The 88,302-nt window shown below is 72.0% G+C and carries 99 protein-coding genes, 1 pseudogene and 1 riboswitch; of the genes and pseudogenes, 70 read left to right on the top strand and 30 right to left on the bottom strand.

The genetic code is table 11. The annotated features are described in order from the left end of the window. Positions 1-191 precede the first annotated feature (191 nt). From ABZ842_RS32620 to ABZ842_RS32605, 4 genes are all read right to left on the bottom strand, one after another. Positions 192-1,451: a bifunctional RNase H/acid phosphatase gene (locus ABZ842_RS32620; RefSeq protein WP_361545112.1), complete on the bottom strand. Its 1,260-nt coding sequence runs from the start codon at positions 1,449-1,451 to the stop codon at positions 192-194. Continuing rightward, complete coding sequence (locus ABZ842_RS32615; protein WP_361545109.1) at positions 1,448-2,191, bottom strand: C4-type zinc ribbon domain-containing protein; 744 nt, start codon at positions 2,189-2,191, stop codon at positions 1,448-1,450. The genes ABZ842_RS32620 and ABZ842_RS32615 overlap by 4 nt, the downstream gene beginning before the upstream one ends. Continuing rightward, the gene (locus ABZ842_RS32610) at positions 2,188-3,027 is read right to left on the bottom strand and encodes a Nif3-like dinuclear metal center hexameric protein (RefSeq protein ID WP_361545094.1); all 840 of its coding nucleotides are present in this window, start codon (positions 3,025-3,027) and stop codon (positions 2,188-2,190) included. Before ABZ842_RS32610 ends, ABZ842_RS32615 begins: the two co-directional genes overlap by 4 nt. A 117-nt stretch (positions 3,028-3,144) precedes the next feature. Continuing rightward, a complete protein-coding gene (locus ABZ842_RS32605) occupies positions 3,145-4,197 on the bottom strand; it encodes an iron-siderophore ABC transporter substrate-binding protein (protein ID WP_361545091.1) in 1,053 nt (350 codons plus the stop codon). A gap of 232 nt (positions 4,198-4,429) precedes the next feature. Between ABZ842_RS32605 and ABZ842_RS32600 the strand changes: the two genes are divergently transcribed. The 3 genes from ABZ842_RS32600 (at position 4,430) to ABZ842_RS32590 (ending at position 6,575) form a co-directional block, all read left to right on the top strand. Next, positions 4,430-5,632: a hypothetical protein gene (locus ABZ842_RS32600; RefSeq protein WP_361545088.1), complete on the top strand. Its 1,203-nt coding sequence runs from the start codon at positions 4,430-4,432 to the stop codon at positions 5,630-5,632. 93 nt (positions 5,633-5,725) lie between these two features. Next, positions 5,726-5,890, top strand: a complete 165-nt coding sequence (locus ABZ842_RS32595) for a hypothetical protein (RefSeq protein ID WP_361545085.1) — start codon at positions 5,726-5,728, stop codon at positions 5,888-5,890. 199 nt (positions 5,891-6,089) lie between these two features. Continuing rightward, positions 6,090-6,575 carry a hypothetical protein gene (locus ABZ842_RS32590; protein WP_361545082.1) on the top strand — a complete coding sequence of 162 codons (486 nt, stop codon included), beginning with the start codon at positions 6,090-6,092 and terminating at the stop codon, positions 6,573-6,575. Positions 6,576-6,599: 24 nt separating this feature from the next. On the opposite strand, the gene ABZ842_RS32585 is transcribed toward ABZ842_RS32590, so the two are convergent. The 3 genes from ABZ842_RS32585 to ABZ842_RS32575 all read right to left on the bottom strand — a co-directional run bounded on the left by ABZ842_RS32585 (position 6,600) and on the right by ABZ842_RS32575 (position 9,635). Continuing rightward, positions 6,600-7,541, bottom strand: a complete 942-nt coding sequence (locus ABZ842_RS32585; protein WP_361545079.1) for a 3-oxoacyl-ACP reductase — start codon at positions 7,539-7,541, stop codon at positions 6,600-6,602. Positions 7,542-7,646: 105 nt separating this feature from the next. Beyond that, a complete protein-coding gene (locus ABZ842_RS32580) occupies positions 7,647-8,726 on the bottom strand; it encodes a Zn-dependent alcohol dehydrogenase (protein ID WP_361545076.1) in 1,080 nt (359 codons plus the stop codon). 48 nt (positions 8,727-8,774) lie between these two features. After that, positions 8,775-9,635: a MaoC/PaaZ C-terminal domain-containing protein gene (locus ABZ842_RS32575; protein ID WP_361545073.1), complete on the bottom strand. Its 861-nt coding sequence runs from the start codon at positions 9,633-9,635 to the stop codon at positions 8,775-8,777. A gap of 642 nt (positions 9,636-10,277) precedes the next feature. Here ABZ842_RS32575 and ABZ842_RS32570 point away from each other — a divergent pair. Then, positions 10,278-11,306, top strand: a complete 1,029-nt coding sequence (locus ABZ842_RS32570; RefSeq protein WP_361545070.1) for an alpha/beta hydrolase-fold protein — start codon at positions 10,278-10,280, stop codon at positions 11,304-11,306. Here the strand turns inward: ABZ842_RS32570 and ABZ842_RS32565 are convergent. The 3 genes from ABZ842_RS32565 to ABZ842_RS32555 form a co-directional block, all read right to left on the bottom strand. Beyond that, a complete protein-coding gene (locus ABZ842_RS32565) occupies positions 11,295-12,776 on the bottom strand; it encodes an MFS transporter (protein ID WP_361545106.1) in 1,482 nt (493 codons plus the stop codon). The genes ABZ842_RS32570 and ABZ842_RS32565 overlap by 12 nt on opposite strands. 127 nt (positions 12,777-12,903) lie before the next feature. Continuing rightward, on the bottom strand, positions 12,904-14,106 hold the full coding sequence (locus ABZ842_RS32560; RefSeq protein WP_361545067.1) for a lipid-transfer protein: 1,203 nt from the start codon (positions 14,104-14,106) through the stop codon (positions 12,904-12,906). A gap of 105 nt (positions 14,107-14,211) precedes the next feature. Beyond that, on the bottom strand, positions 14,212-16,482 hold the full coding sequence (locus ABZ842_RS32555) for an acyl-CoA dehydrogenase (RefSeq protein WP_361545064.1): 2,271 nt from the start codon (positions 16,480-16,482) through the stop codon (positions 14,212-14,214). A gap of 165 nt (positions 16,483-16,647) precedes the next feature. On the opposite strand from ABZ842_RS32555, the gene ABZ842_RS32550 reads away from it, so the two are divergent. The 4 genes from ABZ842_RS32550 (at position 16,648) to ABZ842_RS32535 (ending at position 20,753) form a co-directional block, all read left to right on the top strand. After that, positions 16,648-17,313, top strand: a complete 666-nt coding sequence (locus ABZ842_RS32550; RefSeq protein WP_361545061.1) for a class I SAM-dependent methyltransferase — start codon at positions 16,648-16,650, stop codon at positions 17,311-17,313. A 185-nt stretch (positions 17,314-17,498) separates the two neighbouring features. Then, on the top strand, positions 17,499-18,332 hold the full coding sequence (locus ABZ842_RS32545) for an N-acetylmuramoyl-L-alanine amidase (protein WP_361545103.1): 834 nt from the start codon (positions 17,499-17,501) through the stop codon (positions 18,330-18,332). A 422-nt stretch (positions 18,333-18,754) separates the two neighbouring features. Further along, positions 18,755-19,591: a hypothetical protein gene (locus ABZ842_RS32540; RefSeq protein ID WP_361545058.1), complete on the top strand. Its 837-nt coding sequence runs from the start codon at positions 18,755-18,757 to the stop codon at positions 19,589-19,591. Between the two features lie 142 nt (positions 19,592-19,733). Further along, positions 19,734-20,753: an LLM class F420-dependent oxidoreductase gene (locus ABZ842_RS32535; RefSeq protein ID WP_361545055.1), complete on the top strand. Its 1,020-nt coding sequence runs from the start codon at positions 19,734-19,736 to the stop codon at positions 20,751-20,753. A gap of 384 nt (positions 20,754-21,137) precedes the next feature. On the opposite strand, the gene ABZ842_RS32530 is transcribed toward ABZ842_RS32535, so the two are convergent. The 3 genes from ABZ842_RS32530 to ABZ842_RS32520 form a co-directional block, all read right to left on the bottom strand. Then, the gene (locus ABZ842_RS32530) at positions 21,138-22,211 is read right to left on the bottom strand and encodes a prenyltransferase (RefSeq protein WP_361545052.1); all 1,074 of its coding nucleotides are present in this window, start codon (positions 22,209-22,211) and stop codon (positions 21,138-21,140) included. Further along, positions 22,208-22,939 carry a class I SAM-dependent methyltransferase gene (locus ABZ842_RS32525; protein WP_361545049.1) on the bottom strand — a complete coding sequence of 244 codons (732 nt, stop codon included), beginning with the start codon at positions 22,937-22,939 and terminating at the stop codon, positions 22,208-22,210. Before ABZ842_RS32525 ends, ABZ842_RS32530 begins: the two co-directional genes overlap by 4 nt. A gap of 212 nt (positions 22,940-23,151) precedes the next feature. Continuing rightward, positions 23,152-24,507, bottom strand: coding sequence for a glycosyltransferase family 4 protein (locus tag ABZ842_RS32520; protein WP_361545046.1), 1,356 nt, complete (start codon positions 24,505-24,507; stop codon positions 23,152-23,154). A gap of 438 nt (positions 24,508-24,945) precedes the next feature. Between ABZ842_RS32520 and ABZ842_RS32515 the strand changes: the two genes are divergently transcribed. Further along, positions 24,946-25,557, top strand: coding sequence for a TetR family transcriptional regulator (locus ABZ842_RS32515; protein ID WP_361545100.1), 612 nt, complete (start codon positions 24,946-24,948; stop codon positions 25,555-25,557). Between the two features lie 425 nt (positions 25,558-25,982). On the opposite strand, the gene ABZ842_RS32510 is transcribed toward ABZ842_RS32515, so the two are convergent. Both ABZ842_RS32510 and ABZ842_RS32505 read right to left on the bottom strand, forming a co-directional pair. Next, positions 25,983-26,216 (bottom strand): ferredoxin, encoded by a 234-nt coding sequence (locus ABZ842_RS32510; RefSeq protein ID WP_361545043.1) that lies wholly within the window; start codon positions 26,214-26,216, stop codon positions 25,983-25,985. Continuing rightward, entirely contained in the window at positions 26,216-27,679 is a 1,464-nt protein-coding gene (locus tag ABZ842_RS32505) for an aldehyde dehydrogenase (protein WP_361545040.1), read from the bottom strand. The genes ABZ842_RS32510 and ABZ842_RS32505 overlap by 1 nt, the downstream gene beginning before the upstream one ends. Positions 27,680-27,926: 247 nt before the next feature. Between ABZ842_RS32505 and ABZ842_RS32500 the strand changes: the two genes are divergently transcribed. The 3 genes from ABZ842_RS32500 (at position 27,927) to ABZ842_RS32490 (ending at position 30,152) form a co-directional block, all read left to right on the top strand. Next, entirely contained in the window at positions 27,927-28,235 is a 309-nt protein-coding gene (locus ABZ842_RS32500) for a hypothetical protein (protein ID WP_361545037.1), read from the top strand. Between the two features lie 85 nt (positions 28,236-28,320). Continuing rightward, positions 28,321-28,974 (top strand): histone deacetylase, encoded by a 654-nt coding sequence (locus ABZ842_RS32495; RefSeq protein WP_361545097.1) that lies wholly within the window; start codon positions 28,321-28,323, stop codon positions 28,972-28,974. A 131-nt stretch (positions 28,975-29,105) separates the two neighbouring features. Then, positions 29,106-30,152 carry an MBL fold metallo-hydrolase gene (locus tag ABZ842_RS32490; RefSeq protein WP_361545034.1) on the top strand — a complete coding sequence of 349 codons (1,047 nt, stop codon included), beginning with the start codon at positions 29,106-29,108 and terminating at the stop codon, positions 30,150-30,152. Between the two features lie 291 nt (positions 30,153-30,443). Here ABZ842_RS32490 and ABZ842_RS32485 read toward each other — a convergent pair whose 3' ends face one another. Continuing rightward, positions 30,444-30,839, bottom strand: a complete 396-nt coding sequence (locus tag ABZ842_RS32485) for a RidA family protein (protein WP_361545031.1) — start codon at positions 30,837-30,839, stop codon at positions 30,444-30,446. A 98-nt stretch (positions 30,840-30,937) separates the two neighbouring features. On the opposite strand from ABZ842_RS32485, the gene ABZ842_RS32480 reads away from it, so the two are divergent. The 6 genes from ABZ842_RS32480 (at position 30,938) to ABZ842_RS32455 (ending at position 37,955) form a co-directional block, all read left to right on the top strand. Continuing rightward, positions 30,938-31,981: a WYL domain-containing protein gene (locus tag ABZ842_RS32480; RefSeq protein WP_361545028.1), complete on the top strand. Its 1,044-nt coding sequence runs from the start codon at positions 30,938-30,940 to the stop codon at positions 31,979-31,981. A gap of 111 nt (positions 31,982-32,092) precedes the next feature. Beyond that, positions 32,093-32,166: riboswitch (cobalamin riboswitch) on the top strand. A 159-nt stretch (positions 32,167-32,325) separates the two neighbouring features. Further along, on the top strand, positions 32,326-33,579 hold the full coding sequence (locus ABZ842_RS32475; protein WP_361545025.1) for a prenyltransferase/squalene oxidase repeat-containing protein: 1,254 nt from the start codon (positions 32,326-32,328) through the stop codon (positions 33,577-33,579). After that, a complete protein-coding gene (locus ABZ842_RS32470; protein ID WP_361545022.1) occupies positions 33,576-34,286 on the top strand; it encodes an SCO2322 family protein in 711 nt (236 codons plus the stop codon). Before ABZ842_RS32475 ends, ABZ842_RS32470 begins: the two co-directional genes overlap by 4 nt. After that, positions 34,286-35,497 (top strand): CbiQ family ECF transporter T component, encoded by a 1,212-nt coding sequence (locus tag ABZ842_RS32465; RefSeq protein WP_361545019.1) that lies wholly within the window; start codon positions 34,286-34,288, stop codon positions 35,495-35,497. The genes ABZ842_RS32470 and ABZ842_RS32465 overlap by 1 nt, the downstream gene beginning before the upstream one ends. Then, a complete protein-coding gene (locus tag ABZ842_RS32460; RefSeq protein WP_361545017.1) occupies positions 35,494-37,089 on the top strand; it encodes an ATP-binding cassette domain-containing protein in 1,596 nt (531 codons plus the stop codon). The genes ABZ842_RS32465 and ABZ842_RS32460 overlap by 4 nt, the downstream gene beginning before the upstream one ends. Then, positions 37,053-37,955 carry an ECF transporter S component gene (locus ABZ842_RS32455; RefSeq protein ID WP_361545014.1) on the top strand — a complete coding sequence of 301 codons (903 nt, stop codon included), beginning with the start codon at positions 37,053-37,055 and terminating at the stop codon, positions 37,953-37,955. Before ABZ842_RS32460 ends, ABZ842_RS32455 begins: the two co-directional genes overlap by 37 nt. A 22-nt stretch (positions 37,956-37,977) precedes the next feature. On the opposite strand, the gene ABZ842_RS32450 is transcribed toward ABZ842_RS32455, so the two are convergent. Continuing rightward, entirely contained in the window at positions 37,978-38,946 is a 969-nt protein-coding gene (locus tag ABZ842_RS32450) for a hypothetical protein (RefSeq protein ID WP_361545011.1), read from the bottom strand. Between the two features lie 150 nt (positions 38,947-39,096). Then, entirely contained in the window at positions 39,097-40,266 is a 1,170-nt protein-coding gene (locus tag ABZ842_RS32445) for a steroid 3-ketoacyl-CoA thiolase (protein WP_361545008.1), read from the bottom strand. A 242-nt stretch (positions 40,267-40,508) separates the two neighbouring features. Between ABZ842_RS32445 and ABZ842_RS32440 the strand changes: the two genes are divergently transcribed. Next, on the top strand, positions 40,509-41,756 hold the full coding sequence (locus ABZ842_RS32440) for a cytochrome P450 (RefSeq protein WP_361545005.1): 1,248 nt from the start codon (positions 40,509-40,511) through the stop codon (positions 41,754-41,756). Positions 41,757-42,070: 314 nt separating this feature from the next. Here ABZ842_RS32440 and ABZ842_RS32435 read toward each other — a convergent pair whose 3' ends face one another. Then, on the bottom strand, positions 42,071-44,221 hold the full coding sequence (locus tag ABZ842_RS32435; RefSeq protein WP_361545002.1) for a bifunctional glycosyltransferase 87/phosphatase PAP2 family protein: 2,151 nt from the start codon (positions 44,219-44,221) through the stop codon (positions 42,071-42,073). Between the two features lie 319 nt (positions 44,222-44,540). Here ABZ842_RS32435 and ABZ842_RS32430 point away from each other — a divergent pair, with 319 nt between their 5' ends. Next, a complete protein-coding gene (locus ABZ842_RS32430) occupies positions 44,541-45,230 on the top strand; it encodes an O-methyltransferase (RefSeq protein ID WP_361544999.1) in 690 nt (229 codons plus the stop codon). Between the two features lie 15 nt (positions 45,231-45,245). Here the strand turns inward: ABZ842_RS32430 and ABZ842_RS32425 are convergent, their stop codons facing one another. Continuing rightward, positions 45,246-45,653 (bottom strand): DUF3291 domain-containing protein, encoded by a 408-nt coding sequence (locus ABZ842_RS32425; RefSeq protein ID WP_361544996.1) that lies wholly within the window; start codon positions 45,651-45,653, stop codon positions 45,246-45,248. 151 nt (positions 45,654-45,804) lie between these two features. On the opposite strand from ABZ842_RS32425, the gene ABZ842_RS32420 reads away from it, so the two are divergent. After that, on the top strand, positions 45,805-46,152 hold the full coding sequence (locus ABZ842_RS32420; RefSeq protein ID WP_361544993.1) for an antibiotic biosynthesis monooxygenase: 348 nt from the start codon (positions 45,805-45,807) through the stop codon (positions 46,150-46,152). 271 nt (positions 46,153-46,423) lie between these two features. On the opposite strand, the gene ABZ842_RS32415 is transcribed toward ABZ842_RS32420, so the two are convergent. Together ABZ842_RS32415 and ABZ842_RS32410 are read right to left on the bottom strand one after the other, a co-directional pair. Next, positions 46,424-46,981, bottom strand: coding sequence for a dihydrofolate reductase family protein (locus ABZ842_RS32415; protein WP_361544990.1), 558 nt, complete (start codon positions 46,979-46,981; stop codon positions 46,424-46,426). Between the two features lie 123 nt (positions 46,982-47,104). Next, positions 47,105-49,255: an MFS transporter gene (locus tag ABZ842_RS32410; protein WP_361544987.1), complete on the bottom strand. Its 2,151-nt coding sequence runs from the start codon at positions 49,253-49,255 to the stop codon at positions 47,105-47,107. A gap of 220 nt (positions 49,256-49,475) precedes the next feature. Between ABZ842_RS32410 and ABZ842_RS32405 the strand changes: the two genes are divergently transcribed. After that, entirely contained in the window at positions 49,476-50,135 is a 660-nt protein-coding gene (locus ABZ842_RS32405) for an HAD-IA family hydrolase (protein ID WP_361544984.1), read from the top strand. 163 nt (positions 50,136-50,298) lie between these two features. Here ABZ842_RS32405 and ABZ842_RS32400 read toward each other — a convergent pair whose 3' ends face one another. Then, positions 50,299-50,883 (bottom strand): TMEM165/GDT1 family protein, encoded by a 585-nt coding sequence (locus ABZ842_RS32400; RefSeq protein ID WP_361544981.1) that lies wholly within the window; start codon positions 50,881-50,883, stop codon positions 50,299-50,301. A gap of 354 nt (positions 50,884-51,237) precedes the next feature. After that, positions 51,238-51,972 (bottom strand): ABC transporter permease, encoded by a 735-nt coding sequence (locus tag ABZ842_RS32395; protein ID WP_361544978.1) that lies wholly within the window; start codon positions 51,970-51,972, stop codon positions 51,238-51,240. A gap of 281 nt (positions 51,973-52,253) precedes the next feature. On the opposite strand from ABZ842_RS32395, the gene ABZ842_RS32390 reads away from it, so the two are divergent. Together ABZ842_RS32390 and ABZ842_RS32385 are read left to right on the top strand one after the other, a co-directional pair. Beyond that, on the top strand, positions 52,254-53,015 hold the full coding sequence (locus ABZ842_RS32390; protein ID WP_361544975.1) for an HNH endonuclease family protein: 762 nt from the start codon (positions 52,254-52,256) through the stop codon (positions 53,013-53,015). Between the two features lie 118 nt (positions 53,016-53,133). Beyond that, complete coding sequence (locus ABZ842_RS32385) at positions 53,134-54,873, top strand: alkaline phosphatase D family protein (RefSeq protein ID WP_361544973.1); 1,740 nt, start codon at positions 53,134-53,136, stop codon at positions 54,871-54,873. A 104-nt stretch (positions 54,874-54,977) separates the two neighbouring features. On the opposite strand, the gene ABZ842_RS32380 is transcribed toward ABZ842_RS32385, so the two are convergent. Beyond that, positions 54,978-55,121: a hypothetical protein gene (locus tag ABZ842_RS32380; RefSeq protein WP_361544970.1), complete on the bottom strand. Its 144-nt coding sequence runs from the start codon at positions 55,119-55,121 to the stop codon at positions 54,978-54,980. Between the two features lie 33 nt (positions 55,122-55,154). Between ABZ842_RS32380 and ABZ842_RS32375 the strand changes: the two genes are divergently transcribed. Then, the gene (locus ABZ842_RS32375; RefSeq protein ID WP_361544967.1) at positions 55,155-55,637 is read left to right on the top strand and encodes a DoxX family protein; all 483 of its coding nucleotides are present in this window, start codon (positions 55,155-55,157) and stop codon (positions 55,635-55,637) included. Positions 55,638-56,041: 404 nt separating this feature from the next. Continuing rightward, positions 56,042-56,686, top strand: a complete 645-nt coding sequence (locus ABZ842_RS32370; protein WP_361544964.1) for a VTT domain-containing protein — start codon at positions 56,042-56,044, stop codon at positions 56,684-56,686. Positions 56,687-56,758: 72 nt separating this feature from the next. On the opposite strand, the gene ABZ842_RS32365 is transcribed toward ABZ842_RS32370, so the two are convergent. Both ABZ842_RS32365 and ABZ842_RS32360 read right to left on the bottom strand, forming a co-directional pair. Beyond that, on the bottom strand, positions 56,759-57,010 hold the full coding sequence (locus ABZ842_RS32365; RefSeq protein WP_361544961.1) for a DUF2277 domain-containing protein: 252 nt from the start codon (positions 57,008-57,010) through the stop codon (positions 56,759-56,761). An 88-nt stretch (positions 57,011-57,098) separates the two neighbouring features. Beyond that, the gene (locus ABZ842_RS32360; protein ID WP_361544959.1) at positions 57,099-57,545 is read right to left on the bottom strand and encodes a protein-tyrosine phosphatase family protein; all 447 of its coding nucleotides are present in this window, start codon (positions 57,543-57,545) and stop codon (positions 57,099-57,101) included. Between the two features lie 634 nt (positions 57,546-58,179). On the opposite strand from ABZ842_RS32360, the gene ABZ842_RS32355 reads away from it, so the two are divergent. The 4 genes from ABZ842_RS32355 to ABZ842_RS32340 are packed head-to-tail and all read left to right on the top strand — an operon-like array spanning position 58,180 to position 61,545. After that, the gene (locus tag ABZ842_RS32355; RefSeq protein ID WP_361544956.1) at positions 58,180-58,509 is read left to right on the top strand and encodes a hypothetical protein; all 330 of its coding nucleotides are present in this window, start codon (positions 58,180-58,182) and stop codon (positions 58,507-58,509) included. An 11-nt stretch (positions 58,510-58,520) separates the two neighbouring features. Continuing rightward, entirely contained in the window at positions 58,521-59,735 is a 1,215-nt protein-coding gene (locus tag ABZ842_RS32350) for a putative T7SS-secreted protein (RefSeq protein ID WP_361544953.1), read from the top strand. Beyond that, complete coding sequence (locus tag ABZ842_RS32345) at positions 59,732-60,418, top strand: hypothetical protein (protein WP_361544950.1); 687 nt, start codon at positions 59,732-59,734, stop codon at positions 60,416-60,418. Before ABZ842_RS32350 ends, ABZ842_RS32345 begins: the two co-directional genes overlap by 4 nt. Next, the gene (locus tag ABZ842_RS32340; protein ID WP_361544947.1) at positions 60,415-61,545 is read left to right on the top strand and encodes a hypothetical protein; all 1,131 of its coding nucleotides are present in this window, start codon (positions 60,415-60,417) and stop codon (positions 61,543-61,545) included. Before ABZ842_RS32345 ends, ABZ842_RS32340 begins: the two co-directional genes overlap by 4 nt. A gap of 281 nt (positions 61,546-61,826) precedes the next feature. Here ABZ842_RS32340 and ABZ842_RS32335 read toward each other — a convergent pair whose 3' ends face one another. The 3 genes from ABZ842_RS32335 to ABZ842_RS32325 form a co-directional block, all read right to left on the bottom strand. After that, entirely contained in the window at positions 61,827-63,104 is a 1,278-nt protein-coding gene (locus ABZ842_RS32335) for a site-specific integrase (protein WP_361544944.1), read from the bottom strand. Further along, complete coding sequence (locus tag ABZ842_RS32330) at positions 63,094-63,327, bottom strand: hypothetical protein (protein WP_361544941.1); 234 nt, start codon at positions 63,325-63,327, stop codon at positions 63,094-63,096. Before ABZ842_RS32330 ends, ABZ842_RS32335 begins: the two co-directional genes overlap by 11 nt. Positions 63,328-63,752: 425 nt before the next feature. After that, positions 63,753-64,115, bottom strand: a complete 363-nt coding sequence (locus ABZ842_RS32325) for a helix-turn-helix transcriptional regulator (protein ID WP_361544938.1) — start codon at positions 64,113-64,115, stop codon at positions 63,753-63,755. A 270-nt stretch (positions 64,116-64,385) separates the two neighbouring features. On the opposite strand from ABZ842_RS32325, the gene ABZ842_RS32320 reads away from it, so the two are divergent. The 40 genes and pseudogenes from ABZ842_RS32320 (at position 64,386) to ABZ842_RS32125 (ending at position 88,195) form a co-directional block, all read left to right on the top strand. Continuing rightward, positions 64,386-64,688 carry an XRE family transcriptional regulator gene (locus ABZ842_RS32320; protein WP_361544934.1) on the top strand — a complete coding sequence of 101 codons (303 nt, stop codon included), beginning with the start codon at positions 64,386-64,388 and terminating at the stop codon, positions 64,686-64,688. Continuing rightward, a complete protein-coding gene (locus ABZ842_RS32315) occupies positions 64,672-64,929 on the top strand; it encodes a hypothetical protein (RefSeq protein ID WP_361544931.1) in 258 nt (85 codons plus the stop codon). Before ABZ842_RS32320 ends, ABZ842_RS32315 begins: the two co-directional genes overlap by 17 nt. Positions 64,930-65,031: 102 nt before the next feature. Continuing rightward, a complete protein-coding gene (locus ABZ842_RS32310; RefSeq protein WP_361544928.1) occupies positions 65,032-65,889 on the top strand; it encodes a hypothetical protein in 858 nt (285 codons plus the stop codon). Next, positions 65,886-66,275, top strand: coding sequence for a hypothetical protein (locus ABZ842_RS32305; protein ID WP_361544925.1), 390 nt, complete (start codon positions 65,886-65,888; stop codon positions 66,273-66,275). The genes ABZ842_RS32310 and ABZ842_RS32305 overlap by 4 nt, the downstream gene beginning before the upstream one ends. Continuing rightward, positions 66,272-67,021: a hypothetical protein gene (locus ABZ842_RS32300; protein ID WP_361544922.1), complete on the top strand. Its 750-nt coding sequence runs from the start codon at positions 66,272-66,274 to the stop codon at positions 67,019-67,021. The genes ABZ842_RS32305 and ABZ842_RS32300 overlap by 4 nt, the downstream gene beginning before the upstream one ends. Continuing rightward, on the top strand, positions 67,018-67,197 hold the full coding sequence (locus ABZ842_RS32295) for a hypothetical protein (protein ID WP_361544919.1): 180 nt from the start codon (positions 67,018-67,020) through the stop codon (positions 67,195-67,197). The genes ABZ842_RS32300 and ABZ842_RS32295 overlap by 4 nt, the downstream gene beginning before the upstream one ends. 138 nt (positions 67,198-67,335) lie before the next feature. Next, a complete protein-coding gene (locus tag ABZ842_RS32290; protein ID WP_361544916.1) occupies positions 67,336-67,854 on the top strand; it encodes a hypothetical protein in 519 nt (172 codons plus the stop codon). Then, positions 67,851-68,384 (top strand): VUT family protein, encoded by a 534-nt coding sequence (locus ABZ842_RS32285; RefSeq protein WP_361544913.1) that lies wholly within the window; start codon positions 67,851-67,853, stop codon positions 68,382-68,384. Before ABZ842_RS32290 ends, ABZ842_RS32285 begins: the two co-directional genes overlap by 4 nt. A 37-nt stretch (positions 68,385-68,421) precedes the next feature. Further along, positions 68,422-68,985, top strand: a complete 564-nt coding sequence (locus tag ABZ842_RS32280; protein WP_361544910.1) for a hypothetical protein — start codon at positions 68,422-68,424, stop codon at positions 68,983-68,985. Continuing rightward, positions 68,982-69,257: a hypothetical protein gene (locus tag ABZ842_RS32275; RefSeq protein WP_361544907.1), complete on the top strand. Its 276-nt coding sequence runs from the start codon at positions 68,982-68,984 to the stop codon at positions 69,255-69,257. The genes ABZ842_RS32280 and ABZ842_RS32275 overlap by 4 nt, the downstream gene beginning before the upstream one ends. Beyond that, a complete protein-coding gene (gene bet, locus ABZ842_RS32270) occupies positions 69,254-70,381 on the top strand; it encodes a phage recombination protein Bet (protein WP_361544904.1) in 1,128 nt (375 codons plus the stop codon). Before ABZ842_RS32275 ends, bet begins: the two co-directional genes overlap by 4 nt. Positions 70,382-70,441: 60 nt before the next feature. Continuing rightward, on the top strand, positions 70,442-70,957 hold the full coding sequence (locus ABZ842_RS32265) for a hypothetical protein (RefSeq protein WP_361544901.1): 516 nt from the start codon (positions 70,442-70,444) through the stop codon (positions 70,955-70,957). Further along, positions 70,954-71,436 (top strand): hypothetical protein, encoded by a 483-nt coding sequence (locus ABZ842_RS32260; RefSeq protein ID WP_361544898.1) that lies wholly within the window; start codon positions 70,954-70,956, stop codon positions 71,434-71,436. The genes ABZ842_RS32265 and ABZ842_RS32260 overlap by 4 nt, the downstream gene beginning before the upstream one ends. Further along, entirely contained in the window at positions 71,433-71,654 is a 222-nt protein-coding gene (locus ABZ842_RS32255; protein WP_361544895.1) for a hypothetical protein, read from the top strand. Before ABZ842_RS32260 ends, ABZ842_RS32255 begins: the two co-directional genes overlap by 4 nt. Next, positions 71,651-72,469, top strand: a complete 819-nt coding sequence (locus tag ABZ842_RS32250; protein ID WP_361544892.1) for a phiSA1p31-related protein — start codon at positions 71,651-71,653, stop codon at positions 72,467-72,469. Before ABZ842_RS32255 ends, ABZ842_RS32250 begins: the two co-directional genes overlap by 4 nt. 125 nt (positions 72,470-72,594) lie before the next feature. After that, positions 72,595-72,768: pseudogene (locus ABZ842_RS32245) on the top strand (helix-turn-helix domain-containing protein); the annotation flags it as partial. A 363-nt stretch (positions 72,769-73,131) separates the two neighbouring features. Further along, entirely contained in the window at positions 73,132-73,473 is a 342-nt protein-coding gene (locus ABZ842_RS32240) for a hypothetical protein (RefSeq protein WP_361545115.1), read from the top strand. A gap of 2 nt (positions 73,474-73,475) precedes the next feature. After that, positions 73,476-74,204, top strand: a complete 729-nt coding sequence (locus ABZ842_RS32235) for an ATP-binding protein (protein WP_361544889.1) — start codon at positions 73,476-73,478, stop codon at positions 74,202-74,204. After that, positions 74,201-74,782, top strand: a complete 582-nt coding sequence (locus ABZ842_RS32230) for a hypothetical protein (RefSeq protein WP_361544886.1) — start codon at positions 74,201-74,203, stop codon at positions 74,780-74,782. Before ABZ842_RS32235 ends, ABZ842_RS32230 begins: the two co-directional genes overlap by 4 nt. Beyond that, positions 74,779-75,072 carry a DUF6011 domain-containing protein gene (locus ABZ842_RS32225; protein WP_361544883.1) on the top strand — a complete coding sequence of 98 codons (294 nt, stop codon included), beginning with the start codon at positions 74,779-74,781 and terminating at the stop codon, positions 75,070-75,072. The genes ABZ842_RS32230 and ABZ842_RS32225 overlap by 4 nt, the downstream gene beginning before the upstream one ends. A 49-nt stretch (positions 75,073-75,121) precedes the next feature. Next, on the top strand, positions 75,122-75,622 hold the full coding sequence (locus ABZ842_RS32220; protein ID WP_361544880.1) for an NUDIX hydrolase: 501 nt from the start codon (positions 75,122-75,124) through the stop codon (positions 75,620-75,622). A gap of 110 nt (positions 75,623-75,732) precedes the next feature. Next, the gene (locus tag ABZ842_RS32215) at positions 75,733-76,122 is read left to right on the top strand and encodes a hypothetical protein (protein ID WP_361544877.1); all 390 of its coding nucleotides are present in this window, start codon (positions 75,733-75,735) and stop codon (positions 76,120-76,122) included. After that, complete coding sequence (locus tag ABZ842_RS32210) at positions 76,119-76,514, top strand: hypothetical protein (RefSeq protein WP_361544874.1); 396 nt, start codon at positions 76,119-76,121, stop codon at positions 76,512-76,514. Before ABZ842_RS32215 ends, ABZ842_RS32210 begins: the two co-directional genes overlap by 4 nt. A 96-nt stretch (positions 76,515-76,610) precedes the next feature. Beyond that, positions 76,611-77,258: a hypothetical protein gene (locus ABZ842_RS32205; RefSeq protein WP_361544871.1), complete on the top strand. Its 648-nt coding sequence runs from the start codon at positions 76,611-76,613 to the stop codon at positions 77,256-77,258. Between the two features lie 69 nt (positions 77,259-77,327). After that, positions 77,328-77,747 carry an HTH domain-containing protein gene (locus tag ABZ842_RS32200; protein ID WP_361544868.1) on the top strand — a complete coding sequence of 140 codons (420 nt, stop codon included), beginning with the start codon at positions 77,328-77,330 and terminating at the stop codon, positions 77,745-77,747. Positions 77,748-78,020: 273 nt separating this feature from the next. Further along, positions 78,021-78,413, top strand: a complete 393-nt coding sequence (locus ABZ842_RS32195; protein WP_361544865.1) for a hypothetical protein — start codon at positions 78,021-78,023, stop codon at positions 78,411-78,413. Between the two features lie 56 nt (positions 78,414-78,469). After that, positions 78,470-78,970: a helix-turn-helix domain-containing protein gene (locus ABZ842_RS32190; RefSeq protein WP_361544862.1), complete on the top strand. Its 501-nt coding sequence runs from the start codon at positions 78,470-78,472 to the stop codon at positions 78,968-78,970. Then, entirely contained in the window at positions 78,957-80,231 is a 1,275-nt protein-coding gene (locus ABZ842_RS32185) for a PBSX family phage terminase large subunit (RefSeq protein ID WP_361544859.1), read from the top strand. Before ABZ842_RS32190 ends, ABZ842_RS32185 begins: the two co-directional genes overlap by 14 nt. Continuing rightward, the gene (locus tag ABZ842_RS32180; RefSeq protein WP_361544857.1) at positions 80,228-80,413 is read left to right on the top strand and encodes a hypothetical protein; all 186 of its coding nucleotides are present in this window, start codon (positions 80,228-80,230) and stop codon (positions 80,411-80,413) included. The genes ABZ842_RS32185 and ABZ842_RS32180 overlap by 4 nt, the downstream gene beginning before the upstream one ends. Continuing rightward, positions 80,394-81,977 carry a capsid protein gene (locus ABZ842_RS32175; protein ID WP_361544854.1) on the top strand — a complete coding sequence of 528 codons (1,584 nt, stop codon included), beginning with the start codon at positions 80,394-80,396 and terminating at the stop codon, positions 81,975-81,977. Before ABZ842_RS32180 ends, ABZ842_RS32175 begins: the two co-directional genes overlap by 20 nt. Continuing rightward, positions 81,937-83,862 carry a phage minor capsid protein gene (locus ABZ842_RS32170; RefSeq protein ID WP_361544852.1) on the top strand — a complete coding sequence of 642 codons (1,926 nt, stop codon included), beginning with the start codon at positions 81,937-81,939 and terminating at the stop codon, positions 83,860-83,862. Before ABZ842_RS32175 ends, ABZ842_RS32170 begins: the two co-directional genes overlap by 41 nt. Next, positions 83,859-84,053: a hypothetical protein gene (locus ABZ842_RS32165; RefSeq protein WP_361544850.1), complete on the top strand. Its 195-nt coding sequence runs from the start codon at positions 83,859-83,861 to the stop codon at positions 84,051-84,053. The genes ABZ842_RS32170 and ABZ842_RS32165 overlap by 4 nt, the downstream gene beginning before the upstream one ends. Positions 84,054-84,143: 90 nt before the next feature. Beyond that, a complete protein-coding gene (locus ABZ842_RS32160) occupies positions 84,144-84,752 on the top strand; it encodes a hypothetical protein (RefSeq protein ID WP_361544847.1) in 609 nt (202 codons plus the stop codon). 9 nt (positions 84,753-84,761) lie between these two features. After that, entirely contained in the window at positions 84,762-85,964 is a 1,203-nt protein-coding gene (locus tag ABZ842_RS32155) for a DUF5309 family protein (protein WP_361544844.1), read from the top strand. A 5-nt stretch (positions 85,965-85,969) separates the two neighbouring features. Next, positions 85,970-86,170, top strand: coding sequence for a hypothetical protein (locus ABZ842_RS32150; protein ID WP_361544841.1), 201 nt, complete (start codon positions 85,970-85,972; stop codon positions 86,168-86,170). After that, a complete protein-coding gene (locus ABZ842_RS32145; protein ID WP_361544838.1) occupies positions 86,154-86,663 on the top strand; it encodes a hypothetical protein in 510 nt (169 codons plus the stop codon). The genes ABZ842_RS32150 and ABZ842_RS32145 overlap by 17 nt, the downstream gene beginning before the upstream one ends. A gap of 14 nt (positions 86,664-86,677) precedes the next feature. Continuing rightward, positions 86,678-87,094, top strand: coding sequence for a hypothetical protein (locus ABZ842_RS32140; RefSeq protein ID WP_361544835.1), 417 nt, complete (start codon positions 86,678-86,680; stop codon positions 87,092-87,094). Further along, on the top strand, positions 87,091-87,408 hold the full coding sequence (locus ABZ842_RS32135) for a hypothetical protein (RefSeq protein WP_361544832.1): 318 nt from the start codon (positions 87,091-87,093) through the stop codon (positions 87,406-87,408). The genes ABZ842_RS32140 and ABZ842_RS32135 overlap by 4 nt, the downstream gene beginning before the upstream one ends. A 12-nt stretch (positions 87,409-87,420) precedes the next feature. Further along, entirely contained in the window at positions 87,421-87,777 is a 357-nt protein-coding gene (locus tag ABZ842_RS32130) for a hypothetical protein (protein ID WP_361544829.1), read from the top strand. Next, positions 87,770-88,195, top strand: coding sequence for a minor capsid protein (locus ABZ842_RS32125; protein WP_361544826.1), 426 nt, complete (start codon positions 87,770-87,772; stop codon positions 88,193-88,195). Before ABZ842_RS32130 ends, ABZ842_RS32125 begins: the two co-directional genes overlap by 8 nt. The last annotated feature ends 107 nt before the right edge of the window (positions 88,196-88,302 follow it).

Genomic DNA, 88,302 nt, shown 5'->3' with positions numbered 1-88,302 from the left:
TTGTTCGTTTGCGGGTGCTCTGTGACTGTTCGCGCAGTTCCGCCCCCCATGCCCGCAGGGCATGGGGGGCGGAACTGCGCGAACAGCCCACCATCGGGCCGCCTCGTACTGGACGTACGAGGAAGATCCCGACAACGCAGCGAGTGTGCGTGCCGGGTGCCGTGGTCCGGACGGGATTTGTCAGACACGGCCTAGGGCCGCAGGTGCGCCGTGTCGTTCAGCAGGCGCACCGATGACTTTCCGTCGGCGTAGTACGCCATCGCCGACAGGGACGCCGCGGAGAGTTCCATCCGGAACAGCGACTCAGGAGGGGCGCCGAGTGCCAGCCTCACCAGGGTCTTGATCGGGGTCACGTGGGAGACGACCAGCACCGTGCGGCCCGAGGAGCCGGCGAGGAGCCGGTCCCGCGCCGCGGTCACCCGGCGGGCGACCGTCGCGAAGCTCTCCCCGCCGCCCGTCGGCGCCGTCTTCGTCGACGACAGCCAGGACGTGAGGTCGTCCGGGTAGCGCTCCTGGACCTCCGCGAAGGTCAGGCCCTCCCAGGCGCCGAAGTCCGTTTCCCGGAGGTCCTCTTCGACCCGGACGTCGAGACCGAGCCGGTCGGCCACGGCGCCGGCCGTCTGACGGCAGCGCCGCAGCGGGGAGGTGACGACCTCTTGGATCGTGCCGCGCGCGGCCAGCGCCGCGGCGACCGCTTCGGCCTGGCGGAGCCCGGCCGGGGAGAGTTCCGGGTCGCTCCCGCCGCTGCCGGAGAAGCGCTTCTCGGGGGTGAGTGCGGTCTCGCCGTGCCGCAGCAGGACGAAGGTGGTGGGCGCACCGAGGTCGGCGGAGGCGCCCCAGCCGACGGGCGGCGCCGCGGTTCCGGCTGCGGTGCCGGCGTCCGCGGCGGCGGCCGGCGCCGGCGCGGTCCTGCCGCCGACGAGCGCCGCCCGGGCCTTGGCCGCACCCGCAGCCGCGTCACCGACGACTCGGGCCTCGTCGTCCTGCGCCGGCCGGCCGGAGCCGCCGGCCGCTGAAGTCGACGGCTCCCACTGCTCGCCCCGGCGCCCGGCGTCCATCGCTTCGTTGGCGAGCCGGTCCGCGTGCTTGTTCTTCTCGCGGGGGATCCACTGGTACGTCACGGCGGACGGCGGGAAGACGCCCCGGGCCTCGGCGGCCAGCGGCTTCATGTCCGGGTGCTTGATCTTCCAGCGGCCCGACATCTGCTCGACGACCAGTTTGGAGTCCATGCGGACACGGATCGTGGCGTCCGGAGCGATCGCGTGCGCGGCGCGCAGCCCGGCGATCAGGCCCTTGTACTCGGCGACGTTGTTCGTCGCGACGCCGATGTACTCGGCGGTCTCCGCCAGGGTCTGCCCGGTGGCGGCGTCGATCACCGCGGCGCCGTAGCCGGCCGGTCCCGGATTGCCCCGGGACCCGCCGTCCGCCTCGACGACGAACGTGGGCATCAGAGGCCGGACTCGGCGGTGCGGACCAGGATGCGGCGGCAGTTCTCACAGCGCAGCACCTTGTCGGCGGCGGCGGAGCGCACCTCGTTCAGCTCGGTGATGTTGAGCTCCAGACGGCAGCCCTCGCAGCGGCGCTGGTAGAGCCGGGCGGCACCCACCCCGCCCTGCTGGACGCGGAGCTTCTCGTAGAGGGACAGGAGGTCGGCGGGGACGGCGGCGGAGACGGCGGCGCGCTCCTTGGTGACCGTCGCGGCCTCGGCGTCCAGCTCCTGCGTGGCGGCGTCCCGGCGGGCGGTCGCGTCGTCGACCTTCGCCTGCACGGAGGCGACGCGGTCGGTGAGCTCGGCGACCCGCTCCTGGATGGCCTCCCGGCGCTCCATCACGTCGAGGACGACGTCCTCCAGGTCGCCCTGGCGCTTGGCGAGGGAGACGATCTCCCGCTGGAGGTTCTCCAGGTCCTTGGGAGAGGTGATCGCGCCGGAGTCCAGGCGCTGCTGGTCCCGCACCGCGCGCTGGCGGACCTGGTCGACGTCCTGCTCCGCCTTGGTCTGCTCGCGGGCGGTGTCGCTCTCTTCGGTCTGCGCGGCCACCAGCAGGTCGCGCAGCTGGGTGAGGTCCTTGGTCAACGAGTCGATCTCGGCGTGCTCGGGCAGTGACTTGCGCTTGTGGGCGAGCTGGGAGAGCCGAACGTCAAGTGCCTGGACGTCGAGGAGTCGGATCTGGTCGGCGGGCGCGGCGTTCAGTTGGGGGCTCCAGGAGAAGAGGTATGGGATGACCAGGGATCGGTGACCGTGGCGGAGACGTGGACGCGCAGGCCCCAGCCGTGCCGGTCGGAAATCTCGTCGAGCTGGGCAGCCGCCTGCTCGCACCAGGGCCACTCGGTGGCCCAGTGCGCGGCGTCCACCAGGCCGAGCGGGGAGTGCTGGGTGGCTTCGGACGCGGGGTGGTGGCGCAGGTCGGCGGTGAGGAAGGCGTCCACTTCGGCGGCCCGGACGGCGTCGAAGAGGCTGTCGCCCGAGCCGCCGCTGACGGCGACCCGGCGCACCGGGGCCTCGGGGTCACCGGCGAGCCGGATGCCCTGGGCCGTGGCCGGCAGGCGCTTGGCGGCCCGCTCGGCGAACGCGGCCAGCGTCTCGGGGTGGTCGAGCTCGCAGATGCGGCCGAGCCCACGGCGCCCCGCGGGGTCCGTGGCGTCCGGGACGAGGGGGCCGACGACCCTGAGGTCGAGCGCGCCCGCGAGCGCGTCGGAGACGCCGGGGTCGGCGCTGTCGGCGTTGGTGTGCGCGACGTGCAGGGCGATGTCGTGCTTGATCAGGGTGTGTACGACGCGGCCTTTGAAGTGGCCGGCGGCGACCGTCGTGGTGCCCCGCAGATAGAGCGGGTGGTGGGTGACGACCAGCTGGGCGCCGAGCGCGATCGCCTCGTCGGCGATCTCCTGGACGGGGTCGACGGCGAAGAGGACGCGCTGCACCTCGGCGTCGGGGTCGCCGCAGACGGTGCCCACGGCGTCCCACTGCTCGGCCCGGGCGGGGGGCCAGAGGGCGTCGAGCGCGGCGATGACTTCGGATAGGCGGGGCACGGGACACAGGTTACCCGCGCCCCGCGCTCAACCGTCCTGCCCTGTCCACAAGCGTGAGCCGATCATCACACCAATCCGTGAGCAGGGCCTTCGCCGCCCGACGCGGAAGCCCGCGCGTTACTTGACCAGGAAGCCGCGCAGGTCGTCCAGGACCTCGTCGGCCGCGGTCACGCCCAGGCCCAGGTACCAGGTCTCGTCCGCCACGTCCTTGGCCTGGCCCGCCTTCACGGCCTTCAGGTTCTTCCACAGCGGGTTGCCCAGCGCGGTGTCGCGCTTGGTCGCCTTGGGGTCCCCGTACACGCCGGTGAAGATCCAGTCGGCGTCGGCCGAGTCGATCTTCTCCGGGCTGACCTCCACGGCGAGGTCGTTGACCTGCTGGTTGGCGGGGCGGGGCAGCCCGGCGTCCTTGAGGATCGTGCCGATGAACGACGCCTGGGCGTACAGCCGGATCTTGCCGGGCATGTAGCGGACCATGGAGATCGTCGGCTTGTCGGCGCCGACGTCGGTGCCGAGCTGCTTGGCCTTCGCCTCGTACGCGGCCAGCTTCTCCTTCGCCTGCGCCGTCTTGTCGAGCGCGGCGGCGTTGAGGAGGTAGTTCTCCTTCCAGGTGAAGCCGGGCCGGATGGAGAAGACGGTCGGAGCGATGCTGGACAGCTCCTTGTACTTGTCGGCGGCGCGCAGCTGGCTGCCGAGGATCAGATCGGGCTTGAGGGCCGCGATCGCCTCCAGGTTGAGGTTGTTGATCGTGCCGACGTTCTTGGGGCTGCCGGCCGCCTCCTTCAGGTAGCCGGGGATGCCCTCGTCCCCTTCGGTGGGGGCGTACCCGACGGGCTGCACGCCGAGCGACGCGACGTTGTCCAGCTCGCCGACGTCGAGGACCACCACGCGCTTGGGCGCCGCGTCGAGCTTCGTCTTGCCCATGGCGTGGGTGACGGTGCGCGGGAACTGGCCGGCCGCCGCGTCCGTGCCCATCGCCGCGGTCTTCGCCGAAGCGTCCCCGAAGTCCTTGCCGCCCTGCGCCACGGACTTCTTGCCGTCCCCGCCGGCCTTGGCGGAGTCGGCCGCGCCGGACGAGCCCTTGTCGCCGTCGTCACCGCTGCCGCAAGCGGTGAGGGTGAGCGCGGCGGCGAGGAGTGCGGCGACGGCGGTGCCGCGACGACGAAGGGACATGACGGACTCCAGATCCAGGAGGTGACGTGACGAAGTAGCGAAGTTAGGAATGCCTTACCTCAGCACCTTAAGCACCACACACCACATCCACACCACCACCCCCCTCCCAGCACAGCGACCCTGCCTCCTCGGGGAAATCCCCCACCAGCCACCCATATGTGTGAAGTGGGGTGTCCCGTGTTGTTCGGCAGGAAGTGCGAAACCTAGCGTCGTGACCGGAGGTGACGTCGTGATGACAGTCCGTACCATCGAGAGGGCGGCGACGGGGATCTCGATCTCCGCGGACGGTGCGTACGCGGCCAGGCTCGCGGGCGCGGGCGAGGCCCTGTTCCCCGAGCGCTGGACGCTCGACGGCCCCGAGCCGTACGCCGTGCCCCTACCGCTGCACCAGCCCGAGGAGCCCGACACGGAGCTGCTCCCGCTGGCCGACGGTCGGGTGCTGGTGCACCGGCGGGCAGGCTGGCGGCAGCTCTTCTCGCTGCTGTATCCGACCGGTCCCGGCACGGGCGAACTCCCCCTCGGCGGCATCGAGTCGACCACGGCCGGGCCCGTACGGCTGCTGCCGCCGGCGCCGGACGGCCGCCGAGCCTACGCCCTCGCCCCCGGCGAGTCCTCGACCGCGATCTGGCTCGTGGCCGGCGGCGCCGCGGGGCCCGAGCGCGTCGCCGAAGTGCCGGGGCGCTGCTCGGGCGGCGTCTGGCTGGACCGTACGGGGCAACTGCTCGGACTCGACCGACAGTCGGACGGCGGCCCCGCCAAGGCGGTCGCGGTGGACCTCGCGCGCGCGGGCGAGGTCTCGCCGCTGCTCCAGATCGCCGACGACAGCGACGACCGGCTGTTGTTGGCCGCGCCCGACAGCGGACTCCTCGTCGTCCGGTCCAACGCACCGGGCGAGGACCGCATCGGCTGGGGCGTACTCGGCGGGTCGCGGCCCGTCCGCTTCCCCGACTGCCTGCGGCTGCCCGGCCGCACGGTCACGCCCTTCGCCGTCCAACCGGGGCAGGTCCTGCTGCCGGAGAGCTGTGCGGTGGCGTTCCGCGTCGACGGGGACGAGGGCAGTTGGCTGGGCGTGTGGCGGCCGTCCGGGCGGCGGCTGCACCAAAGGGCCGCGCCCGAGGGCTGGTTCGCGGGCGCGGGCCGCTGGAGCGACGCGGGCGCGCTGCACGTGCCGTACACGAACGGCGCCGTACCCTGCGGTGTCGCGGTGTTCGACGCACCCGCGGAGGCACCCGCCGACCCACCCGCCGCCCCTCCAGCCGGCCCGGCCATCGAACCGACCATCGACCCGTCAGCCGGCCTTGCTGTCGGCGGCCCTTCGTCCCCGCTCCCGGGGGTGTCCGGCGGCCCCGCGGGGCCTGCGCCGGACCGGCCCGCGGCGTACCGCCCCGTCCCTTTGCAGCAGGCGCCCCTCGGGGGCCGCAAGTTGGCTGGCTAAACTCTCCGACCTGCGCGTGACCCACGTGATCGCCGGTGTTCGGCGATGGGTCGCGAGACCACAGCCAGCCGAAACGACGGGGAAGTTACCACCATGTCTGAAACCCGAACCGACACACCCCAAACCCTTCAGGAGGACGGTGTCGCCGCGTCCGGGGCGCCGGCTGGCGACGGCGCCGGCAAGCACCGCGGCCGGGCGGCGGCCGAAGACGCGGCTGGTGAGCCGCACGGCAAGCACCGTCGGCCCGGGGCGGAGTGACGCAAGCGTCCTGACGGTCGCACCGCCGCCAAGGGCCGGCTGACGACCGTAAGGCGAGACGTGCAGCAGGACGTACGGCGAGACCTACGTCAGGACGTACGTCCAGCAGCGGTCGTGAACGACCAGTGCGGCGCCGCCCGTACGCACCGGACACGTTCCGGACGGCGTACGGGCGGTGCCGCGCCGTATGGTGGGCCCAATGCACTCCCAGCCGCCCGCCGATCCCCCTGCCCCGCAGCCCGACCCTCCGGCCGCCGCCCCGACCCCTCCGCCGGCTCCGAACTCGCCGCCGCCGGGCCGCCGCACCGGTGCCCTGGTCGGAGCCCTGTTGGTCGGCCTCTTCCTGGGTGGCGCGGGCGTCGGCACCGCGTGGGCCCTGAGCGGGGACGACGGCGGCTCGTCGGGCGAGCCGAGCGGTGCGGACGACGCCCGCGCCGGCTGCCAGGCCCTCGCCGGTTTCAAAGAATCCCTCTGGCTGGACCAGGGGCGCACGGGTGACGTCCACCGCAACCGCTTCGCCGCGGCCGGTGCGCTCACGGCGTCGGCAGCTGCCGTCGATCCGTCGTACGACGCGCTCGCCGAGGCCCTGCGCCGTGCGCAACAGCGCCACATGCAGGTCTTCGAGTTCGACGACGAGACAAAGAAGGACCTGGCGAAGGCGCGCGAGCTCTGCAAGGAGCTGTGACACCGGCCGCCGCCCCTGGGCGACTCACCGCTTCTTCAGGCCCAGCACCTCCGTCGCCGCGAAGGACTCGCCGGCCGGGCGCCCCGCGTAGTACGGCGTCAGCAGCGCGTCGAGTTCGTCGTGGCTGAAGCACTCCTTCTCCGTGTCGAACTGCGCGACCACCGCCGGGCGCGCCACGACGGCGACCATGCCGCCGTGGACGACGAACAGTTGACCGTTGACGCCCGCGGCGGCGGGCGCGGCCAGATAGCCGACCAGCGGTGCCACGTGCTCGGGCGACAGCGGGTCGAGCGCGCCGGCCGCCGGCTCCTGGAAGCCGGCGAAGACGTCCTCGGTCATCCGGGTGCGGGCTCGCGGGCAGATCGCGTTGGCGGTGACGCCGTACCGGGCGAGCGCACTCGCCGTGGACGTGGTCAGGCCCACGATGCCGCCCTTGGCCGCGGCGTAGTTCGGTTGGCCGGCCGAGCCGGCGAGGAACGCCTCCGACGAGGTGTTCACGATCCGGCCGTGGACCGGCCCGCCCGTCGCCTTGGACCGCTCGCGCCAATGCGCCGCAGCGAAACGGGTGGTGTTGAAGTGCCCTTTGAGATGGACGTGGATCACCGCGTCCCACTCGTCCTCGGCCATCGAGAAGACCATCCGGTCGCGCAGGATGCCGGCGTTGTTGACGAGGACGTCGAGCTTTCCGTACGTGGCGACGGCGAGCGCGACCAGGTCGCGGGCGGCGGCGAAGTCGGCGACGTCGCCGTGGTGGGCGACGGCCGAGCCGCCGGCCGCCCGGATCTCTTCGGCTACCTCCTCGGCCGGGGTGGCCGACGCCCCGCCCGAACCGTCCCGGCCGGGCTGTCCGTAGTCGTTGACGACGACGCAGGCGCCGAGGCGGGCCAGTTCGAGTGCTTCGGCGCGCCCGAGGCCGCGGCCCGCGCCGGTGACGATCGCGGACAGTCCGTCCAGTGGCAGGGACATCAGGTCTGCTTCCTCTCGCTCGTTCCGGCTACCCGGCTGCCCGGCGACCCGGCTGCCTGGCTTCCGGGCACGTCCTGACGCGTTTCCACGAACCGGCGCCCGGGGTCAGGCGATCTCGATGCAGGTGCGCAGCGCCACTCCGGTCCGCATCTGCTCCAGGGCGTCGTTGATCTCCGCCAGCGGGACCCGGTGCGTGATCATCGCGGCCAGGTCGATGCGGCCGGCGCGCCAGAGCGCGATGGCCCGTTCGTACGAGGCCAGGACGTCCCCGCCGCCGTACATGGAGGGCAGGATCCGCTTCTCGTCGAAGAACAGCTCGAACATGTTCAGTTGGAGGAAGTCGTCCATCGCGCCGGCGCCGACGACGCAGAGCGTGCCGCCGCGCCGGGTGGTCTCGTACGCCGTGCGCGCGGTGGCGGACTTCCCGACGACCTCGAAGACGTAGTCGAAGCCCTCGCCGCCGGTGATGCGCTGTTTGGCGTCGCCCAGTTCCTCGGGGGTCACGGCTTCGGTGGCGCCGAACCGCAGCGCGCCCTCGCGGCGGGCGGCGACGGGGTCGACGGCGACGATCTGGGCCGCACCCTTGAGCCGTGCGCCCTGGATCGCCGAGATCCCGACGCCGCCGCAGCCGATGACGGCGACGGACGCCCCGGCCCGCACGTCGGCGGTGTTGATCGCCGCGCCGAGTCCGGTGGTGACGCCGCAGCCGATGAGTGCGGCGATGTCGTACGGCACGTCGTCGGGGATCGGCACGGCGCAGCCGGCGTCCAGGACGACCTCCTCGGCGAAGGTGCCGGTGCCCGAGAAGCCGAAGAGGTCGCCGTTCGGGCGCTTGAAGTTGGGCGTGCCGGCGTTCATGAGGGCGACGAGGCAGAGGTGGGGCTGTCCGCGCTTGCAGGAGGGGCACGTTCCGCAGGGCGGCATCCAACAGATCAGCACCCGGTCGCCCGGCGTGACGTGGGTGACGCCTTCGCCGACGTCGAGGACGTCGCCCGCGCCTTCGTGGCCGGGGATGAACGGCGCGGGCTGCGGCAGGACGCCGCTCATCGCCGAGAGGTCGGAGTGGCACAGGCCGGTGGCCCTGACACGGACCCTGACCTTTCCGGGGCCGAAGCCCACGGCTTCCACGTCGTCGAGGACTTCGAGCTTTTCCTGCCCGGTCTCGTGCAGTACGGCTGCGCGCACGGTGCGGCTCCTCTCGCAGGGGTGGTGCGTGAAGGGGGTGCGGACGGGTCAGGAGTGTTCGACGACGGTGTCCGCGAGGACGGGGGCGCCGTCCCGCTCGACGGCGGTGACCGCGACCTGCACCCGGCCGCCGCTCCCGGCGGACCACATGCGGATGCGCAGCGTCTCGCCGGGGAACACGACGCCGGCGAAGCGGGTGGCGTACGAGCGGACGCGCGCGACGTCGCCGCCGAGGAGGGTGTCGACGACCGCTTTGAGGGTCATTCCGTACGAGCACAGGCCGTGCAGGATGGGCCGGTCGAAGCCGGCGCGCGCGGCGAACTGGGGGTCGGCGTGCAGCGGGTTGAGGTCGCCGGAGAGCCGGTAGAGCAGCGCCTGGTCCTCACGTACGTGCTGGTCGACGGTCTTGTCCGGGTCGCGGGCGGGCGGTTCGGCGCGGTTGGACGGCCCGCGCTCGCCGCCGAAGCCGCCTTCGCCGCGGACGAAGATCTGGGACTCGTTCGTCCACAGCGGACCGTCGGTGTCGACGGCTTCGGTGCGCAGGACGAGAACGGCCGCTTTGCCCTTGTCGTACACGGCGGCGACCCTCGTGGTCGAGGTGGCGGTGCCGACGGGCGGTAGGGGGCGGTGGACGCGGACCGTCTGGCCGCCGTGGAGGACCGACGTGAGGTCGATGTCGAGTCCGGGGCCGGCGAGTCCGCCCGCGATGCCCTTGCCGGCGCCGGCGACGGTGGCGAAGCTGGGCAGGACGTGGAGTCGGGATTCGAGGGTGTAGCGCAGTTCGTCGGGGTCGGTGGCGGGAGTGCCGGCGCCGATTCCGAGGTGGTAGAGCTGGACGTCCTTGTGGTCCCAACTGATGTCGACGCTCCGGGGTCCGGCGGCGACGGCCCTGGCGGGATCGATGGGCATGAGGCTGCTGCTCCCTTGCTGTCCCTGGTTGTCCGCGCTGGTGGTACGGGCTGCTGGCCCGGGCTGGCCCGGGCTGGAAGACCTCGGCGCGACCGTCCGCACCGTCGGCCGCACCGAGGTCGCTGGGGGCCGACCCCGCGGCCGTTTTAGAACGCGTTCTAGGGGCGGCTGGGGTATGTATAACGCAGCCCACACCACTTGGGAAGACTTCTGACGCCTCGTCAGTCACGATACTTGACGACTCGTCAGCCGCGCTCCTCTGTGCCTCTGGACGTAGCCGCCGTCTCCCTGCGGGAGCGTTGGTCTCCACTGGCCGGTGGGACTTGTTCGCGCAGTTCCCCGCGCCCCTGTTTCGCTGCCCCCGTCATTTGTCTGCGGGCTGGGGGTGGAAGTTTCTAGGGGCGCGAGGAACTGCGCGAACAGCCCACCACCAGGCCGCAGACGCCAGCGCCGCACGCTTCCCGCGGCGCCACCGCGCCGGCCCCGGATGCGGCAGGCGGGACTTCGCGGCGATGCCCTAGGGGGCGTCTCAGGGGTGAGCCGGGGATGTGATCGATTGCGGGGGCCCGGAGGCGGCGGTGACACTCGATGGGAAGGCTGTTTCCTGCGACACGATGCGAGTTGTCGAGATGAGGTGCCCGTATGCTTCCCGTCCCACCCGCCGGCCCGCCCCGCCGCGTCCTTCTGCTGACGGGCGCCCTCGCCCTGACCGCCGCCACCGGCGGAGCCGCGCACGCGGCGCCCGGTGCGCCCCGGGCTGAGGTGCTGCGCGAGGAGCACACCGGCCGTCGGATCGTCGATCTGACGGTGTCCTCGACCGCTCTCGGCCGGCCGGCGAAGGTCCGGCTGCTCACCCCCCAGGGGTGGCACGCACGCCGCCCCGCCCACCGCTGGCCAACGCTGTACTTGCTGCCGGGCGGGGACGGCGACCACCTGCCCTGGACGGAGGACTACGGCATCGAGCGCCTGCCGGGGCTGCGGCACGTGCTCGTGGTGATGCCGGAGATGCCGTTGTTCGGCTTCTACACGGACTGGTGGCAGCACGGCGCCGGCGGGCCCCCGGCGGTCGAGAGCTTCCACCTCACGGAGGTGCTGCCCCTGGTGGAGAAGCACTACGGCGCGGGGCCGCGCCGGGCGGTCGCCGGACAGTCGCAGGGAGGCTTCGGCGCCCTCTCCTACACCGCCCGAAACCGCGGCCTGTTCCGGGCCGCGGCGAGCTACAGCGGCTACGTCCATCCGCACCGACATCCGCACGCGGTGCGGGCCGCGATGCAGTACCTGGGCCTGGACTGGCTCGCCCTGTGGGGCCATCCCGAGCGGCAGCGCCACATCTGGGAGGCGCACGACCCCGCGTATCTGACCCGTCGGCTGGCCGGCGTCCCGGTCCACCTGTCCTGCGGTGACGGTCGACTCGGCCCGCTCGATCCCCCGGACAGCCTGCCCGACGAGCACATACCGGGCCTGGAGGATCCCGAGGACCCCTTCCCCGCCGATGTGCTCTCCCCCACCGAGGCCGTCATGCGGGCGGAGAACGAGATCCTGGCCCCGCGCCTACGGGCGGCCGGCGCCCGGGTGGCGACCCACTTCCACTCCGGCACGCACGACCCGCCCTACTGGTCCCGGGAGTTCCGCCGCTCGTTGCCGATGCTCCTCGCGGCCCTACACACCTGACGAGCCGCCGGCGTTGGTCGCGGTGGTGCGGCGCGGCAGCCACAGCAGCATCAGGACCGCACCGACCAGCAGCACCCCCGCGCCCACCCGGAAGGCCAGCGCGTAGCCGGCCGTCAGTTCCTCCGGGGAGGTGCCGCCCGCGGTCCTCGCCGCCGCCACCGTCGCCAGGACGGCGAGGCCGAGCGCACCGCCCATGGTGCGGGAGGTGTTGATGAGGCCGGAGACCAGGCCCGCGTCCGAGGGGTTGGCGCCGGAGGTGGCGAGGATGGAGAGCGGGGTCGCGACCAGGCCGATCCCCGTCATCATCACGATGCCCGGGCCGAGCACGTCGGTGAGATAGCTCCCGTCCGCCGTCATCATCGACTGCCAGCCGAAGCCGGTGGCCGCCATCAGGGCGCCGACGACGGCGACCGTCAGCGCGCCCGCCCGCGCCATCAGGGGTGGCGCCACCTTGGAGCCGAGGACGACCGCGACGGAGCTGGGGATCAGCGCGAGACCCGCCTCCATCGGCTCGTAGCCCAGGACGTTCTGGACGTACACCGTCATGAAGAACCAGCTTGAGAAGGAGGCCGAACCAGTGACCAGCATCGTGACGTTGGCCGCGGAGACGGCCCGGGTGCGAAAGAGCTGCAGCGGCATCAGCGGGGCCGCGGAGCGCGCCTCCACCACGACGAACAGCCCGAGCAGCGCCAGCCCGCCGAGCAGCGGCAGCAAGGTCGACGGCGCGGCCCAGCCGGCTTCCTCGGTCTCGACGATGCCGTACGCGACGGCCGCGAGCCCGACGGTGACCAGCACCGCGCCGGGCAGGTCGAGCCGGCGCCCCTCGCCCCCGCGGCTCTCGGTGAGCCAGATCGCCGCCCCCAGCAGCACGAGCACGCCGACGGGGACGTTGATCAGCAGCACCCAGCGCCACGACAGCAGATCGGTGAGGATCCCGCCGACCAGTCCACCGGCGGCGCCGCCGGCGCCGCCCACCGCGGCCCAGGTGCCGATCGCCCGGGTGCGCGCCGGCCCGGGCGGCACGGCGGAGGTGACGATGGTCAGCGTGGCCGGAGCGAGCACGGCGGCGCCGAGCCCCTGCCCCGCGCGCGCCGCCAGCAGTTGCCAGCCCTCCTGCGCCAGGCCGCCGGCGAGCGACATGACCGTGAAGAGCCCCAGCCCGGCGAGGAAGGTCCGCTTGCGGCCGAAGAGGTCCGCGGCCCGCCCGCCGAGCAGCATGAAGCCGGCGAAGGCGATGGAGTACGTGTTGAGCACCCACTGCAGGCCGGCCGGGGACAGGCCGAGGTCCGAACGCAGCGACGGCAGGGCCACGTTCACCACAGAGACGTCGAGGACGACGAGGAACTGCCCCGCGCACGCGGCGAACAGCACCAGCCAGGTGCGTCCTGGCGGCGCGGAGCCGGTGGATATGACGGGGTCGGACGGACCGTCGGCGGGGGCTTTCACGGGCTGCTGGACCATGTCCGTCATGGTCGCAGCCGCCATCGGGCCCGTACATCCGGATATCGACGTACGGGGCAGCGCGGTCCGCCGCCGCCACGGCGGTGCGCGCTACGGCACGAGCAGCAGGCGGGCCGTCGCCCCCGTCTCCGGCGGGCTACGGCGCGCGCAGCAGGGTGACGACCGCGGCCCCGCCCAGCCCGATGTTGTGTGCGAGCCCGACGCGGGCGCCCGCCACCTGGCGTTCCGCCGCCTCCCCGCGGAGCTGCCACACCAGTTCCGCGGCCTGGGCGAGCCCGGTCGCGCCCAGCGGGTGGCCCTTGGAGATCAGACCGCCCGACGGGTTGACCACCCAGCGTCCGCCGTAGGTGGTGGCGCCGTCCTCGACCAGCTTCCCCGACTCGCCGGCCGCGCACATGCCCAGCGCCTCGTACGTCAGCAGTTCGTTGACGGAGAAGCAGTCGTGCAGCTCGATCACGTCGACGTCCTCGATGCCGAGGCCGGACCGTTCGTACGCCCCGCGGGCCGCGGCGCGGGAGACGGGCGCGCCGACGACGTCGATGCACGACCCGGAGGCGAAGGTCTCTTCGGTGTCCGTCGCCATCGTCTGGGCGGCGATCTCCACGGCCCGGCCCTTCAGCCCGTGCCGTGCCACGAACCGCTCGGACACGACGACGGCCGCCGCAGCGCCGTCCGAGGTCGGCGAGCACTGGAGCTTGGTCAGCGGACGGTGGACGGTCCGCGTGGTGAGGATCTCCTCGACCGTGTACACGTCCTGGAACTGCGCCCGCGGGTTGTGGGCCGAGTGGCGGTGGTTCTTGGCGGCGACGGCCGCGAGCTGTGTCGGCGTCGTGCCGTACCGGTCCATGTGCTCCCGGGCCGCGTTGCCGAAGATCTGGGCGGTCGGCGGGGACTTCTCGAAGCCGTGCCGGGCGGCCATGACGCCGTAGTGGCGGGCGACGGGCGAGGTCGCGAAGTCCTCGGCGGCGCCCGCGCCGCTGCTGCCGGCGCCCAGCGGGCCCTTGCGCATCTTCTCGAAGCCGAGGGCGAGCACGCAGTCGCTGAGACCGCCCTCGACGAACTGCCGCGCCATCATCAGCGCGGTGGCGCCGGTGGCGCAGTTGTTGTTGACGTTGTAGACGGGGACACCGGTGAGGCCCAGCGAGTAGGCGGCGCGCTGGCCGGCCGTGGAGGGCTGGAAGCAGTAGCCGACGGGCACTTGCTCCACGTCGGCGTACGTCACCCCGGCGTCGACGAGTGCCTGGGTGCCGGCCTCGCGCGCCATGTCCCAGTACTGCCAGTCCCGGGTTTCGGGCTTCTCGAACGGCGTCATGCCGACGCCCACGATGTAGCTCTTCATGGTGTGCCTGCTCCTTCGTCTCGTTCGTCGGCTTCAGCTGGGTCGTCGGCTTCGTGTCGGTCGTCGGGCCGGCGGCGTTCGGGGCACTCGGGGCGTCCTGGCCGGTCAGTCGCGCGGCAGGCCGAGGATGCGCTCGGCGACGACGTTGAGTTGGACCTGGGTGGTGCCGCCGGCGATGGTCAGGCAGCGCGACATCAGCAGTTCGTGCACGGCCCGCTCCCCCGCGCCCTCCCGGACCGCGCCGTCGGGGCCGAGGAGTTCCAGGGCGAGTTCAGCGGTCCGCTGCTGGTGGCGGGTCTGCACGAGCTTGCGTACGGACGCGCCGGCACCGGGCTCCAGCCCGGACACTTGAAGCAGCGTGGTGCGCTGGTCGATGCAGCCGAGGGCGTGCGCCTCGGCCGCGAGGGCGCCGATCCGGGCGCGGTGCGCGCCGTCCAGGTCGGGTGCGGCGGCCAGCAGCGCGGTGAGCCCGGTGCCGAAGGTGATCTGGTCGGCCATGTGGACGCGTTCGTTGCCGAGGGTGTTGCGGGCGACCCGCCAGCCGTCGTCCACCGCGCCGACGACCGCGTCCGCCGGCAGCAGCGCGCCGTCGAACCAGACCTCGTTGAAGAGGGTCTCCCCGGTGATCTCCTTCAGCGGACGGACGTCGATGCCGGCGGTGTTCTTCATGTCGACGACGAAGTAGGTCAGCCCGCGGTGCTTGGGTGCTTCGGGGTCGGTGCGGGCGAGCAGGATGCCGTAGTCAGCGCGCTGCGCGGCGCTCGTCCACACCTTCTGGCCGGTGATGCGCCAGCCGCCGTCCGGGGTACGTTCGGCGCGGGTGCGCAGGGCTGCGAGGTCGGATCCCGCGCCGGGTTCGCTGAAGAGCTGGCACCACACCAGGTCCCCGCGCAGGGTCGGCGGCACGAAGCGGTCCCGCTGGGCCTCGGTGCCGTGGCGGAGCAGCGAGGGCACGACCCAGGTCGCGATGCCGATGCCGGCGGTGCGTACGTCCGCGTCCGCGAGTTCACGTTGGACGGCGAGCTGTTCGAGGGGGCCGGCGCCCAGGCCGTACGGGGCTGGCAGGTGGGGCGCGGTGAGCCCGTGGGGCGCGAGGGCGCGGCGGGCGGCGGCGGGGTCGAGCCCGCGTGCGGCGGCCACGACGTCCCGTACCGCTTCCCTGTGCGCGGTCGCCTCCGCGGGCAGTTCGGTGCGCAGCAGCCGTCGTGCGCCGCCGGCGCCGAGTTCGGCGGCGCGCGTGCGGTGTTCGTCGCCGGGCCCGAGGAGTTGGCGGGCGACGACGGCGCGGCGCAGGAGAAGGTGGGCGTCGTGCTCCCAGGTGAAGCCGATGCCGCCGAGGATCTGGATGCAGTCCTTGGCGCAGGTGTACGCGGCGTCGAGGGCGGTGGCGGCGGCGAGCGCGGCGGTGAGGCCGCGTTCCGGGGCGGGTGCTGCGGCGTCGGGTGCTGCGGCGTCGGGCGGCCGGGTGCTGGCGGCGGTCGCGGCGTCCCAGGTGAGCGCCCTGGCCTGTTCGAGGCGGACGAGCATCTCGGCGCACAGGTGCTTGACCGCCTGGAACTTTCCGATGGGGCGGCCGAACTGCTCGCGGACCTTGGCGTGTTCGACAGCGGTGTCCAGGGCCCGGGCGGCGACCCCGCAGGACTCGGCCGCCAGGAGCACGGCGGCGAGGTCGCGTACGAGCCAGGGGTCCGCCGACGTCCCGGCTAGGACCCGGTGTGCGGGCACGCGGACGCGTTCGGCGCGGACCTCGGCGGTGGGGCGGGTGGGGTCGGCGCTCTCGTGGACGCGGACGGCGAGGGCATCGGCGTCCACGGCCACCCAAACGGTGCCGGCGTGCCCCGCGTTACCGGTGCGCCCCGCGTTGCCGGGCTCCTCAGCAGCCGTCTGCGGCGTCGTCGCGGCCAGGATCAGGAGGTCGGCCTGGGCGCCGGCGAGGACGGGCGGGGCGGTGCCGTCGAGGACGAGGCCGCCGTCGGCGTCCCGGACGGCGGTGACGCCGCCGGGCCCGAGGGCGACGGCCGCGGTCCTGCTGCCCGTGGCGAGTGCGCTGACCAGGTCGTCGTGCTGGCCGTCGCGCAGCAGGAGTTCGGCGGCGAGGGCGTTCATCGGATACGGGCCGGGCAGCAGCGCGCGTCCGGTCTCCTCCAGCACCACGACGAGGTCCAGGAGGGTGCCGCCACCGCCGCGGTGCGCTTCGGGCAGGTGCAGCCCGAGGAGCCCTTGGGCCGCGGCGCCGTCCCAGTACGGGGGCCGGCCCAGCCCCGCGGAGGGCACGTCGAGCAGCTTGCGAACGGCGTCGGGCGCGACGGCGCGGGCGAGCCAGCGGCGGACGGAGGCGGCCAGCTGCTGGTGTTCGGGCGTGATTCCGATGGCCATGGGGCGCAGAGTAGAACGTGTTCCAATCTGACGGAAGGTCAGCCGCGGGTGAGATTCGGCGAGCGGGGTCGGGCCGCGCCCGTTCTTGGATCGTGGGGCACCATGGGGACGCGGGCCGCCGGACGGGCGGCCGGCCGCACAGGGCACCACCAGGAAGGACCCGACATGAACCAGGCACCGGCCGTCGCGACGGCGCGCCCCGGAGGCGACGTGCTCGCCGCGTTCGAGGCGGCCAAGGGGTTCATGCCGAAGGACGAAGGGCTGGCGCTGTACGCCGCGGCGGTGCAAGCCGCGGCGCTGGGGCTGCCGTTGCTGGAGGTGGGGACGTACTGCGGGCGCTCCACGGTGCTGCTCGCCGACGCCGCGCGGCGCAGCGGGACGACGGCCGTCACCGTGGACCACCACCGGGGCAGCGAGGAGCAGCAGCCGGGGTGGGAGTACCACGACGCGTCCGTCGTCGACCCGGAGGTCGGCCGGATGGACACGCTGCCGACGTTCCGCCGCACCTTGCACCGCGCCGGGCTGGAGGAGCACGTCATCGCCGTCGTCGGGCGTTCGCCGCAGGTCGCGCGGGTGTGGGGCAGCCCGCTGGGGCTGGTCTTCATAGACGGCGGCCACACGGACGAGCACGCGACGGGCGACTACGAGGGGTGGGCGCCGCACCTGGCGCAGGACGGCCTGCTGGTGATCCACGACGTCTTCCCCGACCCGGCCGACGGCGGCCAGGCGCCGTACCGCATCTACCGGCGCGCGTTGGATTCGGGCGCCTTCGTCGAGGTGTCGGCCACCGACTCGCTGCGCGTCCTGCGCCGCGTCGCGCCGGGAACGTGACGACTCCGGATTAGGCTCCGCACGTGTCGTACGACGAGCAGCAGCCCCCGCACCCCGAGCCCGGCGACCGCAGCGGGGACGGGGGCGAACGGCGTCCGCGGCGGGCGCGCCGGACCGCCGTGCTCGTCGCGTGCGTCGCGACGCTCGCGCCCGCCGCGTTCGTCGGCTGGCTGCTGTGGCAGGACATGAATGAGGGCCGGGCCGACCGGCCGACGACCCCGCAGGCGCACGCCTCCGACGCCCACGGCCGCGGCGACGTCACCGACGACAAGCCCGCCGGCGGGACGCCTTCCCACGGCATGCCTTCCAACGGCACGCCCTCCGGCGGCAAGCCCGCCGCCCTCGCGGGCGCGGTCATCGTGATCGACCCCGGCCACAATCCCGGTAACTTCCAGCACACCGCAGAGATCAATAAGCTCGTCGACATCGGAACCAACCGCAAGGAATGCGACACAACGGGTACGGCCACCGCGGACGGTTACAAGGAAGCCGCATTCACCCGCGACGTTTCACAACGTCTTCGCACTCTGCTGGAAAAGGAAGGGGCCGAGGTCACCTTCACCCACGACGCCGATCGCGCGTTCGGCCCGTGTATCGACGAACGGGCGCGGATCGGGAACAACGCGAAGGCGGACGCGGTCATTTCCGTGCACGCCGACGGTTCGGCGAAGGGCAACCGCGGATTCCACGTGATCCTGCCGGGCCCGGTCAAGGCGGGCTCCGCCGACACCGCCCCGATCGTCGCCCCCTCGCGCGATCTGGGCGGGCGCATCGCCGACGGCTTCGCGGCGGCGACCGGCAGCGCCCGCGCCAACTACATCGGCGCCGGCACCGGACTGGACGTGCGCACCGACCTGGGGGGCCTCAATCTCTCCACCGTGCCGAAGGTCTTCGTCGAGTGCGGCAATATGCAGGACCCGCAGGACGCCGCGCTGCTCAAGAACGCCGACTGGCGGCAGAAAGCGGCGCGCGGATTGGCCGACGGGCTGCGCGCGTACCTGACGGCCCGCAATAGCTGACGGTCCGCGTTTCCCGGGCCCGCGCACGATTCCCGGTGCCCCGCACGTTTCCCGACCTCCCGCCCGTTTCCCGACGCCGCGCACGATTCTCGGCGCCCGCCCGCCCGTTTCCCGGTGCCGCGCGCTCCCGTCCCCGTCGATTCACGAACAGGCGTCCGAAGGCCGCCCGGCACGGTGATTCCCGACGAATCCCCCGGAACAAGATCCCGATCTGATTCCGATCAGGTTTCCATCGGGTCCATTTCCCCCGTGCGCCGGGGGTGACTGAGCGCACCCGGCAGACGACACGAACGGTCAGACGATAGATTCACTCCTACGACGGGGAGTCACCCCCGAACTCCCCGCCGCACACACTGCCGCACCCCGGCGGCGGCTACCACCCCCGATGAGACGACCCGAGACAACCGACGAAGGATTCATACGTGAACATCCGCTCCCTCACTAGAGGCGATAGCGTGGTGATCGGAGCAGCGGTGGTGCTGTTCATCGCCTCGTTCCTCGACACGTTCGACTGCACCGGCAGCGGCTGTGACGACGTGCCGACCGCCTGGGACAACGGGTCCCTGCTCCTCGGGGTCTATCTCGCGGGCATCATCGGCGCCCTGCTGATCGTGCTGTCGCACGTGCTCCCCCGCGCGCCCCGGGTCCTCGGGATCGAGTTGGGCCACATCGGCGTCATCGCGACGGTCTTCGCCGCGTGGACCGGGCTCGGCATGATCTTCGACCCGGCGGGCTCGCTGGAAATGGGCGAGTTCAGCCCGGACGCCGGTACGGGCCTGATCCTCGGCTTCATCGCCACGCTGGTGCTCGCCGCCGGCGCGATCTGCGGCCAGGTCGTGCCCGCGTTCAAGGCTCCGCTGCTCGGTGCGCCGCGACCGGCCGCGCCGGCGACCCCGTACGGCGGCCAGCCGCAGGGCGGCTACGGCTACCCGGGCGCCCAGCAGCCCCCGTTCGGTGCACAGCAGGCCGGGCCGCCGTCGTTCGGCGGTCCGCAGCCGGCGCAGCCCGGCCCGGCCGTGGCGCCGCAGGCCGGCGGAGCCCCGGCGGCCGGTGGCGCGCCGGAGTTCGCGCCGTTCTGGTTCGCGGTGCCGGTGGCGCGTCCGCTGTACGGGGAGGACGGCTCGCCGACCCCGATCGCCGAACTCGCCCCGGGCACCTGGTACCTGGCGGTCGAGCAGCGCGGCCAGAGCCTGGTCGCGCAGACGCAGGACGGCCGCAGGGGCGTCCTCCAGGACACCTCGGGCATCCAGCGCGGCTGATCCGTCGACCGCCGGTCCGCTTCCGCTGCGGCCCTCCACCCCTTCCGGGTGGGGGGCCGCTGCCCTATCCTGACGCCTCGTCAGATTTACTGCGGGCCCTCGGCGGACCGTGCGTACGTCGGAAGGGACGGGTGGTGCGACCGTGCGACTGGGACTCGCCCTCGGCTATTGGGGCCGCGGCCCCGACCCGTCCCACCTGGCGCTGGCCCAGGAGGCGGAGCGGCTGGGCTACGACTCGGTGTGGACGTCGGAAGCCTGGGGCTCCGACGCCTTCACCCCGCTGACCTGGATCGCCGCGCACACCTCGCGGATCCGGTTGGGCACCGCGATCGCCCAGATGTCCGCGCGCACCCCGACCGCGACGGCGATGCACGCGCTCACCCTCGACCACCTCTCCGGCGGCCGGATGATGCTGGGCCTCGGACTGTCCGGCCCCCAGGTGGTGGAGGGTTGGTACGGCCGCCCCTTCCCCGCGAGTCCGCTGGCGGCGACGCGGGAGTACGTCGACGTCGTCCGCCAGGTGCTGCGGCGCCGGGCACCGGTCGCGCTCGACGGACGCTTCCACGCCCTGCCGTACGACGGCGCCGACGGCACGGGCCTCGGCCGCCCCCTCAAGCCCATCACGCACCCGCTCCGTTCGGACCTGCCGGTGCTCCTCGGCGCTGAGGGGCCGAAGAACGTGGCGCAGACGATGCGGATCGCGGACGGCTGGCTGCCGTTGTACTGGTCGCCGCTGCGGGACGACGCGTACGCGGCGGCACTCGCCGAACTCCCCGTAGGCCCGGCGGGCTTCGTGGTCGCACCGCTGGTGCGCGCCCACGTCTGCGACGACGTCGCGGAGGGGTTGCGTCCGGTGAAGGCGATGCTCGGCTTCTACGTCGGCGGCATGGGGCACGCCACCCGCAACTTCCACGCGGACTTGATGGCCCGCATGGGGTACGAGGCGGAGGCTCGGCGCGTGCAGGCGCTCTTCGCGGAGGGCCGCCGCGAGGAGGCGGTGCGGGCGGTCCCGGACGCCTTCGCCGACGAGATCTCCCTCGTCGGTCCGAGGTCCCGCATAGCCGACCGCCTCCACGCCTGGCGCCGGGGCCCCGTGACGGACCTCCTCATCACGTCCCCGGACGAGCAGACGCTGAGGGTGCTGGCGGAGTTGGTCTTGTAGGGGTCGGGGAGTCGGGGGAGGTGCCCGCCGCGCCCCGGTGGGCCTTGCTCACGTAGTTCCGCCCCCTGTGCCGTGGGCCACGGGGGCACCCCAGCGCCCCTGGGCTCCCTCGCCGTAGCCCTTCGGGCCGTCTGGTCCCTGCGGGCACATCGTGGTTGCTCGCGCAGTTCCCCGCGCCCCTGATTCGCTGCCCCGGCACTTGCCTGCGGGCTGGAGGCGGAGGTTTTTAGGGGCGCTGGGGGTCCCCCAGGCCCTCTGGGGCCGAGGGGGCGGAACTGCGCGAACAACCACAGCGGACCTGTGGAGACCAGACGGCCCGCAGGGCTACGGCGCGGATGTCAGCCCGCACAACGCAACGCGCACAGCGCAGCGTCCCGGCCCCGGCTACCGGACGCCGCAGCAGTCCGGCGGCAGGCCCGTCGGGAGGCGGTCGGGCGCGAAGACCGTGCACGTCGGCTCGTCGCCGCCGAGCGCCGCGACCGCCAGCAGCAGGGAGCCCGCCGTCCACGTCGTGCGTTCGCGCGGCCAGATCGCGTCGTCGTCGAAGACGTAGCCCGTCCAGTACATGCCGCCGTCGGCGCGCAGATGGGTGATGGACTTGAGGACGTCGAGCGCGCGGTCGGACTCCCCCGCGGCCCACAGCGCGAGGGCCAACTCGCAGCTCTCGCCGCCCGTCACCCACGGGTTCGGCGAGACGCAGCGCACCCCGAGGCCGGGGACCACGAAGTCGTCCCAGCGTTCGGCGATGCGCGCCTTCGCCGCCGCGCCCGTGACCGCGCCGGCGAGGACGGGGTAGTACCAGTCCATGGAGTAGCGGGACTTGTCGAGGAAGCGTTCGGGGTGGTGGCGTATCGCGTGGGCGAGGGCGCCGGTGGCGAGTTCCCAGTCGGGCTGGGGCTCATCGCGCTCCGCCGCGATCGCCAGGGCGCAGCGCAGGGCCTGGTGGATCGAGGAGGAGCCGGTGAGCAGGGCGTCGGTGACGGGGGTGCCGTCGGGCTCCCGCTTCCAGCCGATCTGGCCGCCCGGCTGTTGCAGTTCCAGCACGAAGGCGATCGCGGCGCGCACCACGGGCCACATCCGGTCGAGGAAGGACTCGTCGCCGGTGGCCAGGTAGTGGTGCCAGACGCCGACGGCGACGTACGCGGTGAAGTTCGTCTCGGCGCCGCGGTCCGTGGGGCGGTCGGCGTCGCCGTCGTCGTACGCGGCGTACCAGGAGCCGTCGACCCGCTGGTGGGTGCGCAGCCAGTCGTACGCCCGGGCCGCGGCCCCGTGTTCACCGGCCGCGTCCAGCGCCATCGCGGCCTCGGTGTGGTCCCAGGGGTCGAGGTGGTGGCCGCGGAACCACGGGATGGCGCCGTCCGCGCGCTGCTCGGCGCGTATCCCGGCGACGGTCTGCGCCGCCTCGGCCTCGGTGAGCACGCCCGGCAGGACCAGGCGTTCGGTGCGCGGGGTGGTCACGGCTGCGTCCGGGACAGCTGGGGCTTGGTCGCGTACGCCACGAAGCTCTTGCCGATGACCGGGTTCAGCGCCTGCTCGGCGAGGCGCGTGGCCAGCGGCTTCTTCATGATGTCCCAGACGAGCAGTTTGTGGTACGCGCGGACCGGCAGGGCCCGGTCGTTGTCGACGCCGAAGGCGCACTTGAGCCACCAGTAGGGGCTGTGCAGGCCGTGGGCGTGGTGGGTGCCGTACGGGACGAGGCCGGCCTCCGCCAGCTTCGCCAGCAGCTCGTCGGCCTTGTAGATGCGGATGTGTCCGCCCTCGACCTCGTGGTACGCGTCGCTGAGCGTCCAGCAGACCTTCTCGGGGCCGTACCGGGGGACGGTGACCGCGATGCGACCGCCCGGCTTGAGCACCCGCACCATCTCGGCGAGCACGCCCTTGTCGTCAGGGATGTGCTCCATCACCTCGGAGATGATGACGACGTCGAAGGACTCGTCGGGGAAGGGGAGGTTGAGCGCGTCGCCCTCCAGCGCGGTGGCGGTGGCGCCCTCGGGGGCCTCGCCGGCCTCCTTCATCGCGGCGAACCACTTGGCGACCTCGCGGATCTCCTCGCCGTTGCGGTCGAGCGCGACGACCCGGGCGCCGCGCCGGTAGCACTCGAAGGCGTGCCGGCCGGCGCCGCAGCCCAGGTCCAGGACGCGGTCGCCCGCGGCGAGCGGGAAGCGGGAGAAGTCGACGGTCAGCACGCGTTCCTGCTTTCACGGTGGGGGTGGTTCGGGGTGGACGGGAAGGTCGTCACCGGGTCGCCTCCGTCGCCTGCGTTGTCTGCGTTGTCTGCGTTGTCTGTGTCGTCGGCGTCGTCTGTGTCGTCTGTGTCGTCGGCGTCGTCGGCGTCGTCACAGGGGCGATCGGGCGGACACCGGTTCCGTTCGGGCGGTCGCCCTGGGCGCCTCGGTCGTCACCGCTTCGCCGCCCGGGCGACCGCCGCGTAGTACAGCTCCGCCGTCCCCTGCGCGGCCCGGGCCCAGGTGAATCGTTCCAGCACGCGTTGCCGGCCCGCCTCGCCCAACCGGGCCCGCAGGTCAGGATCGTCGAGAAGCCGTCCGAGCGCCGCGGCGAGCGCGCCCGCGTCCCCGGGCGGGACCGCGAGGCACGTCTCGCCGTCGGGTCCTGCGACTTCGGGGATGGCCCCGCCGGTGGTGGCGACCAGCGGCGTCCCGGTGGCCATCGCCTCCGCCGCGGGCAGCGAGAACCCCTCGTAAAGCGACGGCACGCAGGCGATCTGCGCGCCGCGCACCAGGTCGACCAGTTCCGCGTCGGAGATGCCCTTGACGAACTCGACCGCGCCGCCCAGCCCGTACCGTTCGATCGCCCGGGCGACGGGGCCGTCCTCGGCGCGCTTGCCGACGACGACGAGATGGGCGCCGGGGTGCTCGGTGCGGAGCTTGGCGAGCGCCTCCACCAGGTGGATGAGGCCCTTGAGCGGGACGTCGGCGCTGGAGGTGGTGACGATACGGCCGGGGACCTCGGGGACTGCGGGGTCGGGCGCGAAGAGTCCGGTGTCGGCGCCGATGTGGACGACGTGGATGCGGTCGGGGCGCACGCCGAGGTCGTCCACGATCTCCTGGCGGGAGGAGCCGGAGACGGTGAGCACGGACGGGAGGCGGCGGGCCACCCGCCGCTGCATCCGGGTGAAGCCGTACCAGCGGCGTACGGAGTGGCGCCGCTGCCAGCCGTCCGCCGCCGCCAGGTCCAGGCGCCGGTCGACGGTGATGGGGTGGTGGACGGTGGTGACCAGGGGCGCGCCGACGTCACCCAAGAGCCCGTACCCGAGGGTCTGGTTGTCGTGCACGACGTCGAACTCGCCGCGGCGGGCGCGCAGATGGCGCCGGGCGCGCAGGGAGAAGGTCAGCGGCTCGGGGAAGCCGCCGGTCCACATGGTGGCGACTTCGAGGGCGTCGACCCAGTCGCGGTACTCCTCGCGGCGCGGGGTCCGGAAGGGGTCCGGGCTGCGGTAGAGGTCGAGGCTGGGCAGCTCGGTGAGGGGGACGCCGTCGTCGAGCACGGGGTAGGGCTGGGCGCCGATCACCTCGACCTGGTGGCCCAGGCGGGCGAGTTCGCGCGAGAGGTGGCGTACGTACACGCCCTGGCCGCCGCAGAAGGGGTTGCCCTTGTACGTGAGGAGCGCGATGCGCAACGGCCGGTCCGGGGCGCCGGCTTCGACGGGCGCGGCTGCCGCGGGGGTGACCGGTCCGGTGCCCTGCGGCCGGGGCTCGGGGTCACGGGGACCGGCTTCGATGGCCTCAGCGGTCACTCACGGCCCCCTTCTCCCCATACGTTTCGCCGGAGCGTAACCGCTCGCGCTAATCTAGAACAAGTTTCAGACTTGGTGGCTCAAGGAGCTTCGAATCTACCCGCAGGTAGCTCCGGTGTGACGGCCGGATCAGGTGATTCGCGCCACCACGGGGGACGGACAGGAACGGGGACGACGGGGACTATGACAGCCGAAGCCCAGCCGGCACGGCAGGCGTCCGGAGCGCAGTCCGGAGCGCAGTCCGGAGCGCGATCCGATGCGCGATCCGGTGCGCGTTCCGAAGCACAGCCCGGCGCACGGTCTGGAACACAGCCCGGTGCACGGTCCGGCGCGCGGTCCGGACCCGGTGCGCGAGCGGGTGCGGGGGCACGGGCGGGCGCGGGGGCCGGGCGTCCCGATCCGGCGCGGCGCCCCGGTCAGGTCCCGGGCGCACCGCCCCTGACGGAGCGCCAGGAGGCCCGCCGCCGCCGCATCCTGCACGCCAGTGCGCAACTCGCCGGCCGCGGCGGCTTCGACGCGGTGCAGATGCGGGAGGTCGCCGAGGCCGCCGAGGTCGCCCTCGGCACCCTGTACCGCTACTTCCCCTCCAAGATCCATCTGCTCGTCGCCACCATGCAGGACCAGCTCCAGCACCTGCACGCGACCCTGCGCAAGCGCCCCCCGGGCGGGGCGGACGCCGCCGAGCGGGTGGCCGAGACGCTGATGCGGGCCTTCCGCGCGCTCCAGCGGGAGCCGCACCTCGCGGACGCGATGGTGCGGGCGCTGACCTTCGCGGACCGCAGCGTCAGCCCCGAGGTGGACACGGTGTCCCGGCAGACGACGGCGATCATCCTGGACGCGATGGGGCTCGAAGACCCCACGCCCGAGCAGCTGTCGGCGGTGCGGGTGATCGAGCACACCTGGCACTCGGCGCTGATCACCTGGCTGTCGGGGCGGGCGTCGATCGCCCAGGTGAAGATCGACATCGAGACGGTGTGCCGACTGATCGACGTGGTGGACGACCCGGGAGGCGTGGGCGCGGAGCCCGCGCGCAGGACGCGACGCCTGTGACACCCGCCGTACAGGAGCCCCGCCCACCGGCTTCGACGTCTCCGCGGCGCACTCGCCGAGCCGGCTGGGCGCACTAGGGGGTGTCTTCAAGGTCCCGCGCACGTTCCTGCGTCTCTGGACGTAGCCGGCGTTTCCCTGCGGGAGCGTTGGTCTCCCCCGGCTGGTGGTGGGCTTGTCGCGCAGTTCCTCGCGCCCCTAAACACCTCCACCTCCAGCCCGCAGGCGAATGACGGGGGAAGCGAGTAGGGGCGCTGGGGTCCCCCCACGCCCTCTGGGCGTAGGGGGCGGAACTGCGCGAACGGCCGCAGACGCCACACCGCAGCACGCCGCACGGCGAAACCGCGCCAGCCAAGGCGCGGCACTGCCGCACGGGACCTCGCGGGACTTTGCGGACACGACCTGGGCTCGCTCTCCTCACTGCGCTCTCACTCCTCCGGCGGGAAGACCGGCTCGCCGCTGCCCAGCAGGGTGATCGCGATCGCCTCCACCGGACAGCCCTCCGCCGCCGCCAACACCGGCTCGCTCGCGTCCGTCTCCGAGTCCTTGGGGTGCGACTGCCGGGCCGAGTCGAGCACGAAGCCGTCGGGCGCCAGGCCCGCGCACATCCCGGAGCCGATGCACACGCCCCGGTCGACCTCGACGTGCCAGCGGTCGCCCATCAGCCCTCGCCCCCGTGCCCCGCCGGCAGGTGGATCATCTTGTGCTCCAGGTACGCGGCGTACCCCTCAGGACCGAACTCGCGCCCGATGCCGGAGTTCTTGTAGCCGCCGAAGGGTCCGTACATGTCCAGGCTGAAGGTGTTGACGTTGTACGTGCCCGTCCGCACCCGCCGCGCGAAGTCGATGCCGCGCTCCACGTCCGCCGTCCACACGCTGCCGCTGAGCCCGTAGTCGGAGTCGTTGGCGATCTTCTCCGCCTCGTCCTCGTCCCCGTAGGGCAGCAGACAGACCACCGGTCCGAAGATCTCCTCGCGGGCCACCCGCATGGAGTTGTCGACGTCGCCGAGCAGGGTGGGCTCCACGTACCAGCCCCGCTCCAGGCCCGCGGGGCGACCGCCGCCGAAGAGGACCTTGGCGCCCTCCTCCCGGCCGCTGCGCACGTAGTCGAACGAGCGCCGCTGCTGGCGCTCGGCCACCAGCGGGCCGACCTGGGTGGCGGCGTCGAGCGGGTCCCCCACCACCAGCGCGGCGGCGGCTGCGGCCAGCGCGTCGGCGACCTCGTCGTAGCGGCTGCGCGGCGCGAGCACCCGCGTCTGGGCCACGCACGCCTGCCCGTTGTTCATCCACGCGGCCGGGACGATGCCGGCGATGGTGGACTCCAGGTCGGCGTCCGGCAGGATCACCGCGGCCGACTTCCCGCCGAGTTCGAGGGTGACGCGGGTCAGGTTGCGGGCGGCGACCTCCATGACGCGCTTGCCGGCCGCGACCGAGCCCGTGAAGGACACCTTGTCCACGTCGGGGTGGCCCACCAGGTACTCGCTGACCTCCCGGTCCGCCGGCAGGATCGACAGCACGCCTTCCGGCAGCCCGGCCTGCTGCGCCATCTCGGCCAGGACGTACGCGTCCAGCGGCGTCTCGGGCGACGGCTTGAGCACCACGGTGCAGCCGGCGAGCAGGGCGGGGCCGAGCTTGGCCGCGGTGGTGAACTGGGGGACGTTCCACGGCACCACGGCGGCGACGACCCCGACCGGCTCGCGCCGTACGAGGATGGGCCCCAACGCGCCCGCGCGCGGCTCCTCGTGCTCGAAGTCCCGGGCGACCGCGATCGCCGAGTCCCACGTCATCATCGCGCCGAGCGCCTGCGCGAACACGCTCCACGAGTACGGGGAACCGTTCTGGGAGCTGATCAGCCGGGCCAACTCGTCGTGGCGCGCGGCAACCGCGTCCTTGATCCGGGCGACGACCTCGATCCGCTCCGCCAGGGTCATCCGGGGCCAGGGCCCCTCGTCGAAGGCCCGGCGGGCGGCGGCCACGGCGCGGTCCACGTCCGCGCGCGAGGCGTGCGGGACGCGCCCGATGACCTGCTCGGTGTGGGGGGAGACGACCTCGATCGCTTCGGTGCCCGCGGGGTCGGTCCACTCACCGCCGATGAAGAGCTTCCGGTGTTCCACGAGCTCGGTCATGGCCGCTGCCTCCTGTGGCGCTGGGCGGTATCTGACGCTACCTCAGAACTGATACCAGTTCTAGTTGGAGTACGCCAGAGCCGGTACCGAATCCGCTCTCACCAGCGGGTTTCCACTGCGGATGCGGTCGGCTCCGGTGCCGCCGCGGTCCGTGCCGACGCGGAGCGCACCGGCGCGGGTTCCGATTGCGCGGACCTTGCGGGCGACGGAAGATGGCGGTGCACCCTCATGATTGCGAGGAGGGGCCGTGAGCGACGAAAACCTCGACGGGGGCCTGCCCGGCGGAGCGCCGGCACAGGTCCCGTGCAACCTCGGACCGTGTCCCACCTGCAGCTCGGAGCGACAGCAGTCGAGCCCCTGCACGCTCTTGCTGGGGCACGACGGTGACCACGTGTGCGCCTTCCAGGACGCCTGGTCGCAGGCCAGCGCCTCCGACGTACCCATACCGAAGCCGCCTCCGGTGCCGAAGTGCCGGATGGTGTGCCCGCAGGACAACACCACGTGCATGCTGGTGCTGGGGCACGACGGAGCCCACCAGTGCGGGCACAGCTTCTGACGGACGCCCCTGATGGACGCGGAGGCTGCGCCGGCCGGCGGAAGAAGGTGAGTTGGCCACCCCTGAGCGTCCTGTCCCCATCCCCATGGTCGCGGACCGCTCCACCACCACACGCCCCCGCCTGGTCTGGTACGCGTCGTACGGATCGAACACCGACCCGCAGCGGCTGCACCACTACATCGCCGGAGGCCGTCCGCCGGGCGCGGCGCGCGGGCACCCGGGGTGTCGGGACCGCACGCCGCCCCGGGCGTCCGTCCCCCTCGAACTGCCCGGCGCCCTGTACTTCGCGACCTGGTCGGAGCTCTGGTCCGGCGGCCGGGCCTTCCATGATCCCGACGCCCCGGGCACCACCTGGGCGCACGCACACCTGGTCACGGCCGAGCAGTTCGACGACATCGCCGCGCAGGAGATGTACCGGACGCCGGGCAGCGGCCCCGAGTTGGACCTGGGCGCGGCGATCGCCCTCGGGCGGGTGGCGACCGGACCCGGGCGTTACGAGACGCTGGTGCACCCGGGGTACGTCGCGGGACTGCCCGTACTGACGTTCACGGCGCCGTGGCACCTGGGGGATGTGCCCACGGTGAGTCCGTCCGCGGCCTATCTCAGACACCTGGCGCTCGGTCTGCGCACCGCGGACGCCTGGGACGCGACGGCCGTCGCCCGCTACTTGGCGGGCGCGCCGGGGGCGGCGCCCTGGACCGCGGAGGAGGTCGCCGAGCTGTTGGCGGAGCCCGGCTGAGCAAGGACGCCGAGCCAGGACGGATCGCCGACAGCATCTGACGTTCCGTCAGTTCTCGCTCTATAGTGACGGCTGATCCATCCCGCGCGGCGCCGTTCGCGTGCGGCGGCGGCGAGCCGAGGGGGCGTGGCATGTCACAGGTGATCGACCACGGCGGGGGCGTCTGGTCCGTCGAAGTCCCCATCCCCGACAACCCCCTCGGCCACACCCTCGTCCACCTCGTCGACACCGACCGCGGCCCCGTACTCGTCGACACCGGTTGGGACGACCCCGCGTCCTGGGCCGCGCTCGTGACCGGCCTGGGCGCCGTGGGCGTCGCCGTCGCCGACGTCCACGGCGTCGTGATCACCCACCACCACCCGGACCACCACGGGCTGTCCGGCCGGGTGCGGGAGGCGTCCGGCGCGTGGATCGCGATGCACCCCGCGGACACGGCGGTCGTCCGCCGCTCGCGCAGCTCCGAGCCGGCGGACTGGCTCGGCTACCTCGCCGACAAGCTCGAACGCGCCGGTGCGCCCGCGGAGCACACCGCACCCCTGCGGGCGGCGCGGGCCGCGGGCCGGACGCGCACGCTGCCGGGCCTGGGGGCGGCGCTGCCGGACCGGGAGATCGTGCCGGACGAGCTGCTGCCGCTGGCCGGCCGCCGGCTGCGCGCGATCTGGACGCCGGGGCACACGCCCGGGCACGTCTGCCTCCACCTGGAGGAGGCCCACCCGGCGAACCTGCCGGGCCGCGGGCGGCTGTTCTCCGGGGATCACCTGCTGCCGGGCATCACGCCGCACATCGGGCTGTACGAGGACCCCGACGCGGGCGACGGCGACGGCTCCGCGCTCGACCCGCTCGGCGACTACCTCGCCTCGCTGGAGCGCGTCGGGAAGCTGGCCCCGGCCGAGGTGCTGCCCGCGCACCAACACGCCTTCACCACGGCGGGCGCGCGGGTGCGGGAGCTGCTGGCCCACCACGAGCAGCGGCTGCGCCATCTGTTGGCGCTGCTGACGGTGGCGCGGACGCCGTGGGAGGCGGCGGAGCGGATGGAGTGGAACCGTCCGTGGGCGGAGATCCCGCATGCGTCGCGCACGATCGCGGTCTCGGAGGCGGAGTCCCACCTGCGACGCCTGGTGACCCGGGGCGAAGCAGCCCCCCTGGGCCCCGCACCAACGCGCTACGTCGCACTGTGAGCCCCCGCGCCACCCGCGCCCCTCGACGCCACCGCCGCGCCTCTGCGGGCCCATTGGCCACCGCGGCCCGGTGGTGGGCTGATCGCGCAGTTCCGCCCCCTACGCCCGAAGGGCGTGGTGGTACCCCCAGCCCCCAAACACCCTGCCCTCAGCCCGCAGACGGATGACGGGGGAAGCGAATCAGGGGCGCGGGGAACTGCGCGACAAGGCACAGACGGGCCGCAGACGCCATCGCCGCACACACGCCACGGCGGCACCGCGGCACGCCGCACCGCAGGGAGCGTGGAGGGGCTACGCGACCGCGGTTGCCTCCAGTTCGACCAGCTGGCCGGGGACGGCCAGCCGGGTCACGCCGAGCATCGTGGTCGCCGGCGCCACACCCGCCGCGGCGAGGCGGGACACCAGGACCCCGTAGTGCGGGAAGAGGAGGTCGACGTCCGTCGTGTAGACGTTGAGGCGGACGACGTTCGCCAGGGACATGTCCGCCCCGGCGAGCACGGCCTCGACGTTGTCGACGCTCAGGGACAGCTGCGCCGCCATGTCGCCGTCGTGTTGGGGCTCGCCGGCCGCGTCCGTCGCGGTCTGGCCCGACACGTACAGGGTCCGGGTGTGGCCGGAGACGACCTCGCCCTGGTTGAAGCCCAACGCCGTCGACCACGCCACCGGGTTGACCGCGGTTCGTTCCATTGCCACAACAGCTCGATTCGTTCGATGCCTTCGGGTACGCACACGAGCCTCCCGGCAAAACACGACACCCTTCGTCATGTATTCGGTACGGTGCCCGCATGCGCGCCGATCGGCTGGTCTCGCTGGTGCTCCTGCTGCGTCAGCGCGGTCGGCTGACCGCGGACGTGCTCGCGCGCGAGCTGGAGGTGTCCACCCGGACCGTGCTGCGGGACATCGAGGCGCTGTCCGCGGCCGGGGTCCCGGTGTACGCGGAACGGGGACGGCACGGCGGCTTCGCGCTCCTGCCCGGGTTCCGGACCGAGCTCACCGGGCTGAACCACGACGAGGCCCTGGCGCTGCTGGCCGCCGCGTCGGGCCGCGGTGAGCAGGTGTTCGGGCTCGGCTCGGCGCTCGCGTCGGCCATGCGGAAGGTGGTCGACGCGCTGCCCGAGGGGCACCGGGTCACCGCGAGCGACGCGGCGCAGCGCCTTCTCGTCGAGCCGGAGAGCGATCTGCTCTCCCGCCGGCTGGTTGCCGACGAGGTGCCCGGCGCCGCGATGGTCGAGGTGCGGCGCGCGGTGCTCGCCGGGCGCAAGCTGCGCATCCACTACGCGGCGGCGGGCGGGTCGCCGCGGTGGCGCACGGTGGACCCGATCGGTCTGGTCACCGTGCGCGGGCAGGGCTATCTGCTGGCCACGAGGTCCGGCGCGGACCGCACCTACCGGCTGTCGCGGGTGCTGGCCGCCGAAGGGCTGTCCGAGGCGGCGGTACGACCGGGCCGGGTCGACCTGGACCGGATCTGGCGGGAGCGCTCCGCGCAGTTCCTCTCCGGCAGCGACCACGTCACCGCGCTGGTGCGGGTGGCCCCGGCGCGGCGGGAGGAGCTGGTGGACAGCGCGCTGGCCGTACGCGCGGAAGAGCCGGAGGATTCCGAGGCACCGGAGGAGTCCGAAGCACCAGAGGAGGAGCCGGGCGCGGGCGGCTGGCTGCGGCTGGAGGTGACCTTCCAGGACGCGCGTCACGCGGAATGGGCGCTCTGGCAGCTCGGCACGGACGCGGAGGTCCTGGCCCCGCAGTCGTTGCGCGCCCGGCTGCGCGACCGTGCCGCCGAGATCGTCGCCCGTTACGCAAACACAAACCCAGACGCAGACCCGTCGCGCTGACCAGCGCAGGCCATCGCACCGCCACCCGACCCGGCCCCGGCGCCGCAGGGGCGCGGCAAGGGCGTCCGCGGGGCGTCGGTAAGGTAGGTGGGTCGTATCACGCCCGTACGGGGGGAAGCCGGTGGAAATCCGGCGCTGACCCGCAACCGTGAGCCCCGGCCGTCCGGGGCGCAGCCGGAACGCCCCGTACGCGGCCGTGACCGCTCAAGCCGTCGGCACCCCGCCGGCGGTCGGCGCCGTCGAGGAAAGCGGGCCGGAGCCCGGTGCGTCGCCGTATCCGCGCCCCTGCCCCGCACCCCACGAGCGCCCCGCAGGGAACCCGCAGGGAAGAGGCAGCACCCGTCATGACCACCGTTCGCCGCGGCACCACCGCGCTCGCCCTCTCCGCGGCGCTCGGCGCCGCCGCCCTGCTCGGCGCCCCCGCGGCGCACGCCGCCCCGGCGACCGCGCCGGCCGCGTCCCCCTCCCCCGCCCCGCTGCCCTCGGGGCTCTTCGGCACCGCCGACCCGGCGTACGACGGCGTCTGGCGGCAGTCGCTGGCGCTGCTGGCGCAGGACGCCGCGGGGCTGAAGCCGGCCGCGAAGGCGGTGGACTGGCTGACGGGCCAGCAGTGCGCGGACGGCGCGTTCTCCGCGTACCGCGCGGACGTCTCCGCCGACTGCGCCGCCAAGCTGCCCCGGGACTCGAACGCGACCGCCGCCGCCGTCCAGGCCCTGACCGCCACCGGCGGCCAGGACAAGACGGTGACCAAGGCGGTGGGCTGGCTGAAGTCCGTGCAGAACGAGGACGGCGGCTGGAGCTACAACCCGGGCGGCGCCAGCGACGCGAACTCCACCTCGGTGGTGATCGGTGCCCTGGCCGCGGCCGGTGAGCAGCCGCAGTCCGTGCGGTCGAAGGGCGGCAAGTCGCCGTACGACGCCCTGCTGACGTTCGCGCAGCCCTGCGGCGGCAAGGACGGCGGCGCGTTCGTCTACCAGCCGGGGCAGCCCGGCGTCGTCGCCGACTCGACCGCCGCCGCCGTGCTCGCCGCCCAGGGCAAGGGCCTGGTGACCAAGCCGGGCGCCGCCCACGCCGGGGCCACGACCTGCGCGAAGGCCACGGACCTGAAGGGCGCGGCCCACAACGGCGCCGCGTACCTCGCGGGCGCGCTCGCCAAGACCGGGCACCTGCTCGCCCCGCCGATGCCGGGCGCCGAGGACACCGCCCCGAAGCCGGACTTCGGCAACACCGCGGACGCGGTCGTCGCGCTCTCCGCCCAGGGCCTGGCCGAGCCGGCGAAGAACTCCCTGACCTGGCTGCAGAAGAACGCACCGGCCTGGGCCAAGGAGTCCGGACCTGCCGCGTACGCACAGCTGATCCTCGCCGCGCACGCCACCGGCGCGGACTCGAAGGACTTCGGCGGCACCGACCTGGTGGCCGGGCTGAACGCGACCGGCCCGGCCCCGCAGAGCGCCGACTCCGACGCGTCGAAGAAGCAGGACGAGAAGAAGGACGAGAAGGACGGCGGGGCCGGCACGTGGTGGATCGTCGGTGCCTTCTTCGCGGCGAGCGTCGGCGCGGGCATCCTGTTCAGCGGCCGACGCAAGTCCCAGTCGTGACCCGCACCCGAACCCGGCCCCTCGCCGCCGCCTTCACCGCCGTCCTCGCGCTGTTCGGCGCCGCGCTGCTGGTCGTGCTCGCCGGCGCCGCCCCCGCGCAGGCGGCCGGCTACCGCTACTGGTCCTTCTGGCAGGCCGACGGTGCGACGTGGACGTACGCCACCGAGGGCCCGGCCACCGCCCGCCCCGCCGACGGCGCGGTCCACGGCTTCCGCTTCGCGGTCAGCCAGGACTCGGCCGACGCGACGCAGCCGCGCCCCGCACCCGACTTCGCCGCGGTCTGCGGCAGCACGCCCGCGGAGGCCGGGAAGAAACGCGTCGCCCTGGTCATCGACCCCGGGACGACGACGGACGCCCCCTCCGGCGAGACTCCGCCGGCCCAGCGCACCGCCTGCGCCCGGGTCGCCGGTGACGCGACGACCGCGGAGGCCCTGGCCCAGGTGGCGAAGCCGCTGCGGTACGACGGGAACGCGCTGCTCTGCGCGATCTCCGGCTACCCCGCGAAGGGCTGCGGCGAGCAGGTCTCGAACACCAAGAAGGACACCGAGAACGAGACCGGGCAGGACGCCAAGGAGGAGCCGGCGAGCGCCGGGAAGACGCAGGAGGGCTCCGACGGCGGGCCGTCGCTCGGCACCGTCGCCGGCCTCGCGGTCTTCCTCGTCCTGGGCGCCGCCACGTTCTGGCAGATCCGCCGCCGACGCCCCTGATGGCCGCCCGCCCCCTCCCCGCCACCGACGCCGCTCCCCCGGCCCCGGCCCCGTCCGCCTGGGTTCGGTGGCGGGCGCCCGAGGCGAACCGTTCCAACGCGGTGCACCCGGGCGCCTGGTGGCTGTGGGCCGTCGGGCTGGCCGCCGCCGCGTCCCGCACCACCAACCCGTGGCTCCTCGGGCTGATCGTCGCCGTCGCCGGCTACGTCGTCGCGGCCCGCCGCACCGACGCCCCCTGGGCCCGCGCGTACGTCGCCTTCCTCAAGCTGGGCCTGCTGGTGCTGGCGATCAGGGTGCTGTTCTCCGTCCTCCTCGGCGCCCCGATCCCCGGGACGCACCTGCTGGTGACGCTGCCGGAAGTGCCGCTGCCGGAGTGGGCGAAGGGCATCCGGATCGGCGGTCGGGTGTACGCGGAACAGTTGGTGTTCGCGCTCTACCAGGGCGCGAAGCTGGCGACGCTGCTGATCTGCGTGGGCGCGGCGAACGCGCTCGCGAACCCGGCCCGGCTGCTGAAGTCGCTGCCAGGAGCCCTGTACGAGGCGGGCGTGGCCGTCGTCGTCGCCATGACCTTCGCGCCGAACCTGGTCGCCGACGTGGCCCGGCTGCGCACGGCCCGTCGGCTGCGCGGCCGGCGCACGGGCGGGCTGCGGGCGATGACGCAGATCGGGCTGCCGGTGCTGGAGGGCGCTCTGGAGCGTTCGATCGCGGTGGCGGCGTCGATGGACGCTCGCGGCTACGGCCGCACCGCTGAGGTGCCGCGCGCCGTGCGGCACACGACCACCGCGCTGACCCTCGGCGGGCTGCTCGGGGTGTGCGCCGGCACGTACGCCCTGCTCGCCGCCGAAGGCGGGACGTACGGGCTGCCGCTGCTGGCCGCCGGGGTCGCCGCCGCCGTCGGCGGGCTGCGGCTCGGCGGCCGGCGCACCGTGCGCACCCGCTACCGGCCCGACCGGTTCGGGGCGCGGTCCTGGCTGATCGCCGGATCGGGCGCGGCCGTGGGCGGGCTGCTGGCGTGTGCCGCGAACGCCTCCCCCGGGGCGCTGGAGCCCGGGGTCCTGCCCCTGGTCGCGCCGACCCTGCCGGTGTGGCCGGCGCTGGCGGTGCTGATCGGGTTGCTGCCGGCGTTCGTCGCCCCCGTACCCCGCCGTCCGGTCGCCCCCGCGCCCCGCAGCCAGGCTCCCGCGCCCCGCATCCCGAAGGAACAGTCGTGATCCGGTTCGAGAACGTGTCCGTCACCTACGACGGGGCCGCGGCGCCCACGATCGAAGGGGTGGACCTGACCGTCCCGGAGGGCGAGTTGGTGCTGCTCGTCGGCCCGTCCGGGGTCGGCAAGTCGACATTGCTCGGTACGGTCTCCGGTCTGGTGCCGCACTTCACCGGCGGGGCGCTGGGCGGTCGCGTCACGGTCGACGGCCGGGACACCCGCACGCACCGGCCGCGGGAGCTCGCCGACGTCGTCGGCACCGTGGGCCAGGACCCGCTGGCGCACTTCGTCACCGACACCCTCGAGGACGAGTTGGCTTACGGCATGGAGTCGTTGGGCGTCGCGCCGGACGTGATGCGCCGCCGCGTCGAGGAGACCCTTGACCTGCTGGGCCTCGCGGACCTGCGGGAGCGGCCGATCGCGACGCTGTCGGGCGGCCAGCAGCAGCGGGTGGCGATCGGTTCGGTGCTGGCCGCGCACCCCAAGGTGCTGGTGCTCGACGAGCCGACGTCGGCGCTGGATCCGGCGGCGGCAGAGGAGGTGCTCGCGGTGTTGCAGCGGCTCGTCCACGACCTGGGGACGACCGTGCTGATGGCCGAGCACCGGCTGGAGCGGGTGGTGCAGTACGCGGACCAGGTCGTCCTGCTGCCGGCGCCGGGCCGCCCGCCCGTGCTGGGCGCGCCGGACGAGGTGATGGCGATCTCTCCGGTCCGCCCGCCGGTGGTGGCGCTGGGCCGGCTGGCCGGCTGGGACCCGCTGCCGCTGTCCGTACGCGACGCCCGACGGCGGGCGGCCGGGCTGCGGGAACGGCTCGGGGACCCGGTGTCGGTGCCCGCGCCCGCGGCCGGCGAGCCGCTGGCCGAGGTCACCGGGCTCCGGGTGCTCCGCGGGCGCACCGAGGCGCTGCGGCGGGTGGACCTGACGGTGGCGGCCGGGGAGACGGTGGCGCTGATGGGCCGCAACGGCGCCGGGAAGTCCACGCTGCTGGCGGCGCTCACCGGCCTGGTGCCGCCCGCGGCGGGCTCGGTCTCCGTCGGCGGCGCCGCACCGCACCGGGTGCGCCCCCGCGACCTGGTGCGCCGCGTCGGTCTCGTACCGCAGGACCCCCGGGACCTGCTGTACGCGGAGACCGTGGCCGCGGAGTGCGCGGCGGCGGACCAGGACGCGGGCGCGGCGCCGGGCTCCTGTCGGGCGCTGGTGGCCGAGTTGCTGCCGGGCGTGGCGGGCGACACGCACCCGCGCGATCTGTCGGAGGGGCAGCGGTTGGCGCTGGCGCTGGCGGTGGTGCTGACCGCGCGGCCCCCGCTGATCCTGCTCGACGAGCCGACGCGGGGGCTCGACTACGCGGCGAAGGCCCGGCTGGTCGGCGTGCTCAAGGGGCTCGCCACCGACGGTCACGCCATCGTGCTCGCCACGCACGACGTGGAACTCGCGGCGGACCTGGCGCACCGGGTGGTGATCCTCGCGGAGGGCGAGGTCGTCGCGGACGGCCCCACCCCGGAGGTCGTGGTGGCGTCCCCCGCGTTCGCTCCGCAGGTCAGCAAGGTGTTGGCGCCGCTGCGATGGCTGACGGTGGCCCAGGTGGAGGCGGCGCTGTGAGCCCGGTGAGCGGCAAGGCTCTTCGTGGTGGAGCCGCCCGTCCGGTCCGGCTGGGGCCGCGCTCGGTGGTGGCCCTCGGGCTGGTGAGCGCGATCGGTCTGGCCTTCTTCGGCTGGCCGCTGCTCGCCGACGAGCGCTCCGAGGTCGTCGCCCACGCCCAGGACGCGCCCTGGCTCTTCGCCCTGCTGCTGCCGCTGCTGGTGGGGGTCGTCGTGGCGACGGTCGCCGACACCGGGATGGGTGCGAAGGCGGTGGCGATGCTGGGGGTGCTGGCCGCGGTGGGCGCCGCGATGCGCCCGCTCGGCGCGGGCACGGCCGGCCTGGAGCCGATGTTCTTCCTGATGGTGCTCGCCGGCCGGGTGCTGGGGCCGGGCTTCGGCTTCGTCCTCGGCTCGGTGACGATGTTCGCGTCCGCGCTGCTGACGGGCGGGGTGGGCCCGTGGATGCCGTTCCAGATGCTGGCGATGGGCTGGTTCGCGATGGGCGCGGGCCTGTTGCCGGGGTCGGAGCGGATCCGCGGGCGCGCGGAGGCGCTTTTGTTGGCGGCGTACGGCGCGGTCGCCGCGTTCGGCTACGGCACGGTGATGAACCTCCAGGGCTGGACGATCATCCCGGGGATGGCGTCCAGCATCTCCTTCCAGCCCGGCGATCCGCTCCTGGACAACCTGGTGCGGTTCTTCGCGTACGTGACGGCGACGTCACTGGGCTGGGACCTGGGCCGCGCGATCCTCACGGTGGCCCTGACGCTGACGGTGGGCCCGGCGGTGCTACGGGTGCTGCGACGGGCTACGCGCAGGGCGTCGTTCGACGCGGCCGTACGGTTCGAGGCGGCCGAGCCGGGCGGGCGACCGGACGGCACGGCGTAGGCCGGTCCGACGCGGTCCGGGGTCACATCTCGCGGGGAAGCTCTACGGGCGCTCCGCCGCCGAAGCCCTCGCCGCCTCCGCCACCACCGTCTCCGCCACCACCGCCGTCCCCTCCACCACCGCCGTCTCCGCCACCACCGCCGTCCCCTCCACCACCGCCGTCTCCACCGCCACCGCCGTCTCCACCGCCACCATTCCCACCACCGCTATCCCCGCCGTTCCCACCGTCCCCGCTATCCCCGCCGTCCCCGCTATCCCCGCCGTTCCCTCCGTTCCCGCTGTCTCCACCATCCCCGCTATCTCCCCCGTTCCCCCCGTTCCCGCTGTCTCCACCATCCCCGCTATCTCCCCCGTTCCCCCCGTTCCCGCTGTCTCCACCATCCCCGCTGTCTCCGCCATCCCCACCGTCCGTACCTCCGCTCCCTCCGCCGGAACCGGTTCCCTTGATGTCCGACGAGCTCTCCCGGACGACGTTCCCGCCGGAGTCGACGACCTCGGTGTGGGAGGTTCCGTCGCCGGCCGCGTCTGTGGTCTGGGTGGTCAGCGTCCGCTCTCCCGTCGTCGGGTCGAGCGTGGACTCGCTGAAGGTCCTGTTGCCGTCGGCGTCCGTCCCCTCAGCCCGTCGCTCGTCCTCAAGGACGTTGCCGGAGCTGTCGGTTCGCTCGGTGTTCTCCAGGTGCGACGTCGCACCCGTGTCCTTGTTCACGGTGTCGGTGGTGCTCGACGTCGTGCTCTCCCCGGTCTGCGGATCGTTGAACACGTTGTTCTCGTCCGTGGTTTCAACCGGGTGGCCGTCGGCGTCGGTCGTTGTGGTGTTCGTCATGGTCCGTTCACGGATGAGGGCCCCGGTCGCGTCGTCCGTGATGACCATGTGCTGGCGCACGATCGACCCGTCCTGCCGGGTCACCGTTTCGGTGACCTTCGTCTGCCCCTGGCTCCTCTGCGTGTCAACGGTCGTGACGGTTCCGTCGGGGTTCTGCGTGGTCGTCATGGCGTCGCCTCCGCGGTGCTCACGGACGCACGCGCAACGGCCCTCCGGGAAAGAGTCGGACGCACCCGCCCGTTCGAGTCCCCCTCCCAGGCTATGCCCGGTGCGCCGACGGCGCGCGGCGCCGAGCCCCGCGCCGTCCCGCGGGCGCGGTCACACCCGTTGGATGATCGTCGCCGTCGCCAGCGCGCCGCCCGCGCACATCACCACCAGCGCCACTTCCCCGCCCCGCCGCTCCAACTCGTGCAGCGCCGTCGTGATCAGGCGCGCCCCCGTCGCGCCCACCGGGTGGCCCAGCGCGATCGCTCCCCCGTTCACGTTCACCTTCTCCAGGTCCTGGCCGAAGACCTGCGCCCAGCTCAGCACCACGGACGCGAACGCCTCGTTGACCTCCACCAGGTCGATGTCCTTGAGGGACATCCCCGCCTTCCCGAGCACCGCGCGCGTCGCGTCGATCGGGCCGTCGAGGTGGAAGCGGGGGTCCGCGCCGACGAGGGCCTGGGCGAGGACGCGGGCCCGCGGCTTGAGCTTCAGCGCGCGGGCCATCCGGCGCGACGCCCACATGATCGCCGCCGCGCCGTCGGAGATCTGCGAGCAGTTGCCCGCGGTGTGGACCGCCGTCGGCATCACGGGCTTGAGGGCGCCCAGCGCCTCCATGCTGGTGTCGCGCAGCCCCTCGTCGCGGTCGACGAGCCGCCACATGCCCTGGCCGGCGGCCTGCTCGTCCTCCGTGGTGGGCACCTGGACCGCGAACGTCTCGCGCTTGAAGCGCTCTTCGGCCCACGCGGTCGCGGCGCGCTCCTGGGACAGCAGCCCGAGCGAGTCGACGCGCTCGCGGCTCAGGTCGCGGCGGCGGGCTATCCGCTCGGCCGCCTCGAACTGGTTGGGGAGGTCGACGTTCCACTCGTCGGGGACGGGCTTGCCCGGGCCGTTCTTGGACGCGCTGCCCAGCGGCACCCGGGACATCGCCTCCACGCCGCAGCTGATGCCGACGTCGATGACGCCCGCGGAGATCATGTTGGCGACCATGTGGGACGCCTGCTGGGACGAGCCGCACTGACAGTTCACCGTCGTCGCCGCCGTCTCGTACGGCAGCCCCATCGCCAGCCAGGCGGTGCGCGTGGGGTTCATGGACTGCTCGCCGGCCTGGGTCACCGCGCCGCCGACGACCTGTTCGACGCAGTCGGGTTGGATGCCGGTACGGCCGAGGAGTTCCCGGTAGGTCTCCCCCAGCAGGTACGCGGGGTGCAGATTGGCGAGGGCGCCCCCGCGCTTGCCGATGGGGGTGCGTACGGCTTCGACGATGACGGGTTCGGCGGCCATGACTCGTCCTCTCCTTGAACTGCGCGGGCGGGCGTCCCGGCCCCGGCGCTCCGCAGGAGAACTAGTACGCGTTCTAGTTCCACCGTCAGTCTGATGAGAGTTACCGTCAGTACGCAAGGGTCTTGCACACCCTTGCCGCACGCACTGCGCGCAACGGATCCGGCCGCGCCCCTTGCCACTTGTAGAACTCGTTACTAACTTTCGGTCGAATCTGATGGGTCATCAGAGAACCGGAGTTGCCGATGTCCTGCCCCCGCCATCTGACGACGGAGGGGTTCGACCCCACCGACCCCGACCTGTTGCAATCCCGAGTGCCGCTCCCCGAGTTCGCCCGGCTGCGCGAGACCGCACCGGTGTCGTGGTGCCCGCAGCGGCGGGGCGCGTCCGGCTACGACGACGAGGGCTACTGGGCGGTGACCCGGCACGCGGACGTCAAGTACGTCTCGACCCAGCCCGAGTTGTTCTCGTCCTGGACCAACACCGCGATCATCCGCTTCGACGAGTCCATCGAGCGCGACCAGATCGACGTACAGCGGCTGATCATGCTGAACATGGACCCGCCCGAGCACACCCGGGTGCGGCAGATCGTGCAGCGCGGCTTCACTCCCCGCGCCGTCAACTCGCTGCGGGACGCGCTGCGCGAGCGGGCGTTGAAGATCGTCGCCGAGGCGGCCGAGCGGTCCCGGGCCGAGGGCTCGTTCGACTTCGTCTCCGACATCGCGGTGGAACTGCCGCTCCAGGCCATCGCCGAGCTGATCGGCGTCCCCCAGGAGGACCGGGCCAAGATCTTCGACTGGTCCAACACCATGGCCGGTTACCACGATCCGGAGTACGCGGTCACGAAGGAGGCGGGCGTCGAGGCGTCCATGGACTTCCTGGCGTACTCGATGAACCTCGCCGCCGCCCGCAAGGAGTGTCCGGCCAAGGACATCGTGACCCAACTCGTCGCGGCGGAGGACCTGGGCAACTTGTCGAACGACGAGTTCGGCTTCTTCGTCATCCTGCTCGCGGTCGCCGGCAACGAGACGACGCGCAACGCGATCACGCACGGGATGCACGCCCTGCTCACCCACCCCGAGCAGTGGGAGCGGTACAAGAGCGAGCGCCCGCCGACCGCGGCGGAGGAGATCGTGCGCTGGGCCACGCCCGTGGTCGCCTTCCAGCGCACCGCGACGCAGGACCTGGTCCTCGGCGGCCAGGAGGTCAAGAAGGGCGACCGGGTGGGGATGTTCTACGCGTCCGCCAACAACGACCCCGAGGTCTTCACCGACCCCGAGACCTTCGACGTCGGCCGCGACCCCAACCCCCACCTCGGCTTCGGGGGCGGCGGCCCGCACTTCTGCCTCGGCAAGTCGCTGGCGGTGATGGAGATCGACCTGATCTTCAACGCGATCGCGGACGCCCTCCCCGACCTGCGGCTCGTCGGCGAGCCGCGCCGACTGCGCTCGGCGTGGCTCAACGGCGTCAAGGAGCTGAGGGTTACGGCGTAGCGATCCGGCGGCTCCGCTCGCGCAAGCCGCCGCACGGCGAAACCGCGCCAGCCAAGGCGCGGCACTGCCGCACGGGACCTCGCGGGACTGACCGAGGACGGCTCGATCGGTGCAGGGCATCGGCTGAAGGTCGACTCCACTGAAGCGCCCGAAGCGCACGCACAACGCCCCCGAGTGGCGGAACGCGGCGTGCTGAAGGATCCTGACGTCACGCGGCGATCCACCCCGGGGGGCACGGGCGGCATACCGTCCGTGTCCTCCGGGGCCGTTGCAATGCTCCCGTGCCTCCGGTGTTCCGGGTACGAGCGGGCCGGCTACTTCGGCGCCGCCGGTGCGACGGGCTCGGCCGCGCCCCCGCTCGACGCGTCCGGAGCGTCCGACGCGTCCATCTCATTCGACGGGCCCGACGAAGCCGGCGCGTCCTCGGACTTGCGCGCCGCCGGGACCGTACCCGCACCCGCGCCCGCACCCGTAGTCGCGCTCGTATCCACGCCCACCGTCGGCTTCGGTGTCGCGCCGGCGCCGCGCGGCAGCAGGTGCCGGCGGCCGGACAGGACGTACGTCAGGGCGAAGCCCGCGCCGACGACGACCGCGCCGCCGACCGCGTCGAGCAGCCAGTGGTTCGCCGACGCCACGATCACGTACAGCGTGATCAGCGGGTGGATCAGGCCCAGCGCCTTCATCCACATCTTCGGCGCGAGCACCACCACCACGACCCCGCACCACAGCGACCAGCCGAAGTGCAGCGACGGCATCGCCGCGTACTGGTTGGTGACGGCGGTCAGCGCGCCGAAGTCCGGGTTCGTGAGGTCCTGCGGGCCGTGCACGAGGTCCGTGAAGCCCATGCCGGGCATCAGGCGCGGCGGGGCCAGCGGATAGAGCCAGAAGCCCACCAGGGCGAGCACCGTGGCGAAGGCCAGCGAGGCGCGCGCCCAGCGGTAGTCCGTCGGCCGCCAGATGTAGAGGATCGCGAGGATCGTCAGCGGCACCGGGAAGTGGAACGAGGTGTAGTAGAAGGCGAGGAAGTCCGTCAGCCACTCCGACTTCGCCGCAGCCTCGTTGATCGCCAGCTCGACGTCGATGCCGATCGCCTGCTCGATGGAGGAGATCTGCCGCCCGTGCGCCTCGGCGTCCGCGGTCGACGCGGTCGCGGCGAGTCGGATCTTGGAGTAGATGGAGTAGCCGACGCGGATCGCCAGCAGCTCCAGCAGCAGGTTGGGGCGGCTGAGCGCACGCCGCCACACCGGCAGCAGCGGGACCCAGCTCCAGCGGGAGGCGACGGGGGTGGCGTACTCGGTCGGCACCGGCTTGCGGAAGTGCGGGTCGGTGCGGGAGAGGAAGGGCACCACACAGGCGGCGCAGAGCGCGGCGATGAGGACGGCGTTGTCCCGCACGGTGTCCAGGAACGCCATGTTCGGCAGCAGCATCTTGCCCGGCAGGGTCATCGCGAGGACGACGAAGACGGGCCACAGCAGGCGGTCGGCGGCCTTGCGGCCGACCCGTCCGACGACCGCGAGCAGCACCCACAGGAGCTGGTGCTGCCAGGTGGTGGGCGATATGGCGACGGCGACGCAGCCGGTGACGGCGACGGCGAGCAGGAGCTGGCCGTCCTTGGCGTAGCGGATCGCGCGGCCCAGGCCGAACCAGGCGACGAGCGCGGCGAGGCTCAGATAGAGGGCGATCTCCAGCGGGCCTTCCAGCCCGAAGCGGAGCAGGGCGCCGTGCAGGGACTGGTTGGCGAGGCTGTCCGCGCTGTTGCCTAGGCCCGCGCCCACGGCGTGGTGGATCCAGTACGTCCAGGAGTCGCCGGGCATCGCGGCCCAGGCCAGGGCCGTACAGGCGGCGAAGGTGGCGGCGGTGCTGACGGCCGCGCGTCTGCGTCCGGTGAACCAGAGCAGCGGGATGAACAGGAGCACGGTGGGCTGGAGGGCCGCGCCGATGCCGATGAGGACGCCGGAGGCCCGTTCGCCGCGGACGACGAGGGCGCCGACGAGGACCAGCAGCACCGGGATGATGCTGGTCTGCCCCAGGTAGAAGCTGTTGCGCACCGGGAGGGAGAGCATCAGCAGGCTGATGGCGATGGGCGCGGCGAGGAGCTGCGTGCGGCGCGATGCGGGGCCGGGCACGGAGCGGGCCGCCACCAGGCCGATCCCGACGACCAGCAGCAGCGTGGCGAAGGTCCAGGCGACGCCCAGGCTCTGCTCGGCGGAGCGGGTGAGCGGCTTGAGCACCAGACCGGCGAAGGGCGTGCCGGTGAACTTGTCCGTGTCGTACAGCGAGCCGTTCACGTGCAGGACGCCGTCGGGACCGATCCAGGTCTCCAGGTCCATCAGCCGCTCGCCGGGCGGCTGGCGCAGCACAGCCGCCAGCTGCCGTATTGCGAGGACGGCGGCCACGAGCCAGAGCGCGGCCCTCGCCGCGCTCGTCTTCGTGGCGGTCCCCCTCGCCGCATCACTCCCGCGCACGCTGTGCTCCGCGTTCGCCACGTCGCGCCGCGCCTCCCCTACATCCCGTTTTGCCTGTTGATCCGGTCGCCCGGGCCGTCACCGACCGGTGAAAACCTGGTGAAGCCCCTGAGAAGCCTCGCATTGCCCGCTGAAAGAGACTCGGGCAACCCCCTCTTTGCCTGACTGTCGCCCGGTTTTGTTCGGATGTCCGGCCAGATACGTGCGGAGGGCACGTCCGGGAACATACAAGAACGAGCGCTCGGGCACCCGTGCGTTCCACCCTGGGATCGCGCCGCGATGACCCACCGAACGGGCCCGGTCGGCATAGGTTGGGCGGATGACCGAGGAAAACCGTCAGGACCCACAGCAGCTCTGGAACGCCGTCGACGGCTATGTGAACGAGCGGCTCGTTCCGGCCGACGACGCACTCACGGGCGCGCTCGCGGCCAGCGACGCGGCGGGGCTGCCCGCGATCGCGGTGGCGCCGAACCAGGGGAAGTTCCTGCATCTGCTGGCGCGCACGCTGGGCGCCCGTACGGTGCTGGAGATCGGCACCCTGGGCGGGTACAGCACGATCTGGCTGGCCAGGGCGCTGCCGTCGGGCGGGCGGCTGATCTCGCTGGAGTACAGCGAGGAGCACGCGGAGGTGGCGCGGGCGAGCCTGGCCCGGGCCGGGCTCGACGCGATCGCCGAGGTGCGCACGGGGCCGGCGCTGGAGACCCTGCCCAAGCTTGAGGCGGAGCCGGGGGCGGGCCCGTTCGACCTGTTCTTCATCGACGCGGACAAGGTCAACAATCCGCGGTACGTGGAATGGGCGCTGCGGCTGTCCCGCCCGGGGAGCCTGATCGTCGTCGACAACGTGGTCCGCAGCGGGAAGATCACCGAGGAGAGCGAGGACCCGGCGGTGCGGGGCACCCGGGAGATGTTCGACGCGATCGCGCGCGAGCCGCGGCTGGACGCGACCGCGGTCCAGACGGTGGGCACGAAGGGGTACGACGGCTTCCTGCTGGCGCGGGTCGTCGACTGACGCGGCCCGCGGGCGTCACCCCGATTGGGTACGGGCGCGCTGGGCGGCGATCCGCCGCTCGGCGTCGTCCCAGGCGAGTGGCAGTTCCTCCGTCTTCACCTCCCAGAAGGTGAAGACGGAGTCCTTCATGGTGGGTGCCAGCTCGCGCATGATCCCCCGGTGCGGCTCGGCGCTGGCGAAGGCGTTCAGGGCGTCCTTGTCCTCCCAGGCGGAGAGCGTGAGGAACACCCGCTTCAGCGGGTGCGCCTGCAACGAGGCCCCGAGCGCTCCGGGCGCGCTGCGCACCTGCTTCCAGACGGCGAGCGACCTCAGGAAGAAGCGCGGGACGTCGGCGAGCGAGGCGACCTCGAACCGGGACGCCATCACGACGGCGGTGCTGCCGGGCGCGGCGGGGTTCGGCGTCGTCCAGGGAATGGTGGGCACGGTGTCCTCCTGTGACGGATCGACGGTTCCCCTCCACGATAATGGAGAGTGGCACTATCCGCTACCTGTAAAGCCGGTAGGGGTGGGCCACTCCGAGCACCCCCGCGAGGGCGCGATACGGTCGAGGTCCCTCTATGCGAAGGATGTCCTCGTGGCCAGTGTGGTGAAGATCAACGTCCTGACCGTCCCCGCGGAGCAGCGCGAGGTCCTGGAGCAGCGGTTCGCGGCCCGCGCCGGTTCGGTGGAGAGCTCCGACGGCTTCGAGTGGTTCGAGCTGCTGCGCCCGCTGGAGGGCACCGACCAGTACCTCGTCTACACCCGCTGGCGCAGCGAGGCGGACTTCGAGGCGTGGATGGCCGGCTCGATGCGCGGCGCCCACAAGCCGTCCGAGGGCGAGGGCGACGGTGGCGAGAAGCCGAAGCCCGCGGCGACCGGCTCGACGCTCTGGTCGTTCGAGGTCGTCCAGTCCACCGGCCCCAAGGCGTCGGACGCGAGCTGAGGCGCTGCGCCTTCCGTTTTGACGGGTGGAGGCCCCGGTCACCGCGAGTGTGAGTGGGTGCTGACCGGGGCAGGGGAACGGGGCGACCAAGCCCGCTCCCCTGCCACGTTCGTGGCAGGCATCAAGCACGGCACGGCCTGACGACCGACACCGCAACACCGCAACACCGCAACACCGCAACACCGCAACACCGCAAGGGTGCCCCGCCGAGTCCCGTTCTCCGGCTCGATGGGCACCCTTTGCGCTTGCCCGCGCGCAGCGCACCCGCGGTTCAGCGGGTGCGGTAGTGCGCGTATATCAGTCCGCTGGCGAAGGCGCGTTGCTCGACCAGGTCGAGGTCGAGGCGCACGTAGTCGGGGAAGAACCGCTTGCCGCCGCCGACCACGCTCGTGGTGATGAACATGTGGTACTCGTCCACCAGGCCGGCCGCGATCGCCTGGGCCGCCAGGTTGGGGCCGTCGACTGTGAGGTCACTGTCGGCCTCGGCCTTGAGCTTGCGCACCGCGTCCGGGTCGAAGCTGCGCTCGATCCTGGTCTTCGCGCTGGACACCGAGTCGAGCGTCGTGGAGTACACGACCTTCTCCGCGGCCTGCCAGTCGCTGGCGTACTGGAGGATGTGCGGCGGCTGGTCGGGCTCGTTGTGCGCGGTCTCCCAGTAGAGCATCGTCTCGTACATCCGGCGGCCGTAGAGGTAGGTGCCGACGGGGCGGAAGAGGTCGTTGATGAACGTGTGCACCTCCTCGTCGTCGGCCCCGGTGCCGAGGCCGCCCTCCGCCGCCTCCGCGTAGCCGTCGAGCGAGGTGATCATCGAGTAGATGAGCTTTGCCATGCGTCTCCCTACAGGTACGGGCCCGTCAGCCGGTGATCGGTCCCGCAGGTGATGACCTTCGCACGACCTGGAACTCATCGGTCGGCCGGGCGGTGCGGCACTGGGAGGCTGCCGCGCCGCGGTTCAGTCGCCCCTGCCCGGCGGCGCGTGGTCGCCGCGGGCGCGGCCGTGGCCGTTGGGGCGTTCCTGGTCGGAGCCGCACAGCTCCGCGTTCAGCTCCTCCACCAACTGCACGAGGTCGGTGGGGCGGTCGGGGCCCCACCAGTCGCCCAGGAGCTCGGCCAGTGATTCCTCGCGCGCCTTCGCGAGGTGTACCGCCGTCGTCAATCCGGTCTCCGTGAGGACGAGTTGCAGCCCCTCTCGGCTGGCCAGGCCGCGTTCCTCGACCTGGCGGGCCGCGTCCGTGATCGCCCGGAGCGGTACGGGGGTGGTGTCGGCGAGCAGGGCCGGCTCCACCGTGCCGTGCCGGCGGATCCGCAGCAGGAGCCAACTCGACGCCGGGAGCAGGTCGTACCCCGCCCGCGCGGTGATCTTCTCGTAGATCTGGCGCCGGCCCTCGCGCGAGCCGAGCACGGAGAGCGCGCGCGCCGCCTCCTCGCGGGAGGAGCGCTCCACCGGGTTGGACGCCAGGGTCTGGCTGGTGTCGGGCGCGGTGACCGAGCCGCGGAGGCGGTCCTCCTTGAGGAACCAGGACACGGCGAAGGCGAGGAGCACGACGGGCACGGCGTACAGGAAGACGTCGGTGATGGCGGAGGCGAAGGCGTGCACGACCGACCCGCGCAGCGCCGGCGGGAGTTTGGCGATCGCCTGCGGGTCGGCGGCGAGGGCGCCGGCGTCGGCGCCCGGTGGCACGGGGCGCCCGGCGAGCGCGCTGGCGAGGCGGTCCTTGAGGCCGTTCGCGAAGATCGTGCCGAAGACGGCGACGCCGAAGGACGCTCCGATGGAGCGGAAGAACGTGGCGCCGGAGGTGGCCACGCCCAGGTCCTCGTACCGGACGGAGTTCTGCACGACCAGGACGAGCACCTGCATGACCAGGCCGAGGCCGAAGCCGAAGACGAAGAAGCTGGCGCTCATCTGCCAGGTGGAGCTGTTCTCGGTGAGGCGGTGGAGCAGCACCAGCCCGATCGCGGTGATCCCGGTGCCGAGGATGGGGAAGACCTTCCAGCGGCCGGTGCGGCTGACGAGTTGCCCGGACGCGGTGGAGGCGATCAGCAGCCCGAGCACCATCGGCAGCATGTACACGCCCGAAAGGGTCGGTGAGATGCCCCGTACGACCTGGAGGAACGTCGGCAGGAAGGTCATCGCGCCGAACATCGCGAAGCCGATGATGAAGCTGATCAGGGAGACGAGCGTGAAGGTGCGGAGCCGGAAGAGGTGCGGCGGCAGCACGGGCTCGGCTGCCCGGCGTTCGACGAGGACGAAGAAGACGAGCAGGACGCCGCCGAGCACGGCGAGGCCGATGATCTGGGCCGAGCCCCAGGGCCAGGTGGTGCCGCCGAGGGAGGCGACCAGCACGAGGCAGGTGGCGACCGAGGCGATGAGGAAGGTGCCGAGGTAGTCGATGGTGTGCCGGGTGGAGCGGGCCGGGATGTGCAGGACCGCGGCGATCACCAGGAGCGCGACGACGCCGATGGGCAGGTTGATGTAGAAGACCCAGCGCCAGGTCAGGTGCTCGGTGAAGAAGCCGCCGAGGAGCGGCCCGAGCACGCTGCTCGCGCCGAAGACGCCGCCGAAGAGCCCTTGGTATCGGCCGCGCTCGCGCGGGGAGACGATGTCGCCCACGATCGCCATGGACAGCACCATCAGCCCGCCGCCGCCTAGGCCCTGGAGCGCGCGGAAGCCGATGAGCTGCGCCATGTTCTGGGCGATGCCACACAGCGCGGAGCCGATCAGGAAGATGACGATGGCGGTCTGGAAGAGCTTCTTGCGGCCGTACTGGTCGCCGAGCTTGCCCCACAGGGGGGTCGCGGCGGTGGAGGCGAGGAGGTACGCGGTCACCACCCACGACAGGTGCTCCAGGCCGCCCAGTTCGCTGACGATGGTGGGCAGCGCGGTGGAGACGATGGTCTGGTCGAGCGCCGCGAGGAGCATGCCGAGCAGCAACGCGCCGATGGCGGCGAGCACGGCCCGCCGGTCCTGGCCCTCACCGGGCTCGGCGTGCGCCGGGGCCAGGGTCGCGCCCGGGGTTCCGCCCCTGGAGGCTCCCCCCTTCGGTCCCCCGTCCGCCCGCGCCCCGTCGTCCTGGGCGCTGCCAGCCTCTTCTCCCTGGGCCATACCGGTCTCCTCGCATCCGGCTACGTCCGGAATGCTTCTATCCTGGGGCGTTTGTCCCGGTACGGCCTGCGGAGACGTCGAGGAAGTGGGCTGGCGTTCACTGCACCCGCTTTGTATGCTCATTAAACAAAAGTGGCTCCGCCCGTCTCCCTGACCGGTGGGCGGAGCCACTCTTGTGCGCTTCGCGCCGTCTCACCCTCACCTGCTCCAGGAGTACGCCATGCAGGCCAGCACGCTCACCGCCCGCGCCCTCCTCCTCGACATGGACGGCACCCTCGTGAATTCCGACGCGGTCGTGGAACGCGTCTGGCGGAGATGGGCCGTCGCCCAGGGGCTCGACCCGGAGGAGACCCTGAAGGTGGTGCACGGGCGCCAGGGGCACGCGACGATGGCGGAGCTGCTGCCGGACCGGCCCATGGAGCAGAACATCGCCGAGAACGCCGACATGCTCGCGCAGGAGACCGCCGATCTGGACGGCGTGGTGCCGGTGCCCGGCGCGCCCGCGTTCCTCGCCGGCATCGCGGAGCTGCCGCACGCGCTGGTCACCTCCGCGGACGCGGCGCTCGCCGAGGCGCGGATGGGCGCGGCCGGGCTGCCGCTGCCGGCCGTGCGCGTCACCGCGGAGTCGGTCGGGGCGAGCAAGCCCGACCCGGAGGGCTTCCTCAAGGGCGCGGCGGAGCTGGGCTTCTCGCCCGCGGAGTGCGTGGCCTTCGAGGACTCGGAGGCGGGGATCGCCGCGGCGCGGGCGGCGGGCTCGCGCGTCGTCGGGATAGGTCCGCGCGCCGCGGCCTACGCGCCCGACCTGCACGTGGACGACCTCACCCAGCTTGAGGTCACGGCGGACCGGCAGGGGCGGATCCTGCTGACGCGCGCCGGCTGACGTCCCTCTCGTACACACCACTCGTACGCACTCGGGCCCGGTCGAGCGACGGACCGGGCCCGACCGTCACTCGACCGGGCCCGGTTGGCGTACGTACGGACGTCGGCCCGTACGGGGGGGGCGCCTGCGGGCGTCAGCCCGTACGGGGGGGCACCTGCGGACGTCAGCCCGTGACCGCCTCGTAGAAGCTGAACCCGGCGAGCACCAGCATCAGCCCCGCCGCGATCTTGGTGATCAGCTTCAGCGGCACGTACTTCATCAGGGTCCGGCCGCCCAGAATGCCGAGGCCGGCGACCGCCCACAGCGCGAGGACCGCCCCGAGGCCGACCGACAGCGGGTTGTCGTACCGCGCGGCGAGGTTCGCCGTCATGATCTGCGTCAGGTCGCCGAACTCGGCCACCAGGATCAGCATGAAGCCCGCGCCGGAGACCTTCCAGAAGGACTGGTCCTCGGGCGCCTTGATGTTCTCCTCGCCGTCGTCGGACTTCCGCAGCAGCAGCACCAGCGCGCCCGCCAGGAACAGCGCGCCCACCACGCCCTGCACCAACCGGTGCGGCAGCAGGGTCAGCACGCTGCCAGCGGCGATCGCGAGCGCCACGTGGACGGCGAAGGCGGCGGCGACGCCGGCGAAGACGTAACTGGCGCGGTAGCGCGTCCCGAGCATCAGCCCGGCGAGCGCGGTCTTGTCGGGGAGTTCGGCCAGGAAGACGACGCCGAAGGTGATCGCCATGACGGTGAAGCTGATCACGGGTGGTTTCCTCAATCGGTCGGGCTGTCCGTACCGAGAGACCGCGGTCCCCGGCCCATTCGGACCGGCGTTCCCGTGAAAAGGGGTCGCTTCGGCACGGCAGCGTCAATGGAACACTGCGGCCGAAGGTCTCGCTGGCCGACCTGAAAAGTCCGCCTCCGGGCGCCGGCCGGGCACGAGGCCCAGCAGTATGTCGACGGTCCGGCGAAGAGCTACTCCCCTTCTGCTCCGACCAGGGTACACAGGCCCGCTCCGGACCGACAGATCCGCACCGCGCCCGGGGCCCGTCCGCACCGTGGGTGCGCAGGGCGTCACGCCCGGTGCAGCCGCCCCCGCAGGTTGGCGGCGCAGGCGTTACGCCCGGTGCAGCCGCCCCCGAGCCACCAGCTCCAGCACCACCGCGACCGCAACGGCCTGCACCGCCATCAGCGCCACCAGCACGAACAGCTGCACCGCCCCCGCGAGCAGCGGCGACGCCCCGCCCAGCAGCATGCCGACGAACGCGCCGGGCAGGGTGACCAGGCCCACGGTCCGGGTCTGGTCGAGCCCGGGCAGCAGCGCGTCCGCCGCGGGCGCCCGGGCCACCTCCAGCCGGGCGTCGCGCTCCAGCAGCCCCAGCGCCAGCCCCGCCTCGACCTCGCCGTGCCGCTGCTTCAGCTCGTCGAGCGCACGCCGCCCGGCGAGCACGGTCGCGGTGAGGGCGCCGCCGATGAGGATGCCGGCGACGGGCACGAGGGCGATGCCCTTGAGCGGCACGAGCCCGGTGAGCAGCAGCGCCGCGAGGACGGGAAAGACGCCGATCGCGATCGGCACCGCCGCCCACCACCAGGTGCCGTTGGGGGTGACGCGGCGGCCCGCGGTGCGCACGGCGACGGCGTACATCAGCAGCACGAAGCAGAAGAGCAGCGGCAGCGAACGCACCACCCAGCCGATGACCAGCGAGACCGCGGCGAGCTGGGCCGCGGCGCGCACGCCGGCGACGACGATCTCCCGGGAGCGGCCCAGGTGCGCGACGGCCGCGACCGCGGCGGCCACGGCGAGGAGGACGGCGAGCACCGCGCCGAAGGTGACGTTGACGGTCAGCAGCACCCGCCAACCCTACGGCCGTACGGCCTCCGCACCCCGGTACCCCGACGATGACGCCAGTCCGACGCGCCAGCCGTCGACGCACCGGCCGGAGGCGGCCCCTGTCGGTCCGTCAGTGCGCTTCCTCGGCCCGCCCCTTGGGAGCCGGCGCACACCGTCACCCCTTGAAATGACGTGTTCATGTCGCCAGGCTGTTACTTGGCGCTCACCTCAACACCACGTGGCGCGCCCAGCATGGCCGTGCCCCGACGGCCCTGCCATCCCGTAGCGAAGGAGCTCCGCACATGTCCGCCTTCTACGCGCGTCATGCCACCACCCGTCACTCCGTGAACCAGGGCGAGCCCATGAGCCCGGCCGGCTCCATAGCCTCTGAAGAATCGATCCGCCCCGCTGCGCCCGCCGGCCGCGGCGGCACCGGGCGTCGCGTCACGGTCCTCGCCGCGGCCTCCGCCCTCGCCGTCACCGGCCTGCTGGCCACCGCCCCCGCCGCCCAGGCCGCCCCGCCCACCCCCATCAGCGCCGCCACCGCCCGCACCTACCTCGGCCAGCTCACCGAGCGCGCCGAAGGCTCGTCGGCCGGCTACAGCCGTGAGCTGTTCCCGCACTGGAGCACCCAGTCCGGCGCCTGCAACACCCGTGAGGTCGTCCTCAAGCGTGACGGCCGCAACGTCGTCCAGGACTCCTCCTGCGCCGCCGTCTCCGGCACCTGGTACTCGGAGTACGACGGGGCGACCTGGTCCGCCGCTTCGGACGTCGACATCGACCACGTCGTCGCGCTCGCCGAAGCCTGGCGCTCCGGCGCCAACTCCTGGACCACCGCGAAGCGCCAGTCGTTCGCCAACGACCTGACCCGTCCGCAGCTGATCGCGGTCACGGACAACGTCAACCAGGCGAAGTCCGACCTCGACCCGGCGGAGTGGCTGCCGCCGCGCAGCGCGTACCGCTGCACGTACGCGCGCATGTGGGTGCAGGTCAAGCACCACTACCAGCTGACCGTGGACACCGCGGAGAAGAACGCCCTCACCTCCGTGCTGAACGGCTGCTGACGGCCGCAGCCCGCGTGGCGGCCGATCGGGGGTGGACGCGCCGCCGATCGGCCCCGGAACCGGCCACCCCTCCTCCGGCGTTCCGTACCGTACGGGGGCGAAGGAGGAGGACGGCACGATGACCGGGACCCGAGCCGGGCTGCGCCTGGGGCCGCTGCTGCGGCACGTCGACTGGGAGACGGGCACCACCGCCACCGTCTGGGTGGAGACCGACCGGCCGTGCACGGCCGAGGTGCGGTGCGCGGACGGCGCGGGCGGCTCGGCGGCCACGTTCCGCGTCGAGGGCCACCACTACGCGCTGGTGACGCTCACCGGCCTCACGCCCGGCACGACCACGGCGTACGAGGTCCTGCTGGACGGCGCCCGCGTCTGGCCGCTGCCCGACTCGCGCCGCCCCGCCTCCACCATCACCGCGCCCGCCGGCCCCGCATCCGCGGACGGCACCGTTGGCACCGTCGATACGGTCGGCGCGGACGGCGTCACGGTCTCCTTCGGCTCCTGCCGCTGGGCCGCCGCGCCGCAGGACGAGCACGACCCGATCGGCCCGGACGCCCTGGCCACCCTCGCGGCGGAGCTCGCCGCCGACCCCGCTGCCGACCGTCCGGACGTACTGCTCCTCCTCGGCGACCAGGTGTACGCGGACGAGACCTCCGCGGCGACCCGGGCGTGGCTGGCGAACCGTCGCGACCTGGCCGTGGAGCCGGGCCCCGAGGTGGCCGACTACGAGGAGTACACCCGCCTCTACGACGAATCGTGGCTCGCCCCCGACGTGCGCTGGCTGCTCTCCACCGTTCCCAGCCTGATGGTCTTCGACGACCACGACGTCGTCGACGACTGGAACACCAGCGCTTCGTGGCTGGCCGAGATGCGGGCGAAGCCGTGGTGGCGGGAGCGCATCCTCAGCGGTCTGATGTCGTACTGGGTCTACCAACACCTGGGCAACCTCTCCCCCGCCGAGCTGGCGGCCGACGAACTCTTCACGGCGGTGCGGACCGCGCACGACTCCGACCGCGGCACCGCGCTGCTGCGGGAGTTCGCTGAGCGCGCCGACGCCGACCCGGCCAGCGCCCGTTGGAGCTACCGCCGCGACTTCGGCCGCACCCGGCTGCTGATGGTGGACACCCGGGCCGCGCGCGTCCTGACCGAGGAGCACCGCGCGATGCTGGACCCGGCGGAGGCCCGCTGGCTGCGCGAACAGGCCACGGCCGAGCCCGGTGCGTACGACCACCTCCTCATCGGCACCTCCCTGCCCTGGCTGCTGCCGCCGCTGGTGCACGACGCGGAGAGCTGGAACGCTGCGCTGGCGCGGGGCGTGCGCGGCCCGCGCTGGGCCCGGTTCGGAGAAGACGTGCGCCGACGGGCCGACCTGGAGCACTGGGCCGCCTTCCCCGACTCCTTCGCCGAACTCACCGAACTGATCGCGGACGTCGGTACGGGCGACGGCGCGCCGGCCACGGTGTGCGTGCTCTCCGGCGACGTGCACCACGCGTACGTCGCCGAGCCGGACTGGCGGGGCGCCGGCGAGCCGGACTCCCGGGTCTTCCAACTGACCTGCTCCCCCGTGCACAACTCCATTCCGCGCTCCATCCGTTGGGGGTTCCGCTTCGGGTGGAGCCGTACGGGGCGGCGGCTCGGCCACCTGTTGGCGCGGCACGGGCGGACGGGCCGGCCGCCGGTGCACTGGGAACGCACGGGCGGGCCGTGGTTCGGCAACCACCTGATGACGCTGACGCTGCGCGGGCGCGGGGCACGGCTGCGACTGGACCAGGCGCGCGTCGCGGGGGCGGCGGAGGCGGTCCTGGTGACGGCGGACGAACGGGACCTGACGGCGGGTCGGCGCCCGACGCCCACCGGCTGAGCCGTCCCGCACCGGCTTCCCTCCGTCAGCGCACCACAGATGAAAGTCGTATGAGAATCAGAGCAACATCGATTGTTGAACTTGCAAGCACTGGTCGCGCCTCCCTAGCGTGGGAACGGCTGAAAGAGCACCACCAGCACGAACTGCACGGCCGGCTGAGCAAGCCCTGTCCGCACAACCAGCACAACCAGCACAGTCAGCACACCCAGCGCAGTCAGCACCTCCAGCACGAACGGCAGCTCAGCCACGACAGAATTCCCCCCACTTGCAGGAGTCCCCCCATGGCCAACTCTTCGTTGACCTCCTCGCTGAACCGGTACCAGCCGTACGCGATCAGCGCCTTCCGGATCGTCGTCGGACTGCTCTTCGCCTGCCACGGCGCCGCCTCCCTCTTCGGCCTCCTCGGCGTCCCGGACAACGCGACTGTCGACGCCGGCACCTGGCCGGGCTGGTACGCGGCCGTCATCCAACTGGTCGGCGGCACCCTGGTGATGCTGGGCCTGTGGACGCGCAGCGCCGCGTTCGTATCGTCCGGCTCGATGGCGTACGCGTACTTCAAGGTCCACCAGCCCGAGGGCCTGTTCCCCATGGAGAACAGCGGGGAGGCGTCCGCGATGTTCTGCTGGGCCTTCCTGCTGCTGGTCTTCACCGGCCCCGGCGCCCTCGCGCTCGACAAGGTCTTCACCCGCGGCGCCGGCGACACCCGCAGGGACGGCGACCCCGCCGCGGAGAAGGGCCGGGCGCGGGCGACGGCCACCGCCTGACGAGCGGTGAACACCACGTGATAGGTGCCCCACACACCTAGTACCTGTCGAGACGCCACCGAGCGCCCGGACCCTCTTTGGAGGGTCCGGGCGTTCCCCGTACCCCCGGACCCCGGGTAACGTCGGCGCGACCATGGGGGTGGAAGGGACCAGGGGGTTTCCGGGCCACGGAGACACGTCCGCGGGGGCGAACGAGGCGACGCGCCGCGTACCGGACAAGAGGTGATGATCGCAACATCGGCGGCCCCCGGGTGATCTCACGGCAAATGTCACGCGTACGCTGTACAGCTGTCAGTGCCGCGAACACCGCACGTCGGATCGATGAAGTCCGTCGGATGTCGGATCCTGACCATTTCCACCACAGCGGCATTGTTCGTCACACGGGGCAACGGGGAGAGTTCAAGGTGCTGGAGAGTCTGGGGTGGCTGGCCAGCAGCCCTTGGATCTATGCGGTCGTGGCGCTCTCCGTGCTGCTGGACGTCTTCCTCCCAGTGCTGCCGAGCGGTGTCCTGGTGATCACCGCGGCCACCGCAGCCGCGGCGGGCACGACGACGGCCACCTCGGTAGCCGGACGGGTGCCCGGCGAGGTGCCCTCCCTCCTCATCCTGATCCTGTGCGCGGCCACGGCGTCCGTGCTGGGCGACCTCGTGGCGTACCGACTGGCCCGGCGCGGCGGCGACCGCTTCGACCGGGCCATCGCCCGCTCCCGCAGGCTCACCAAGGCCCAGGCCCGACTGGGCGCGACCCTCGCCAGGGGCGGCGGCGCGCTCGTGGTGATCGCCCGCTTCGCCCCGGCGGGCCGGTCCGTCGTCTCCCTGGGCGCGGGCGCGGCACAGCGCCGGGCCCGCGAGTTCCTCCCCTGGTCGGCCCTGGCGGGCGTGGCCTGGGCCGGCTACAGCGTGGGCCTCGGCTACTTCGGCGGCCAGTGGCTGGGCGCGAGCTGGGTCGGCGCGGCGGTGTCGGTGGGCGCGCTCTTCGCGGCGGGCGCGGTGGCGGCGTACGTGATGCGTCGCCGTCCGGCGCCCCAGCCGGCGACGGAAACGGCCTGAGGGCCCGAGCCCCCGGGCATCAGGCGTCAGGCGTTACGACGACGCCCGTCACGGATTGACGACTCCGCTCACTCACGAGCCCGCTGACGACCCGGCGGTCACGGTGGCCTTCGCCGCGCCCTTCACTTCGAGCTCGTCGAGGAGCCGAGCTGTCGACGCGGCTATCTCGTCCACGGCCCGGTCGAACACCTCCCGGTTGTGCGCGGCGGGCGCCCGGAAGCCGGACACTTTGCGGACGTACTGAAGCGCTGCGGCTCGGATGTCCTCCTCGGTGGCCTCGTCGGGGAGCATGGGCGGACGGAGGGTCTTGATGCTGCGACACATGCTCCCAGTGTGCCCCCGCCCACTGACAGCCGGCGGCCAGCCGGCAGCGCGCGCCGCTGACCTGCGCGAACGCTTCAGCGCACCGGCGTCAGTCAGCCCGGAAGCGTCGTACGTACCGCTTCTGCCAGGGCGTCTCGACCGCCCGCCGGTCGTAGTGCCGGCGCACGTACGCGACGGCCTCCTTCGGCTCGACCCCGTCGAGCACCGCCATGCACGCCAACGCGGTCCCGGTACGCCCCCGCCCGCCCGAGCACGCGACCTCGACCCGCTCCCGCCCGGCCCGCCCCAGCGCCACGCCCAGGACCTCCCGCGCCCTGGCCCGGTCGCGGGGCAGCCGGAAGTCGGGCCACGGCACCCAGTGGCTCTCCCAAGGAACGACGGGCGGCTCCTCCCCCAGCAAATACACCCCGAACCCCGGCTCCGGCCCCTCGACCGGCCCACGCCGCAGCCCGCGCCCCCTGACCAACCGCCCCGACGGCAACCGCAACACTCCCGGAGCGTCCGGGTCCCACGTCCCGCCCTCACCCCTGCGCATTTCGCCCCCTCCTCTGCGTTCCCGAAGCACCTCGGCGTTCGTCGACCGACGTTCGTCGACGTTCGTCGCTGGCGACGCTATCGCCACGGCACCCATCACGCTCTTCTCGCGGCGCACGAGAAGGAGACCACCGAGGGCTCCTGGGCATCTCCCGATGCTCCGTTGTTATTCGTTGGACACGCCCCCAGGGCTAACGCCTAACCTGGCCACATCACGACCTCCCGGTGCGCCGGATGCGGCTACTTCATCTCTCAAATGACCGTAACCACCGCATACCGACTCGATCTCGGGAGGCACACGCTTCAGGGGTCCCGGTGCGCAGTCGACGGGTACTTCGATTTGGGTTCGAGAAGGCCGGGTTCGACTCCCGGCGGCCGGTCTCCGGCCGTGGTGTAGCGGCAGCACGCTATATGTCCCGTCGCCGATCTGATCTCGGGTACCCCTGGAGCGCGCCGGCGGACCGCCCCAACTCATCATTTCGGTCGCGTCCTTGCGCACAAAACCGGCCATCTAATACCCCCGTGCAGCCTCCTGTGAAGACTCTGGGCAGAACCTGATTGCCCATCACAGGACGCCCCGTCAGGAACGCTAGCATTGCGTGATCCATCAACGACCCACGGGGAAGGCGTAGATCTTGTCAACAAACGGGGACCTTCTGCGCGTCAATCTGCAAAAAGCCCAGCACATCTCACGCAAGCTCACCGAGTTCGAGCGCCGCATCAACTCCTTGCGCAAGCGCCTGGAAAAGGCCGGCCGTAACACCTTGGGCACCAGGGATCTCGATGACGCCTGCGACGACTTCCAGGACCGTTGGGACGACGGCCTCGAACGCCTCAAAGAGGCCGCAAATGCCATCAGCGGCAATTTCGACAACGCGATGCAGGTGTACGCCGGCACCGATGTCGACGTACGCAACCGCGTCCAGACCGTCAGCTCTGTAAACACCGGCAACAGCGGCAAGTAGGGGTATCCGTCATGTCCTGGCGTGGCATATTCATCGAGGACGACTCCTCTTGGCCCGGTCTCGGCTTCAACCCTGCGCGCGGCGAAGTCGGCGCGATCAACAAACTCGCAACCGACCTCCGAGCCGTCGGCCGAGAATTCGACGAACTGCACGAGCTCGTCACCAGCGTCGGCAAGGACCAGGGCTTCTGGCAAGGCGAAGGCGCCGACGCCTTCCGCAAGAAGCTCGGCCAACTGCCCAAGTACCTCCAGCAGGGCAACGATTCCATGAGCACCGCAGGCCGCGCCCTGCTCTCCTGGCACGACACCCTGGAGTCCCTACAGCGACAAGCCAACCCCCTGGAGTCACGAGCACTCACGGCCCGCCGCGAACTGGAACACCTCTCCCACGCCGCAAACACCGCCACGGCCAACGCCATGACTCTCAGCGGCGACCCCGAAGTCGACCGGAAGCACGGCGACCGCGCAAAAGCAGCCAACTCCGAGGCACAAGCCGCCAAGGAAAGGCTCGACGCCCTGATCCGCCAAGGCGAAGAACTCCACCAACAGTGGAAAGAAGCCGCCGCCCGCGCCGCCCACGCCGTCCGCAAGGCCACCGACCTCGCACCCGAGTCCATCGGCCTGTGGGAACGGATCACCGACGGCCTCAAGAGCGCAATGCACAACTTCACCGACTGGTTGGTGGAGCACGCAGACACGCTGTCAAAGATCTCCAGCGGCCTCGCACTGGCCGCGGTAGCCGTCCAGGCAATCCCCGTGGTCGGCCAGGTGGCCGGCGCAGTACTGGGAACAGGAGCAGTCCTCTGCTCGGCCGGCGCGATGGTCGGACACTACGTGGGGATGCGACGGGGCAACGGGTCTTCGTGGCTCGACCTGGGCGGCGACGCGTTGGGGTTGCTGCCCGGCGTCGGAGCGATCGGAAGTGCCGGGAAAGCTGGGGGAAACCTGGTATTGGCCGGGGCCCGATTCGCCACCAGAGGAAACTCGGCGAAGATGGCCAAAAATATTGAGAATGTGGGTACTGCCCTCAGGAAGGGTGGCCACGCGATCAACGACGGGACGCGAGCAGGCTTCGTACAGGGGCTCGTCGACAAGGCAGCCGTCCCGATCGCTGGGAAGTTCGGCGTGACACTCGCCAAGAAGAGTGAGGCTCTGCGCAGGTTCCAAATCGGCTCACAGTCCACGATCAAGAGCGGACTCTTCATTTACAAGATGGTTGGCGGGTGACAAGTTCCATGGAAAGCAAACCGGATCCACTCCAGGTGACCCTGGCGAAGATTTGTCCAGGGCAGCAGGTGCGAGGAATTTTCACGACAGAATCCGGAGCCAGCGAAGTTAGTTCCGAACTCCAATTGTCATTCTACAAACGGCCGCGAATTATGGTCGATCGCGTCAATCCGTTCTTCTGGCTCGGGGACGCATGGGCCGTGATCGTATACTTTTCAACTGGCGGACCCAACTGGCTGACAACCGCAAAGCTGCCGATGAGTGCGGAGATTCGAGCCGAATACCTCTCCGACTCTCGACATGAGCACGCCCACTTCGGCGACTGGAGCAGTCTGGCAGGGCAGATACTGACAGGACTCCAGGGGCGTGCTCGCTGCATTTTCAGTAATCGGATCGTGGTGACGGACCAGGAACTTCTCGTGGTCGCAGTTTCTCTCAACAAGAAGCACGCAGAGATCACCTTCCGCACACCCCTGAGGAATATTGCGTGGACGCGTAGACCGCATCGAAAGAAGCATCGGATTCAGTTCGGCTTCATTGATGGTTCATGGCACACGCCAACCGTGCAGGGTGACTACTGCACCCCTCAAAAGTTCATGGATATCTTTCCGGAGACCCTGCCTCACACCGCGAAGATCCCTGACGTCCTCACCAGTCCTCCCGCCGAAGGAACAGGGTCATGATCGACGAACCCGCGGGCGGAGCCACGGTCGACGAGGTCTTCTTCGCCGACAGCCCGCTCCACGTCGGGTGGGAGGTGCCCGAGTTCTTCCACCACCTCCCCGTACAGGCGGCCGACCCGGATGAACTCGGCGACAACATCGCGGAGTTGGCGGCCGAACTCTTCGCCGAACGCAGCAACGAGGAGCAGTTCAACGCGGCCATGGTCTTCCTCGGCCACACCGTGGAACTGATCGATGCCGGTGCGCAGTACGCCGGAATGTGCTTCGTCGATTTCGACGGCCGCCCCTCGATGGCCACCCTCGTGGCCCAGCGGGTGGAGCGTGACGCGGGCGACCTGCGCGCCTCCGCCGAAACCATCGCGGGCCAACTGTCGCACCACGCACCGCAGGACGACATAAGGGTCGTCGAGATGTCCTACGGTCCCGTCGCCCTGCGCACCGGGCAGACCCCCATGACGATCCCGCCCGAAGTGTCACCGGACTCCATGCCCCATGAGGTGCCCCGCCGGTTCGTGCAGGCGCACATCCCGCTCCCCGACGACCTCAGCGTCCAGATGCTGGAGTTGAGCACGGTCAGCGTCGAGGACTGGGACGCGTACGCGCGGATGTTCGGCGAGATCATCAAGACGGTCGAGTGGGCGACGGACGACGAACTGCGCGCTGCACGCGAGCAGCGCGCACTCGAAGCCGCAGCGGCCGAACTGGACGACGAAGCACGCCGTGGCCTGGTCACGGTCTCGTCCCGCCTCTGGGACCTCATCAAGGCTCACCAGCCGCAGCTCGGGATGAGTCCGGAACTGGACCGCATGCGCCTGACGATCTGCCCCGCCTGCCGGGTCGCCGGCCACAGTGCCCCGTGCACGCCCGAACACCTGTGGACCGTCGCCCCCGTAGAGGCCGCGGAGGCCGACCGTCTGGCTGCCGATCTACAGAGCCGCTTGACCGCCGAGGGCTGGACCTGGTCCCCCGAGACCCCACCCAAGCCCGGCCGCTGGCACGCCGACCGCGTCGCCCCGCAGCCCGCCCGCCTCGCCCTGCGCCACTCCCCCGGCAGCACGGCCCTCCACGTCACCGTCGCACTCACCTGCCGACACCGAACGGGCACGCCCCCTGTGCCCCACCAGTGACCGACGCCCCGACCTACGGAGCCAACTGGCAAAGGCCCCGGACCTTGATCGGTCCGGGGCCTTCGTGCTGGTGGGCGCGGACGGTTTCGAACCGCCGACATCTGCTTTGTAAGAGCTACTTTCCGCAGGTCAGAGGGGTTGCGAGAGTTTCCGAGATCCGCCGAGTGGTACTCGTGGGTGTCCCGTAAGCCACGGCGCACCCCTTCCGAGACTCCCCGAGCCTTGCCGAGTCGGGGTTGTGGATCCATTGTGGACTCCTCGTGGATTCTGGGGTGTGCACGCTAGGACACCGCCCGGAGTCCACGTTCGCCACCGAGCGCGGCGCGCACCCGCTCCCGGGCGCCCTCGCTCTCGTGGGTGTAGACCCAGGTCACCTTGCCTGCCCTGTCGTGGCCCAACATGGCCTGCGCGTCGGACTCCGGTACGCCGGCGTGGTGCAGTGCGCTGGTGACCCTGTCGCGGTAGTGGTAGACGTCGGGCCACCAGTCGGTGCGGCCCGTCTCGGGGTTGAGTACGGACCGTGCGACGCCGGCCTGTATGGTCGCTCGCCTCCACGGCCGTCGCAGGTTGTTGATGTTGAGCGCAGCACCGCGCGGGCCCCGCATCAACAACTCCTCCACGTGGAGGTCGTACCCGTCGCCGATCGCGGATCGGGTGCGCGCCGGCTTCCACCTCTCCCTCATGAACTCGACCGCAGTCCAGGCTCGATCGGTGAGGGGCACCGTGCGAAAGCCAGCGTCCGTCTTCGGCGCCGCCTGCCGAACGAGCCGGCCGCCGTCGGAGACGAGGATCTCCTTGATGTAGGCCACGTGCTCGTCGTCGTCGATGCAGTGGTCGCGCAGCCCTGCGTACTCCCCCGGGCGCATGCCGGTCTCGTGGGCGAAGTCGCGCAGGATGACCTGGTAGTACGGGGGGAGCGCGGCGTGGATGAGGTCGTACTGGGCGGCGGTGGGCGGCTTCAGGTCGGTCGGGTGCTTCTTCACCCGGGCCGCGGTGACGTCGAGGCCGGCGGCGGGGTTGACGCTGACCCGCTCGCCGTCCTTGATAGCCGCGTCGAGGAGCCCGATCAGCAGTTCCTTCGTCTTCTTCTGGCTGTCGAACCCGGGGATGTTGCTGAGCCATCGCTGAAGGGCCATGTACTCCAGGTCGATCAGCCGGTAGCCGCCCCACTGGGGCTCGATGTACTTGCTCCAGATGCCGAGCTTGCGGTTCCTGGTGCCGAGCTTGCCCTTCTTCGACTCGACAGCCCAGAAGGACTCCCACCACTTCGACAGGCGGATCTCACCGCGCTTGGGGTCTCGGTAGCGTCGCTCGCGGACGTCGGTGCGGACCTTGTCGAGGAAGGCTTCCGCGGCGGTCTTCCCTCCGTCTTTGATCTTGAAGTTCTTGGACTTCTGGCTGCCGGTCGGGTCCCGGTATCGAGCCTGCCAGGCGCCGGCGCAGTCGCGGTGCCGCTTCCGGTCTCCGTACTTCTCGGGCGGGTACGTCTCGATGCACGGCGCGCAGCCGCAAGTCTTGGATCTGATCTGGCGGGGGTTGTTGAGTGCCCTACGCGGCATGACGCCCTCCGTCCGCGAGCTGGGCGCGGAACTGGTGGGCGCCGCTGAGCGTCGGGAAGGTTTTCGAACGCCACCGGCGGTCGGCCGTACGGAAGACGAGTCGCCAGGGGCCGCGGCATCCGTCGGTCTGGGGCGGTCGGTGCCCGTGCTGCTCGGGCGGGAAGTCGATGAGGCAGTCCGGGCAGCCGCACATTTTGCTGGGCACCTGCTGAAGGTCAGCCATGGTTCACCTGCTTACTCCTTCGCTGGAGGTTGGTGCGGGGCAGGTCGATGAGGTCCCCGCACCAGCAGACTGCACTGGACGCGCCCTGTGTGATGCCGAGTTCGGTGAGAACGGCGCGAAGGGCGGTGGCCTCTGCTTCGGGAGGGAAGCCGGTGGGGATTGTGATCACTTGGTGGACCGGGTCCCACGGCTGCTTGAGCGAGGCGAGTGAGGCGGTGTGGACGCGGATGCACATACGGACCCCCCGTTACGCAGGCGTTTAGATGCCAGCTGCGGGGGAGGGCGCAGGCTGAGGGATCGACGGTACTCCTCGTGGCACAGATTTGCGACCACTCTGCGTGCGCCAAGTGGCGCAGTTCTTACGGGGAGTAAGGAAGTCCGGATGAGTAAGACTCGTGAAGGCGCCTGATGGTTGTGCTTCCCAGCTACTTCTTGCGGTTCGCCTCGACGATCGCGCGCAGTTCGATCTCCTTGATCTCCTGCTGCTCTTCCGTCAGCTCGCTGAAGAGCGCGAGCAGTCGTTCCGTCGCGTCCGGAGAGAGGGGGCCAGGCGCCTTGCGACCGACAGCGGCGAGGAGTTCCGCCTCAGGGATGGCCGGGAAGGCGGCATGGATCGCGCGAATCGCGGATAGCCGTGGCGTTCTCTTCCCCTGGGCCCAGAGGCTGACAGCTGCTGGAGACATGTTGATCCGGCGCGCGATCTCGCTGTCGCTGACGTCGCCGTATGCGTCCTTCAGTCGCGCGAGGATCTGCGGGAAGGTCTCGCCGGGATCCGCGTCGGTTTGCACACGCGTAAGGGTGCCCTCAGCTTCTACTTTTTGCAAGCAAAAGTAGAAGCTCGGCCGGTTCTGTAGCAGCGCGCAGCCTCCCCGCGACGCGCCGTTGGCACAGCAGGCCCATTCAGATTAGAACGTCAGTTCGACGAGCGCCACCGCGACACCCCTCAGACCCGAAGCATCTCGGCAGAACCCGTTGACACTCGTTGACTATTGACTGTAAAAAGTCACAAGCAGCTTCGAAGATGAGGCCGCATCCGCCCCACCTTGCACGAGGTCCCCATGCCGAAGTTGTTCCGCAAGAGCGAAGGCCAGCCGATCCGCACCGAGATGGAGCGCCAGGGGCTGAGCCTCGGTCGACTGTCCGAGCTGACCCGAGAGGTCGACCCGGAGGGGCGCGGAGTCAGCCCGGCAGCCATCGGACGGATCGCAGGCACGGGGCGCACCGCGCACCCGCAGTGCGAGCTGCGCACGGCGTGGCTGATCGCCGAAGGGCTGGACGCCCGCCTGCACCGTCTGTTCGCCATGCCCTCACGTTCAACTTTGACTGTCGAAAGGTCAAGAGTCGATGCCGAAGAAGAGTGAGCGCCACCTCGACGCCCTCCCGGCTGGGCTCCTCCCCCTGCTGAGCCAGCGCGAAATCGAGACGTACTACGGCGTCTCGGACTGGCAGATCCTCAAGTGGATCAAGCAGGGCCTGCCCGTGGAACCCTTCGCCGGCCGCCAGCGCCGCTTCGACCTGACACAGGTCCGCGCCTGGATGGCCACCCACGACCCCGCCAGCTCCGAGCACGAGCACGTCGAGCCGCTCAGCGTCGGCGCGTAGCTCACGAAAGCGGGGCCGCCGCGGACCCTGTCCGGTCCGCGCGACCCCTGCGCATCACCCATCCCTATCCGATCGCTACCCGATCAAGACAGGAGGAGACGCATGTCTCCTATCTTGCCCGACCAGCCGAATGAGCTGGTACTCACGGAGTCCCGCACGATGCGGGCTCAGACCGCCGGCCGTGTCGATGTGCTCGACAAGGTGAAGGCGCTGACGCTGCTCCCGGACGGGATCCACGCCGACATCCCCACCGTGGCCGCGTACTACGAGGTCGCCGCCGACGCCGTCGAGAGCGTCGTCCGACGACACCGCGCCGAACTGTTCGAGAACGGACTTCAGGTCCTGCGGGGCGAGGAGTACAGCGCTTTTGCGGCCGTCAACCTGACGGGCGCAAACCCCAAGGCCCGGTCCATCTCCCTGTTCTCCCGCCGCGCGGTGCTCAACGTCGGTCAGCTCCTGACGGAGTCCGACATCGCTCGGCGGGTGCGGACGTACCTGCTGGAGGTCGAAGAGTCGGCGACCGAGGTGCAGCGGTCCGAGGCGGTTGAGCGGCTGGCGCTCGCTGAGGCTCGGATGCGGGTGCTGAAGGTCGCCAACGGGATCGTCGACGCGTCGTGGCTGGAGTCGAAGGCTCGGCTGGTGGCGGCGAAGGCGCTCGGTGAGGAGCCGGAGATCGACCCGCTGGACGTGCCGTTGTACGTGCCGGACTTCCTGAAGGGGAAGGGGCTGCGGCGCCGCGACGTGGAGTCGGTGCAGTCGTGGTTCGGTCGGCGTGCGGCGTCGCTGTGGGAGGCGGAGCACGGGGAGAAGCCGGGGAAGCGGCAGACGGATCTTCCGAACGGGAGCGTGCGGGAGACGTACGCGTGGTGCGAGCGGCACCGGCCGGTGTTCGAGGAGACGTGGGTCCGGTACTACGCGAAGGACTTCCCGGTCCAGGGCGTGTTGGGCGGTGCGGCATGACGACGCCGACGAGCTTGCCTGCTGCCTGGCGCCGCACCTCCCGCGGGCAGCTCACCGCTGCTCAGTTGCGTGAGCGGAACGAGACGTCGTACGAGACGACGTGCGCCGTCCGCGGGCTGCCGGTGTCCACGCACATCGCGGTGACGGCGACGGAGTCCAGCGTGCTGGTGACCGCGACGGACATGGACGTGCTGGCCGACTGGCTGTTCGTGCAGGGCGGCAGCGTGTCGCGGACGGGGCTGCCGTCGGGGCAGACGGTGTGGACGCTGCGGACGGTCACGTGGTCGGACTCGCCGGTGGTGCCGGTGGTGCCGGTGTTCGTGTCGGTGGTCGCGCCGTCGGAGCAGACGGTGCTGCATGAGATCGCGACGGCGGTGGCGTCGTGAGCGCCCGGGACGTCGAGCGGGCGCGCGCCGTCGTCGCGGGTGCGTTGCCGGTGCCGCTCGGGCACGCCGAGCCGGCCGATGTCGAGGCCGCGCCGACCGTGGTGCAGCGCCTGGACGAGATCGAGGCTCGCGAGCAGGCGGCCACGGCTGGCCCGTGGTGCACCGACGCCTGGGAGATCTACCAGGGCGCCGAGTATGAGCCGGGGCTCTCGCTGTGGATCGGCGATACGTGCCGCGGCACGGGCAGCCTGGAGCAGGACCGCGCGGACGCCGCGTTCGTGGCCGCTTCGCGGGCGGATGTGCCGGAGTTGGTGGCCGTGGTGCGGCTGCTGCTCGCCGAGCGGGACGCGCTGCGTGCCGAGCGAGACGAGCTCCAAGCGCACGCCGACTTCCGAATGAAGGACATCCTCCGCCTGCGTGAGCAGTGCGCGACGCTGGCGGCGCAGGTCGCTGGTGTGAACCGGCTGCTGGAGGACGTGCAGCCCTGGGCCGACGCGGCGGACCGGACCGCCGGGCTGAAGGCGAAGCCGGCCGGGTTGAGAGCGGAGGACTGGAACGAGCGGTACCCGGTGGGGATTTGCGTTCGCGCCTACCCCGGGACGCGGGACGACGTGCCGCTGAAGACGCGGACGCGCAGCCGCGCGTGGACGCTCGGGCACGGCGCGGCGGTCGTGATGGTCGAGGGGCACTCGGCTGGCATCTCGCTGACCCACGTCGACCCGGCCGAGGCGGGTGACGTGTCGTGATCTGGATCATCACCGCTGCCGCTCTGATCTGGGGCGCCGGGTGCATTGCGATCCGGTACGCGGTCGAGCCGCACACCACCACCGCCCCGAAGCGGCTGGCCCGCTGCTCGTGCGGCCGGCCGATCCCCGCCGCCTACGCCCACTGCCCCCGCTGCGCTGGAGGCCCCGGTGCGTGACTGCGACTGCGGCGCCTGCTGCGAACCGTGCGGCCACCTTGACGGCTGCATCCGCTGGGCCCTGATCGGCCGTCGGCCCGACGCTGCCGACCACCCCGCGCCCACCACCACGACGACCACGACCGGAGGCACCACCCGATGAGCGCCCGCCACGACCTGATCGACGAGTACGGACGAGCCGAGACGGGGACCGCCCCGTGGACGCTCGCCGAGTTCCAGCAGCGACTGGCCGAGATCCGCGACGAGGCGCGCGACGAGGCGCTGCTGGAGGCCGCCGAGGTGGCGGACGCTGAGGCCAGCCGGCTGTACGACGACATGGGCCAGAAGGCTGCCGAAGGCGCCCGCGCGGTCGCCGCCCGGCTGCGTGCCATGGCCGACGAGGGCCGGCCGGCGCCCGGCGGCGCCCCCGACTTCTTCCGGACCGGCCACACCTACACCGACGGCGACGGGTACACGGCCCCGGAGCTGACGACCATCTTCCGCGTCGAGCACGTGACCCGGCACCCGGACCGCGGCTCCCGCCGCGCCATCGGCTGGGCCCGCAGCGGCGCCCCGGGGGCGAGCTGGCACGGCTTCTTCCGCGACGAGGACCAGTACGACGGCTGGACCAACATCACCGACCCGCCGGCCGCCGCGCAGGGCGGTGACGCCGGATGAGCGCCGTGCGCACCGTCGCCGCTGTCGCCGCCTACGCCACGACGATCGGCACCGCGAACTGGCTGACCTCCCGCTACGGCCTCATCCCTATCGGGTTCGGGCTCACCGCGACCGCGGGCACTCTCGCCGCGGGGGCAGCGTTCCTGGCCCGGGACTGGGTGCAGGACACGTGCGGTCGAGTGTGGGCCGTGGCAGGGATCGCGGCCGGCACGATGCTAACCGCGGTCACCGCGCCCGCGCTGGCTGTCGCCTCGGCAACCGCGTTCCTCGTTGCCGAAGCAGCGGACATGGCCGTCTACACGCCGCTGCGATCCCGCGGTTGGGCTGGTGCTGTGCTGGCGTCCGGTGCCGTGGGTGCGGTGGTGGACACCCTGCTGTTCCTGTGGCTGGCCGGGTTCTCCGTCTCGGTGCCGGTGGTCGGTGGGCAGCTCGTCGGCAAGGTCGTGTGGGCCACCGTCCTTCCGACCGTGGCGGTGCTCTCGGTGAGGGGGGTGCGTCGTGTTGTACCTGGGCACTCCCTCGGGGCCTGACGTGCGGGCCGCTATGTCCGCCGGGTTGATCGGCTGTATGACGACTCCGGCACAGGGCAACCGGATCCCCGACGGCGCGTTCTACGCCTGCGACAACGGCAAGTTCGGCAAGGGCTGGCCCGGCGTCGGGTCGTGGTTCGCGTGGCTGGAGCGCACCGTTACCCGCTACGGGCCTGACCGCTGTTTGTGGGCCGTGGCCCCCGACGTGCCGTTCGACGCGGCGGGCACCCTGACCGAGTCGGTGCCGTGGCTGCCCCGCATCCAGGCCCTGGGGGTCCCGGCCGCGTTCGCCGCGCAGGACGGATGCGACGTGCTCGGCGTGCCGTGGGACGCGTTCGACGTCCTATTCATTGCAGGCAGCACCGAGTGGAAGACCGGCCCGGTCGCCGAGCGCCTGGCGCGTGAGGCCCGCGAGCGCGGCAAGGGCGTCCACATGGGGCGCGTGAACTCGCTGGTCCGGCTGCGCACCGCTGAGTGGTTCGGCTGCGACAGCTGCGACGGGACCTACCTGGCATTCGGCCCGGCCAAGAACCTGGCCCGCCTGGCCGACTGGCTCGGCGAACTCCACCACACCCCGTCCCTCTTCGGGAGGTCCGCATGACGAACACCGCGCTGGCCGGGGCGACCACCACCGTCCCGGCCGCCGGGCCCGCGCCCCTCCGACCCCGCGTCGCCCAACTCCTCGCCGCCATCACCGTCACGGGTGGCCGATGGTCCACCGGCCGCGTGCAGACCTGGCGGCGGCGCACCGGTAGCCCGGTCATGCAGCGGGGCACCGCGCGGCGGGACCTCGAACTCCTCGCCCGCCTCGGGCACCTCGACACCCACGGCCCGCACGACGGGCGGCACTACACCCTCCGGAGCAGCCGATGACCGACATCGTCAAGACGGGCGGCGCGCTCGCCATCCGCCCCGATCAGACCGCATGGACCCCCGAGCAGGGCGCCGTCCTCCGACAGTCCGGCATCGACAGCGACGTCACCAACGCCGAACTGGCCGGGTTCCTGCACCTGACTCAACGAACCGGGCTCGACCCCTTCTCCCGGCAGATCTACCTGATCGGCCGGTGGGACAACCGGCAGAAGCGGAAGGTGTTCACGCCGCAGACCAGCATCGACGGCTACCGAGTCATCGCCCACCGCGTCGTCGCTGCGGCCGGACACACCCTCGGCTACGAGGACACGCTGTGGTGCGACTCGGCTGGCCGCTGGTACGACGTCTGGCTCAAGGACGAGGCGCCCGCCGCCGCGAAGGTCGTCGTCGTCCGCAACGGCCAGCGGTTCCCCGCCGTGGCCAAGTACGCCGAGTACGTACAGCGCGGCAAGGAAGGCAAGGTCATCGGCCTGTGGGGGAAGATGCCCGCCACGATGACCGCGAAGTGCGCCGAAGCGCTCGCGCTCCGCATGGCGTTCCCACACGACTTGGCTGGGGTGTACACGGCTGAGGAGATGGCGCAGGCGGACAACCCGGCGCCGGAGCGGCACTTGCGCACGGTGCAGCAGGGCGAGGCGGACCCGTGGGCCACGCCCGGCCCGGGCGACGGACAGCGGACGACCGCCATCAAGGGCCGCTCCCAGCCCGCGCAGGACATCGCCGACGTCGCGGGCACGACCGCTGACCAGTCGGTGGTCAAGGAGATGTACCGGCAGGCGCACGGTGAAGGGCTCCTCGCCGCCACGGTGAAGGTGGACCGTGAGCTGCTGGAGCTGGGCGCGTACCTGATCGCCCGGGGGAAGGAACTCGCCGAGCCCGCCCCGTCGGCCCCCGCCTCGGGCGCCGAGGACGACGCGACCGACGACGTGACGGACGCCGTGGTCGTCGAGGAGCCCGGCGACGACCACGCCGCAGCCGTCGCCGAGTTGAGGGCCTTCGCCGCCGAGGCCGGCATCAGCGACATCGACGCCGCCGCCTACCCCCACCTCGGCGCCCCGCTCGACGACGTCTCGGCCGACGCCATCCGTGGCCTGCTCCAGCAGCTCCGTACCCCCGCCGCCTGACCCCGCAGCACGACGGGGCCGCCCGCGGGCAAGGCGGGCGGCCCCACCCCAGGAGACCACATGGACATGCAGCAACTCGCCCTGGAGAGCGCCGCACTGAAGGCGCTGGGCGACGCGATCACCGAACGGCAGAAGGAAGTCCGCGCCCTCATGCAGGAGGCACTAGCCACCAGCGGCGCGAGTCGCGTCGACGCCCTCCTGCCCAACGGCACGAAGGTCGCCACCATCAGCCGCTCCACGCCGAAGCCGGCCGCGGTCGTCACCGACCCGGAGCTGTACCTCAAGTGGGTCCGCGAGACCTCCCCGGCGAACGTCGTCTCCCGGCTCGTCACCGAGGTGCGGCCCGCGTACACCACCGCGCTCCTCGCCGAGATGACCGCCGCCGGTACCGCCGAGGTCGCCGACCGGGAGACCGGCGTCGTCGAGGCGGTGCCTGGGGTGGAGATCCGGGCGACCCGCGCGGCGGGGCACTCGGTGCGGCCGGTCGACGGCGGCCGGGACGCGATCGCCGAGGCGTGGAGGACGGGCGCCCTCGCGCACCTGCCGCTCCCGCAGATCACCGGCGGCGCGGCGTGAACCGCCCGCACCCGCAGGCTGCGGAGATCGACGCCCTGCTGCACGCCGGCCACACCAACGCAGCCATCGCCTCCGCGCTCGGCGTCGGGAAGGACAAGGCCGCCGCACGGCGGACCCTCCTCGGCCTCCCCGGCTACTACGCCCGCCGCACCGACCCGACGTGCCGGCACGGCCACCCCTGGCCCCAGCACCTGCGGATCAGCCCCAAGGGGAAGCAGTACTGCGCCGCCTGCCGTAGCGAACGGAAGGCCACCCGCCGCCGCCCTCGCGAGGTCGACACCATCGCCGTGGCCCGCGCGGTCGCCGGCGACCCGCCCGCCCACCTGCCGGCCCGGGAGCGGGAGGCGGCCGTCCTCCGGCTGACGGACCTGGGTGAGAGCGCCCGCATGATCGCGGTCCGTGTCCGCTGCACCCCGCGCACGGTGGCCCGGATCCGGGCCCGACGCCGCGCCGGTACCCGCCTCGTGGACGCGGCGTGACCGCCCGCCGGCCGGCGCCCGCCCCGGGGCTGCTCCTCGACTGGCGGGACTCCTCGCACTGGCACCGCGACCCGCGGCCCTGCCGCTACTGCCAGCGCCCGACACAGCTCCGCGACTCCCGCGGCAAGCCCGCCGACAAGGTCTGCGCCGAGCAGGCCCTTGCCCAGCAAGCCGCCGACACGGCCGCCGCCTACCAGCAGACAGGACACCTCCGATGACCAGCGTCTCCGTTCGCGACCTGCGCCGAATCCTGCGACAGGTGGCCCCGCACATGGGCACCGACGACACCCTGCCCGTCCTCGCCGCGATCCGCCTGGAGGCCCACGACGGCTGGCTGTACGCCGTCGCGACCGACCGCTACACCCTCGCCGCCGCCCGTACGCAGATCGTGGCGGCCGACGACTGGCGGGCACCGCTGCCCGGCGGGGAACTGCCCTCCGTCCTCGCCTGGCTGAAGCACCAGAGCACCCTGGCCGACACCGTGAGTCTGGCGACCGCCGGCCACGACGGACAGACCAGCCTCGACCTGACCAGCAGCACGGGACATCTGCGCGTCACCACCACGGACCGCAACCACAGTCGATTCCCGGACTGGCGGGACATGCTTCGCACGCAGCTCACCGCCGAGCGGGGACCAGTCCCCGTCACCGCCTTCACCACCCCGTACCTCGCCCGGTGGGAGCACGCCGAAGAACGTCTCATCGCCTGGCAGACCAGCCCCACCAAGCCTCTGCTCCTCGCCTCGGAGGGCGGCGACTTCCTCGGCATGCAGATGCCCGTCAGCCTCCACGGCGTTGACCACGCGAGTGTCGCTGCCGGATGGGTCGACTGCCTCACTCGCACTGCCGTCGTCGACGGGCAGACGTACCGGCTCGACGTCCGCTGGGTCGACCGGGACGGCGACCCGTGGGAGTACGCCGGGTGGGACCTCGACGGCAAGCCGCTGATGCGGGTCTCCGGTCTGGACGGCGACGAACACACCCTCGCTGAACTCATCGCCGGCTTCGGCCCGATCCGGCCGTCCGCCGCCTGACCCCGCCCCTCGCGCTCCGTCCGGGGCGGCCGGCCCCGTGCCCCGCCCCGGACGTGACACCACCCTCCGCACCACCCGCACGACCGAGAGAAGGACCGTTGAGCACCGAGGCAGTCAAGTGGGCCATGGACGACGCTCCCATGCTGCTCACTGACCGAGGGAAGCCCGACACCACGGCTCGTGGTGTGCTCCAGGCGCTGGCCGAGCACGCCCACAAGTCCGGTGGCGGCGCTCACCCGTCGGTGCTTCGGCTCCAGTACCGGACCGGGTACGACCGGCGGACGGTCCAGCGGGCGCTTCGCCGTCTTGAGGTCGGGAAGTTGATCAAGCCGACGGGTGAGACGTCCGGCCGGACGGTGTGGCAGTTGGCTCTGCACCTGAAGCGGCCGGAGTCGGATTGGGCGGATCTGGAGCGGGCCGAGGAGGGGGAGCGGCAGGCGGCAGCGGAGCGGAAGCGGCGGTCTCGATCGAAGCCTGTCACGGACGCAGAATCCGTGACGGTCACGGACGCAGAGTGCGTGACAGGAGGGCATGTCACGGATTCTCCGTCCGGCCGTCACGCACTTGAAATGCGTGACGTCACGCACTCTGCGTCCGGACGTCACGCACTCAACGCCGCCCTAACCATCAATCAACCACCAGTAGAACCACCAACAACCCCCGTGGCTGAGGTAGGGGAGCAAGGTGCAGGCCCCCGGGACCTCCCCCGGAACGCCCCCATCGACGACGACGGGTTCGCCCTCACCGACGCCATGCGCCGCTGGGCCCTCGACACCTTCGGCCCCACCCTCGACGTCGACTACGAGACCGCGCAGTTCGTCGACCACCACCGCGCCGCCGGCCGCCGCCGGAGCAACTGGCCCGCCGAGTGGCAGAAGTGGATCCGCCGCAGCGCGAAGTGGACGTCCGAGCGCCAGCAACGCCCCCCGCTGCGCGCCGTCTCCAACGGCTGGCAGCCCTACACCAACCCCACCGACGTGTCCGCGTACGAGAACGGATTCTGACCATGGCCGACCCGATCGTCCTCGACAACGCCGCCGCAATGGCCCGCCTCCGAGCCGGCCTCGCCCAACGCGGCATGAACGACATCGCCCCCGGCCCCATCGCCGACGGCCCGTCGCCCGACGAACCCGGCCACCCCGCCTACCACCAAGCACGCCGCGCCGAATGGGCCCTCGCCCGCTGGCACACCGCCACCCCACCCCGCTACCAGAAAGCCGATGCCGTGCACCCCTCCGTCCAGCAGTGGGCCGACCGCGTAGCCGCCGACCCCACCACCGCCGGCTCCCTGTTGCTGACCGGCACCACCGGCACCGGGAAAACCCACCAGGCATACGGCGCCCTCCGCCACATCGCCGCCGCCGGCCCCACCACCTACGAGATCCGCGCCACCACCGCCGCCGACATGTACGGCCTCCTCCGCCCCAAGGGCAGCGAGCGCGGCGCCGAAGAGGAGCTGCGGCGCCTCGCCCGCGTCCCGCTGCTCCTCCTCGACGACCTCGGCTCCGCCAAGGCCAGCGAGTGGACCGAGGAGGTCACCTACCGGCTCATCAACGAGCGCTACAACTCGTGCAGGCCGACGATCTACACCTCCAACCTCCCCGCCCGAGCCAGCGGCGCCCGCGACCTCACCGCTGCCCTCGGCGACCGCATCGTCTCCCGCCTCTCCGAGGACACCACCGTCGTCGCCATGACCGGCGACGACCGACGACGCCAGAACAGGAACGCAGCATGACCGATCCCGAACCTCACCTTGAAGCCGTCCCCACCCCCTACGACGGCGTCACCTTCCGCTCCCGCCTCGAAGCGGAATGGGCCCAGACCCTCAACCTCAACAAAATCGCCTGGGAGTACGAGCCCGAGACGATCACCCTGCCCTCGGGGGCCACCTACATACCCGACTTCTGGCTGCCCCAGCTCGGCACCTGGATCGAGGTCAAAGGCCCCAACGTGCCCAGGATCGAGAAGGCGTACGAACACGCCCGCGAGCGCGCCTCCCACAGCTCCAGCCGGTGGCCTGAAGGCGAACTCGTACTCATCGGCCGCGAACCCCTCCGTGACGCCGGGCCCCGCCGTACCCGCCACGGGTACGCCAACTGGGAAACGGCCTACGGGCCCAGCGCCTACTTCACGACCTGCCTCAGCTGTCGTGCCAGCCAGTGGATCCCGCTCAGCCGCCATCTGCCCTGCCGGGCCTGCAGATTCCTCCTGCACCGCGAAGACGTCGGCCTGCACCGGGCCGTCGACAGGCGCCTCCGGTTCGCCGAACCGACCGACGGCTGGGAGTCCATCGACTGGAGCGCCGAAGAGTGATCCGCTGCCGCGTCTGCGGACGCCGCCTCCGCACACCAGCCACCGCCGCCCGCGGCATCGGCCCCACCTGCGCCCGCAACACCCAGCAGACCACGCCGCCTTCGGCGCGCCCCGAAGTATCCGCCAAGCCCGGCCCCGGGCAGCAGCTGCTCTTCCCAGACGCCGCGCTCGCCACCATCCACGCCGCCGTCGAAGACGCCCACCTCCTCGCCGAAGACCACGACCAGACCACCCACCGCGTCGGCCTCTACCTCGCCAGCAGCGGCTGGCAGATCACCCCCGCCGCCTGACCGCCGCCGTCACCCGGTTCCGCGCCGCACGCGCCCGAAGGAGCACCTGATGCCCGAGCCCGCCACACCCGAACGCACCCTCGACCCCGACCAGACCGCCGCCCTCGCGCCGCTGGCCGCTCTCATCGCCGACACCGTCCGTTCCACGCCTATCCACCTCGGCCCCGGCGGCACCGACCGCCTGACCGCCGAGCTGACCGTCCGGGCCTCCGCGTGGATCGGGCGGAACGTCCTCCCGCGAACCCCGGGACTCGCCGCCCTGGCCGTCGACATCGACCAAGAGCGGCAGCGGCAGATCGCCAAGTACGGGGAGCAGCGGCACCAGGACGGGACCGGCAACGTCGAGGACCAGAAGTCGGCCGAGTCCGCGCGCGCCTGGTGCCACGCGGCATTCGGGTCCGGCTACGGCACGTGGGCCGACGTGCTGGCCAAGGTGGTCGCGCAGGTCAATGCCGAGCGGGACCGTGCCCGGCTGCGCGCCGCGCTGGTCCAGGTCGCCGCGGTCTGCGCCGCGTGGGTCGCCGACATCGACAGCCGCAAGCCGCGCTGATGCCCCGCTGGGGCCGCTGTACGCCCGCCCACGGGCCGAACACCCGTACAGCGGCCCCCGCGACCACCACGCCCGCCGAACGCCCGCACACGACCACCAGGAGCCCCAACGTGACCCGCACCCGGCACACCGCCGACACCATCACCGACGACGCCCTCGACCACCTCTACCGGCAGCTCGCCACCCTCCACCGCCGCACCGAGACCGCCGAAGTCCGCGCCGCCGAGCTGGAGAAGGCCACCGCCCGCGCCGAGAAGGCCGAGCGCGCCGCCAACATCTCCGACGCCGTCACCACTCAGACCAAGCAGCTCCTTGCCCGACGCACCGAGACCCTGCGGGCCCGCGCCGAGGCTGCCGAAGCCGCCATCAACCGCGTCCGCGGCACCATCCAGCAGCTCTGCGAGCCCGAGCCCCACCCCGGACACGACCACCTCTGCCCCGACGACATCCAACGCGCCATCGAGGACGCCCTCGACGAGCAGCCGAAGGACCAACCGTGAGCAGCACCTACCGCATCCTCTGCCTCTCCCACGACCCCGCCATCACCACCAGCAGCAGCTACCACCAGCCCGAAGACGCCGAGGACGCCATCCGCGACCAGATCCCCGAGCACGCAAACTGCGACCTCGTCATCGGCCGCTACTCGTACCCCCTCATCGAACTCGGCTGCCCGCCCAGCAAGGACCGGCCCCCGAGGCTGTGCACCCACGGCTCCACCGTCTGGATCGACTCGGACTGGCTCCGCCTCCTCGCCGCCGCCCACACCAGCGCCGACACCACCGTCCAGCAGGCCGCCAAACACCGCTGCATGCCCTGGCACCGACTGCGGCGCCTCCGTGGCGATCTCGACCTACCCCGCACCGGCCCCGAACCCGACGAGACGCCCGTCTGACCCCGAGCACGACGAAGGGGCGCCCATCAGCCGACCAAGCCCGGGCGCCCCACACGGTGCGACCACCGTACCCGCCACCACCGCACGGAGCGCACCATGCACACCACCACGCCGACCGCGCAGCAGCTTCAGACCGTGATCGCCCACTGGCCCGACCTTCTCCAGCAGCGCACCACCCGCCCGCACGACGCATGGCCGCCCTCCTCCCTCCAGACCTACCTGCGCACCGTCGAGGAGTACGACCCCGCCGACCGCAGCGCCCCCGTCCGCCTCCACATCATCGACACCATCCGCACCATCACCGTCGCCCTCGTCGAGACCGCCGACCAGATCGCCGCCGCCGTCCAGCGCACCCCGATGAGCGACGCGCCCGCGTCCTGGCCGGCCGCCGACCGCGACCGCCGCAACCAACTTGCCGCCGCCGACCGGGCCGACCCCGCCCGCTGGCAGTACACCGGCACCCGCACCGCCCCCGCAGCCGCACAGTGGCTCCACGCCCGCATCGTCGGCGCCCCCGGCCCCTGCACGGCCCTCACCGGCCCCCAGCGCGACCGCATCGCCCACGTCGCCGAACACGCCGCCGCCCGCCTCACCCACGCCCTCGGCACCAGCCGCCGCACCATCCCCACCGGACGCCACTGCGCCTGCGGCGGCGAACTCCTCCTCGACGGCGGCGACGGACAACCCCCGGTGATCCGCTGCGGCTGGTGCTCAGCACGCACCGCCGCGCCCGCAGCCGCCTGAACACGACAACGGCCCGCCCGGCCCCGGACGTCGGGCGGGCCCCAACCACCACGGGAGCAACACCCCGCCATGGCCACCACGAACCGTAGCCGCAACGCCGCAACGGAGGTCCGCGACCGCCGCGACCGCGTTGCGCAACTCCTCGCCGACGGCGTTGCACAAGCCACCATCGCCCGCCAGCTCAACGTCTCGAAGTACACCGTGCACCGCGACGTCCGCGCCCTGAAGAGCAACGCCGAGCAACGCCCCGACCAGGCACAACCGGCCGCACCGCAACCCGCCCGCAACGCCCTCGCCCGACGCGCTGAAGAGGCCTGCAACGCGATGCGCGACCTGGACACCGCCGTCGCGCAACTCGACGCGGCCCGGCCGTCGCACGTTGCGATACCCACCGCAACAGCCCACTCCTGGGCGCAGCAACTCCGCGACCACGCCGCAACGCTGCTCCGCCTCGCTGACGACTTCGCCGAGTACTACCCGCGACGCTGACCGCCCGCTGTCAGTGGCTGCACGTACCGTCGGAGACGTCCACACCCGCGCCTCTGGCTGGGCGCAGCGCTCGGACCCCGTGCCCCGCCGCTTCCACCCCCAGCGGCGGGGCGCAACTGTGTGGTTGCGCACCCCGTGGCCGATCAGGCATCCTGACCCTGCGCGGTACTCGCGCGCCCGAAACCAGCCACGGCGTCCGGTCTTCGCATTCCCCTCACACGCCACGCACCTGCATGTCACGATGCCCCCAACACGCATCTGGGGGCACACACCATGCATCAGCAGAGATACGTCCAAAAGCGCGGCGCGAACCACACCCTGCACATCATCCTGTCGATCGTCACCTGCGGACTCTGGGCGATCACCGGATGGCCCATCGCAGCCGCCATGGGACGCAAGACCGTCACCACCGCGCCGATGTACCAGCCGCCGCAGCAGCAGGGCTACCCGCCCCAACAGGTCCCCCCAGGCCAGCCGTACGGACAGCAGCCCTACGGGCAACCCGGCTACGGCTACCCACCCCAACAACAGCACCAGCAGCCACAGGGGTACGGCCAACCCAGTTGGGCCCAACAGCCGCAACAGCAGGCATGGCCCAACCCCCAGACGCCCGGAGGCCCCCAGCAGCCCCCGCCAGGAGCCTCCGGGCCACCCCACCAGCAGTAGCCACACCAGCCCCCGCCCGCCGCGGGGGCTTCCTCATGCCCCGGGAGGTGCGCCGCGTGGGCAAGAACCAACACCGGCCCGTCACCGACGACGACCGCCGCAGCATCCGCGACCTCCACGCCCAAGGGCACGGCCGCAACGAGATCGCAAGGCGGCTCAACCGCGGCACCCGCACCGTCAGCGTCATCGCTGCGGAGATGGGCCTCGTCTTCGACATCACCGCGACCGAAGTCGCCACCAAGCACCGCATGGCGCAGCTCGCCGAGAAGCGCGCCATCCTCGCCGACGCCCTCACCGACGACGCCCTACGCCTCTCCGCACAAGTCTGGGAGCCCGCCACCATCCACTCCTTCGGCGGCAAGGACAACACCTACAACTCCCGCGACCTCCCCGAACCCATCGCGGCCGACAAGCGTGCCCTCATGGCCGCCGCCACCACCGCAGCAGCCCAATCCGTACGCCTCGTGCCGCCGAAGGACAGCGACAGCGCCGAGGAGGTCGGCTCGCTCCTCACGTCGCTCTTCGACCGGCTGCGAGACCGACATGGCGACGGGTGAACCACGCCTCTCCGAGAAGCAAGAGATCTCCATCGCCCACTCCAACGCCTGGCTGAACGTCTGGGAAGGCTCAATCCGGAGCGGCAAGACAGTCGGCTCGCTGCTCCGCTGGATGGAGTACGTCTACAACGCGGCACCCGGCGGCGACTTGATCATCGTCGGCAAGACGTTCGACACCGTCAGCCGCAACGTCTTCGGCCCCCTCACCGACCCCTCGGTGATGGGGCCTGCGGCGAAGCTGGTGACGTACACCCGCGGCGCCTCCTCGGCTTCGATCCTGGGTCGACAGGTCGAGATCGTCACGGCGAACGACGCCAAGGCCGAGGGGCGTCTACGTGGACTCACGGGCGCGGGCGCCTATGTGGACGAGCTGACCCTGATACCGAAGGAGTTCTTCAAACGCCTCGTGGACCGACAGTCGGTCGAGGGTGCGAAGATCTTCGCGACCACAAACCCTGACAACCCGGGACACTGGGCCAAGAAGGAGTGGCTGAACCGGGCCGACGATCTGGGCATTCGGTCCTGGCACTTCACCCTGGACGACAACCCGGCTCTCTCGGCCGAGTACGTCGCCCGCATGAAGAAGGCGTTCACCGGGCTCTGGTACCGGCGCTACATCCTCGGCCACTGGGTGATGAGCGAAGGCGCGATCTACGAGGCCTTCGACCCCGCGATCCACGTGGTGGACGAAGTACCTCCGATCACCCAATGGCTCTGCGACAGCGTGGACTACGGCACGGTCAACCCCTTCGCGGACTTGTTGATCGGCCTTGGGAACGACGGCCGTATCTATGTCGTCTCCGAGTACCGGCACGACTCCCGCGCCGCGCGCAGGCAGATGACGGACGCCGAGTACTCCGCAGCGCGCCGACGGTGGCTTCAGGGCGTGGCACAGCCGGGCACGAACATCCTCGGCGTCCAACCGCCGTGGACCATTGTCGACCCCTCGGCGGCGTCCTTCATCGAGCAGCTGCACCGGGACAAGGTGTCCGGTGTCATGCCCGCCGACAACACGGTGCTGGACGGAATCCGGACGATCGCGTCCCTCTTCGCCGCCGACCGACTGCGCGTCCACCGCTCCTGTGCTGGCCTCATCGACGAGCTCCCTGGCTACTCCTGGGACGACGAGAAGGCAGAGAAAGGCGAGGACGCTCCGATCAAGCTGGAAGATCACTCGTGCGACGCCCTCCGCTACGGCATCCGCACGACCGAGGCCCTGTGGCGCCCCCACATCCCAACCCTCCTGGAGGTGGCCGCGTGATCCTCCCGCCGCTCGCCGTTCGGCTCCAGGTCGGCGACACCCGCCCCTTCGACGTCGGCTGGATCGTCCTCGACTCCATCGACGAGCCCCATATCCGCGCGCAGCTCGTCGGCTTCCTCCGGGACGCCGCCGACGCCCTTGAGGACCCCCAGGAGGTGCCTGATGCCGCTGCCGACGGCTGACACCCCCTGGCCCCAGATCGACACCCGCGTCCAGGTCGCCCTCGCCGACTGGGACGCCTGGTACTCGGCTGACCCGGACCGGCTGGAGCAGCGGTACGAAGACCGCGGCTACCGGACGGAGGGTCCGCCCAACCGCCCGGCGCAGTACGCGCACGGGTGGCGCGGCCGGCTAGCCCGCTGGTTCTGGGGCCAGCCGACCACGGCCGGCGAGAAGCGCAGCAAGTTGCACGTGCCGCTCGCAGGCGACATCGCCCGCGCGAGCAGCGAGCTGCTGTTCTCCGAGCCCCCGAAGCTGTTCAGCGCCCACGACAAGACCCAGAAGCAACTGGACCAGCTCACCGAAGGCGGGCTCCACCCCACTCTCCTCGAAGCCGGCGAGGTGTGCGCTGCGCTCGGTGGCGCCTACCTGCGGGTCGTCTGGGACGACACAGTGGCCGACCGGCCGTGGATCGATGTCGTCGCCGGTGACCGCGCCGTCCCCGAGTTCCGCTACGGCCGGCTCACGGCCGTGACGTTCTGGACCGTGCTCCCCAACGACAGCTCTACCGACCAGCGCGTGTTCCGGCACCTGGAGCGCCACGAGAAGGGCCGGATCTACCACGGCCTCTACGAAGGCGGCCTCACCAGCCTCGGCACGCCCCGGCCGCTCGCGGACCATCCGGCGACCGCGCCCCTCGCCGCCGAAGTCGACGCCGAAGGCGGCCTCGACACGGGCGCACCGCAGCATCTAACCGCCGCCTACGTGCCCAACGTCCGCCCCGCGCGTGGCTGGCGACACATACCGAGCGCCGCCTACCTCGGGCAATCGGACTTCCAGGGCATCGAGTCCATCTTCGACGCTCTGGACGAGACCTACAGCTCCTGGATGCGGGACATCCAGAACGGTAAGGGCCGCGTCATCGTGGCGGACTCCCTGCTTCAGTCCGCGGGGCCCGGCAAGGGCGCCACCTGGGACGAGGAGCGGCGGATCTTCACCGGGCTCAACATGCTCCCCCGCGCGGGCGACGCCGACCCGATCACGGTGGTCCAGTTCGCCATCCGCGTCCAGGAGCACAAGGAGACCTGCGCCGCGCTCCGAGACGAAGCTGTGCAGCTCGCAGGCTACTCAGCCAGCACCTTCGGCCAGCCCGACGGGCAGGCGGTTACCGCGACGGAGATCCGCGCCCGCAACCGGCGCTCCCTGGGTACCGCTGGCCGCAAGGGCTTGTACTGGGCTCCCGGCACCTCGGACATCGTCGGCGCGTACCTGGCGGTGCTGTCTGGCTTCCGGTTCCACGTGACCGGCCTCGATCTGGAGCCGCCGCAGGTGGAACTCCAGGACGGCATCACCGAGGGCCCGGTAGAGCTGGCCACCACGGGCGAGTTGCTGCGCCGCGCTGAAGCCGCGTCCACGGAAACGCTGGTGCGGATGCAGCATCCGACCTGGGACGACACGCAGGTCGACGCCGAGGTGGCCGCGATCCTCAGGGAGTCCGGGCGCGCCGTGGCGGACCCGACCCTGACCGGAGCTGAGGGGGTGCCGGATGCCGGTGTCCCCAGCGATGGCGGAGGATCTGGCCCGTGAGGTGTCCCTGCTGTATCAGGACGCCGAGGCCGCGCTTCTGGAGAAGCTGGCCGCTGCGCTCGCGGCCGACATCGAGTCGCCGCAGTGGGCGGAACTCAAGCTCGCCGCGCTCGGCAACCTCCGCAACGCGGTCGAGGAGATCGCCCGCGCGCTGGAGACCGACACCAACGGCGCCGTACGGCGGGCCTTGATCGAGGCGTACGGCCGCGGCCGGCAAGCTGCCGTCGCTGAACTCGGCGCGCTCGACATCGGCCGCGAACTGGCGGCCCGCACGGCGCTACCGAACGCGCCCTCAGTCGATCGCCTCGCCGCGTCGATGGCGGACGACACCCGACCGGTGTACGCCCGGATCACCCGGGCCGTGACGGACACGTACCGGCGCATCACCGCCACGGCGGCCAGCACGCAACTGCTGACCGGCATCACCCGCAGACAGGCCAGCCAGCGGGCCCTCGACGCTTTTGCGCGGCGCGGGATCACTGGGTTCGTGGACAGCGCCGGCCGGGGCTGGGACATGGCGTCCTACGCGGAGATGGCGATGCGCAGCGTGACGGCGCGCGCCGCCGTCGAAGGCCACACCGACGCCCTCGCCCAACTCGGGGTCGGATTGGTCATCGTCAGCGACGCCCCGCTGGAGTGCGAGCGGTGCGCACCGTGGGAGGGCGAGGTCCTCACCCTGTCCGGGCCCGGCGGGCCCCAGACGATCCGCGCCCCGCACGCCGCCCCGACGGAACGCCGCCTGCTGCGCCGCACCCCGACGGTCGTGGTGCACGTGGCCGGGAGTCTGCTGGAGGCGCGGGCGGCAGGGCTCATGCATCCCAACTGCCGTCATTCCCTGGCCGCCTACTTCCCCGGCGTGACGACCCGGCCTCCGCACCACCCCACCCCCGGCACGACCTACGCAGACACTCAGCGGCAGCGCGAGATTGAACGTCACATTCGCCACTGGAAGCGCCGGACCTCCGTCGCTATGGACGACAAGACCCGCGGCCGGGCGCAGGCCAAGGTGCGGTACTGGCAGACCCAGATGCGCGAGCACGTAGCCGCACACGACGACCTGCGCAGGAAACCGGAGCGCGAGCAGATCCAGACCGCGGCCCCAACCCAAGCAGCGGACCGAACTGGGCCCGAGCAGCCCGCAGACGAAGACCAGGGCATCCCTTCCGACCGGACAGCGGCCCTGGCCACCGACCTGGTGACCGGTGCCGATCCGGAGACTCCCGCAGGCTCGGCCATGGCCGGCGCGCTCGCCGCGATCGACCGCGTCCACACCATCCCGCCCGGGATGCGCCCGATCCCGCTGGAAGCAGAGACCCGACCCGGCTACCAGGGCGCCTACACCGGCCGTCGGATCACCCTGAACCCCGACGGCCAGGCCCCGGCCCTGACCGCAGCTCACGAGCTGGGACACTTCCTCGACCATGCCGGACTCGGCCCCGGCGGCCAGGCGTTCTTCACCGACGAGGCGATCCGCCCGGGCGGCCCCCTCCATGCATGGTGGACCGCCGTCCAGGATAGCGAGCAGGCCGGCATGCTGGACTTCCTGCGGACCCTGGACAACGGGTCCCCGCTCGTGGACCGCGTCCGTGCTGACGGCACCCGGTACACGCTCGACGTGGACCACCAGTACATCGACTACCTCGCCAGCCCGAGAGAAGCGTTCGGCCGGGCCTACGCGCAGTGGATCGCGCTACGGTCCGGCGACCGCCGTCTCCTGTCCGCCCTGGAGGTGGCTCGGGACCCGGCGAACGGCGAACAGGTGATCGCCGGAACTGGCTTGGTCGACGGCTACCCCCGATACTGGGAACCCGACGACTTCGCCCCCATCGCCGATGCCCTCGACGCCGCGTTCCGGCGGCTCGGACTGCTCAGGGAGGCCCCGTGATCACCCCGGACACCCTGCGCGCCATGCCCTTGCGCGAGCGCCTGGCCGCCCTCAAGGCACTGTCCCCTGCCGACCGGGCCGCCTTGGAGCAGCAGATGGCAGGCGCGCGGGCGGACGCCGAGCAGCAGTACGGCCCGGCGGACCGCGTCTCCCCACAGGCCACCGACCGGCCCTGTATCGACCTTCACTGACCGCACCACCATCCGGGCCCCGTCCATCGGCGGGGCCTTTCGCATGCCCGGGGCCGCACGGCACCGGGCCATCCCGAAACGGGAGCTTCCATGTCCACCCCTCCCCCTCCGTCCGCCGCCGAGCCCACCGCGGGTGGCAGCAGCGCGGGCGGCGACGCATCCACCACCCCCGCACCCGTACCCGCGCCTCCGGCTCCCGCCGCCGACAGCGGTGACAGCACCGACTGGAAGGCCATGGCCCGCCAGTGGGAGAAGCGCGCCAAGGAGAACAGCAACGCGGCCACCGAGCTGGAGAAGCACCGCAAGGCCGCGATGACCGAGCAGGAGAAGGCCGTTGACGCCGCTCGGACGGAGGGCCGCACGGCCGCCGCCACCGAGTACGGCGCCAAGTTGGCCGCCGTCTCCTTCGAGGCTGCCGCTGCTCGCGCCGGGCTCGACCTCGGCGACGCCGCCGCCCTCATCGACACGAAGCAGTTCGTCGGCGACGACGGCGAGGTGGACACCAAGGCCATCGAGGCCGCGGTGAAGAAGCTCGCCAAGCTCGCCCCAGCGCGCGCTGGCCGCTCGGGCGGGGACCTCGGCGCCGGAGGCTCCGGCGACCAGCCCTCCATCGACAAGCAGATCGCCGAAGCCCTGTCCAAGGGAGACATGCGGCGCGCGATCGCCCTCAAGCGGCAGAAGGCCGCACAGACGACCTAAGGAGCACCCATGGCCGGACAGATCACCGGGATGGGCACCACCTTCAACCTCCCCAACTACACCAACGAACTCTTCGCGCTCACCCCGGAGGACACCCCCCTGCTGTCGGCCATCGGCGGCCTGACCGGCGGTGGCATGACCACCGCAACCGAGTTCGAGTGGGAGAGCTACGACCTCCGAGACCCCGGCCAGCGCACCCGCGTCGAAGGCGCGACCGCCCCGACCGCCGAAGCGCGGGTCCGGGGCAACGTGACGAACGTCGTGCAGATCCACCAGGAACAGGTCAGCGTCTCGTACACGAAGCAGGCCGCGATCGGGCAGGTCGCCTCGCCGCAGTCCGCGCCGTACAACCACGGCGGCGGCTCCAACCCGATCACCAACGAGCTGGACTGGCAGATCGAGCAGATGCTGAAGCAGATGGCGCTGGACGTCAACTGGTCCTTCATCAACGGCTCCTACGTCAAGCCGACCACGAACGCCACAGCGCGGCAGACCAAGGGTCTCCTCGCCGCGATCACCACCAACCGGATCGCGAAGGGCACCAGCGTCACCGGCGCTACCAGCGCGACGGACACCATCACCTCCACCGCTCACGGCCTCGTGGACGGCGACAAGGTCGTGTTCACCGCGACCGGGGCCGCCAGCGGCATCGTCGCCGGCCGCACGTACTACGTCGACCAGATCACAACGGATACCTTCAAGGTCTCTACGAGCGCGGGCGGGTCGCCGATCACCCTCGGCACCGCGACCGGGCTGGCGTTCACGAAGCCGTGGGCGACCGCCCTCACCTCGGGGCACGTCAACGACCTGCTCCAGCTCGCCTACGACAACGGCGGCATCAGCGAGCAGCACACCGCGACGCTGCTGGTGAACTCGGCGCAGAAGCGCGCCGTCACGACCGCCTACGCCAGCGCGTACGGCCAGTACCACGAGACCTCGCGGACGGTCGGCGGCGTGAACGTGACCACCGTGGTGACGGACTTCGGGACCCTGAACGTGATGATGGACCGGCACGTCCCCCAAGACGTGATCATCGCCGCGTCGCTGGAGCAGCTGATGCCGGTGTTTCTTAACGTCCCGGGCAAGGGCGTCTTCTTCGAGGAGGCCCTGGCCAAGACTGGCGCGTCCGACCAGTCCCAGCTCTACGGCGAGGTCGGCCTGAAGTTCGGCAACGAGCGCGCCCACGCGGTCATGACCGGACTGAAGGTGTGACGCCGATGCCCACCTATGAGCGCGGTTCAGGGCCGCACATCGCGGAGCGGGTGCAGCCGGTACCCGGGTCGGAGGAGGCGGAGCGGTACGCCGCGCTGGCCGCAGATCCGGCGTCCGGGTGGCGGCGCGCCGACGAGCCCGCGGAGCTGAAGACGAAGCGCGCGCCGAGGAAGTCAGGAGGTGGTTCTGGTGCCGGTGGTCAGTGACTTCGGAATGAGCGTCGGCGTCCGGCAGACTCGCGCGCAGGACCTGACCGTCGTGGTCGACCCGCTGGACTGGCGCCGTGGTGTGCACCTGGAGTCCGGTACTGCGGCGGGCATGGCTGATCGGGTGTTCCACGACAGGAGGACCCTGGCGGCCAGCGCGAGCGAAGACCTGGACCTGGCGGGGGTGCTCACGGACGCCTTCGGGGCGGCGATCACCTTCGTGAAGGTGAAGGGGATCTTCGTCAGCGCCGCGTCGGCCAACGCGAACAACGTCGTCGTCGGGAATGCGACCGCGAACGCGTGGTCCACCCTCCTCGGCGCGACCGGGACGATCACGCTGCGCCCCGGTGCGACCGTGGGCGTCATGGCCGGAGCGACGGACGCGACCGCCTACGCCGTGGCGGCCGGCACCGGGGACCTGCTGAAGGTCGCCAACAGCGCGGCCGGCAGCAGCGTCACGTACGACATCGTCATCATCGGCACCAGCGCCTGAAGGGGGTGGTGGCGGTGGCTCGGATCTACGCCACCAGCGCCCAGTACGAGCAGTACACCGGCAGCCCCGCTCCCGCCGACGTCGGCCGGCTGCTGGCGTACGCATCGCGGCTGCTGGAGTCCCGGGTGTTCCGGCTGTGCTGGTACGAGACGGACCCGGACGGCTACCCCAGCAACCCGCTCGTGCGCAGCGCCTTCGCCGACGCGACGTGCGCGCAGGCCGAGTGGGGCGAGGAGGTCGGGGACACGACCGGCGCGGCCGGCGTCGGCTGGGGCAACGTGGAGATCGGCTCCGTGCGGCTCGGCCGGTCCCTGACCGCGACGTCCGCCGAGGACAGCCCGGGGCGGCAGATCGCGCCGGCTGTCTGGGATCACCTGCGGTCGCCCGACCTCACCCCGGACATCCTCACGATCGGGCTGGTGGTCTCGTGAGGGTCCCCGGTTGGCTGCTCCAGCACACGGTCACGGTGGAGCCGTATAAAGGGGACAGCGCGTACGGGCCGCAGTACGGGCCGGCCGTGCAGGTGCGGTGCTTCCTCGACGACCAGACGCGGACCGTGCGCCGCCCAGACGGGCAGGAGGTCGTCTCCTCGGCAACCTTCTACGCCCAGCTCGACACCACCGTGTGCCCGGCGGAGTCCCGCGTGACCCTGCCCTCGGGCCGGCAGACGACCGTCATCGCCGCGCTCCGCAGGGACGGCGGCGGGCTGCCGGTTCCGTCCCACCTGGAAGTTCAACTGCTGTAGGAGGTGATCGGCTTGCCGCAGTACACGCGGTTCCGGCCGGGTGATGCCCGCCGCCAGTGGACGTCGCGCGGGCGCCGGCTCGCGGGCGAGGGGGTCGAACGCGGCCTGGAGCACGTTCTGGGCGAGGCCAGGAAGTTGGTGCCGCTCGACGAGGGCACCCTGGAGCGCTCCGGCCGAGTCAACATGATCTCCGAGTTGGATGGCATGATCACCTTCGACACCATTTATGCCGTGCGGCAACACGAGGAGCTGACCTGGCGGCATGCCCCCGGCAGGTCGGCGAAGTACCTGGAAATCCCGATGAATCGCGAGCGGGCCGTGGTGCTGCGGCTCATGCAGGTGTCGCTGAGGAGGTGGCTACGTGGCTGACCTCCTCGACGGCATCGCGCAGCACCTCGCGCAGCGCGGCATCGTCCAGTACGACCCGACCGGCACCACGGGCAACTGCTTCTTGGAGTCCATGCCGAGTGCGCCGGACACCGTTGTCGTGCTGACGCTGTACGACGACGGCACCGAGCCCGACTCGCTGCTGCCGTACGACGAGCCCCGCATGCAGGTGCGCGTCCGCGGCACCCGCGACCCACGGATCTCCCGCGCCCTGTGCTCGCGGATCCGGTCGGAGCTGCACGGCCTCGGCCCGGTCGTCCTGCCGGACGGCACGACGCTGATCCTCGCGGTGGCACTGTCCGGCGGCGTGGGCTCCCTCGGCGTCGACCAGAACGCCCGGCACGAGCACGTGGCGAACTTCCGCATGGAGATCCGCAACCCGACGGCGCACCGCGCCTGACCCCCCTTCCACACTTCAGCCCGCCGCCGACCGGCGCCCGGGCTCTTCGTCATGCCACGGAGGAGACATGGCACCGACCAAGTACAACGCGCGGGACTGCCGCTTCG

The organism is Streptomyces sp. NPDC047315 (assembly GCF_040643215.1).
Taxonomy (GTDB): Bacteria; Actinomycetota; Actinomycetes; order Streptomycetales; family Streptomycetaceae; genus Streptomyces.
Note: the sequence above shows the minus strand (reverse complement) of the source record. Positions and strands in the feature narration are given on the sequence as shown.

Coding starts and splice junctions, on each gene's coding strand:
- ABZ842_RS32405 (WP_361544984.1), top strand. CDS start 49,476: ATGCAGGCCAGCACGCTCACCGCCCGCGCCCTCCTCCTCGACATGGAC.
- ABZ842_RS32490 (WP_361545034.1), top strand. CDS start 29,106: ATGTCACAGGTGATCGACCACGGCGGGGGCGTCTGGTCCGTCGAAGTC.
- ABZ842_RS32450 (WP_361545011.1), bottom strand. CDS start 38,946: ATGACGACCACGCAGAACCCCGACGGAACCGTCACGACCGTTGACACG.
- ABZ842_RS32310 (WP_361544928.1), top strand. CDS start 65,032: ATGTCTCCTATCTTGCCCGACCAGCCGAATGAGCTGGTACTCACGGAG.
- ABZ842_RS32330 (WP_361544941.1), bottom strand. CDS start 63,327: ATGGCTGACCTTCAGCAGGTGCCCAGCAAAATGTGCGGCTGCCCGGAC.
- ABZ842_RS32375 (WP_361544967.1), top strand. CDS start 55,155: ATGGCCAACTCTTCGTTGACCTCCTCGCTGAACCGGTACCAGCCGTAC.
- ABZ842_RS32350 (WP_361544953.1), top strand. CDS start 58,521: ATGTCCTGGCGTGGCATATTCATCGAGGACGACTCCTCTTGGCCCGGT.
- ABZ842_RS32440 (WP_361545005.1), top strand. CDS start 40,509: ATGTCCTGCCCCCGCCATCTGACGACGGAGGGGTTCGACCCCACCGAC.
- ABZ842_RS32200 (WP_361544868.1), top strand. CDS start 77,328: ATGGCCACCACGAACCGTAGCCGCAACGCCGCAACGGAGGTCCGCGAC.
- ABZ842_RS32600 (WP_361545088.1), top strand. CDS start 4,430: ATGACAGTCCGTACCATCGAGAGGGCGGCGACGGGGATCTCGATCTCC.
- ABZ842_RS32480 (WP_361545028.1), top strand. CDS start 30,938: ATGCGCGCCGATCGGCTGGTCTCGCTGGTGCTCCTGCTGCGTCAGCGC.
- ABZ842_RS32365 (WP_361544961.1), bottom strand. CDS start 57,010: ATGTGTCGCAGCATCAAGACCCTCCGTCCGCCCATGCTCCCCGACGAG.
- ABZ842_RS32575 (WP_361545073.1), bottom strand. CDS start 9,635: ATGCCCATCGATCCCGCCAGGGCCGTCGCCGCCGGACCCCGGAGCGTC.
- ABZ842_RS32510 (WP_361545043.1), bottom strand. CDS start 26,216: ATGGGCGACCGCTGGCACGTCGAGGTCGACCGGGGCGTGTGCATCGGC.
- ABZ842_RS32590 (WP_361545082.1), top strand. CDS start 6,090: ATGCACTCCCAGCCGCCCGCCGATCCCCCTGCCCCGCAGCCCGACCCT.
- ABZ842_RS32315 (WP_361544931.1), top strand. CDS start 64,672: ATGCCGAAGAAGAGTGAGCGCCACCTCGACGCCCTCCCGGCTGGGCTC.
- ABZ842_RS32290 (WP_361544916.1), top strand. CDS start 67,336: ATGAGCGCCCGCCACGACCTGATCGACGAGTACGGACGAGCCGAGACG.
- ABZ842_RS32475 (WP_361545025.1), top strand. CDS start 32,326: ATGACCACCGTTCGCCGCGGCACCACCGCGCTCGCCCTCTCCGCGGCG.
- ABZ842_RS32605 (WP_361545091.1), bottom strand. CDS start 4,197: ATGTCCCTTCGTCGTCGCGGCACCGCCGTCGCCGCACTCCTCGCCGCC.
- ABZ842_RS32285 (WP_361544913.1), top strand. CDS start 67,851: ATGAGCGCCGTGCGCACCGTCGCCGCTGTCGCCGCCTACGCCACGACG.
- ABZ842_RS32275 (WP_361544907.1), top strand. CDS start 68,982: ATGACGAACACCGCGCTGGCCGGGGCGACCACCACCGTCCCGGCCGCC.
- bet (WP_361544904.1), top strand. CDS start 69,254: ATGACCGACATCGTCAAGACGGGCGGCGCGCTCGCCATCCGCCCCGAT.
- ABZ842_RS32230 (WP_361544886.1), top strand. CDS start 74,201: ATGACCGATCCCGAACCTCACCTTGAAGCCGTCCCCACCCCCTACGAC.
- ABZ842_RS32555 (WP_361545064.1), bottom strand. CDS start 16,482: ATGGCCATCGGAATCACGCCCGAACACCAGCAGCTGGCCGCCTCCGTC.
- ABZ842_RS32170 (WP_361544852.1), top strand. CDS start 81,937: ATGCCGGTGTCCCCAGCGATGGCGGAGGATCTGGCCCGTGAGGTGTCC.
- ABZ842_RS32305 (WP_361544925.1), top strand. CDS start 65,886: ATGACGACGCCGACGAGCTTGCCTGCTGCCTGGCGCCGCACCTCCCGC.
- ABZ842_RS32340 (WP_361544947.1), top strand. CDS start 60,415: ATGATCGACGAACCCGCGGGCGGAGCCACGGTCGACGAGGTCTTCTTC.
- ABZ842_RS32235 (WP_361544889.1), top strand. CDS start 73,476: ATGGCCGACCCGATCGTCCTCGACAACGCCGCCGCAATGGCCCGCCTC.
- ABZ842_RS32560 (WP_361545067.1), bottom strand. CDS start 14,106: ATGAAGAGCTACATCGTGGGCGTCGGCATGACGCCGTTCGAGAAGCCC.
- ABZ842_RS32415 (WP_361544990.1), bottom strand. CDS start 46,981: ATGGCAAAGCTCATCTACTCGATGATCACCTCGCTCGACGGCTACGCG.
- ABZ842_RS32195 (WP_361544865.1), top strand. CDS start 78,021: ATGCATCAGCAGAGATACGTCCAAAAGCGCGGCGCGAACCACACCCTG.
- ABZ842_RS32570 (WP_361545070.1), top strand. CDS start 10,278: ATGCTTCCCGTCCCACCCGCCGGCCCGCCCCGCCGCGTCCTTCTGCTG.
- ABZ842_RS32550 (WP_361545061.1), top strand. CDS start 16,648: ATGAACCAGGCACCGGCCGTCGCGACGGCGCGCCCCGGAGGCGACGTG.
- ABZ842_RS32385 (WP_361544973.1), top strand. CDS start 53,134: ATGACCGGGACCCGAGCCGGGCTGCGCCTGGGGCCGCTGCTGCGGCAC.
- ABZ842_RS32495 (WP_361545097.1), top strand. CDS start 28,321: ATGGTCGCGGACCGCTCCACCACCACACGCCCCCGCCTGGTCTGGTAC.
- ABZ842_RS32545 (WP_361545103.1), top strand. CDS start 17,499: ATGAATGAGGGCCGGGCCGACCGGCCGACGACCCCGCAGGCGCACGCC.
- ABZ842_RS32485 (WP_361545031.1), bottom strand. CDS start 30,839: ATGGAACGAACCGCGGTCAACCCGGTGGCGTGGTCGACGGCGTTGGGC.
- ABZ842_RS32265 (WP_361544901.1), top strand. CDS start 70,442: ATGGACATGCAGCAACTCGCCCTGGAGAGCGCCGCACTGAAGGCGCTG.
- ABZ842_RS32445 (WP_361545008.1), bottom strand. CDS start 40,266: ATGGCCGCCGAACCCGTCATCGTCGAAGCCGTACGCACCCCCATCGGC.
- ABZ842_RS32155 (WP_361544844.1), top strand. CDS start 84,762: ATGGCCGGACAGATCACCGGGATGGGCACCACCTTCAACCTCCCCAAC.
- ABZ842_RS32465 (WP_361545019.1), top strand. CDS start 34,286: ATGGCCGCCCGCCCCCTCCCCGCCACCGACGCCGCTCCCCCGGCCCCG.
- ABZ842_RS32455 (WP_361545014.1), top strand. CDS start 37,053: ATGGCTGACGGTGGCCCAGGTGGAGGCGGCGCTGTGAGCCCGGTGAGC.
- ABZ842_RS32360 (WP_361544959.1), bottom strand. CDS start 57,545: ATGCGCAGGGGTGAGGGCGGGACGTGGGACCCGGACGCTCCGGGAGTG.
- ABZ842_RS32185 (WP_361544859.1), top strand. CDS start 78,957: ATGGCGACGGGTGAACCACGCCTCTCCGAGAAGCAAGAGATCTCCATC.
- ABZ842_RS32280 (WP_361544910.1), top strand. CDS start 68,422: ATGACGACTCCGGCACAGGGCAACCGGATCCCCGACGGCGCGTTCTAC.
- ABZ842_RS32430 (WP_361544999.1), top strand. CDS start 44,541: ATGACCGAGGAAAACCGTCAGGACCCACAGCAGCTCTGGAACGCCGTC.
- ABZ842_RS32505 (WP_361545040.1), bottom strand. CDS start 27,679: ATGACCGAGCTCGTGGAACACCGGAAGCTCTTCATCGGCGGTGAGTGG.
- ABZ842_RS32205 (WP_361544871.1), top strand. CDS start 76,611: ATGCACACCACCACGCCGACCGCGCAGCAGCTTCAGACCGTGATCGCC.
- ABZ842_RS32390 (WP_361544975.1), top strand. CDS start 52,254: ATGTCCGCCTTCTACGCGCGTCATGCCACCACCCGTCACTCCGTGAAC.
- ABZ842_RS32585 (WP_361545079.1), bottom strand. CDS start 7,541: ATGTCCCTGCCACTGGACGGACTGTCCGCGATCGTCACCGGCGCGGGC.
- ABZ842_RS32175 (WP_361544854.1), top strand. CDS start 80,394: ATGCCGCTGCCGACGGCTGACACCCCCTGGCCCCAGATCGACACCCGC.
- ABZ842_RS32220 (WP_361544880.1), top strand. CDS start 75,122: ATGCCCGAGCCCGCCACACCCGAACGCACCCTCGACCCCGACCAGACC.
- ABZ842_RS32160 (WP_361544847.1), top strand. CDS start 84,144: ATGTCCACCCCTCCCCCTCCGTCCGCCGCCGAGCCCACCGCGGGTGGC.
- ABZ842_RS32250 (WP_361544892.1), top strand. CDS start 71,651: ATGACCAGCGTCTCCGTTCGCGACCTGCGCCGAATCCTGCGACAGGTG.
- ABZ842_RS32150 (WP_361544841.1), top strand. CDS start 85,970: ATGCCCACCTATGAGCGCGGTTCAGGGCCGCACATCGCGGAGCGGGTG.
- ABZ842_RS32410 (WP_361544987.1), bottom strand. CDS start 49,255: ATGGCCCAGGGAGAAGAGGCTGGCAGCGCCCAGGACGACGGGGCGCGG.
- ABZ842_RS32335 (WP_361544944.1), bottom strand. CDS start 63,104: ATGCCGCGTAGGGCACTCAACAACCCCCGCCAGATCAGATCCAAGACT.
- ABZ842_RS32320 (WP_361544934.1), top strand. CDS start 64,386: ATGCCGAAGTTGTTCCGCAAGAGCGAAGGCCAGCCGATCCGCACCGAG.
- ABZ842_RS32595 (WP_361545085.1), top strand. CDS start 5,726: ATGTCTGAAACCCGAACCGACACACCCCAAACCCTTCAGGAGGACGGT.
- ABZ842_RS32565 (WP_361545106.1), bottom strand. CDS start 12,776: ATGACGGACATGGTCCAGCAGCCCGTGAAAGCCCCCGCCGACGGTCCG.